At 72.4% G+C, this 113057-nt stretch carries 100 protein-coding genes (2 of these 100 cut by a window edge); 52 read left to right on the top strand and 48 right to left on the bottom strand.

The window, feature by feature from the left end; translation table 11 throughout:
* A protein-coding gene (locus QE401_RS22640) for a sugar ABC transporter ATP-binding protein (protein ID WP_307140470.1) crosses the window boundary here: on the top strand, nt 1–262 show its final stretch. Its footprint begins 1259 nt before the window's first position; 262 of the gene's 1521 nt are visible here — the last part of the coding sequence; its start codon lies off the left edge, out of view; its stop codon occupies nt 260–262.
* Nucleotides 259–1215, top strand: coding sequence for an ABC transporter permease (locus QE401_RS22635; RefSeq protein ID WP_307140469.1), 957 nt, complete (start codon nt 259–261; stop codon nt 1213–1215). The genes QE401_RS22640 and QE401_RS22635 overlap by 4 nt, the downstream gene beginning before the upstream one ends.
* 39 nt (nt 1216–1254) lie before the next feature.
* On the opposite strand, the gene QE401_RS22630 is transcribed toward QE401_RS22635, so the two are convergent.
* Nucleotides 1255–2886, bottom strand: a complete 1632-nt coding sequence (locus QE401_RS22630) for an FGGY-family carbohydrate kinase (RefSeq protein WP_307140468.1) — start codon at nt 2884–2886, stop codon at nt 1255–1257.
* 55 nt (nt 2887–2941) lie between these two features.
* A complete protein-coding gene (locus QE401_RS22625) occupies nt 2942–3760 on the bottom strand; it encodes a DeoR/GlpR family DNA-binding transcription regulator (protein WP_307140467.1) in 819 nt (272 codons plus the stop codon).
* Nucleotides 3761–3879: 119 nt separating this feature from the next.
* Between QE401_RS22625 and deoC the strand changes: the two genes are divergently transcribed.
* From deoC to rbsK, 7 genes are all read left to right on the top strand, one after another.
* Nucleotides 3880–4581 (top strand): deoxyribose-phosphate aldolase, encoded by a 702-nt coding sequence (deoC, locus tag QE401_RS22620; RefSeq protein ID WP_307140466.1) that lies wholly within the window; start codon nt 3880–3882, stop codon nt 4579–4581.
* A 39-nt stretch (nt 4582–4620) separates the two neighbouring features.
* On the top strand, nt 4621–5676 hold the full coding sequence (locus QE401_RS22615; RefSeq protein ID WP_307140465.1) for an autoinducer 2 ABC transporter substrate-binding protein: 1056 nt from the start codon (nt 4621–4623) through the stop codon (nt 5674–5676).
* Between the two features lie 175 nt (nt 5677–5851).
* A complete protein-coding gene (locus QE401_RS22610; protein ID WP_307140464.1) occupies nt 5852–7348 on the top strand; it encodes a sugar ABC transporter ATP-binding protein in 1497 nt (498 codons plus the stop codon).
* A complete protein-coding gene (locus QE401_RS22605; protein ID WP_307140463.1) occupies nt 7345–8337 on the top strand; it encodes an ABC transporter permease in 993 nt (330 codons plus the stop codon). The genes QE401_RS22610 and QE401_RS22605 overlap by 4 nt, the downstream gene beginning before the upstream one ends.
* 14 nt (nt 8338–8351) lie before the next feature.
* Nucleotides 8352–9344 (top strand): ABC transporter permease, encoded by a 993-nt coding sequence (locus QE401_RS22600; protein WP_307140462.1) that lies wholly within the window; start codon nt 8352–8354, stop codon nt 9342–9344.
* A 1-nt stretch (nt 9345) separates the two neighbouring features.
* Complete coding sequence (locus QE401_RS22595) at nt 9346–10434, top strand: aldose 1-epimerase family protein (RefSeq protein WP_307140461.1); 1089 nt, start codon at nt 9346–9348, stop codon at nt 10432–10434.
* A gap of 14 nt (nt 10435–10448) precedes the next feature.
* Complete coding sequence (gene rbsK / locus QE401_RS22590) at nt 10449–11384, top strand: ribokinase (protein WP_307140460.1); 936 nt, start codon at nt 10449–10451, stop codon at nt 11382–11384.
* Nucleotides 11385–11402: 18 nt separating this feature from the next.
* On the opposite strand, the gene QE401_RS22585 is transcribed toward rbsK, so the two are convergent.
* Nucleotides 11403–12599, bottom strand: coding sequence for an MFS transporter (locus QE401_RS22585; protein WP_307140459.1), 1197 nt, complete (start codon nt 12597–12599; stop codon nt 11403–11405).
* Between the two features lie 106 nt (nt 12600–12705).
* Between QE401_RS22585 and QE401_RS22580 the strand changes: the two genes are divergently transcribed.
* Complete coding sequence (locus QE401_RS22580; protein ID WP_307140458.1) at nt 12706–13590, top strand: LysR family transcriptional regulator; 885 nt, start codon at nt 12706–12708, stop codon at nt 13588–13590.
* A 10-nt stretch (nt 13591–13600) separates the two neighbouring features.
* Here QE401_RS22580 and QE401_RS22575 read toward each other — a convergent pair whose 3' ends face one another.
* Together QE401_RS22575 and QE401_RS22570 are read right to left on the bottom strand one after the other, a co-directional pair.
* Nucleotides 13601–14803 carry a DUF1501 domain-containing protein gene (locus tag QE401_RS22575; protein WP_307140457.1) on the bottom strand — a complete coding sequence of 401 codons (1203 nt, stop codon included), beginning with the start codon at nt 14801–14803 and terminating at the stop codon, nt 13601–13603.
* Nucleotides 14800–16119, bottom strand: a complete 1320-nt coding sequence (locus QE401_RS22570; RefSeq protein WP_307140456.1) for a DUF1800 domain-containing protein — start codon at nt 16117–16119, stop codon at nt 14800–14802. Before QE401_RS22570 ends, QE401_RS22575 begins: the two co-directional genes overlap by 4 nt.
* 188 nt (nt 16120–16307) lie before the next feature.
* Between QE401_RS22570 and QE401_RS22565 the strand changes: the two genes are divergently transcribed.
* Both QE401_RS22565 and pbpC read left to right on the top strand, forming a co-directional pair.
* Nucleotides 16308–21500 (top strand): alpha-2-macroglobulin family protein, encoded by a 5193-nt coding sequence (locus tag QE401_RS22565; RefSeq protein WP_307140455.1) that lies wholly within the window; start codon nt 16308–16310, stop codon nt 21498–21500.
* A 151-nt stretch (nt 21501–21651) separates the two neighbouring features.
* A complete protein-coding gene (gene pbpC, locus QE401_RS22560) occupies nt 21652–23532 on the top strand; it encodes a penicillin-binding protein 1C (RefSeq protein WP_307140454.1) in 1881 nt (626 codons plus the stop codon).
* A 7-nt stretch (nt 23533–23539) separates the two neighbouring features.
* On the opposite strand, the gene QE401_RS22555 is transcribed toward pbpC, so the two are convergent.
* Both QE401_RS22555 and QE401_RS22550 read right to left on the bottom strand, forming a co-directional pair.
* Nucleotides 23540–23923: a c-type cytochrome gene (locus QE401_RS22555; protein WP_307140453.1), complete on the bottom strand. Its 384-nt coding sequence runs from the start codon at nt 23921–23923 to the stop codon at nt 23540–23542.
* Nucleotides 23924–24054: 131 nt separating this feature from the next.
* A complete protein-coding gene (locus tag QE401_RS22550) occupies nt 24055–25443 on the bottom strand; it encodes an aminotransferase (protein WP_307140452.1) in 1389 nt (462 codons plus the stop codon).
* A gap of 378 nt (nt 25444–25821) precedes the next feature.
* On the opposite strand from QE401_RS22550, the gene QE401_RS22545 reads away from it, so the two are divergent.
* The 9 genes from QE401_RS22545 (at nt 25822) to hpxZ (ending at nt 34449) form a co-directional block, all read left to right on the top strand.
* Nucleotides 25822–26814 (top strand): BMP family lipoprotein, encoded by a 993-nt coding sequence (locus QE401_RS22545; RefSeq protein ID WP_307140451.1) that lies wholly within the window; start codon nt 25822–25824, stop codon nt 26812–26814.
* Complete coding sequence (locus QE401_RS22540) at nt 26814–28358, top strand: ABC transporter ATP-binding protein (protein WP_307140450.1); 1545 nt, start codon at nt 26814–26816, stop codon at nt 28356–28358. Before QE401_RS22545 ends, QE401_RS22540 begins: the two co-directional genes overlap by 1 nt.
* Complete coding sequence (locus QE401_RS22535) at nt 28355–29455, top strand: ABC transporter permease (RefSeq protein WP_307140449.1); 1101 nt, start codon at nt 28355–28357, stop codon at nt 29453–29455. The genes QE401_RS22540 and QE401_RS22535 overlap by 4 nt, the downstream gene beginning before the upstream one ends.
* A gap of 4 nt (nt 29456–29459) precedes the next feature.
* Nucleotides 29460–30431: an ABC transporter permease gene (locus tag QE401_RS22530; RefSeq protein ID WP_307140448.1), complete on the top strand. Its 972-nt coding sequence runs from the start codon at nt 29460–29462 to the stop codon at nt 30429–30431.
* A gap of 1 nt (nt 30432) precedes the next feature.
* On the top strand, nt 30433–30849 hold the full coding sequence (locus tag QE401_RS22525; protein ID WP_307140447.1) for a cytidine deaminase: 417 nt from the start codon (nt 30433–30435) through the stop codon (nt 30847–30849).
* On the top strand, nt 30846–31409 hold the full coding sequence (locus QE401_RS22520; protein ID WP_307140446.1) for a nucleoside 2-deoxyribosyltransferase: 564 nt from the start codon (nt 30846–30848) through the stop codon (nt 31407–31409). Before QE401_RS22525 ends, QE401_RS22520 begins: the two co-directional genes overlap by 4 nt.
* Before the next feature lie 232 nt (nt 31410–31641).
* Complete coding sequence (locus QE401_RS22515) at nt 31642–32754, top strand: OmpA family protein (protein ID WP_307140445.1); 1113 nt, start codon at nt 31642–31644, stop codon at nt 32752–32754.
* A gap of 99 nt (nt 32755–32853) precedes the next feature.
* A complete protein-coding gene (locus QE401_RS22510) occupies nt 32854–34041 on the top strand; it encodes an amidase (RefSeq protein WP_307140444.1) in 1188 nt (395 codons plus the stop codon).
* Between the two features lie 12 nt (nt 34042–34053).
* Nucleotides 34054–34449 carry an oxalurate catabolism protein HpxZ gene (gene hpxZ / locus QE401_RS22505; protein ID WP_271138570.1) on the top strand — a complete coding sequence of 132 codons (396 nt, stop codon included), beginning with the start codon at nt 34054–34056 and terminating at the stop codon, nt 34447–34449.
* Between the two features lie 45 nt (nt 34450–34494).
* Here hpxZ and QE401_RS22500 read toward each other — a convergent pair whose 3' ends face one another.
* From QE401_RS22500 to QE401_RS22450, 11 genes are all read right to left on the bottom strand, one after another.
* Nucleotides 34495–35256, bottom strand: coding sequence for a c-type cytochrome (locus tag QE401_RS22500; RefSeq protein WP_307140443.1), 762 nt, complete (start codon nt 35254–35256; stop codon nt 34495–34497).
* Nucleotides 35253–37022, bottom strand: a complete 1770-nt coding sequence (locus QE401_RS22495) for a GMC family oxidoreductase (protein WP_307140442.1) — start codon at nt 37020–37022, stop codon at nt 35253–35255. The genes QE401_RS22500 and QE401_RS22495 overlap by 4 nt, the downstream gene beginning before the upstream one ends.
* Nucleotides 37019–37834 (bottom strand): gluconate 2-dehydrogenase subunit 3 family protein, encoded by an 816-nt coding sequence (locus tag QE401_RS22490; protein WP_307140441.1) that lies wholly within the window; start codon nt 37832–37834, stop codon nt 37019–37021. Before QE401_RS22490 ends, QE401_RS22495 begins: the two co-directional genes overlap by 4 nt.
* A 153-nt stretch (nt 37835–37987) precedes the next feature.
* Nucleotides 37988–38860, bottom strand: a complete 873-nt coding sequence (locus QE401_RS22485; protein WP_307140440.1) for a manganese catalase family protein — start codon at nt 38858–38860, stop codon at nt 37988–37990.
* 111 nt (nt 38861–38971) lie between these two features.
* Nucleotides 38972–39844: an aldose epimerase family protein gene (locus QE401_RS22480; RefSeq protein WP_307140439.1), complete on the bottom strand. Its 873-nt coding sequence runs from the start codon at nt 39842–39844 to the stop codon at nt 38972–38974.
* Between the two features lie 57 nt (nt 39845–39901).
* On the bottom strand, nt 39902–40891 hold the full coding sequence (locus QE401_RS22475) for a Bug family tripartite tricarboxylate transporter substrate binding protein (protein WP_307140438.1): 990 nt from the start codon (nt 40889–40891) through the stop codon (nt 39902–39904).
* Nucleotides 40892–40923: 32 nt separating this feature from the next.
* The gene (locus QE401_RS22470; protein ID WP_307140437.1) at nt 40924–41385 is read right to left on the bottom strand and encodes a sugar phosphate isomerase/epimerase family protein; all 462 of its coding nucleotides are present in this window, start codon (nt 41383–41385) and stop codon (nt 40924–40926) included.
* Between the two features lie 350 nt (nt 41386–41735).
* Entirely contained in the window at nt 41736–42908 is a 1173-nt protein-coding gene (locus tag QE401_RS22465) for a dihydrodipicolinate synthase family protein (protein ID WP_307140436.1), read from the bottom strand.
* A gap of 3 nt (nt 42909–42911) precedes the next feature.
* Nucleotides 42912–44066 carry a Gfo/Idh/MocA family protein gene (locus tag QE401_RS22460; RefSeq protein ID WP_307140435.1) on the bottom strand — a complete coding sequence of 385 codons (1155 nt, stop codon included), beginning with the start codon at nt 44064–44066 and terminating at the stop codon, nt 42912–42914.
* Nucleotides 44067–44256: 190 nt separating this feature from the next.
* Nucleotides 44257–44919, bottom strand: coding sequence for a TetR/AcrR family transcriptional regulator (locus QE401_RS22455; RefSeq protein ID WP_307140434.1), 663 nt, complete (start codon nt 44917–44919; stop codon nt 44257–44259).
* A gap of 87 nt (nt 44920–45006) precedes the next feature.
* Nucleotides 45007–45741, bottom strand: coding sequence for an aspartyl/asparaginyl beta-hydroxylase domain-containing protein (locus QE401_RS22450; RefSeq protein ID WP_307140433.1), 735 nt, complete (start codon nt 45739–45741; stop codon nt 45007–45009).
* A gap of 373 nt (nt 45742–46114) precedes the next feature.
* Here QE401_RS22450 and QE401_RS22445 point away from each other — a divergent pair, with 373 nt between their 5' ends.
* Nucleotides 46115–46993, top strand: a complete 879-nt coding sequence (locus QE401_RS22445; protein WP_307140432.1) for an HpcH/HpaI aldolase/citrate lyase family protein — start codon at nt 46115–46117, stop codon at nt 46991–46993.
* Nucleotides 46994–47023: 30 nt separating this feature from the next.
* On the opposite strand, the gene QE401_RS22440 is transcribed toward QE401_RS22445, so the two are convergent.
* Genes QE401_RS22440 through QE401_RS22430 form a run of 3 tightly spaced genes read right to left on the bottom strand, consistent with a single transcriptional unit; the run spans nt 47024 to nt 49668 of the window.
* Nucleotides 47024–47641: a DedA family protein gene (locus QE401_RS22440; RefSeq protein ID WP_307140431.1), complete on the bottom strand. Its 618-nt coding sequence runs from the start codon at nt 47639–47641 to the stop codon at nt 47024–47026.
* Nucleotides 47642–47701: 60 nt separating this feature from the next.
* Nucleotides 47702–49225, bottom strand: a complete 1524-nt coding sequence (locus QE401_RS22435; protein WP_307140430.1) for a tripartite tricarboxylate transporter permease — start codon at nt 49223–49225, stop codon at nt 47702–47704.
* 2 nt (nt 49226–49227) lie between these two features.
* Nucleotides 49228–49668, bottom strand: a complete 441-nt coding sequence (locus QE401_RS22430) for a tripartite tricarboxylate transporter TctB family protein (protein ID WP_307140429.1) — start codon at nt 49666–49668, stop codon at nt 49228–49230.
* A 425-nt stretch (nt 49669–50093) separates the two neighbouring features.
* Between QE401_RS22430 and QE401_RS22425 the strand changes: the two genes are divergently transcribed.
* Nucleotides 50094–51101, top strand: a complete 1008-nt coding sequence (locus QE401_RS22425) for a Bug family tripartite tricarboxylate transporter substrate binding protein (protein ID WP_307140428.1) — start codon at nt 50094–50096, stop codon at nt 51099–51101.
* A 29-nt stretch (nt 51102–51130) separates the two neighbouring features.
* Here the strand turns inward: QE401_RS22425 and QE401_RS22420 are convergent, their stop codons facing one another.
* Genes QE401_RS22420 through QE401_RS22410 form a run of 3 tightly spaced genes read right to left on the bottom strand, consistent with a single transcriptional unit; the run spans nt 51131 to nt 53189 of the window.
* Entirely contained in the window at nt 51131–51565 is a 435-nt protein-coding gene (locus tag QE401_RS22420) for a hypothetical protein (RefSeq protein WP_307140427.1), read from the bottom strand.
* A 24-nt stretch (nt 51566–51589) separates the two neighbouring features.
* Nucleotides 51590–52174 carry a DUF4893 domain-containing protein gene (locus QE401_RS22415; protein ID WP_307140426.1) on the bottom strand — a complete coding sequence of 195 codons (585 nt, stop codon included), beginning with the start codon at nt 52172–52174 and terminating at the stop codon, nt 51590–51592.
* Between the two features lie 58 nt (nt 52175–52232).
* Nucleotides 52233–53189, bottom strand: coding sequence for a CatB-related O-acetyltransferase (locus tag QE401_RS22410; RefSeq protein ID WP_307140425.1), 957 nt, complete (start codon nt 53187–53189; stop codon nt 52233–52235).
* A gap of 139 nt (nt 53190–53328) precedes the next feature.
* Here QE401_RS22410 and coxB point away from each other — a divergent pair, with 139 nt between their 5' ends.
* Genes coxB through QE401_RS22385 form a run of 5 tightly spaced genes read left to right on the top strand, consistent with a single transcriptional unit; the run spans nt 53329 to nt 59087 of the window.
* Nucleotides 53329–54381, top strand: coding sequence for a cytochrome c oxidase subunit II (coxB, locus tag QE401_RS22405; protein WP_307140424.1), 1053 nt, complete (start codon nt 53329–53331; stop codon nt 54379–54381).
* Nucleotides 54378–56930: a cytochrome c oxidase subunit I gene (ctaD, locus tag QE401_RS22400; RefSeq protein WP_307140423.1), complete on the top strand. Its 2553-nt coding sequence runs from the start codon at nt 54378–54380 to the stop codon at nt 56928–56930. The genes coxB and ctaD overlap by 4 nt, the downstream gene beginning before the upstream one ends.
* 7 nt (nt 56931–56937) lie before the next feature.
* Nucleotides 56938–57321, top strand: a complete 384-nt coding sequence (locus tag QE401_RS22395) for a hypothetical protein (RefSeq protein ID WP_307140422.1) — start codon at nt 56938–56940, stop codon at nt 57319–57321.
* On the top strand, nt 57318–57938 hold the full coding sequence (locus QE401_RS22390; protein WP_307140421.1) for a cytochrome c oxidase assembly protein: 621 nt from the start codon (nt 57318–57320) through the stop codon (nt 57936–57938). The genes QE401_RS22395 and QE401_RS22390 overlap by 4 nt, the downstream gene beginning before the upstream one ends.
* An 18-nt stretch (nt 57939–57956) precedes the next feature.
* Nucleotides 57957–59087 carry a c-type cytochrome gene (locus tag QE401_RS22385; protein ID WP_307140420.1) on the top strand — a complete coding sequence of 377 codons (1131 nt, stop codon included), beginning with the start codon at nt 57957–57959 and terminating at the stop codon, nt 59085–59087.
* On the opposite strand, the gene QE401_RS22380 is transcribed toward QE401_RS22385, so the two are convergent.
* The 3 genes from QE401_RS22380 to hppD all read right to left on the bottom strand — a co-directional run bounded on the left by QE401_RS22380 (nt 59084) and on the right by hppD (nt 62596).
* Nucleotides 59084–60097, bottom strand: a complete 1014-nt coding sequence (locus QE401_RS22380; protein ID WP_307140419.1) for a Bug family tripartite tricarboxylate transporter substrate binding protein — start codon at nt 60095–60097, stop codon at nt 59084–59086. The genes QE401_RS22385 and QE401_RS22380 overlap by 4 nt on opposite strands.
* Nucleotides 60098–60216: 119 nt before the next feature.
* Nucleotides 60217–61347: a Kelch repeat-containing protein gene (locus QE401_RS22375; protein WP_307140418.1), complete on the bottom strand. Its 1131-nt coding sequence runs from the start codon at nt 61345–61347 to the stop codon at nt 60217–60219.
* A gap of 118 nt (nt 61348–61465) precedes the next feature.
* Nucleotides 61466–62596 (bottom strand): 4-hydroxyphenylpyruvate dioxygenase, encoded by a 1131-nt coding sequence (gene hppD, locus QE401_RS22370; protein WP_307140417.1) that lies wholly within the window; start codon nt 62594–62596, stop codon nt 61466–61468.
* 119 nt (nt 62597–62715) lie between these two features.
* Between hppD and QE401_RS22365 the strand changes: the two genes are divergently transcribed.
* Nucleotides 62716–63210 carry an Lrp/AsnC family transcriptional regulator gene (locus tag QE401_RS22365; protein ID WP_307140416.1) on the top strand — a complete coding sequence of 165 codons (495 nt, stop codon included), beginning with the start codon at nt 62716–62718 and terminating at the stop codon, nt 63208–63210.
* A 12-nt stretch (nt 63211–63222) separates the two neighbouring features.
* Here QE401_RS22365 and QE401_RS22360 read toward each other — a convergent pair whose 3' ends face one another.
* The gene (locus QE401_RS22360; RefSeq protein WP_307140415.1) at nt 63223–64191 is read right to left on the bottom strand and encodes a tripartite tricarboxylate transporter substrate binding protein; all 969 of its coding nucleotides are present in this window, start codon (nt 64189–64191) and stop codon (nt 63223–63225) included.
* Nucleotides 64192–64288: 97 nt separating this feature from the next.
* A complete protein-coding gene (locus QE401_RS22355) occupies nt 64289–65110 on the bottom strand; it encodes an aspartate dehydrogenase (protein WP_307140414.1) in 822 nt (273 codons plus the stop codon).
* Nucleotides 65111–65198: 88 nt separating this feature from the next.
* On the opposite strand from QE401_RS22355, the gene QE401_RS22350 reads away from it, so the two are divergent.
* The gene (locus QE401_RS22350; RefSeq protein WP_307140413.1) at nt 65199–66170 is read left to right on the top strand and encodes a LysR substrate-binding domain-containing protein; all 972 of its coding nucleotides are present in this window, start codon (nt 65199–65201) and stop codon (nt 66168–66170) included.
* Nucleotides 66171–66180: 10 nt separating this feature from the next.
* On the opposite strand, the gene QE401_RS22345 is transcribed toward QE401_RS22350, so the two are convergent.
* The 6 genes from QE401_RS22345 to nikA all read right to left on the bottom strand — a co-directional run bounded on the left by QE401_RS22345 (nt 66181) and on the right by nikA (nt 72704).
* The gene (locus tag QE401_RS22345) at nt 66181–67686 is read right to left on the bottom strand and encodes a DASS family sodium-coupled anion symporter (RefSeq protein ID WP_307140412.1); all 1506 of its coding nucleotides are present in this window, start codon (nt 67684–67686) and stop codon (nt 66181–66183) included.
* Between the two features lie 84 nt (nt 67687–67770).
* Nucleotides 67771–68580 (bottom strand): ABC transporter ATP-binding protein, encoded by an 810-nt coding sequence (locus tag QE401_RS22340; RefSeq protein ID WP_307140411.1) that lies wholly within the window; start codon nt 68578–68580, stop codon nt 67771–67773.
* Nucleotides 68577–69380: an ATP-binding cassette domain-containing protein gene (locus QE401_RS22335; protein ID WP_307140410.1), complete on the bottom strand. Its 804-nt coding sequence runs from the start codon at nt 69378–69380 to the stop codon at nt 68577–68579. The genes QE401_RS22340 and QE401_RS22335 overlap by 4 nt, the downstream gene beginning before the upstream one ends.
* On the bottom strand, nt 69377–70192 hold the full coding sequence (nikC, locus tag QE401_RS22330; protein ID WP_307140409.1) for a nickel ABC transporter permease subunit NikC: 816 nt from the start codon (nt 70190–70192) through the stop codon (nt 69377–69379). Before nikC ends, QE401_RS22335 begins: the two co-directional genes overlap by 4 nt.
* Complete coding sequence (gene nikB, locus QE401_RS22325) at nt 70189–71127, bottom strand: nickel ABC transporter permease subunit NikB (RefSeq protein WP_307140408.1); 939 nt, start codon at nt 71125–71127, stop codon at nt 70189–70191. The genes nikC and nikB overlap by 4 nt, the downstream gene beginning before the upstream one ends.
* Before the next feature lie 5 nt (nt 71128–71132).
* The gene (nikA, locus tag QE401_RS22320) at nt 71133–72704 is read right to left on the bottom strand and encodes a nickel ABC transporter substrate-binding protein (protein ID WP_307140407.1); all 1572 of its coding nucleotides are present in this window, start codon (nt 72702–72704) and stop codon (nt 71133–71135) included.
* A gap of 140 nt (nt 72705–72844) precedes the next feature.
* On the opposite strand from nikA, the gene msrB reads away from it, so the two are divergent.
* The 9 genes from msrB to QE401_RS22275 all read left to right on the top strand — a co-directional run bounded on the left by msrB (nt 72845) and on the right by QE401_RS22275 (nt 81768).
* On the top strand, nt 72845–73243 hold the full coding sequence (gene msrB, locus QE401_RS22315; RefSeq protein ID WP_307140406.1) for a peptide-methionine (R)-S-oxide reductase MsrB: 399 nt from the start codon (nt 72845–72847) through the stop codon (nt 73241–73243).
* A 606-nt stretch (nt 73244–73849) separates the two neighbouring features.
* On the top strand, nt 73850–75079 hold the full coding sequence (locus QE401_RS22310; RefSeq protein ID WP_307140405.1) for an ABC transporter substrate-binding protein: 1230 nt from the start codon (nt 73850–73852) through the stop codon (nt 75077–75079).
* Between the two features lie 11 nt (nt 75080–75090).
* The gene (locus QE401_RS22305) at nt 75091–76044 is read left to right on the top strand and encodes a branched-chain amino acid ABC transporter permease (protein ID WP_307140404.1); all 954 of its coding nucleotides are present in this window, start codon (nt 75091–75093) and stop codon (nt 76042–76044) included.
* Nucleotides 76044–77807 (top strand): branched-chain amino acid ABC transporter ATP-binding protein/permease, encoded by a 1764-nt coding sequence (locus QE401_RS22300; RefSeq protein ID WP_307140403.1) that lies wholly within the window; start codon nt 76044–76046, stop codon nt 77805–77807. The genes QE401_RS22305 and QE401_RS22300 overlap by 1 nt, the downstream gene beginning before the upstream one ends.
* Nucleotides 77794–78501: an ABC transporter ATP-binding protein gene (locus QE401_RS22295; RefSeq protein ID WP_307140402.1), complete on the top strand. Its 708-nt coding sequence runs from the start codon at nt 77794–77796 to the stop codon at nt 78499–78501. The genes QE401_RS22300 and QE401_RS22295 overlap by 14 nt, the downstream gene beginning before the upstream one ends.
* Nucleotides 78502–78511: 10 nt before the next feature.
* Nucleotides 78512–79321 carry an N-acyl homoserine lactonase family protein gene (locus tag QE401_RS22290; RefSeq protein ID WP_307140401.1) on the top strand — a complete coding sequence of 270 codons (810 nt, stop codon included), beginning with the start codon at nt 78512–78514 and terminating at the stop codon, nt 79319–79321.
* Nucleotides 79318–80037 (top strand): SDR family NAD(P)-dependent oxidoreductase, encoded by a 720-nt coding sequence (locus QE401_RS22285; RefSeq protein WP_307140400.1) that lies wholly within the window; start codon nt 79318–79320, stop codon nt 80035–80037. Before QE401_RS22290 ends, QE401_RS22285 begins: the two co-directional genes overlap by 4 nt.
* The gene (locus QE401_RS22280) at nt 80034–81374 is read left to right on the top strand and encodes an MmgE/PrpD family protein (protein ID WP_307140399.1); all 1341 of its coding nucleotides are present in this window, start codon (nt 80034–80036) and stop codon (nt 81372–81374) included. Before QE401_RS22285 ends, QE401_RS22280 begins: the two co-directional genes overlap by 4 nt.
* Nucleotides 81375–81441: 67 nt before the next feature.
* The gene (locus tag QE401_RS22275; RefSeq protein ID WP_307140398.1) at nt 81442–81768 is read left to right on the top strand and encodes an NIPSNAP family protein; all 327 of its coding nucleotides are present in this window, start codon (nt 81442–81444) and stop codon (nt 81766–81768) included.
* A gap of 17 nt (nt 81769–81785) precedes the next feature.
* Here QE401_RS22275 and QE401_RS22270 read toward each other — a convergent pair whose 3' ends face one another.
* Complete coding sequence (locus QE401_RS22270) at nt 81786–82490, bottom strand: GntR family transcriptional regulator (protein WP_307140397.1); 705 nt, start codon at nt 82488–82490, stop codon at nt 81786–81788.
* 160 nt (nt 82491–82650) lie between these two features.
* On the opposite strand from QE401_RS22270, the gene QE401_RS22265 reads away from it, so the two are divergent.
* Together QE401_RS22265 and QE401_RS22260 are read left to right on the top strand one after the other, a co-directional pair.
* Nucleotides 82651–83055, top strand: a complete 405-nt coding sequence (locus QE401_RS22265; protein WP_307140396.1) for a carboxymuconolactone decarboxylase family protein — start codon at nt 82651–82653, stop codon at nt 83053–83055.
* On the top strand, nt 83052–83978 hold the full coding sequence (locus QE401_RS22260) for an NAD(P)-dependent oxidoreductase (protein WP_307140395.1): 927 nt from the start codon (nt 83052–83054) through the stop codon (nt 83976–83978). The genes QE401_RS22265 and QE401_RS22260 overlap by 4 nt, the downstream gene beginning before the upstream one ends.
* 130 nt (nt 83979–84108) lie before the next feature.
* Here QE401_RS22260 and QE401_RS22255 read toward each other — a convergent pair whose 3' ends face one another.
* Both QE401_RS22255 and QE401_RS22250 read right to left on the bottom strand, forming a co-directional pair.
* Nucleotides 84109–85041 (bottom strand): NAD(P)-dependent oxidoreductase, encoded by a 933-nt coding sequence (locus tag QE401_RS22255; protein ID WP_307140534.1) that lies wholly within the window; start codon nt 85039–85041, stop codon nt 84109–84111.
* Nucleotides 85042–85046: 5 nt separating this feature from the next.
* Nucleotides 85047–85379: a carboxymuconolactone decarboxylase family protein gene (locus tag QE401_RS22250; RefSeq protein ID WP_307140394.1), complete on the bottom strand. Its 333-nt coding sequence runs from the start codon at nt 85377–85379 to the stop codon at nt 85047–85049.
* Nucleotides 85380–85594: 215 nt separating this feature from the next.
* Between QE401_RS22250 and QE401_RS22245 the strand changes: the two genes are divergently transcribed.
* Nucleotides 85595–86569, top strand: coding sequence for a Bug family tripartite tricarboxylate transporter substrate binding protein (locus QE401_RS22245; RefSeq protein WP_307140393.1), 975 nt, complete (start codon nt 85595–85597; stop codon nt 86567–86569).
* Here QE401_RS22245 and QE401_RS22240 read toward each other — a convergent pair.
* Together QE401_RS22240 and QE401_RS22235 are read right to left on the bottom strand one after the other, a co-directional pair.
* A complete protein-coding gene (locus QE401_RS22240) occupies nt 86556–87899 on the bottom strand; it encodes an MmgE/PrpD family protein (protein WP_307140392.1) in 1344 nt (447 codons plus the stop codon). The two genes, QE401_RS22245 and QE401_RS22240, sit on opposite strands and share 14 nt — an antisense overlap.
* Nucleotides 87896–88882: a Bug family tripartite tricarboxylate transporter substrate binding protein gene (locus tag QE401_RS22235; RefSeq protein ID WP_307140391.1), complete on the bottom strand. Its 987-nt coding sequence runs from the start codon at nt 88880–88882 to the stop codon at nt 87896–87898. Before QE401_RS22235 ends, QE401_RS22240 begins: the two co-directional genes overlap by 4 nt.
* 127 nt (nt 88883–89009) lie before the next feature.
* On the opposite strand from QE401_RS22235, the gene QE401_RS22230 reads away from it, so the two are divergent.
* The 5 genes from QE401_RS22230 to QE401_RS22210 all read left to right on the top strand — a co-directional run bounded on the left by QE401_RS22230 (nt 89010) and on the right by QE401_RS22210 (nt 94096).
* Nucleotides 89010–89786, top strand: coding sequence for an SDR family NAD(P)-dependent oxidoreductase (locus QE401_RS22230; RefSeq protein WP_307140390.1), 777 nt, complete (start codon nt 89010–89012; stop codon nt 89784–89786).
* Between the two features lie 174 nt (nt 89787–89960).
* Nucleotides 89961–90731 carry an SDR family oxidoreductase gene (locus QE401_RS22225; RefSeq protein ID WP_307140389.1) on the top strand — a complete coding sequence of 257 codons (771 nt, stop codon included), beginning with the start codon at nt 89961–89963 and terminating at the stop codon, nt 90729–90731.
* 51 nt (nt 90732–90782) lie between these two features.
* Nucleotides 90783–91793, top strand: coding sequence for a LacI family DNA-binding transcriptional regulator (locus tag QE401_RS22220; RefSeq protein WP_307140388.1), 1011 nt, complete (start codon nt 90783–90785; stop codon nt 91791–91793).
* A 98-nt stretch (nt 91794–91891) separates the two neighbouring features.
* Nucleotides 91892–92791 (top strand): NAD(P)-dependent oxidoreductase, encoded by a 900-nt coding sequence (locus QE401_RS22215; protein ID WP_307140387.1) that lies wholly within the window; start codon nt 91892–91894, stop codon nt 92789–92791.
* Nucleotides 92792–93049: 258 nt separating this feature from the next.
* On the top strand, nt 93050–94096 hold the full coding sequence (locus QE401_RS22210; protein ID WP_307140386.1) for a serine hydrolase domain-containing protein: 1047 nt from the start codon (nt 93050–93052) through the stop codon (nt 94094–94096).
* An 18-nt stretch (nt 94097–94114) separates the two neighbouring features.
* Here QE401_RS22210 and QE401_RS22205 read toward each other — a convergent pair whose 3' ends face one another.
* Entirely contained in the window at nt 94115–95869 is a 1755-nt protein-coding gene (locus tag QE401_RS22205) for a solute carrier family 23 protein (RefSeq protein WP_307140385.1), read from the bottom strand.
* A gap of 313 nt (nt 95870–96182) precedes the next feature.
* On the opposite strand from QE401_RS22205, the gene fdhD reads away from it, so the two are divergent.
* Nucleotides 96183–97025, top strand: a complete 843-nt coding sequence (gene fdhD, locus QE401_RS22200) for a formate dehydrogenase accessory sulfurtransferase FdhD (protein WP_307140384.1) — start codon at nt 96183–96185, stop codon at nt 97023–97025.
* Between the two features lie 71 nt (nt 97026–97096).
* Nucleotides 97097–98740 carry an FAD-dependent oxidoreductase gene (locus tag QE401_RS22195; RefSeq protein WP_307140383.1) on the top strand — a complete coding sequence of 548 codons (1644 nt, stop codon included), beginning with the start codon at nt 97097–97099 and terminating at the stop codon, nt 98738–98740.
* Here QE401_RS22195 and QE401_RS22190 read toward each other — a convergent pair.
* Complete coding sequence (locus QE401_RS22190; RefSeq protein WP_307140382.1) at nt 98737–99456, bottom strand: hypothetical protein; 720 nt, start codon at nt 99454–99456, stop codon at nt 98737–98739. The genes QE401_RS22195 and QE401_RS22190 overlap by 4 nt on opposite strands.
* Before the next feature lie 192 nt (nt 99457–99648).
* On the opposite strand from QE401_RS22190, the gene QE401_RS22185 reads away from it, so the two are divergent.
* A complete protein-coding gene (locus tag QE401_RS22185; protein WP_307140381.1) occupies nt 99649–104160 on the top strand; it encodes a choice-of-anchor I family protein in 4512 nt (1503 codons plus the stop codon).
* Between the two features lie 234 nt (nt 104161–104394).
* On the opposite strand, the gene QE401_RS22180 is transcribed toward QE401_RS22185, so the two are convergent.
* From QE401_RS22180 to otnK, 6 genes are all read right to left on the bottom strand, one after another.
* The gene (locus QE401_RS22180) at nt 104395–105381 is read right to left on the bottom strand and encodes a sensor histidine kinase (RefSeq protein WP_307140380.1); all 987 of its coding nucleotides are present in this window, start codon (nt 105379–105381) and stop codon (nt 104395–104397) included.
* Between the two features lie 244 nt (nt 105382–105625).
* On the bottom strand, nt 105626–107950 hold the full coding sequence (locus QE401_RS22175) for a N,N-dimethylformamidase beta subunit family domain-containing protein (RefSeq protein WP_307140379.1): 2325 nt from the start codon (nt 107948–107950) through the stop codon (nt 105626–105628).
* Entirely contained in the window at nt 107947–108312 is a 366-nt protein-coding gene (locus tag QE401_RS22170) for a N,N-dimethylformamidase alpha subunit family protein (protein ID WP_307140378.1), read from the bottom strand. The genes QE401_RS22175 and QE401_RS22170 overlap by 4 nt, the downstream gene beginning before the upstream one ends.
* A gap of 12 nt (nt 108313–108324) precedes the next feature.
* Nucleotides 108325–109740: an amidase family protein gene (locus QE401_RS22165; protein WP_307140377.1), complete on the bottom strand. Its 1416-nt coding sequence runs from the start codon at nt 109738–109740 to the stop codon at nt 108325–108327.
* Nucleotides 109737–110393, bottom strand: a complete 657-nt coding sequence (locus QE401_RS22160) for a class II aldolase/adducin family protein (protein ID WP_307140376.1) — start codon at nt 110391–110393, stop codon at nt 109737–109739. Before QE401_RS22160 ends, QE401_RS22165 begins: the two co-directional genes overlap by 4 nt.
* Complete coding sequence (otnK, locus tag QE401_RS22155; RefSeq protein ID WP_307140375.1) at nt 110390–111682, bottom strand: 3-oxo-tetronate kinase; 1293 nt, start codon at nt 111680–111682, stop codon at nt 110390–110392. The genes QE401_RS22160 and otnK overlap by 4 nt, the downstream gene beginning before the upstream one ends.
* Before the next feature lie 68 nt (nt 111683–111750).
* On the opposite strand from otnK, the gene QE401_RS22150 reads away from it, so the two are divergent.
* Nucleotides 111751–112977, top strand: a complete 1227-nt coding sequence (locus tag QE401_RS22150) for an aminotransferase class III-fold pyridoxal phosphate-dependent enzyme (RefSeq protein WP_307140374.1) — start codon at nt 111751–111753, stop codon at nt 112975–112977.
* Between the two features lie 55 nt (nt 112978–113032).
* A protein-coding gene (locus QE401_RS22145) for an ABC transporter substrate-binding protein (protein ID WP_307140373.1) crosses the window boundary here: on the top strand, nt 113033–113057 show its start. It continues 1559 nt past the right edge of the window; the window shows 25 of its 1584 coding nt (coding positions 1–25); the start codon lies at nt 113033–113035; its stop codon lies off the right edge, out of view.

Raw genomic sequence — 113057 nt, 5'->3', positions numbered from 1 at the left:
CCGGGTGATCCTGTTCGATGAGCCCACGCGCGGCATCGATGCCGGCGCCAAGGGCGAGATCTACGCGCTGATGCGCGCGCTGGCCGATGAGGGGGTGGCCATCCTGATGATCTCCAGCGACATGGAAGAGGTGATCGGCGTCTCCGACCGCATCGCCGTGATGCATGAGGGCCGCATCAGCGGCATCCTGAACCGCGACCTGTTCAGCGAGCAGGCGGTGCTGCGCCTGGCGATCGGGCATGACGAGGAGGAAGCTGCATGAGCCGCAAGGATCTGGGCCTGGCCGGGCTGCTGATCGTCATCGGCGCCATCACGGCGGTGCTGAACCCGCTGTTCCTCTCCACCGTCAACCTGCTGAACATGGCCAATCTGATCGGGCTGTTCGGCATCTTCAGCATCGGCCAGGGGCTGATCATCATCACCGGCGGCATCGACCTCTCGGTCGGCGCGATGTTCGCGCTGCTTGGCGTCATCTTCGTCGACCTGCTGGTGAATTACGAGATCTTCTGGCCCTATGCGGTGCTGATCGTGCTCGGCCTCGGCCTGCTGCTGGGGGCGCTGCACGGGCTGCTGGTGACACGGCTCGGCATGCAGCCCTTCGTCGTCACGCTGTGCGGGCTGCTGATCTATCGCGGCGCCGCGCGCTACTACACCCAGGACGGCACCATGGGCTTCGGCTATGCCGGGGACCTCGACATGCTGACCTGGCTGGCCTCCGGCCGCAGCTTCGGCATCCCGCACCCCTTCATCGCGCTGATCGTGGTGGCAGTGATCGTGGGCGTGCTGCTGCACCGCTCGGTCTTCGGCCGCTATCTCTACGCCGTCGGCCGCAACGAGGAAGCGGCGCGGCATTCCGGCATCGACACCCGCGCCGTGGTGATTGGCGCCTATCTGCTGGGCGGGCTGCTGGCCGGGCTCTCCACCGTGCTGCTGGTCTTCTACACCAGCTCGGTCTCGCCCTCCTCCTTCGGCAATTTCTACGAGCTCTACGCCATCGCCGCCGCGGTGCTGGGCGGCTGCTCGCTGCGCGGCGGGGAGGGCAGCGTGCTCGGCATCGTGCTGGGCACGGTGCTGCTGCAGATCCTGCAGAATCTGGTGAACATCCTGGGCATCCCCTCCTCGCTGAACTTCGCGGTGATGGGCAGCGTCATCCTGCTCGGCGTGCTGGCGGACCAGCAGCTTGGGCGGCGCAAGGCGGCGCTCGCCACGGCCTGAGCGGGCGGGCGCGGGGGATCTCTCCGCGCCCGCCGCGCCTCAGCGCGCCTGCATCAGCGCGCGATAGGCCAGCTGGTCGTCATGCATGCGCCGGAACACGGCATATTTGGCGTCGTGGTAGCGGCGCACCGCATCCTCGCCCGGATCGATGACCGCGCCGGCGCCGCTCATCGCCGCCATCGCCGCGGCCAGGGAGCCGTGCACACCCCCGGCCGTCGCGCCCAGCATGGCGGCGCCCAGCAGGATCGCCTCCGGCTCGCGCGGCAGCACCAGGCGGCAGCCCGTGGCGTCCGCATGCTCGCGCAGGAAGACCGGGTTCTTGGTGCCGCCGCCACAGGCCATCACCGTGTCGATGGCATAGCCCTGTTCGTTCATCGCCTCGATGATGTGGCGCGTGCCATAGGCCACGGCCTGCACCGTCGCCAGATAGAGCAGCGCCAGATCCTCCTCCCCCGCCGCCAGCCGCAAGCCGGAGACCATGCCGCGCAGCGAGGCATCGGCGCGGGGCGAGCGGTTGCCGTGGAAATCCGGCATCACATGCAGCCCCTCGGTCAGCAGGGCGGGGAAGGGCAGCCCTTCCGCCATTTCCTTCAGTTTTCGGTTGAGCGCCTGGTAGATGGTCTCGCCGGCCTGCTTCGCGGCGTCGGCCATGGCGGGGTAGGCAGCATGGGTGGTGATGACATGGTCGATCAGCGCGCCGGTCGCCGATTGCCCGCCCTCGTTCAGCCAGAAGCCGGGCAGCATGGCGGAATGGTAGGGGCCCCAGACACCGGGCACGAAGCGCGCCTCGGGCGAGACCGCCATGTGGCAGGAGGAGGTGCCGCCCACCAGCGCCACGCGCCGGTTCAGCGCCGCCGCCTCCGGCGCCACGCCGCCCAGCGCCGCGCCGATGACGCCGAGCCCGCCGGCATGCGCGTCGATCGCCGAGGCGCCGACCGGGATGCCCGGCGGCACGCCGAGCGCCGCCGCCGCCTCCGCCCCCAGCGCGCCGAGGCGCTGGCCGGGCGGCAGGATCTCGGTGCCGACGCGGCGGAAGCCCTCTTCCGCCAGCTCGCCCAGGCCGATGCTCCGGAAGAAATCGGCGTCCCAGCGCCCCTCATGCCCCAGATATGTCCATTTGCAGACGGTGGAGCAGAGCGAGCGCGCCAGGCTGCCGGTGGCCCGCCAGGTCAGGTAGTCGGGCAGGTCGAGGAAATGCGCCGCCTGCGCCCAGGCCTGCGGCCGGTGCCGCTTCAGCCAGAGCAGCTTCGGCGCCTGCATCTCCAGCGAGATGCGGCCGCCGACATAGCGCAGCACGTCATGCTCGCCGGTATTGATCGCCGCGGCCTCGGCGGCCGCGCGGTGGTCCATCCAGACCATCACATCCTGCTCGGGCTCGCCCTCCGGGCTGATCGAGACCGGGCGGAATTCCGCGTCCAGCACGACCAGGGAGCAGGTGGCGTCGAAGCCGAGGCCCAGCACCCGCACCGGGCCGAGCCCGCGCAGCGCGCCGCGCAGGGCGGCGCAGACCGCCTGCCAGATGTCGTCCGAGGATTGCTGCACGAAATCGGCCCGCGGCCGCCACATGCGGATCGGCTGCGCCGCCTGGCCCAGCATCGTGCCCTGCGGGGTGAAGGCACCGGCGCGCGCGCTGCCGGTGCCGACATCCACGCCGATGACGATGTCCTGCATGCGAGTCTCTCCTCGGGTGGTGGCGCGGCGGCGGGGCCGGCCGCGGAGGGGCGGGTTAGGGCGTGGCCGGCGCCACGTCCAGGGTGCTGCCGGCCTGGCGCAGCGCCGCCTGCTGCGCGGCCGGCGCGGAGGCGTCGGTGACGATGCGGGTGAAGGCGGATAGCGGCGCGAAATAGGCCGGGCGCAGCTGGCCCAGCTTGCTGCCATCGACCACCAGCACCGACTGGCCGGCGCTGGCCAGCGCCATCTGCTTCACCGGGACCTCGTTGAAATTGACGCAGGTGGCGCCATGCGCCGCATCGACCCCGGCCGCCGAGAGGAAGGCGGTGTTCACCCGCAACCGGCGCAGGCTGGACAGCGATTCGTCGGAGCTGAAGGTGGTGGCGCCGGGATGGTACAGCCCGCCCAGCAGCACCAGCCGCGTGTTGGGCCGGCGCGCCAGCAGGGTCGCGATGTTCAGCGCATAGCAGATGATGGTCAGGGACGGGCCCTCGGGCAGGCTTTCCACCAGATGCGGCGTGGTGGTGCCGCAATCGATGAACAGCGTGTCGCCATCGCGCACCAGCTGCGCCGCCAGCGCCGCCGCCTGGCGCTTGGCGGCGGCGTGCTGGTCCTGCTCGCGCTCCAGCGCATAGGGGCCGGGGCGCGCCCCGGTGCTGGAGGGCACCACATGGCCGCCCAGCAGCGCCAGCCCGCGAGATTCCGCCAGGCCCGGCCGCGCCAGGTCGCGCCGCAGCGTCATGGAGGACACGCCAAGCCGCCGCGCCGCCTCCTCCAGCCGCGCCGGACCCATTTCCTGCAGCAGCGCCTCCAGCCGCGCCAGACGATCATCGCGTCGCTGGCTCGTCAGACCCTGCTTTTCCGCCACCGACATCCCACCTCCCAGCCAGGCCGCTTGACGCCACGGGGCCTTGGTGTGAGGATTATAACAAGTGTTAAAAAACTGACAAACGCGGGAAAGGCTGGTCCGGCCGCCGCGGAGGAATGACGCTGATGGCGCATGCGCAACCCGTGCTGGTCGAACCCGCCGCGCTGGCGAAGCTGATCGACCACACCCTGCTGAAGCCGGAGGCCGGCGAGGCCGAGCTGCGCCGCTGGGCGGAGGAGGCGCGCGCGCACGGCTTCTGCTCCGTCTGCGTCAATCCGGTGAACGTGGCCTTCGTCGCCGGGTTGCTCCAGGGCAGCGGCGTCGCGACCTGTTCGGTGGTGGGCTTCCCGCTGGGTGCGAGCGCCAGCGCCGTGAAGGCGGCCGAGACCGCCCAGGCGGTGCGCGACGGCGCCGGCGAGATCGACATGGTCATCAATATCGGCGCGCTGCGCGACGGGCGGCTGGATGTGGTGCGCGACGACATCGCCGCCGTGCGCGCCGCCTGCCCGGGCCGGGTGCTGAAGGTCATCATCGAGACCTGCCTGCTGACCGAAGAGCAGAAGCGCATCGCCTGCCGCCTCTCGGTCGAGGCGGGCGCGGATTTCGTGAAGACCTCCACCGGCTTCTCCACCGGCGGCGCGACCGAGGCGGATATCGCCCTGATGCGCGCCGAGGTGGGGCCGGGGATCGGGGTGAAGGCCTCGGGCGGCGTGCGCACGCTGGCCCAGGCGCAGGCGATGATCGCCGCCGGGGCCAATCGCATCGGCGCGAGCTCGGGCGTGGCGCTGGTGTCCGGCGCGGCGCAGCCCGCCGCCACCGGCTACTGATGTGACAGTGTCAGAGCAGGACACGGGGAAGGAACAGCCATGATCAACCGTCGTCAATTCGGCGCACTCACCGCCGGCGGCCTGCTGGCCAGCTCGCTCATCCGCCCGGCCTGGGCGCAGGGCGCGGCCGTCGATGCCAGCAAGGTCTCGGGCGAGATCAACGCCCGCACCGCGCGCAAGAAGGTCATCGCGACCGTCGTCAAGGTCGACGGCATCGCCTGGTTCGACCGCATGCGCGAGGGCGTGAAGCAGTTCGGCGCCGATCAGGGCCACGACACCTGGATGGTGGGCCCGAGCCAGGCCGACGCCGCCGCCCAGGTGCAGCTGGTGGAGAGCCTGATCGCCCAGGGCGTGGACGCCATCTGCATCGTGCCCTTCTCGGTCGAGGCGGTGGAGCCGGTGCTGCAGAAGGCGCGCCGCCAGGGCATCGTGGTGATCTCGCACGAGGCCGCCGGGCTGCAGAACATCGACTACGACATCGAGGCCTTCGACAACCACGCCTATGGCGCCAAGCTGATGGAAGTGCTGGGCCAGCAGATGGGCGGCGAGGGCAAGTATGTCGCGACGGTCGGCAGCCTGACCTCGCAGTCGCAGATGGAATGGATCGACGGCGCCGTCGCCTACCAGAAGCAGCATTTCCCGCGCATGCAGGAGGCGACCCGCCGCATCGAGACCTATGACGATGCGACGACCGACTACAACAAGCTCAAGGAAGTGCTGACCGCCTATCCGGATTTGAAGGGCATCCTGGGCGCGCCGATGCCGACCTCGGCCGGCGCCGGCCGCCTGATCGCCGAGCGCCGCCTGGCCGGCAAGCTGTTCTTCAGCGGCACCGGGCTGGTCTCGGTCGCCGGGCAGTATCTGCGCAATGGCGACATCCAGTACATCCAGTTCTGGGATCCGGCGGTCGCCGGCTACGCCATGAACGTGATGGCGGTGATGGCGCTGGCCAAGAAGTCGATCGGTGCCGGCCTCGATCTCGGCCTCGCCGGCTACAACAAGCTGGAGACGCCGAACGCCCAGCGCCCGAACGTGCTGGCCGGCCAGGGCTGGGTCGGCGTGACCAAGGACAACATGTCCCAATACAATTTCTGACATTTCTTTCGGGCTGCCGCTCCCTGGTGGAGCGGCGGGACGCGGCACTCGGCCCCTGCGGCCATGGCTGCGTTCCGCCGTTTCAAGGGAGCGGTTGCCCTGACCGGCAGGGCCCAGGCGCCCGGCCCCCGTGCCGCGACTCCCGTCCCGGCCATGACCGGAAGCCGAAAGAAAGATGAGTGGACCGCTGATTGAGTTGCGCCACCTGGGCAAGAGCTTCGGGGCGGTGCATGCGCTGAAGGATGTCTCCCTGACCATCGGCCGGGGCGAGATCCATTGCCTGGCCGGGGAGAACGGCTCGGGCAAGTCGACGCTGATCAAGGTCATCTCCGGCGTCAACCAGCCGGATCGCGGCGAGATCCTGATCGACGGCCAGAAGATCGAGGGCATGACGCCGCGCGAGGCGATCGCCCGCGGCGTGCAGGTCATCTACCAGGATTTTTCCCTGTTCCCGAATCTGACGGTGGCCGAGAATCTGGCGCTGTCGACGGAGCTGCAGGCGGGCACCCGCATCGTCTCCTGGCGCCGGGTGCGCCGGATCGCCGAGGAGGCGACGCGCAAGCTCGGCGTCGCCCTCGACCTTGATGCGCTGGTGGAGACGCTGCCCACCGCCGGCAAGCAGCTGGTCGCCATCGCCCGCGCGCTGATGTCCGACCCGCGTCTGCTGATCATGGACGAGCCCACCACCGCCCTGACCGGGCGCGAGGTCGAGGCGCTGTTCCGTGTGGTGCGCGACATCCAGAGCCGCGGCATCGCCGTGCTGTTCGTCAGCCACAAGATGCGCGAGATGCTGGAGATCAGCGAGCGGCTGACCGTCATCCGCAGCGGCGAGGTGGTGGCGGCCGGGCCGATTGCCGAATTCGACGAGGCGAAGATCACCCGGGCCATGACCGGGCAGGAGATCGCCGCCGAGGGCTATCGCTGGGAGGGCCCTGCCGCCGCCGCGCCGCTGCTCGAGGTCGACGAGCTCAGCGTCCCCGGTCAGCTGGAGAAAATCTGCTTCCGGCTGATGCCGGGGGAGATCGTCGGCATTTCCGGCCTGCTCGGCTCCGGCCGGACCGAGCTGGCCCTGGCCCTGTTCGGCATGAAGCCGGGGCATGAGGGGCAGATCCGCATCGATGGCCGCGCCGCCCGGCTGCGCTCGGTGCAGGACGCCATCGCCGCCGGCATCGCCTATGTGCCCGAGGACCGGCTGACCGAGGGCCTGTTCCTCTCCGCCACCATCGACCGCAACATGCTGGCCACATCGCACCACCGGCTGAGCCGCTTCGGCGTGGTGCAATCCGGCCGCGCGGCGGGGGAGGCGGCCGGCATGATCGACGCCATGGCCATCGCCACCCCGACGGGCAACCGGCCGGTGACGGAGCTGTCCGGCGGCAATGCCCAGCGCGTGGTGATCGGCCGCTGGCTGCTGAACGAGCCGCGCATCCTCATCCTCAACGGCCCGACGGTCGGCGTCGATGTCGGCTCCAAGGCCGGCATCCACCGCAAGATCCGCGAACTGGCCCGCAATCACGGCCTGGGAGTGCTGATGATCTCCGACGACCTGCCGGAGCTGGTGGACAATTGCAACCGCATCCTGGTGCTGCACCGGGGCCGGCTGGTGGAGGAGGTGGACGCCGCCACCACCAGCGAGGCCGCGCTGAGCGACAAGCTGGGGGCGCTGCAATGAGCGGGTTGGCCAATGCGCTGCGCCGCCATCCGGAGCTGATGGTGGCCGCCGTGCTGGTGCTGGCGGTGGTGGTGATCGGCACCATCAACCCGGTCTTCTGGCAGCCCTCCAACCTGTTCAGCCTGATGCGCGCCAGCGTCATCACCGGCATCCTGGCGCTGGCCGTGCTGCTGGTCATGCTGTCGGGTGGCATCGACGTGTCGTTTCCGGCCTTCGCCATCGCGGCGATGTACCTGACCATCAAGGCGATGATCGCCTGGGGCTTCGACGGCGTCATCCTGCCCTTCCTGATGGCCAGCGGCATCGGCCTTGGCCTCGGCCTGGTGAATGCCGCCTTCGTGCATTACCTGCGCATGATCCCGCTGATCGTGACCCTCGGCACCGGCACGGCGGTGCGCGGCTTCATCCTGGGCGTGGTCGGCACCAGCCAGATCAATATCGGCCAGATGCCGCCGCAGCTCATCGATTTCGCCCGCGGCGAGTTCCTGCATGTGACCCAGGCGGATGGCAGCGTCGCCGGCCTGTCCTCGATGGTGCTGGTCTATGCCGGGCTGGCCATCGCCGTGCATCTGATGCTGCGCCACACCATGCTGGGCCGCGGCATCTACGCCATGGGCGGCGGGGTGGAGGCGGCGCGGCGCGTCGGCTTCAACATCCGCCGCACCACCTTCGTCATCTATGGCCTGGCCGGCGCCCTGGCGGGCTTCGCCGGGCTGCTGCACGGCGCCATGATCTGGACCGCCAATCCGCGCGACATGGTGGGGCTGGAGCTCGACGTCATCGCCGCCGTGGTGCTGGGCGGCGCCTCCATCTTCGGCGGGCGCGGCACGGTGATCGGCACCATGCTCGGCGTGCTGACGCTGGTGGTCATCACCAACAGCCTGATCATCCTGGGCGTCGACACCACCTGGCAGCGTGTGGTGGTGGGGCTGATCGTCATCGCGGCCACCGCGGTCACCGCCTGGCGCGACCGCAAGCGCCTGGCCTGAGGGAGGGAGAGAGCATGTCCGCACTCCTGCAGCGCCTGCGCCGCGCCGACACCAACCTGCTGCAGCTCCTGCTGCTGACGGTGCTGATCTTCGCCGGCATGGCGGCGCTGAACCCGGACCGGTTCCTGCGCCCCTATGTCTTCGAATCCATCACCTTCATCGCGCCGGAGCTGGGCCTGCTGGCCATCGCCATGATGGTGGCGATGCTGACCGGCGGCATCGACCTGTCCGTCATCGGCATCGCCAACCTCGCCTGCATCCTGGCCGGGCTGTTCTTCCACAGCGTCGGCGCGCCGCGCGGGCCGGAGCTGGTGAATTTGCCGCTGCCCATGGTGCTGGCCGGCATCGGCATTGCGCTCGGCGTCGGCCTGGTCGCCGGTGCCATCAACGGTTTCCTGATCGCGAAGCTGCGCGTCACCCCGATCCTGGCCACCATCGGCACCGGTCAGGTCTTCACCGGCCTCTGCCTGGTGCTGACCGGCGGGCCGGCGGTGGTGGGCTTCCCGGCGATCTGGGGGCAGATCGGCAATGGCACGGTGTTCGGCATCGCCGCGCCGCTGGTGGTGTTCGTAGTCGTCGCCGGGCTGGTCTGGTTCCTGCTGTCGCGCACCGCCTTCGGCATCAACCTGACGCTGATCGGCACCAACCCGAAGGCCGCCGTCTTCGCCGGGCTGCGCAGCGCCCGCACCGTCTTCCTCTCCTACATGCTGACCGGCGGCCTGGCCGCCATCGCCGGCATCCTGCTCTCCGGCCGCACCAATGCGGCGAAGTCGGATTACGGCACCTCCTATCTGCTGCAGGCGGTGCTGATCGCGGTGCTGGCCGGCACCAACCCGGCCGGCGGCAAGGGCTCGGTGCCCGGCATCGCCCTCGCTTTGGTGGCGCTGATGCTGCTCTCCTCCGGGCTGCAGATCATGCGCTTCAGCAACTTCCTGGTGGACCTGATCTGGGGCGGCTTCCTGCTGCTCTCCATCGCCCTCGCCGCCTGGCGCATGCGGAGAAGTTGAGATGGCCGTCACCGCCACCATCCCCCTGCACCCATCGCTCTGCGGCGAGGCCCCGCGGGAGGTCTTCGCCGCCGGCGAGCTGCACGCGACGCTGCACCGCTATCCGTCCGGCGTCTCGGCCCTGCGCCTGACCAATGCGCGCGGCCTGGTGGAGATCCTGCCCTGGATGGGCGGCATGATCTGGGCGGCGCGCTTCGATGGCGTCGACCTGACCATGGCCAGCGGCTTCGACATGCCGCGCCCGGCGAGTGTCATCGGCGGCACCTATGGCTGCTTCGCCTTCCATAGCGGCCTGCTGCGCAACGGCGTGCCGACGGCGGAGGATGACCACGCGCCGCATGGCGAATTCCCCTGCGCCGAGATGCAATCGGCCTGGCTGGAATGGGGCGAGGATGCGCAAGGCCCGTTCCTGCGTGCCGTCTCCGCCCGCGACCATGTCATGGGCTTCGGCCCGCATTACCTCGCCCAGCCCTCGGTCACGCTCCGCCCGGGGCAGAGCCTGTTCGACATCGGCCTCGCCGTGGAGAACCGCTCCGGCAAGCCGATGGAGCTGATGTATATGTGCCACGTCAACTTCGCCTTCGTGCCGGGGGCAGAGCTGCTGCAGGCCGCGCCCTACACGCCCGATCGCGTCGCCGTGCGCCGCGCCGTGCCGGCGCATGTCACGCCCAATCCGGACTATCTGGCGCTGATCGACGCGCTGGCCAGCGACCCGGCGCGCATGGCGAAGCTCGACGAGCCGCATCTCTACGACCCGGAGCAGGTCTTCTACCTGTCGGGCCTTGGCCGCGATGGCGAGGGCCGGACGCATCTGATGTTGCGGCGGCCGGAGGGCGATGGCTTCGCCCTCTCCTATGATCCGGCCGCGCTGCCGCATTGCGTGCGCTGGATCCTGAACGACCCGGACCAGAAGGTGGCCGCCTTCGCGCTGCCCTCCACCTGCCAGCCCGAGGGCTATGCGGCGGAGAAGCGCAAGGGCCATGTGCGCCTGCTGCCGCCGAAGGGCCGCGCGGACTTCGCCGTGCGCGCCGGCTATCTCGACCGGGACGCCGCCGCGCGGCTGGCCGGCACCATCTCATCCCTGGCTTGAACGGAGCGGCTTCGATGGGCGCGCGCATCGCCGTGGTCGGCAGCAACATGGTCGACCTGATCACCTATACCGACCGCCTGCCGGCGGCGGGCGAGACGCTCGCCGCTCCCTCCTTCAGCATGGGCCATGGCGGCAAGGGGGCGAACCAGGCCGTCGCCGCCGCCAAGCTCGGCGCCGATGTCATGCTGGTGACCCGCGTCGGCGACGATCTGTTCGGCGAGGGCACGCTGAAGAATTTCCGCGACCTCGGCATCGACACGCGGCATGCCCGCGCCGTGCCGGGCACGCAGAGCGGCGTGGCGCCGATCTTCGTCGAGCCCTCGGGCGAGAACCGCATCCTCATCGTCAAGGGCGCCAATGAGCATCTGCTGCCGGCCGATGTCGATGCGGCGGCCCAGGATCTGGCGGGCTGCGGGCTGATCCTGCTGCAGCTCGAGATCCCGCTGGAGACCATCTACCACACCATCGCCTGGGCGGCGCCGCGCGGCATTCCGGTGCTGCTGAACCCGGCGCCGGCGGTGCCGGAGCTCGACGTGTCGCGCATCCTGGGCGCCACCTTCCTGGCGCCGAACCAGACCGAGCTTTCCATCCTGACCGGCCTGCCGGCCGAGACGCGCGAACAGGCCGAGGCCGCGGCGCGCACGCTGGTGGCGCGCGGCGTCAAGCAGGTGATCGTGACGCTGGGCGGCGAGGGCGCGCTGCTGGTCACCGCGGATGGCCCGGCGCAGCATGTGCCGGCCGTGAAGGTGAAGCCGGTCGACACCAGCGGCGCCGGCGACGCCTTTCTCGGGGCCTTCGCGCAGCATTATGCCGCGCATGGCGACACCCTGGCCGCGATGCGCTGGGGCGCGCGCTACGCCGCCGATTCCATCACCCGCCAGGGCACGCAGAAGGCCTTCGCCGGCGCGGCCGAATTCGCCGCCTTCCGCCGCGCCCTGGGCGAGGAGTAGGCGGCTCGCCGGCCGGGCTCAGCCCCGGCCGGGCCGCGCCAGCCGCAGCGCCAGCAGCGCCATCAGCGAGAAGCCGAGCAGCACCGCCGGCAGCCCGGGCGCGATCTGCGCCGCCAGCAGGCCGATCACCGCGGCGGAGGTGGCGCCCAGCGCCATGTGCAGCGCGCCCAGCACGGCACTCGCCGTGCCGGCGGCCCCCTCCACCGCCAGCAGCGCCAGGCCGATGGCGGGGGGTGCCATGCAGCCCACCCCCGCCTGGGACAGCATGATCAGCGCGATGGCGGCCTCGCCGCCCAGCCGGCCGGCCAGCGCCAGGCCCAGCAGCGCCAGCGCCGATCCCAGCATCAGCGCGATGCCGAGCTGGATGCGCTGCGCCGGCCCCAGCCGCAGCCGCGGCGCCGCCAGCCCGCCGACCAGGAAGCCCAGCGCAAACAGGGCGGCGGCCAGGCTGATGCTGCCCGTGGCCCAGCCCAGATGGGTCTGGAACAGCGCCTGGGCCGCCGCCACCTCGGCATAGGCGCCGCCGATCGCGGCGCCGGAGGCCAGCGCATAGGCCAGGAAGGGGCGGCAGCGCAGCACCCGCGCATAACCCGCCAGGCTGTCGGCCAACCCGCCGCCGCGCTGCCGCGCATGGTGGCTCTCGGGCAGGGAGAGCAGCACGGCCAGCAGCGCCAGCGCGCCGGCGGCGGCACTCACCGCCAGCGCCGCGCGCCAGCCGAACCGCCCGGCGACCGCGCCGCCAATGGCCGGGGCCAGCCCCGGCATCACCGCCATGGCCAGCGTCAGCAGCGAGGTGACGCGCAGGAACAGCGCGCCCTCGAAGCGGTCGCGGGCGATGGCGCGCGGCAGGGCCAGCCCGGCGCTGGCGCCGAAGCCCTGCAGCAGCCGCGCCAGCAGCAGGGCGCCGCCGCTCTCGGCCAGCACCGCGCCGATGCCGGCCAGCACATAGAGCACCAGCCCCGCCAGCAGCACCGGCCGCCTGCCATGGCGGTCGGACATCGGCCCGACCACCAGCTGGCCGAGCCCGATGCCCAGCAGCAGGGCGGAGATGATCAGCCCGGCCTGCTCCAGCTCCAGCGACAGATCCGCCACCATGCGGGCCAGCGAGGGCACCACCAGATTGGTCGCCATCTGGCCGAGCCCGGTCAGCGCCATCAGCAGCAGCAGCATGCCGGCCGGCGCCGTGCCGGCGCCCGTCCTGGTGGAGATGCTCATTCTGTGTCCCTTGGTTCCGCGCGCGCGGTGGCGGCGGCCCGCCCAGCATCTCGACAGGCGCGATCCTGTCCAATAATGCTTGGCCGTATTGGGATAAGGCTAGCTTATGCAGGGGATCGAGCTGCGGCATCTGCGCTGCCTGGTGGCGATCGCCGAGGAGGGCAGCTTCAGCCGCGCCGCGCAGCGCCTGGGCACCACCCAGCCGGCGGTCAGCCAGCTGGTGAAGCGGCTGGAGGATGTGCTGGGCCAGCGCCTGCTGCATCGCGACCGCTTCGCCACCCGCCTGACCCCGCTGGGCGAGGAGGTGCTGCAGCAGGCGCGCGAGGCGGTGGCGGCGGTGGAGGGCGCGCTGGAGATGACCCGGCGCGGCCTGCGCGGCGAGGCCGGGCGGCTGCGCATCGGCCTCAGCGTGCCGACGCTGCATGGCGGCGCGCCGGCGCTGATCCGCCGCTACCGCGCCGCCCGCCCGGGCGTGACGGTGGAGATGTGCGTGCTGAGCAGCCCCGACCAGCCGGCCGCCCTGCGCGAGCGCCGCATCGACCTGGCCTTCGGCGGCGTGGTGCCGGAGACGCCGGATCTCGCCCGCCAGGTGCTGGCGGATGAGCCGATGCGGGCGCTGCTGCCCGCCTGGCACCCCATGGCCGGCGCGGCCTCCCTGCCGCTCACGGCCCTGCGCGAGGAGAGCTGGATCCTGCCCGCCGCGCCGATGCCGCTGCGCGAGGAGATCCTGCTGCATTGCCGCCTGGCCGGCTTCGCCCCGCGCGCGGTGGCGGAGGCGCCGGATTTCCTGGCCACCTGCGGCCTGGTGCTGGCCGGCGCCGGCATCGCGCTGGCCGCCGAGAGCGCGCGCAGCTTCGCCGGGCCCGAGTTGGCGCTGGTGCCGCTGCAAGGCGAGGCGCCGCGCCTGGTGCATGCCATGATCTGGCGCGCCGCCGACCGCTCGCCCCTGTTGCGCAACCTGGTGGCGCTGGCGGCCGAAGCCTGGGGCTGAGCGGCGCGGCTCAGGCGCGGATCAGCCCGGCCTCCGGCGCGATCGCCGCGCTGCCGGGGAAGGCGCGCTCCAGCGCCTCGGGCGGCAGGCGCAGATGGTCGCGCAGCAGCCCCTTGGCCAAAGCGCGCAGGTCGCGGCTCGGCTGCAGATCGCGTTTCTCGTAGAGCTGGCTCTCGGAAAGGCCCGGCCAGTCGGCCAGGACGCGCCCGCCGGCGATGGCGCCGCCGGCCAGGAAGGCGGCGCCGCCGGTGCCGTGATCGGTGCCGCCATTGCCGTTGATGCGGGCGGTGCGGCCGAATTCGGTCATCACCAGCACCGCCGTGCTTCCCCAGGCCTCGCCCAGATGGGCGCGCAGCGCGGCCAGGCCGTCATCCAGCTGGCCCAGCACCGGCAGCATGCGGCGCAGCTGGTCGGCATGGGTGTCCCAGCCGGTCATCTCCAGCGCGGCGACGCGCGGCCCGTCGGGTGCCGCCAGCAGCCGCCCGGCGGCCCCCGCCAGCGCGGCGAAGCCGCCGCCCGGCGGCGGCCCCTGAAGGATACCTTCGGCATAGCCACGGCCGCGCAACCCGTCGGCGACGGCCGGGCCGATCTCCGGATCGGCATGCAGCAGGTCGGCCATGCGCAGATACAGATCCGGCGCCGGCCGGGCCGGGCGCGGCGGCGCCCACATGCCGACGCGGCGCGGCCCGCGCATCAGCAGCGGCAGGTCGAGGCCGAGCGCCAGCGCCAGATCGGGCTGCGCCCCGCGCGGCGGCGGCAGCCCGGCCAGGGCCCGGTTCAGCCAGCCGGAGCTCAGCCGCTCGGGCGCGCCGCTCTCCAGCATGTCCTGCGCCTCGAAATGGCTGCGGTTGCGATAGGGGCCGGCCACCGCATGCACCGGCAGCAGCGCGCCCTCGCGGTAGAAGCCATGCATCGCCGCCAGCCGCGGATGCAGGCCGAAGAAGCCGCCGCAATCCAGCACCCCGCCCTCCTGCCCGGGCTCGGGCAGGGCGATGCCGCCGCGCGCGCTGGCGTAGCTGGCATCGCCATAGGGGGCGAGGGCGGTCATGCCGTCCATCGCGCCGCGCAGCAGCATGACGACCAGCCGCGCCTCGGGCGCCGGCAGGCCGGGGGCGGGGGTGGCGGCGACGGCCAGCCGCGCATGGCGGGTCGCCGCCAGGGCGGCGAGGCCGAGCAGCAGGCCGCGGCGGCCGATCGGGGGAAGGTGGCTCATCGGCGCTGGAACTCCGCGCTGGCGAACAACAGGGCCAGCCCCTCGCGCGGCGAGCCGGCGCGGCGCACCGCCTGCCGCGTCTCCTCGCCGGCCAGCGGGCCGAGGGCGGTCTCCAGCACCGCCATGGGCGGCAGACGCGCGAAGCGGCCGGCGATGTCGAAGGCCCAGTCCAGGCGCTGCATCACCGGCTCCGGCCCCAGCCAGGCGGCGGCGGTGTCGGGCCAGCCATTCGGCTGCGGCGCGTTCCACAGCGGCTGGTTCAGGGTGAAGCCGGCGCCATAGGCCGGGCGCGCCATGGCATCGCCCGGGGCGCCGCAGGCGCGACAGGCGGCGGTGATGTAGTCCTGCGGCGCGCGCAGCTTGGAAAGCGGCGGATCCCAGGCCGCCTCCAGACGCGGCAATTCGCGCGCGACGGCCTTCAGGTCGCCCTCCGTGTCGCGCAGCACGCCCTCGATGCGGGCGACCGCCTCGGGTGGCGGGTCGTCGGCGACGAAATGCCGCACCAGCTTCAGCGCCAGGTGGCGATGCGTCGCCGGATGCCCGGCCAGGAAGCGCAGCGCCGCCTCCGAGGCCTCCGGCCCTTCCGGCCAGCTGCGGCCCATCACGCGTTTCTCGCCCGGCTCGTGATTGCCAGGGCGAAACAGCGTGCCGAAGGGCTCGCGATTGCGCTCATAGCCCCAGCCGGTCAGCAGCCGGGCGAATTCGGTGACATCCTGCTGGCTGTAGCCGGCGGCGGGGGAGAGCGTGTGCAGCTCCAGGATTTCCCGCGCCAGATTCTCGTTCAGGCCGCGGCCGCTGCGCCGCCCCCAGGCGCTGTTCGGCCCGACCGAGGCATTCTGGTCGAGATAGCCGAGCATCGCCGGATGCCGCTCCACCGCCAGCAGCATCTCGGCGAAGCGCCCGGTCACATGCGGCCGGATCGCCTGCCGCAGATAGGGGCCGAGCACGGTGGAGACCGGATAGCCGGCGCGCTTGCTGACGGTGAAATGGTTGGCCCAGAAATCGACCAGCCGCTCGCGATAGGGCGTGTCGGTGTCGATGCGCCAGGCCAGCGCCGCGCGCGCCTCGGCCTGGAAATTCTCCTCGATCGGGTTGGGCTGGCCGGGGCCGGGCTGGCCGGCGGCATCCAGCTCGCGCCAGAGGCGGTAGCCATCGGCGATCTCGGGCGGCCGCTCCAGGCCCTGGGGCGGCGGTGGCGGCCGGTCCGGCGCGTCGAGCTGCGCGTCCAGCCAGGCGATGGGATCGTCAGGCAGGGGCTGATCCGGCCGGGGCCCGAGCCCGAAGCGGATCGCTGCCTGAAAGGCGCGCCTGTCCATGCCGCGAAGCCTAGCGCCGCGCGCGGCCGCGCCGTCCTGAACAAAGCGCCATGCGCATCACAAGCGGCGGCGCGGCGCCGGTTGCGCTCTGTCACAAGCGCGGCACCAGGGCGGGTTCCGGCCTCTGCCCCGATGGGCGGCGAAATCCAACCGGCCTAGCTTGCCGCCAAAGTCCCGAGGATTAGCCGATGCGCCCCTTCCGCCCTCCACGCCCCGCTTTGCGCGCGGGGCGGTTGCCCGCTCTGCTGCTCGGCCTGGCGCTGCCCTTCCTGGCGCCGGCCGCGATGGCGCAGGATATGCGTTTCCGCCCGCCGGGGCTGGAGAGCGATGCCGGCGCCTATGCGCGCGAGCTGCTGCGGCGCGGCCCGGCGGCGGCCAGCCCGCAGCTGCGCGCCCAGGCCGAGACCAGGGCGCGCGAGGCCGAGGCGCGCGGCGACTGGGCGGCGGCGGCGGCGGCCTGGGAGCAGCGGCTGGGCATGCCGCAGGCGAGCCCGGAGCAGTGGCTGGCGCTCGGCCGCGCCCAGCTCTCGCGCACCCCGCCCGAGCCGCAGCGGGCGCTGCAGGCGGCCTGGCGCAGCTTCACCCTCTCCGCCGCCGGCGAGCCCGAGGTGCCCGCCCTGGTGCTGATGGCGCTGGCCTTCCGCCAGCTCGACCAATGGGTGCAGACGGTGGCGGCGCTGGAAGCCGCGCAGCAGCGCGCGCCGCTCGACCAGAATGTGCGCGCCGCGCTCACCAATGCGCGGCGCGAGGCGGGGCTGCTGCTGCGCAACATCCGCACCGAGCCGGAGGCCGAGCCGGCGCGCGCCTGCCTCAGCTTCTACGGCACGCTGAACCGCGGCAATGAATACCAGCCGGGCGACTATCTGCGCGCCGACCCGCCGATCCCGAACCTGACGGTGACGCGCGAGGACGGCCAGATCTGCATCGCCGGCCTGCCCTGGGGCACCACCTCGCGGCTGACGCTGCGCGCCGGCCTGCCGGGCGAGGATGGGGTGCGGCTGCGGCAGGACACGCCGCTGGCCATCGCCATGCCGGACCGCCGGCCGCGCCTGGTGTTCGACGGCACCCGCTTCATCCTGCCGCGCGGCCAGGCGGCGCGGGTGGGCCTCGCCTCGATGAATGTGCGCGCGCTGAAGCTGCGGCTGGTGCGGGTGACGGAGCGCAACCTGCGCCCCTTCGCCGACTGGGCGCCGCGCGGCGACGCGCTGTCCGACTACATGGCGGAGCAGGTGCCGGAGCGCTGGGGCCGCACCGTCTGGGAAGGCCGCGCCGAGGTGCCGAATTTCCGCGCCAACGCGCTGAACCGCACCGTGCTGCCGCTGCCGGAGGAGATCAACAAGGCCGGGCCCGGCCTCTATGTGCTGCTGGCGGCCGAGGATACCGGGCCGGGGCAGCAGAATGGCGAGCGGCTGATCGCCGGCCTGCCGATCCTCAGCACCGATCTCGGCCTGACCGCCTGGCGCGGCGAGGAAGGCCTGGCGGCGCAGCTGCGCGGGCTGCAGGAGGCGGCGCCGCGCGCCGGGGTGCGCGTGGCGCTGCTCTCCCGCGCCAATGACATCCTGGCCGAGGCCGAGACGGATGCCGACGGGCTGGTGCGCTTCCCGGCGCCGCTGCTGCGCGGCACCGGCCCGATGGCGCCGGTCGCGCTGCATGCCGAGGCGGGGGACGATCTGGTGGCGCTCGACCTCGACGCCGCCGCCTTCGACCTGTCCGATCGCGGCGCCGAGGGGCTGCCGCAGCCCGGGCCGCTCGATTTGTTCCTGTGGCTCGACCGCGGCATCTACCGCCCCGGCGAGACGGTGCAGCTGAGCGGCCTGCTGCGCGACGCCGCCGGCGCCCCGCGCGACCTGCCGATCCGGCTGCAGCTGATGCGCCCGAACGGCCAGGTGGCGGCGGAGACGGTGGCGACGCGCGGGCCGGATGGCTCGCTCTCCTGGCCGGTGCCGCTTTCGGCCGGCGCGGCGGCCGGGCTCTGGTCGATCAACGCCCGGCTGGAGCCGGACCAGCCGCCGCTGGCGGTGCAGAGCTTCCGCGTCGAGGCCTTCGTGCCGGAGCGGCTGGCGGTGCAGTTCGGCCCCGCCCCCGGCCCGCTGCTGCTGAACCAGCCGCTGGCCATCCCCTATGAGGTCCGCTTCCTCTATGGCGCGCCCGGCGCCGGGCTGGAGGGTGAGGTGGAAGGCCAGCTCTCGGTCGACACCGCGCCCTTCGCCACCGACGCCGCCGATGGCACGCAGCGCCGCAGCCCGTGGGAGGGCTGGCGCTTCGGCCTGTCGGAGGAAGCCTTCAGCGGCGGCGCCATCCCCGGCGGCAGCGTCACCGCCGATGCCGATGGGCGCGGAAGCTTCGAGGCGCGGCTGGCGGAGCTGCCCGACACCTCGCGGCCGCTGCGCGCGCGCTTCTCGCTGAGCGTCGCCGACCCGAATGGCCGCGCCACCAGCAGCCAGGTCGAGGTGCCGGTGCGCGGCGCCAACCCCTATATCGCGATCCGCCCCGGCTTCCAGTATGGCAGCGTCGAGGCGAACAGCGAGGCCGGCTTCGATGTCGCCCTGGTCTCCCCCGAGGGCCAGGCGCTGTCCGGCCGGCTGCAGGCGCGGCTGGTGCGCGAGCGGCCGCAATGGCGCATCGTCACCCGCGGCGGCATGGCGCGCTACGAGACGGTCTGGCAGGACGAGCCGGTGGACAGCGCGACGCTGACCACGGCGCCCGACAAGCCGGGGCGCTTCGCCCGCACGCTGCCCTTCGGCCGCTACCGGCTGGAGGTGACGCAGCCCGGCGGGCTCGCCATCGCCGCGGTGCGCTTCCGCTCCGGCTGGGTCGGCTCGGACAGCCCGGAGGTGCCGGACAAGGTCGATGTCTCGGCCGACCGCGCCGCCTATCCGGATGGCGCCACGGCGCGCCTGCACATCCAGTCGCCCTTCGCCGGCCAGGCCAGCCTCGCGGTGCTGACCAACCGGCTGATCAGCCTGCGCAACATCCCGGTGCGCGAGGGTGCCAATGAGGTGGAACTGCCGGTCGACGCCGCCTGGGGTCCCGGCGCCTATGCCGCCGTCACCGTCTTCCGCCCCGGCGCGGCCGCCGATGGCCAGCCGCGCCGCGCGCTGGGCCTCGCCTGGGTGGCGCTGGACCCGGCGCCGCGGCGGCTCGGCGTCGCCATCGAGGCGCCCGAGAAGCTGCGGCCGCGCCAGCGCGCCGAGATCCCGCTGCGCATCACCGGCGCCGAGGGCATGGCGCATCTGACGCTGGCCGCGGTGGATGAAGGGGTGCTGCGGCTGACGCAGTTCCAGAGCCCCGACCCGGCGGCGCATTTCCTCGGCCGCCGGCGGCTGGGGACCGATCTGCGCGACGATTACGGAAGGCTGATCCCGCCGCCCGAGGGCGAGCTGGCGGCTTTGCGCCAGGGCGGCGATGGCGATGCGGCGGCCAGCGGCATCACCCCGCCGCAGCGTGTCGTGGCGCTGTTCTCCGGCGTGGTGGCGGTGGGCGCCGATGGCGTGGCGCGGGTGCCGCTCGACCTGCCGGAATTCAATGGCGAGATCCGGCTGATGGCGGTGGCCTGGGCCGGGCGGCGCGTGGGCTCGGCCAGCCGGCCGCTGCTGGTGCGCGACCCGGTGGTGGCCGAGGCGCTGCTGCCGCGCTTCCTGGCGCCGGGCGACAGCGCCCGCATGCCGCTGCTGCTGCACAATCTGGAGCTGCCGCGCGGCGAGGTGACGGCGGAGATCACGGTCGAGGGGCCGCTGGCGCTGGAGGGCAATGCCCGGCTCAGCGCCACGCTCGGCACCGGGGAGCGGGCCGACCCCGCCGCCACGCTGCGCAGCACCGGCGCCGGCGAGGGGGTGGTGCGGCTGGCGGTCACCGGCCCCGAGGGCTATCGCGCGACGCAGGAGAGCCGGATCACCATCCGCTCCTCCCGCCCGCGCGTCACCGAGGTGACGATCACCGAGCTGGCGCCGCGCGCCGAGGCGCGGCTGGCGCCGGACCTGTCGCGCTATGTGCCGGGCACGGCGGTGGCGCGGGCCAGCTGGGGCCAGCCGGTGCGCTATGATGCCGAGGCGCTGATGCGCGCGGCGCTGGAGTTCCCGCTCTGGTGCACCGAGCAATCGGCGACCAAGGCGCTGGCGCTGGCCGCCTGGCCGGCCGCCGAGGAGCGCGAGGTGAAGCTCGCCGCCGCGGTCGCGGCGCTGCTCGACAAGCAGCGCTGGGATGGCGGCTTCGGGCTGTGGAGCGCGCAGGGGGAGCTCGACCCCTGGGTCACGGCCTATGCGACCGAGGCGCTGCTGCGCGCCCGCGCCGCCGGGGCGACGGTCGCCGATGGCGCGCTGACCGCGGCGCTGAACCATCTGCAGCAGGCGGCGGAGGAGAGCCCGAGCTCGCCCGAGGAATATGCCGACCAGGCCTATCGGCTGCATGTGCTGGCGCTGGCCGGGCGCGGCCGGCCGGGGGCGACGCGCCGGCTGGCGCAGATGACGGACCGGCTGCCGACGCCGCTGTCGATGGCGCAGCTGGGCGCGGCGCTGGCGCGGATGGGCGATGTGCAACGGGCCGAGGCGGCCTTCGACGCGGCGCTGGAGAGCGGCGTGCGGCGGCGCTGGGCGCATGATTTCGGCACGCCGCTGCGCGACCTGCTGGCCGTTGCCCTGCTGATGCGGGAGAGCGGGCTGCGCGCCGAGCAGATGGCGCCGCTGCTGGCCAAGCTGCCGGCGGGGCCGGAGCTGTCGCCGGGCAGCACCTCGACCCAGGAGCAGGCCTGGGCGGTGCTGCTGGCGGCCTCGCTGGGGCGCGACGGGCGGCCGGCGCGCATCGCCATCGACGGGCAGGAGCGCCAGGGCAATCCGGTGCTGGGCCTGGCGGTGCCGGAGGCGGGGCTGACCGCGCGCAATGTGGCCGACCGCCCGGTGGTGCAGTCGGTCTCGGTGACCGGGCTGCCGGCGCAGCCGCTGCCGGCGGCGCGCCTGGGCATGCGGGTCAGCCGGCGCTTCCTGACCATGGAGGGGACGGATGTGAACCTGGACACGCTGCGCCAGGGCGACCGCTTCATCCTGCTGCTGGAGGCCCGGGCGGAGACCGGCGAGACGCATCGCGCGCTGCTGCAGCAGGGCCTGCCGGCCGGCTGGGAGGTGGAGACGCAGCTGCCCTCCGGCGCGGTGTCGGGCATGCCTTTCCTCGGTTCGCTGACGGCGCCGGACAGTGTGGCGGCGCTGGATGACCGGGTGGCGGTGGCGATGACGCTGACCGCCGGCGCGCCGCTGGCGCGGGTGGCGGTGGTGGTGCGGGCGGTGACGGCGGGCAGTTTCGAGCTGCCGGGCGCGCAGCTCGAGGACATGTATCGCCCGGGCGTGTTCGCGCGGCAGAACAGCGGCCGCCTGACCATCGCCCCGCGCTGAGATGCAGGGCGACGATGCCGGCGGGCAGCGCCCGCCGGCCCTGACGGAAAAAAGAAAAGGGGTCCGGGGAAAATTCATTTTCCCCGGCCTTCTTCTTGTTTTTATTTTATGCCTTTCTGCCCTTGCGTTGGATCGGTTGTTTCCGCCCGATTTGTCCCGCCTGGAGCAGGCGGCGGTTGTCGTCACCGACCGTTCCGGCCGCACGCTCTCCGCCCTGCCGGCCCCTGGCGGCGTCTGGCGGCTGGAGACGCGGGCACAGGACGTACCCCCGCATTTCATCGACCTGCTGATCGCCGCCGAGGATGCCCGGTTCCGCTGGCACCCCGGGGTGGACCCGCTGGCGATCGGCCGCGCGGCGCTGCAGTGGATCCGCGCCGGCCGGGTGGTCTCGGGCGGCTCGACCCTGTCGATGCAGGCGGCGCGGCTGCTGGAGCCGCGGCCGCGGAACCTGCGCGCCAAGCTGATCGAGGCGTTCCGCGCGCTGCAGCTGGAGGCGCGCCATGGCAAGCAGGGCGTGCTGCGCATCTGGCTGACGCTGGCGCCGATGGGCGGCAATCTGGAGGGGGTGCGGGCCGGCGCGCTGGCCTGGTTCGGCCAGGAGCCGCGCTATCTGGATCCGGCGCAATCGGCGCTGCTGGTGGCGATCCCGCGCCGGCCGGAGGCGCTACGCCCGGACCGCCACCCGCAGGCGGCGGAGATCGCGCGCGCCCGTCTGCTGCGCAGCCGCGCCGCCGGCGCGCCCGGCATCACCGCGGCCGACCATGCGCTACTGGCCGAGAGCCCGGTGCCCCGGCGCCGCCAGGCCATGCCGGCGCTGGCGCCGCATCTGTCGCGCGAGGCACGCCGGCAGGGCGAGACCTCCACGACATTGGATGCACCGCTGCAGCGCGCCGTGGAGGAGATGCTGGCCGAGGCGCGGCAGCGGCTGCCCGACCGGGCCTCGATCGCCGCGGTGGTGGCCGATCTGCGCACGCGCGAGATCCGCGCGCTGGATGGCGGCGCCTGGGGCGAGGAGGCGCGGGCCGGGGCGCTGGACCTGACGCGGGCGGTGCGCTCGCCGGGCTCGGCGCTGAAGCCGCTGCTCTATGCCCAGGCTTTCGAGGCCGGGCTGGCGCGGCCGGACACGCTGCTGGACGATGCGCCGCAGCGCTTCGGCAGCTATGCGCCGGAGAATTTCGACCATGGCTTCGCCGGCCGCATCAGCGTGGCCGATGCGCTGCGGCGTTCGCTGAACCTGCCGGCGGTGCTGCTGCTGGACCAGCTGGGCCCGCTGCGCTTCGCCACGCTGCTGAAGCGGGCCGGCGCGCCGCCGCGTTTCCCGCCGGTCGCGGAACCGACCCTGCCGCTGGCGCTGGGCGGGGTCGGGGTGACGCTGCGCGAGCTGGTGGGGGCCAGCGCGCTGCTGGGCGATGGCGGCCGCGCCGTGCCGCTGCGCTGGACGCCGGATGCGGCGGAGGAGGGCAGCATCGTGCTGGCGCCGGCCGCCGCGGCGCAGGTGGCGGCGATCCTGACGCGGCCTTTCCCGGGCGGCGGGCCGGCGGGTATCGCCTGGAAGACCGGCACCTCCTGGGGCGGGCGGGATGGCTGGGCCATCGGCTTCGACGGGGCGCATGTGGCGGGGGTGTGGGTCGGGCGGCCGGATGGCGCGCCGATCGTCGCCGGCAGCGGCGAGGCGAATGGCACGCATCTGGCCCTGCCGCTGCTGGCACGGATTTTTGCCCTGTTGCCGGCCTCGCCCCGGCCGGCGCCGCCCCTGGCGATCCGGCGGCCTTCCACCCTGGCGCAGGCGCCCTCGGCGGACCGGCTGCGGCTGGTCTTCCCGCCGGCCGGGGCGGAGCTGAACCAGGGGCCGATGCAGCTGCGCGCCGCCGGCGGGCAGCGGCCGCTGACCTTCCTGGTGGATGGCGCGCCGCTGGACAGCCAGGCGGCGCGGCGCGACACGCCCTGGGAGCCGCAGGGGCCGGGGATCTACCGCATCACCGTGCTGGATGCCGAGGGGGCCGCGGCCAGCGCGGCGGTGCGGGTGCGCTGAAGCTGGCTTAAGGCGCGGCCTGCTGCGCCAGGAAGGCCAGGATGTCGCGGCGGTCCTGCTCGGCGGCGACGCGCTGGATCATGCGGGTGCCGGGCACCTTCGTGGTGGGCGCGCCGAGGAAATCCTGCAGCACCTCCGGCGTCCAGGTCAGGCCCGAGGCCTTCAGCGCGGGGGAGTAGTTGTAGCCGGCGGCGCTGGCGGCGGCGCGGCCGACCACGCCCTGCAGCGAGGGGCCGACGCCATGGCGCGGCTGGAGCGCCTGGTGGCAGGCCTGGCACTGGCGCTGGAACAGGGTGCGGCCGCGGGCGGCGTCGCCCTCCTCGGCACCGGCGGTGGCGGGGGCGAGCAGCGCCGCGCCCAGCAGGGCGGCGGCGACAGGGAAGAAGCGCATCGGAGAGGTTCCGGGCAGGCAGGGCAGGCGGCCTGGCCGGGCGGCGGCGCCGCCCCGCCGGTCGTCCCGGGGGCGGCGCCTGCATGCCCCGGATGCGGGACGCGGGCAAGCCCCGCCCGCATCCGCAAGGCTCAGGCCAAGGCGGGCTCGGCGCTGGCCGACAGCTCCGCCCAGGCGGCGTCGAGGGCGCGGCCGAAGCGGGCGCAGAGCTCGGCGATCTCCGCCTCGGTGATGATCAGCGGCGGGGAGAAGGCGATGCGGTCGCCGATGGCGCGCAGGATCAGCCCCTCGGCCTCGGCCTTGCGCTGCACCAGCAGCGCGGCCTTTCGCGCGGCGGGGAAGGGGGTGCGGGTCGCCTTGTCGGCCATCAGCTCGACGCCGGCGATCAGGCCGACGCCGCGCACCTCGCCCACCATCGGGTGGCCGGCGAAGCCCGCGAGGCCGCCCAGGAAGGCGGGCGAGACGCGGCGCACATGGCCGAGGATGTCGCGCTCCTCATAGATCTTCAGCGTCTCGAGCGCGACGGCGCAGGCCACCGGATGGCCGCCATAGGTGTAGCCATGGCCGAGCACGCCGTTGCGCTCGCTGCCCTGCAGCAGCGCGTCATGGATGCGGTCGGAGATCAGCAGCGCCGAGATCGGCTGGTAGGAGGCGGAGAGCTGCTTGGCGCAGGAGAGCATGTCGGGCCGCATGCCGTAGGTCTCGCTGCCCCACATATTGCCGGTGCGGCCGAAGCCGCAGATCACCTCATCGGCCACCAGCAGGATGTCGTGCTTCTGCAGGATGGGCTGGATCGCCTCGAAATAGCCGCGCGGCGGCGTCAGCGCGCCGCCGCCGCCCTGCACCGGCTCGGCGAAGAAGGCAGCGATGGTGTCGGCGCCCTCGGCGGCGATCAGCGCCTCCAGCTCCGCCGCCATGCGGGCGGAAAACTGTTCCTCGCTCTCGCCCTCCTGGTGGCCGCGATAGTAGTTGGGGTTGCTGATGTGGTGGAAACGCCCGCCATAGGGCAGGTCGAAATCCGCATGCATGTGCGGCTGGCCGGAAAGCGAGGCGGAGGCCACGGTGTTGCCGTGATAGCCGCGCAGGCGGCCGATGATTTTCTTTTTGTGCGGCCGGCCGAGGACGTTGTTGTAGTACCAGATCAGCTTGATCGCGGCGTCGTTGCTCTCCGAGCCCGAGCACTGGAACAGCACATGGTTCAGCCCCGCCGGCGCCAGGCCGGCGAGGCGTTCCGCGAGTTCCGCCGAGGGGCCGTGACCGCGGCCATAGAAGGTGTGGTAATAGGGCAGCTTCAGCATCTGGCGATAGGCGGCCTCGGCCAGGCGCTTCTCCGAGAAGCCGAGGCTGGCGCACCACAGCCCGGCCATGCCCTCGATGTAGCGGCGGCCCTCGGTGTCGGTCACATACACGCCATCGCCTTCCGCCATCAGCAGCGGGCCATCGACGGCGAAGCCCTTCAGATCGGTCTGCTGATGGACCAGATGCGCCTTGTCGGCGTCATGGAGATGATTGGCGCGCATCCTGGCGGACCCCCTGCTGGCTGCTGCGTGAAGCGGCCAGCTTGGCCCTATGCGCTGCCTTGGCAAGCGGAATCTGCCCGGGCGTGGCGGCCCGCCCCGCCGGCAGGGCGGTGTGGCCCGCCCGTCTCCGCCTCGGTTGACGTCGCAGAGAGCAGGGTTGATCCGCGGCGCCGCGCCGCGTGACAATGGCATGGCACAGCCACCGGCAGGATCCGATGCGCGACTCGCTCCCCCTCCCGCCCGCCCGCCGCCCCGCGGCCGGCCATGCCGCGCGCGGCGAGGGCTGAGGTGGCGCGGAGCGGTGGCCATGCCCAAGGCCGCGCCGGACCGGCGCGGCGCAGAAGGCCGCCAAGGCCGCTTCCAGGACGAGGCTTCCCCATGATCCGCTTGCTCGCCGCGGCGCTGCTCGCGCTGCTCAGCCTCGGCGCCGCCCGCGCCGCCGAGATCAACCCCGCCGTGGTCTATGACATGGGCGGCAAGTTCGACCGCTCCTTCAACGAGGGCGTGCACAATGGCGCCCAGGCCTTCACCCGCGACAGCGGCGTTTCGGTGCGGGAGTTCGAGCCGCAGACCGACACCCAGCGGGAGCAGGCGCTGCGCAATTTCGCCCGCCGCGGCATGAACCCGATCATCGCGGTGGGCTTCAGCCAGGCCAGCGCGGTGCGCGCCGTGGCGGCCGAATTCCCGCAGCTGCGCTTCGTCATCATCGACGCGGTGGTCGAGGCGCCGAATGTCCAGTCGGTGCTGTTCCGCGAGGAGCAGGGCAGCTACCTGGCCGGCATGCTGGCGGCGATGAAGAGCGCGACGGGGCGCATCGGCTTCGTCGGCGGCATGGATGTGCCGCTGATCCGCAAATTCGCCTGCGGCTATGTGCAGGGCGCGCGCGCGGTCAATCCGCGCATCGAGGTGCTGCAGAACATGACCGGCTCCACCCCCTCCGCCTGGGCCGATCCGGTGCGCGGGGCGGAGCTCGCCCGCTCGCAGATCGAGCGCGGCGCCGATGTCATCTTCCAGGCCGCCGGCGCCACCGGCATGGGGGTGCTGCAGGCGGCGGCCGATGCCGGGCGCTTCGGCATCGGTGTCGATTCCAACCAGAACCACCTGCATCCGGGGCGGGTGCTGACCAGCATGGTCAAGCAGCTCGACGTCGCCACCCGCTCGGCGCTGGAGGCAGCGCGGCATGGCAGCCTGCAGCCCGGCACGCGGGTGCTCGGCATCGCCGAGGACGGGGTGGGGCTGGCCTTCGACCAGAACAACGCGTCGCTGGTGACGCGCGAGATGCGCGACCGCATCGACCAGGCGCGCGCCGACATCGTCGCCGGCCGGGTCAGCGTGCATGACTATATGAGCAGCAATTCCTGTCCCGATTGATGCCGCAGCAGGACAGCGTGCCGCCGGCCTTCGCGCTGCGCGGCATCGACAAGCGCTTCGGCGCGGTGCACGCCAATGTCGCGGTGGATCTCGACATCCATCGCGGCAGCATCCACGGCATCATCGGCGAGAACGGCGCCGGCAAGTCGACGCTGATGGCGATCCTGCACGGCTTCCACCAGGCCGATGCCGGGCGCATCCTGATCGATGGCCGCGAGGTCGCGATCCGCGACAGCCGCGACGCCATCCGCCTCGGCATCGAGATGGTGCACCAGCATTTCATGCTGGTGGAGCGCTTCACCGTGCTGGAGAACGTCATGCTGGGCGCCGAGGGCGGCGTGCTGCTGGCGCGGGGCGCGAAGCGGGCGCGGGAGGCGCTGCGGCGGCTCGGCGCCGATTATGGCCTGTCGGTCGACCCGGATGCGGTGGTGGGGGAGCTGCCGGTCGGCGCGCAGCAGCGCGTCGAGATCCTGAAGGCGCTGTATCGCGGCGCCGAGCTGCTGATCCTGGACGAGCCCACCGGCGTGCTGACGCCGCAGGAGGCGGAGGATCTGTTCCGCGTGCTGCGCGCCCTGCGCGACCAGGGCCGCACCGTGCTGCTGGTCACCCACAAGCTGCGCGAGATCATGGCGGTGACCGACCGCGTCTCGGTGATGCGGGGCGGGCGGATGGTGGCGCATCGCGACACCGCCGCGACCTCGCCGGCGGAGCTCGGCGAGCTGATGATCGGCCGCCGCCTGGCCGCGCCCGCGCCGCGCGCCGCCCGGCCGCCCGGCCCGGTGCTGCTGCAGGCCGAGGCGCTGTCGGTGCGCGACGCCGCCGGGGTGGAGCGGGTGAAGCGCGTCAGCCTTGCCTTGCGCGGCGGCGAGGTGCTGGGCATCGCCGGCATCGCCGGCAATGGCCAGAGCGAGCTGCTGGAGGCGCTCTCCGGCATGCGGGCGCCGAGCGGCGGGCGCATCCTGCTCGGCGGGCGGCCGGTGTTTCCGGGCCCCCGCTTCGGCGCCGCCGCGCTGCGCCGCCAGGGGCTGGCGCATGTGCCGGAGGACCGGCTGCGATCCGGCCTGCTGCGCCGCTGGAGCGCCGCCGACAACGCGCTGATCGGCCATCAGCGCGACCCGGCCTGGCGGCGCCTCGGCCTGCTCTCGCCGCGCGCCATCGCCGCGCATGCGGCGCGGCTGATGCATGATTACGATGTCCGCCCGCGCGTCACCTGGCTGCGCGCCGGGCTGTTCTCCGGCGGCAACCAGCAGAAGCTGGTGCTGGGGCGGGAGATGGAGCGCGACCCGGCGGTGCTGCTGGTCGGCCAGCCGACGCGCGGCGTCGACATTGGCGGCATCGACGCCATCCACCGGCGCATCCTGGCCTGCCGCGCGGCGGGCAAGGCGGTGCTGCTGGTCTCCGTGGAGCTGGAGGAGATCCTGGCCCTGGCCGACCGTATCCTGGTGATGTTCGATGGCCGCGCGATGGGCGAACTGCCCGTGGCCGAGGCCGATGAGCGCCGCCTCGGCCTGATGATGGCCGGACTGGCGGCGGAGGCGGCATGAGCGGGGCCCCTTCCTCGCCCGGCCTGCTGCCCCGCTGGGCCGAGCTGGCCCTGCTGCCGCTGCTGAACCTGGCGCTGGCGCTGGGCCTGGCCGCGCTGCTGGTCTGGGCGCTGGGCAGCGACCCCTGGGCGGCGCTGAAGGCGCTGGCGGTGGGCAGCCTCGGCTCGGCCGACGCGCTGGGCTACACCCTCTACTACGCCACCAACATGGCCTTCACCGGGCTTGCCGTCGCCGTCGCCTTCCAGGGCGGGCTGTTCAACATCGGGGCGGAGGGGCAGGCCTATCTGGGCGGGCTCGGCATCGCCCTGGTGGCGCTGAACCTGGGCGGGCTGCCGGCCTGGCTGCTGGTGCCGCTGGCCATCCTGGGCGGCGCGGGCTTCGGCGCGGCCTGGGGCGCCATTCCCGGCTGGCTGCAGGCGCGGCGCGGCAGCCACATCGTCATCACCACCATCATGTTCAATTTCCTGGCCGCGGCGCTGATGGTCTATCTGGTGGTGAACCTGCTGATCGCGCCCGGCTCCATGGCGCCGGAGACGCCGCGCTTCCCGCCGGCCGCCGACCTGCCCGGCCTTGCCGCCTTCGGCTTCCCCAGCTCCGCCCCGGTCAATCTGGCGCTGCCCCTGGCGCTGCTGGCGGCGCTCGGCGTCTGGCTGCTGGTCTGGCGCCGGCCCTGGGGCTTCGGCCTGCGCATGCTGGGCGAAAGCGCCGAGGTGGCGCGCTATGCCGGGCTCGACCAGGGGCGGGTGATCATCCAGGCCATGGCGCTGTCCGGCGCCCTGGCCGCCGGCGTCGCGGTGAACGAGCTGCTCGGCGCGCAGCACAAGCTGCTGCTGGCCTTCACCGGCGGCTATGGCTTCACCGGCATCGCCGTGGCGCTGATGGGGCGCAACCACCCGCTCGGCGTGCTGCTGGCGGCGCTGCTCTTCGGCGCGCTGACCCAGGGCGGCGCCGAGCTGGCCTTCGAGCTGCCCGAGGTGCCGGCCGAGATCGTCGTGCTGATCCAGGGGCTGGTCATCCTGCTGACCGGGGCGCTCGGCAACATGCTGCGCCAGCCTCTGGCGCGGCTGCTGCGGCCGCGCGCCTTGGCGGGGGGCTGAGCGCATGGAGCTGCTCGACACCATCCTGCCGGTGCTGGCGGCGACGCTGCGCCTGGCAGTGCCGCTGCTGCTGGCGGCGCTGGCCGGGCTGTTCTCCGAGCGCGCCGGCATCATCGATGTTGGGCTGGAGGGCAAGATGCTGGTGGCCGCCTTCGCCGCCGCCGCCACCGCCGCCCTCACCGGCCAGGCGCTGGCCGGGCTGGCGGCGGGCATCCTGGCCTCCTGCGCGCTGGGCCTGCTGCATGGGCTGGCCTGCATCACCTTCCGCGGCAGCCAGGTGGTCTCCGGCATGGCGATCAACATCCTGGCTTCCGGCCTGACGGCGACGCTGGCGCTGGCCTGGTTCGGCATGGGCGGGCAGACCCCGCCCTTGCCGGCGGCGGCGCGCTTCCTGCCGCTGGCCCTGCCGGGCGGCGCGGCGCTGGCCGAGATCCCGCTGCTGGGCCGGCTCTCCACCGGGCTGCTGGGTGGGCAGAGCGCGCTGGCCTGGCTGGCCTTCGCCCTGGTGCCGCTCTCCGGTTTCCTGCTGTACCGCACCCGCTTCGGGCTGCGGCTGCGCGCGGCGGGGGAGCATCCGGCGGCGGTGGACAGCGCCGGCCTGTCGGTGGCCGGGCTGCGCTATGCCGGGGTGATGATCGCGGCGCTGCTCTGCGGCCTGGCCGGCGCCTATATCGCCACCGCCCAGGGCGCTGGCTTCTCGCGCGAGATGACGGCCGGGCGCGGCTACATCGCCCTGGCGGCGATGATCCTGGGCGGCTGGCGGCCGGGGCGCGTCCTGCTCACCTGCCTGCTCTTCGGCCTGCTGGACGCGGTGGCGATCCGCATGACCGGCGTGGTGCTGCCCGGCATCGGCGCCTTTCCGGTGCAGGCGATCCAGGCGCTGCCCTATCTGCTGACCGTGGTGCTGCTGGCCGGCTTCATGGGGCGTGCCCTGCCGCCCCGCGCCGCCGGCCAGCCCTATGTGAAGGAACGCTGAGATGTCCGACCCGCTGGTGGCGGCCGCGCTGGCGGCGCGCGCCCGGGCCTATGCGCCCTATTCCCGCTTCGCCGTCGGCGCCGCCCTGCGCTGCGAGGATGGCAGCCTGCATGCCGGCTGCAATGTGGAGAACGCCGCCTATCCGGAGGGCAGCTGCGCCGAGGCCGGCGCCATCGCCGCCATGGTGCTGGCGGCCGCAGGCCCGTCCGGCCGCCGCATCGCCGAGCTGGTGGTGGCCGGCGGCGGCGCCGCGCCCTGCACCCCCTGCGGCGGTTGCCGGCAGAAGATCCGCGAATTCGGCCGGCCGGACACGCTGCTGCGCATTGTCGATGAGCGGGGGGCGGAGCGGCTGCGCCTGACGCTGGCCGAGCTGCTGCCGCATTCCTTCGGTCCGGACAATCTGGCGGGGCTGTCGTGAAGGTCTATCTGGCCGGGCCCGATGTCTTCCTGCCGGACGCGCCGGCGCATGCGCGGCGCAAGCTGGCGATCTGCGCCCGGCACGGGCTGGAAGGGCTGACCCCGCTGAACGAGGATGTGCTGAGCCTCGGCCCGCTGGAGGAGGAGCATGCCTGGCCGATGATCTTCGCCAAGGACATCGCCATGATGGAAGCGGCGGAGCTGGCCATCCTGAACCTGACACCCTTCCGCGGCGCCTCGGCCGATGCCGGCACGCTGGTGGAGCTGGGCTGGTTCCTGGCGCGCGGCACGCCGGTGATCGGCTATTCCAACGACCCCACCCCCTTCGCCGCGCGCTGCCATGCGCTGAGCGCCGCCTGGGGCGACCCGCTGCCCGGCATCGCGGTGGAGGGCTTCGGCCTGCCCGACAATGTCATGGTGGCCGGCGCGCTGGCGGCGGGGGAGGGGGTGGGCATGCTGCTGCCGCCGGACGGCCAGGCCCTGCCCTTCGACTCGCTGGCGCTGTTCGAGGCGGCGGTGCGGCTGGCGGCTGTGCGGCTGGCGGCCCGGCGGCGGGGCTGAGGGCGCTCTGGCTGCGGATTGGCCACGGCGCGGTAAGTTGCGCCACATGGTGCGCGCCGCCCGCTTCGCCACTACACATTTCTGTGTCAACGACTGTTCTGTTGCAGTCCTGCCACAAGTCGCCGCAAGTTGCCCTCGCCCGGCTCGACTGTCCGCGCTGTCACTGTTCTTCCATGCGGGACGGGCCTAGATTGCCGGCAACGCATCGCCCTGCATGTGCGAGGAGCATCCGATGACCTTCAAGAAGGCCCTGCTGGCCGCCACCATCCTGGCCCTGCCGCTGGCCGCGAAGGCGCAGCCCGTGACCGGTGTCTATGTCGGCGCCGGCGCCGGCGTGAACTTCCTGCAGAACACCGATATCGACGTCACCGGCGGTTCGGCCAGCTTCCTGCGCAACAATGGCGTGCGCCCCTCCGGCCGCGCCGAGTTCGATGTCGGCTTCGCCGGCGCGCTGGCGCTGGGCTATGGCTTCGGCAACGGCGTCCGCGCCGAGATCGAGGGCAATTACCGCCAGAACGACGTCGACAAGATCACCGGCTATACCGGCTTCGGCCCGCTGCGCAGCGGCGGCACCGTCCGCTCCTATGGCGCGATGTTCAACGCCTATTACGATTTCTACCAGCTCAACTGGCCGGTGATCCCGTATATCGGCGCCGGTGTCGGTTATGTCTGGACCGACTATGACGATGTCCGCGCCACCGCGGCCAATGGCGGCAATATCCGCATCAATGGCGATGACGGCCAGTTCGCCTTCCAGGGCATCCTCGGCCTCTCCCTGCCGATCACCGCCGTGCCGGGCCTGGCGGTGACCGCCGAGTACCGCTTCCTCGGCACGCTGCAGCCCGAGCTCGACTCCCGCATCCGCCAGGGCGGCGTGACCCTGGCCCGCGGCGGCGCCGAGGTCGACAACTACAACCACTCGATCATGCTGGGCCTGCGCTACGCCTTCAACCAGCCGGCCCCGCCGGCGCCGATCCCGGTCGCGGCCCCGGCGCCCGCCGCCGCCCCGGCCCCGGCCCGCACCTATCTGGTGTTCTTCGACTTCGACCGCGCCGACCTGACGGACCGTGCCCGCCAGATCATCAGCGAGGCCGCGCAGAACAGCAGCCGCGTGCAGACCACGCGCATCGAAGTGGCCGGCCATGCCGACCGCGCCGGTTCGCCGCAATACAACCAGCGCCTGTCGCAGCGCCGCGCCGATGCGGTGGCGGCCGAGCTGGTCCGCCTCGGCGTCGCCCGCTCGGCGATCAGCGTCCAGGCCTTCGGCGAGAGCCGCCCGCTGGTGCCGACCGCCGATGGTGTGCGCGAGCCGCAGAACCGCCGCGTCGAGATCGTGCTCCGCTAAGCCGGACACCGCGATCGGAGTTCGGGAGGGGCGCCGCGAGGCGCCCCTTTTCGTTGCGCGCCCCGCCAGCGGCGGCGCGGCGTTTGCATGGCGCCGCGCATGACCCAACCCACCGCCTCAGCCTTCCTGCCCGGGCCGCGCCTGACGCTGCCGGGGCGTCCCGGCGGCCCGCTCGCCGGGCTGCGCTTCGCCGCCAAGGACCTGTTCGACATTGCCGGGCATCCGACCGGCGCCGGCAATCCCGACTGGCCGCGGAGCCACCCCGTGCCGCAGCGCCATGCCTGGATGGTGCAGCGCCTGCTCGATGCCGGCGCCGACCTCGCCGGCAAGACGGTGACCTGCGAGATCTCGCTCGGCATCCTCGGCTTCAACCAGTTCGACGGCACGCCGCCCAATCCGGCGGCACCGGGCTGCCTTCCGGGCGGCTCCTCCAGCGGCTCGGCCTCCGCCGTGGCGGCGGGCGAGGTGGAGATCGGCCTCGGCACCGACACCGGCGGCTCGGTGCGGGTGCCGGCCAGCCTCTGCGGGCTGCACGGGCTGCGGCCGACGCATGGGCGCCTGCCCTTCGAGGGGGTCTGCCACCAGGCGGTCAGCTTCGACACCACCGGCTGGTTCACCCGCGACGCCGCGACCTTCGCCCGCGTCGCGACGCTGCTGCTGGACGAGCCCATCCCCGAGCCCGGCCCGACGCCGCTGCTGCTGGCCGAGGATGCTTTTGCCCTGGCCGATGCCGAGGTGCAGGCGGCCCTGCAGGCGCCCGTCGCGGCCCTGGAAAAATTGCTGGGCGGCACGGCGCGGCGCATCCATCTCGGCACGCCGGGCGAGCTCGCGGTGTGGAGCGGCCAGCGCAACATCCTGCAGCGGCGCGAGGGCTGGCGGCAATTCCGCCCCTGGATCGAGGCCGCCAATCCGCGCTTCGCCTTCAATGTCGCGCGCAACCTGGCCATCGCCTCCGCCTTCACCGAGGCGCAGGAAGTGGTCGCGGCCTCGGTGCGGGAGCGGGTGCGGGCGCGCGCCGCGTCGCTGCTGGAGGGCGGCGCGGTGCTCTGCATCCCCTCCACCCCCTTCACCGCGCCGCCGCTCGGCCTGCCCCTGCCGGAGCTGGATGCGCTGTCGGAGCGGATCAGCCAGCTGACCTCCTTCGCCGGCCTGGCCGGGTTGCCGCAGCTGAGCCTGCCGCTGGGCCGGGCTGGCGGGAAGCCCTGCGGGTTGTCCATCATCGGCGCGCGCGGCAGCGATGCGCGGCTGGTCGGCATCGCCGCCGCGCTGGAAGCGGCCCAGGGCTGAGGAGAGCGAGAGATGAGCCACGAGATCGACAACCCCGAGGCGCTGGCCGAGCTGCGCGAGGCCTTCCTGCGCTACGACCTGGCGCTGGAGCAGAATGACGTCGCCGTGCTGGATGACAGCTTCTGGGAGGATGCGCGCACGCTGCGCTATGGCGTGGGCGAGAACCTCTATGGCCATGCGGAGATCGCGGCCTTCCGCGCCGGCCGCCAGCCGGCCGAGCTGGCGCGCCGCGCGCGGCGGCTGGAGCGCACCGTGCTGCACACTTTCGGCCGCGATTTCGGTGTCGCCAACACGGAATATGTGCTGCTGGCCGATGGCAGGCGCGGCCGGCAGAGCCAGTCCTGGGTGCGCTTCCCGGAGGGCTGGAAGGTGGTCGCCGCCCATGTCAGCCTGATGGCGCCGGGCTGAGGCGGGACGCCGGCCGGGCGCATCGCCGCGCCCGGCCGGCATCGCTCAGGGCTGGCTGCGGGCTTCCTGCCGCGCCGGGCCCAGCTGGTTGAAATAGCGCGCCAGCGCCCGGATATCCGCGTCGCTGAGGCGCGCGGCGATGCCCTCCATCACCTCCACCGTGTCATTGTGGCGGCGCTGCTGGCGGAAGGCGTTCAGCTGCGACACCAGATAGGCCTCGGGCTGGCCGGCCAGCGGGGGCAGCATCACGCCCTCGCCGCGGCCGCGCGGGCCGTGGCAATTGCCGCAGCCGGGAATGGCGCGGGCATTGTCGCCCACCTCATCCAGTTCGCGCCCGCGCTGATCCAGATCGGCCACCGAGAGCTGCGTCTGGGGCACCGGCAGCGAGGCGACATATTGCGCCACGGCGCCGCGTTGCGGCCCGTTCAGCGCGCGGGCGATCGGGCGCATCTGCTCGTTGCGGCGCACGTCATTGGCGTAGTCGTCGAGCTGCTTCGCGACATAATCGGCGGAGAGCCCGGCCAGGCGCGGATAGGGCGCGCCGCGCTCCGGCATGCCCTGGGCCCCGTGGCAGGTGGCGCAGGCGGCGACATTGCTGATGCCCTGGGCATAGATCTGCTCGCCATCCTGCGGCTTGGCGACCAGCGCCTGGCGCGCCCAGCCCGGCAGCGGCTCGGGCTGGGGGGAGGGGCGGGTGGTCTCCGTGGGCGCCGGGTCGTTGCCGATGACATAGGTGAGCACGCCGCCGCCCAGCGCCGCCAGCAGCAGCGCGCCGACCACCGGCGCCGCGGAGGTCAGGCGGCTCATGCCGGCACCAGCGGGCCGGGGCTGCGCAGATAGTCGCGCTTCACCGCCTCCACCGAGAAATAGGACAGCGCGCCGAGCGTCTCCGTCGGGTTGTAGGAGGCGTTCTGCGGGAACAGGCTGGAGCCGAGCACGAAGACATTCGGCACGTCCCAGCTCTGGCCATAGCGGTTGACGACGCTGTTGGCCGGGCTGTCGCCCATGATGGTGCCGCCGGTCAGATGCGTCGACTGGTAGACCGTGCTGCTATAGGGCTTCCGGCGCGGATTGCCGATGGCGCGCTCCACGCCGCGCATGGCGCGGCCGATCTCGGTGCCGCGCTCGGTGACGAAGTGCGACATGCGGATGTCGCTGTCATGGATGTCGCTGGTGATGCGCAGCAGGGGCTGGCCCCAGGCATCCTTGTAGGTGGGGTCGAGGCTGAGCCAGCTTCCCGCATGCGATTGCTGCGCGCCGGTGATGGTGATGTTGCAGCAATGGTTGTAGTAGCGCCGCACGCCCTGCTTCCAGGCGCTGCCCCATTTCGGCGTCTCCGGCAGCGTCGGATGGAAATTGATCGGGCCGGCGCCGTTCACCTGCACCTGGATATAGGCGCCGCCGATGAAGCCCTTGCCGGCATGGTCGAAATTGTCGTTGTTGTAGTCGTCGATCGTCACCGCCGAGGCGCCGGAGCCCATGAAGGTGTTGAGGTTGAAATCCTGGGCGAAGAAGAGCTGCACGCTGCTGGTGGTCTGGTGCGTGTAGTTGCGGCCGAGCTGGCCCTGGCCGGTGGCCGGGTCGAAGGGCTGGCCGATGCCCGACAGCATCAGCATGCGCGCATTGTTGATGGCGAAGGTGCAGCAATAGACCAGCTCGGCGGGCTGGAAGAGCTCCTCGCCCTGCGCATTCACATAGGTGACGCCACGGGCGCGCTTGCGGTCCGGCGTCAGCTCGATGCGCAGCACCTGGGCCTCGGTGCGCAGCTCGAAATTCTCCAGCTTCAGCGCCGCCGGCAGGATGCAGATATTGGGCGAGGCCTTGGCGAAATGCTCGCAGCCATGCCGCGCGCAGAAGCCGCAATAGGAGCAGGGGCTCATATTGAGCCCCTCGGAATTGGTGTAGGGCCGCGTCACCAGCGCCGAGGGCTGGATATAGGGGTGGTAGCCCATGCGCGCCGCCGCCTCGCCGAACAGCGCCGCGGCGAAGGGCACCTTCATCGGCGGGTTCGGATAATCCTTCCGCCGCGGCGGGTCGAAGGGGTTGGCATCGGCCGGCGTCACGCCATTGACATTGCCGGCGCGGCCGGAGATTCCCGCCAGCGCCTCGAATCTCTCGTAATGCGGCTCGAGATCGGCATAGGTGACGGGCCAGTCCTGCGAGGTCAGCCCCTCCATTATGCCGGCGCCGTATTTCTCGGTGTAGTGGCTGCGCAGCCGGAACTCGACCTCGTCGAAGCGGTAGCAGACGCCGGCCCAATGCGCGCCGGCGCCGCCCAGATGCGTGCCGGGATAGGCGAAGCCCCAGCGCCGCATCGGCAGCGCCGTCTGGTCGGTGCTGTTGCGGAAGGTGAAGGTCTCGGTCGCCGTGTTCTGGTGCATGGCGTTGCGCCGCTCGTATTTGAGCTCGTCATGCACCTGCGGGCTGGCGAAATCGGGGGCGGTCCATTGCGGGCGGCCGCGCTCCAGCATCACCACCTTCAGCCCCGCCGCAGCCAGCTCCTTGCCGGCGATGCCGCCGGTCCAGCCGCTGCCGATGACCACCGCGTCCACCGCCGGAAGGGTGCGGCTCATCGTGCGGTCTCCGGCTGGCGGTCGCGCGGCAGCATGCCGCCATGCTCATGCCCCGCATGCGAGGGCCCGACCGATTGTGGTGAGGGCGGCAGACCATGCTGGTGGTCCTCCGCATGGGCGCGCGCCAGATCGGCCAGCGATTGCGGCGGGCGGCGGAAGGGCAGATTGTGCCGCTCGATCTCCGCCACATAGGAGGAATAATAGCCGGGGAAGCCGACCAGCTTCCAGCCGACCATGTCCTTGTTGCCGCCATAGAGCGGGTCGGCGAAATAGCCCTCAATGGTGATGTCGAGCAGGCTCTGGAAGAAGAGCGGGCCGGGCACCGGCGACAGGTCGAGCTCGCCGCGCTCCAGCTCGCCCAGCAGCGCATCCTGCTCGGCCGGGCTGAGCTGGTCGAAGCTGCGGCCGCCACGCTGCTGCGGCACCATTTCGGCCAGCCGCGCCAGGCCCTTGCGCACCAGCGCCGCCGGCGTGTCCTGCAGCTGGTAGCCCTGGCTGGCGACACCGGGGTGGAACGGGCCCTGGGCATAGAAATGGTCACCCGCCGCCCAGGGCGTGGCGAGCTGCCGGTCGATGAAGCTGGCGACACCGGAATCCAGCGCGCCGGGGCCGAGATCGTCGCTCGGGATCAGCCGCGCGATGATCGGCTCCAGCAGCTTCGCCTCGGCCTGGCTCAGCACCGTGTAGCCGGCGGGCGCGGCGGACTGGGCCATGGCGCGTCGGGGTGGGGCGGTGCCGAGCATCATGGCGGCGGGAGCAGCGGCCATGGCCTGCAGCAGGTGGCGGCGCCACAGCAGGACCCTATCGCTCATCGGCAGTCTCCTGGTCGGGCAGGGCGCCGGCGCAGGGCGGTGCGGCGGCGCGACAGGCAGGGCCGGCGCGCGGGGGCGCGCGCCGGCTCTCCACCCTCAACCCTGGGCGGCGGGAAAAGGTTGCAGGGCGCGGCCCGCCGCGCCGGCGGCGGTTCAGCCGGCGGCCGGCTTGCCGATCTGCTCCGCCTGCGCGCCGGAGCCCTCGCGCGCCGGCCCGAGCACCGGCTCCTCGCCCATGGGCGTGTTCTGCATGGTGCTGAAGCTGCCCTTGCCATCGAGGGACGGGCCCTGGGTGTAGCGCCCCTCGGGCGGCAGCGCGCCGCCGATTTCGGTGCCGAAGAAGACGTAGCTGAACTCGCCGCGCTCCTGCGTCTGGTCGAAGCTGTCGGGGATCGGCAGCGCGGCGGCGCCGCCCATCTCCTCGATCGCCGCCAGCCATTGCTGCTGGTGCATCGTGTCACGGGCGATCAGGAAGCTCAGCATGTCCTTCATGCCGGGATCATGCGCAGCGTTGAACAGCCGCACGGCCAAGGTCCGCCCCGTCGCCTCCGCCGCCACATTGGCATACATGTCGGCGGCGAGATTGCCGCTGGCATAGACATGCGAGCAGTCGAAGGGCACGCCGTCGGAATTGGTCGGCATGGCGGCAAGCCCGGTGGAGAGCAGGTGACGCTGCAGCATGCCCTCGACCACATGGCGCGGGCGCTCCCCGCCCATCACCGCATTGACCACGGGATTGGCCGCCGCGGTGCTTTCCTGCAGCGACAGCGGCGCCTTGTCGAGATTGAGCGCGACGGCGGTGGCCAGCATCTCGATATGGCCGATCTCCTCCGTCGCCGTGTGCAGCAGCATGTCGCGATACTTGGTGTTGGGACCGCGGGCGCCCCAGGCCTGGAAGAAGTATTGCAGGCAGACGCGGATCTCGCCCTCGACGCCGCCAATGGCCTGCTGCAGCTGGCGCGCGAAGAGCGGGTCGGGCGTCTCGACGCGAACCGGATATTGCAGGCGCTTGTCGTGGAAATACATGGGTCGCTCCTCGGGAATCCAGGCAGGGGCTTGAAGATGTCCAAGCCATGGCCGACGGCGACCAAACGCGCAGCGCCTTGCGGGTTCCCGGAAATTTCCGCGCCCCGCGGCTCAGCCGCGCGGCGGCAGCGCCTCGAAGCGCAGGCGATGCCGCGCCGTGCCGCCCGGCGGCAGCAGCCGCATCGCGGGTTTTTCCGTGATCTCGCCAGCGAAATCCTCCGGGTCGCCATGCCCCGTCCAGGCTTCGAGGCAGAGGAACCCGGCGCCCGGCAGCGACCACAGAGCGAGATGCGGGAAATCCCACAAGCGCAGCCGCAGCCGCCCGGCCGGGCCACGGTCGAGCAGCACGCTGCGGCTGGCGAGATCGAGGAAGCACAGCGCTTCATCGGCCAGCAGGGCGGGGCTGAGCGGCAGCACGCGCCCCTGCAACGGCACCGGGCGGCGGCGTGCGGAAAAAAGACCGCCCGGCGCGATGACCGGAACCGCGGGAGTCTCTGCCGCGGAGAACCGCAGGCTCTGGCCCGGCTGCGCCGGATCCCACAGGAAGCCCGGATGCAGGCCCAGCGCATAGGGCAGCGCCTCGCGGCCCGGATTGTCGACGCGGAAGGCGACGGAGAGGCTGTGCGCGCCGAGCCGGTAGCGCAGCGCCAGGCGGAAGGCGAAGGGGAAATGCCGGCGTGTCGCCTCGCCATCCTCCAGGACCAGGAGCGCGCTGTCCGCGCCGCTGGATTGCAGGCGAAAGCGTGCCGCCGCCGCGAAGCCATGCACGCCCATCGGATAGGCCTGGCCGCGATGGCGGATCTCGGCGCCGCGGCACCAGCCGACGGTCGGGAACAGCACCGGCGCGCTTTGCGGCCAGAAGGCGGCATCGCCGGGCCAGAGCAGCTCCTGACCCGCGACCTGCCAGGAGCGCGGCTCCGCCCCGGTCAGCGCCAGGCGCAGCCTGGCCGCGCCATGGCGCAATTCGATCCCGTCCTCACGCATCGCCGCCCTCCGCGCCGCCCGGCATGCGGCCGTGTCGGGGGCGCGGTCAAGCCCCGCCTAGTTCACGGTGATCTTGCCCTCGGTGACGACGCGGCTCCATTTGGCGCTCTCGCTGTCCATGTAGCTGCGCAGCTCCTCGGGGCTGGAGCTGCGCGCATCCGCCCCCGCCGCCGCCAGCCTTTCCTGCACCGAGCCATTGGCCAGCGCCGCCAGCACCGCCTGGTTCAGCCCGGCCAGCACGGCGGGCGGCGTGCCGGCAGGCGCCATGATGGCACCCCAGGAGGAGGCCTCGGCGGCCGGCAGGCCGATCTCGGCCATGGTCGGCACCTCCGGCAGCAGGGCGTTGCGCCGCGCGCCGGTCACCGCCAGCACCTTCACCGTGCCGGCCTGGATCTGGCCGATGGCGGAGGGCAGCTGGTCCAGCATCAGCTGCACATTGCCGGCGATGGTGTCGTTCAGCGCCGGCGCGCTGCCGCGATAGGGCACGTGCTGGATGTCGAGGCCGGCGACCAGCTTGAACAGCTCGGCGACCATATGCGTCGACGATCCCGAACCGGCCGAGCCATAGGCCAGCTGGCCGGGCCTGCTGCGGGCCAGCGCCACCAGCTCCTGCGCCGTGGCGACGGGCAGCGCCTTGTTCACCACCAGCACATGGTCGGTGGAGAAGGCCATGGAGATCGGCGCCAGCGCCTGGCGCGGATCGAAGCCCATGGTCTTGTAGAGAAAGGGGTTGATGGTCAGCGTGCCGGTGGTGGCCATGACGATGCTGTGGCCGTCCGGCGCGCTGCGCACCACATTCTCCATGCCGATATTGCCGCCCGATCCGGTGCGGTTCTCCACCACCACGGGCTGGCCGAGCGTGCCGGTCATGTGGTCGGCCAGCACCCGCGCCACCACATCCGTGGCGCCGCCGGCGGGGAAGGGAACGACGAAGCGCACCGGATGGCTGGGCTTCCAGCCCGGCGCCGCGGCGCGCACCAGCCCGGGCGCCGCCAGCAGCGGCACGCCGAGCAAACCGACAGAAAAATGGCGGCGGGACAGTGACATGCGGGTTTCCTCCCTGCGCGCCCGGCCTGTCTTCAGCAGACCGTGGCGTGACGTTCCTTCATGATGGCCAGGACCTCGTCCGGATCCCGTTTCCACCAGCTGTGCGACAGCAGCTCGATCTCGGCGCAGCCGCGATAGCCCGTGGCCTCGACCATGGCGCGGATGGCGGGGATGTCGATGACACCCTCGCCCGGCATGCCGCGATCGAAGACCAGATCGGTGGTCGGCACCTTCCAGTCACAGAGATGGAAGCCGGCGATGCGCGACCCCGCGCGCGCCACCTGCCGCGCCAGATCCGGATCCCACCAGACATGGTAGACATCGAGCGCGACGCCCGCGCCCTCGCCCAGTTCGTCGCAGAGATCCAGCGCCTGGCCGATTGTGGAGAGCACGCTGCGATCGGCGCAGGTCATCGGGTGCAGCGGTTCCAGCGCCAGCGTCACGCCGGCGGCGCGCGCCTCGGGCAGGATGGCGTGCAGGCCCTCGCGCACCATCTCCCGCGCGCCGCGGCAGGTCCTTGGAGCCCGGCGGCAGCCCGCCGCAGACCAGCACCAGGCATTCCGCGCCGATCGCCTGCGCCTCGCCGATGGCGCGGCGATTGTCCTCGATGGCGGCAAGGCGCCCGGCGCGGTCGGCGGCCGGGAACATGCCGCCGCGGCAGAGGCCGGAGACGCGCAGCCCGGCATCGCGGATGCGCTGTGCCGCCTGGCCCACGCCCATGGCCTGCAGCACGTCGCGCCAGGGGGAGATGCCGGGAATGCCGTGCCGCGCGCAGCCCTCGATGCAGGCAGCCAGATCCCATTTTTCCTTTACGCTGACGGTGTTCAGCGAGAGCGGATACATCTCACGCCACCCCATGGGTCGCCAGCAGCGCCCGCATGCGGGTGACCGCCATGTCGGGGTCCCGCAGCAGGCCGGCCTTGTCGGCCAGGCGGAACAACTCGGAAAAGTGCTGGAGGGAGCGGGCGGATTGCTGGCCGCCCACCATGACGAAATGGTCCTGATGGCCGTTCAGCCAGGCCATGAACACCACGCCGGTCTTGTAGAAGCGCGTCGGTGCCTGGAAGATGTGGCGCGAGAGCGGCACGGTGGGCGCCAGAATCTCGTGGAAGGTGCTGAGATCGTTGCGCGACAGGCTGGCCAGCGCGCCGCCCACCGCCGGGGCGATCGGGTCGAAGATGCCGAGCAGCGCGTCGGAATGGCCATCCTCGTCGCCGGCGATCAGCTCGGCGTAGTTGAAATCGTCGCCGGTGTACATGCGCACCCCGCCCTGGCCGTTCTTCGGCAGGCGGCGGCGCATGGCGATCTCCTTGTCCTTGTCGAGGAGGGAGATCTTCACGCCATCGACCTTGTCGGCATGGGCCGCGATGACATCGAGCGCCACCTGCATCGCCGCATTGTGGTCGTGATGGCCCCAATAGCCTTCCAGAGCAGGGTCGAACATCTCGCCCAGCCAGTGGATGATCACCGGCTGCTTCACCTGCGACAGCACGCGGGCATAGACACGCTCGTAATCGGCCGGCGAGCGCGCGGCGCGGGCCAGGGCGCGGGAGGCCATCAGGATGATGCGGCCGCCCATGGCCTCCACCGCCGCGCATTGCTCCTCATAGGCGCGGATGACGTCGTCGATGGTCACATCCGGCCCCGGCGCCAGATGGTCGGTGCCGGCACCGGAAGCCATGCTGGCCTCGGGGAAATCGCGCATGGCATCCAGGGAGCGGCGGATCAGCTCCTGCGCCGATGCCCAGTCCAGCCCCATGCCGCGCTGGGCGGTGTCCATGGCTTCCGCGACACCGAGGCCGAGCGACCAGAGATGGCGGCGGAAGGCGATGGTGCGGTCCCAGTCGATCTTCGCGTCCAGCCAGGGATCCTGCGCCGCCAGCGGATCGGCCACCACATGGGCGGCGGCCAGCGCGATGCGCGGGAAGGGGGGCGTCGCACGGGCGAAGTCACGCGGCGGGCTGGTGCGGAATTCCTCCAGCGTGCCGGCGGCGGTGGGCAGGGTGATGGTGGGCACCGCTCAGGCCTCCAGCCGCGGCAGGTCGACCCAGCGGCGCTCGGTCCAGGATTGCAGCGCCGCCTCGGCCAGCTGCACGCCCTTGGCGCCGGCGAGAAGGTTCCAGGGATAGTCGGGGATCTCGCCCACGACATGCTTCAGGAACATCTCCCATTGCAGGCGGAAGCCGTTGGGATAGGCGGTGGTGTCGGGCACTTCCTCCCAGCCGGCGTAGAAATCGATGCCCTGGGGCTGGTCGGGGTTCCAGACCGGCTTCGGCGTGTTGACGCGGGCCTGGGTGCGGCAGCTGGTCAGGCCGGCGACGGCGCTGCCATGGGTGCCGTCGACATGGAAGGTGACAAGGTCGTCGCGGCGGACGCGCGTCACCCAGCTGCTGTTGATCTGCGCGATGATGCCGCCGGAGAGCTGGAAGGTGCAGTAGGCGGCGTCGTCGGCATCCGCCGCATAGGGCGTGCCATCCTCGGCAATGCGGCGCGGGATATGGGTGGCGCCGAGGCAGGAGACGCTCTCGACCTCGCCGAAGATGTTGTCGAGCACGTAGCGCCAGTGCGGCAGCATATCGAGGATGATGCCGCCGCCATCGGCCTTGCGGTAGTTCCAGGAGGGGCGCTGGGCGGGCTGCAGATCGCCCTCGAACACCCAGTAGCCGAACTCGCCGCGCACCGAGAGGATTTTTCCCAGGAAGCCGCTGTCGATGACCATCTTCAGCTTGCGCAGCCCGGGCAGGAACAGCTTGTCCTGCACGATGCCGTTCTTCACGCCGGCCCGCTCGGCGCGGCGGGCGAGGTCGAGCGCGTCCTGCAGATTCTCGGCCGAGGGTTTCTCGCAGTAGATGTGCTTGCCGGCGGCGATGGCCTGGCGGATCAGCCCGGCGCGCATCGAGGTGGCGGCGGCGTCGAAGAAGATCTCGTCCTCGGCGGCGGCCAGCGCGGCCTCGAGGTCGGTGGTCACGCGGGTGATGTTGTGGGCGCGGGCCAGCGCTTCCAGCTTCTCGCGGTTGCGGCCGACCAGGATCGGGTCGGGCATCAGCCGGTCGCCATTGGCCAGGCGCACCCCGCCATCCTGCCGGATCGCGGCGATGGAGCGGATCAGGTGCTGGTTCATGCCCATGCGGCCGGTGACACCGTTCATGACGATGCCGATGCGGCGGTCTGCCATCTTGTCGTTTCCCCTGTTTTCCGGTGGTCTCGCCGCCGGAAAGGTAACCATGCAGTTACCCTGCGCCCCACAAAGGCCCCCCGTCAAGCGGCCCGACGCATTTCATAACTGATTAGTTACCGATGGCGGGGTCCGGGGACGCCCTGCCTCCCCGGCGGGGGTGCGGGGGCGGCGCCCCCGCCTCGCGCGGTCAGGCGCGCAGATAGCCGAGGACGACGTCGATGCAGTGGGCTTCGCGGCTGGCAAGGGCGCCCTCATCGCCCAGCCCGGCGCCGAAGATGGTGGAGAGGGTGTGCAGGTTCGCCACGTAGAAATGCCCGATGGCGACGATGGTGACATAGAGCTGCAGCGGGTCGACGCCGCGGCGGAAGGCGCCGCTTTCCTCGCCGCGGGCCAGCACCGCGCGCAGCGTCTCCAGCAGTGGGGAGTAGAGCGCCCGCACCCGTGCGCTCTGCTTCAGGTACTGCGCCTGGTGCAGGTTCTCCTGGTTCAGGAGTGCCACGAATTCCGGATGCGCCGCGGTGTAGCGCAGGTTGAAGCGCACCAGCTGCGCCATGGCCTCGGCGGGGGGCAGGGCGTCGACGTCGAGGGCGCGCTCCTCCTCGCGCTTGGCGGCATAGGCGCCTTCCAGCACGGTGAGCCAGAGCTCCTCCTTGCTGCCGAAATAGGCGTAGAGCATGCGCTTGTTGGCGCCGGCGCGGGCGGCGATCTCGTCCACCCGGGCGCCGGCCAGGCCGAGGCGGGCGAATTCCGCGCGCGCCGCCTCCAGGATGCGCTCGCGCGTGGCGATGGCGCGGGGCGAGCGCGGCTGCTTCACCGCCGGGCGGGCGGGGGGCGGGGCAGGCTGGTCCAAGGGGCTCTCCATCGGGCCGGTCCTGCCGGGTTCGCGTCTGGCGCGCCCCGCGTCAAGTCCCGGCTGGCGGGGAGCCCCTGTCTCCGGTCAGATGAAGGCGCCCTGGTACAGCGGCGCGGGGGGCGCGAAGCGCGGCGCCGAGACGTCGAGCGGGTTGCGCAGCGACAGGCCCGGATCCGGGTAGTAGTCGACGAAGAGGTTGATGCGGTCGGCGCGGCCCTTGTTGCGGACGGAGTGGCGGACGCGGTTGTTGAAGTCGTAGGCGTGGCCCTTGAGCATGGTGAATTTCCGGCCGTCGATCTTGTATTCGACGCTCGGCGTGCTGCTCAGCGAGACATGGATGCGGTGGGCGCGGGCGGCCATGGGCTGGCCGTCGATATGCGGCGCGATGGTGGCGCCGCCGCGCAGCCGCACCAGGGCGAGGCGGGTCACCACGCCATGCGGCTTGCGCAGCGGCGCGATGGCCTGGCGTACCACCGGCTCCAGCACCGATTTGAAGCGCAGCCAGTCGGGCATGGTGTAGACCGGCCAGAGATCGGTGTCCTCGCGCGCGATCGGCATGAAGGGGGCGGGGTCCACGCCCTTCTGCTTCGCCCAGACGAAGACGAGGTCCTCGAAATGCTGCAGCCCGGTGCCGCTGGCCGAGGGGTGCCATTCGGTCTTCATCAGGATGTTGTCGGTGGCCGAGTGCACGCCGGCGGCCAGCGCCTCCTGGCGGAAGGTGTTGCCGGTCCAGTCGGCCTCGGTCAGCCCGGCCACCACCTCGAGCAGGCCGGAGACGTCGACGGGACCCAGATCGCGCAGCGGGGCACCGAAATCCATGGTCGTTCCTTTCCCTTCGCGGTCGGCGCGGCGAGGCGGGCGGCAGCCAACGGCCCCGCTGCTGCGGGGGCTGGCCTTGGCGGCCAGTTCTCGCAGGAGCGTGAAGAGGCTGGACGGAATTTTAGAAATAATTCCGGAGTCGTGACTTCGCGTTGCCGAATGATGACAAGTCTGGCCCAGTTGCGGCCCATGGGGACTCTTCGCGGAGAGCGCGAGGGCAAGGAAGGCAGTTTTCGCGATAGTCACTATCACTGAAAATGATACCGAGCGGTATTGCGTGCCGCGGCGGCGGCGCCCGGTGGCCCGCGGCCGCGGGCTTCACAGCCGCAGGGGGAGGGGGGAGAGTGGCGGCTCCGGGACAGGACACGCCGCAATGACCCTCACCTCCTCGCCGCCCCTGCCGCGCTGGCGCTCGCTGCTCTTCGTACCGGCGCATGTCGAGCGCTTCATCGCCCGCGCGCATGAGCGCGGCGCGGATGGCATCATCCTCGACCTCGAGGATGCGGTGCCGGCCGCCGAGAAGCCGGCGGCGCGCGCCACGCTGGCGCCGACCATCGCGGGCCTGGCGGCGCGCGGGCCGGCGGTGCTGGTGCGGGTCAATCAGGGGCTGCGGGCGCTGGCCGCCGATCTGGAAGCCGCGGTGCGGCCGGGCCTGGCCGGGCTGGTGCTGCCCAAGGTCGAGGAGCCCGGGCTGCTGCGCCACATCGCCGCCGCGGTGGACGAGCTGGAGGCCGAGCGCGGCCTGCCCCCCGGCCAGGTGCGGCTGCTGCTGCAGATCGAGACGCCGGCGGCGCTGTTCAACCTGCCGGCCATTGCGGGGGCCGATCCGCGCATCGCCGCGATGATGCTGGGGCCGGAGGATTTCTGCGCCGCCCTCGGCGCGGTGCCGGGGCCGGGCGCGCTGCTCGGCCCCAACCTGGCGGTGCTGGCGGCGGCCAGGGCGGCGGGGAAGCTGCCCATGGGCTTCGTCGGCAGCATCGGCCAGTTCGCCGATCTGGAGGCCTTCCGCCGCACCATCGCCGAGGCGCGGCAGCTCGGCTTCCGCGGCGCGCTGGCGGTGCATCCCGCGCAGGTGGCCATCATGAACGAGGTGTTCTCGCCCTCGGCCGAGGAGGTCGACTGGGCGCGGCGCGTGGTGGCGGGGGATGCGGCGGCGCGCGCCGAGGGGCGTGGCGCCTTCCAACTGGATGGCCGGATGATCGACCCGCCGGTGGTGCGGCGGGCCGAGGAGATCCTGGCGCTGGCCGGCTGAGCCGGCGGGCAGCCAAGGAGCTGGCCAGCGCTAGCCGGCGGGGCTGCGGCGCGCGCGGCGGCGCAGCAGCAGCGCGCCGGCCAGCGCCAGCAGCGTGACGGCCGCCAGCAGCTCCAGCCGCAGCGGCGGCAGCAGCCCCAGCGTCCAGCCCAGCAGCTGACCCGGCATCAGGATCAGCGGCGCCCAGAGCAGGGCGGAGGGCAGGTTGGCGCTCTGGAAGCGGCCATGCCGCATGCCGGCCAGGCCGGCGACGACGGGGATGAAGGCGCGCAGCGGCGCGAAGAAGCGGCTGGCGAAGACCGCCCACCAGCCCCAGCGGCGGAACCCCACCAGGGAGCGGGCATAGAGGCGGCGGTAGCGGCGCGGCAGGCGGCCGCGCACCAGGCTGCGACCCTGCCGCCGCGCCAGCCAGTAGCCGCTGCTGTCGCCGAGCGCCGCGCCCAGCGCCGCCCCGGCCATGACCGGCCAGAGCGGCAGCACGCCGGAGGCGACCAGCAGCCCGGCGCCGAAGATCAGCGCCGAGCCGGGCACCACCAGCCCGACCAGCGGCAGGGCCTCCAGGAAGGCCAGCAGGAAGACGGCCGGCCCGGCCCAGGCCTGGTGGGCCTCGATCCAGGCCAGGAAGGCGGTGAGGAGACGCTCCGACATGCCGGTTCCGGTCGGGAGGGAGAGGAAGGGGCGGGGGAGAGGCTCCCCCGCCCCGGCGCCTCAGGCGCGGGCGGCGGCCAGGGCGCGGCGCTGCGCCCGGGTCTGCTTGATCATGCTGTAGATCGACCAGGCCAGCAGGGCGAAGGTCAGCGCCAGGAAGGAGGCGCTGATCGGCCGCTCCACAAACACCGATGGATCGCCGCGCGAGAGCAGCATGGCGCGCCGCAGATGCTCCTCCATCAGCGGCCCCAGGATGAAGCCCAGGATCAGCGGCGCCGGCTCGAATTTCAGCAGCAGCATGACATAGCCGACGATGCCGAAGATCATCACCAGCAGCACGTCGAAGGCGCTGTTGTTGACGCTGAACACGCCGATGCAGATGAACAGCAGGATCGACGGGTAGAGGATGCCATAGGGAATGCGCAGCATGCGCACCCAGAGGCCGATCATCGGGATGTTCAAGATCACCAGCATGACATTGCCGATCCAGAAGCTGGCGATCAGCCCCCAGAACAGCTCCGGATGCTCGGTCACCAGGCGCGGGCCCGGCTGGATGCCCTGGATGATCATGGCGCCCAGCATCAGCGCCATCACCGCATCCCCCGGGATGCCCAGCGTCAGGGTCGGGATGAAGGCGGTCTGGGCCGAGGCGTTGGAGGCGGATTCCGGCGCGCTGATGCCCTCGATCGCGCCCTTGCCGAAGCGCTCCGGCGTGCGGGTCACGCGCTTCTCCACCGCATAGGCGATGAAGGAGGCGATGGTGGTGCCGGCCCCCGGCAGCGTGCCGAAGAAGGAGCCAACGCCGCTGCCGCGCAGCATGGCGCCCCAGGACTGCTTCACATCGTCCTTTTTGGGCAGCATGGAGCGCATGGTGATGCGCTCCTGCTTCTGCTTGTTCACATCACGCATGCGCATGATGCTGGTGATCACCTCGGACACGCCGAACAGGCCCATGGCGACGGCGACGAGGTTGAGCCCGTCGGCCAGCTGCGGGATGTCGAAGGTGAAGCGCTGCTGGCCGGTCTGCACATCGGTGCCGACCATGCCGAGGGCCAGGCCCACCAGCACCATCGAGATGCCCTTGGCCGGCGAGCCTTGCGCCAGGGCGGCGGCGGCGACGAGGCCGAGCAGCATCATCGAGAAATAGTCGGCCGGGCCGAAGGCCAGGGCGACGCTCGCCAGGGTCGGCGAGAAGGCGGTCAGGATGATGATGCCGATGGTCGAGCCCACGAAGGAGGCGACCGTCGTCATGAACAGCGCGACGCCGGCGCGGCCCTGCTTGGCCATCGGGTAGCCGTCGAGGCAGACCACCGCCGCCGCCGGCGTGCCCGGCAGGTTCATCAGGATGGAGGCGGTGGAGCCGCCATACTGCGCGCCGTAATAGATGCCGGCCAGCATCACCAGCGCCGCGGTCGGCGGCACGTAGAAGGTGAGCGGCAGCAGCATCGAGATGGTGGCGAGCGGCCCGATCCCCGGCAGCACGCCGATGAAGGTGCCGAGGAACACGCCGAAGAAGCAGTAGAGCAGGTTTTGCATGGCGAAGGCTTCGCTGAAGCCCAGCGCCAGATTGGCGAACATGTCCATGGTTACTGCGGCCACCGGATGGCGGGAATCGGAATGCCGAGCCCCTGGGTGAAGACGAGCACACCGATCGCCGACAGGCCGATCGCCAGCAGCAGCGTGCGCACGGGGCGCAGGCCGGGCTCGGCCAGGGCGGCGGCGATGGTGAGCGCGAAGGTGGCCGGGATCAGGCCGAAGCGCTCGACGATCAGGGCGAAGACCAGCACCGACAGGCTGATGGTCAGGAAGGGGCGCCATTCCGGCCGCGGCAGGCTGCCCGCGCGCATCATGCCCGGCACCAGCACCAGCAGGCCGAACAGGATGATCATCCCGCCGATGACCACCGGGAAGTAGCCCGGCCCCATCCGGCGCAGCGTGCCCATGCTGTAATGGCCGGAATGCAGCAGGAACCAGGTGCCGCCGGCGATCAGCAGCGCCCCGCCGATGATGTCGGCATAGTCTCTCATTCCTCTCAAACGGATCACTCCCCCGCGATTCATGATCGCGTCTGGCCCCGCACCACCGCCGCGCGGGCCGCGCCGGGTGGATCGGCGGGCGGCCCGGCGGCGGCAGGGCGGAGCCAGCGCATGGGGGCGCCCTTCTGCAATCCGCCTGCCAGCGGCATTTTTCGACGTAACCCTTTGAAAAATGCAGGCCAGAGAGGCGGCTGGACCGGGGATTCGTCCGGATTCCCGAACCGCTTCCCGCCGGCATGTTCGGAAATCCGGACATGCGCGGCGCGCGCCGGGCCACCGCCAGGCCGGGGTGCGCGCGGCGCCGCCGGCCCGGCGATGCCCTGTCATGGGGGGCTGGACTTCGCCCGCCGGGCCGGCGATGCAGTGCAGCGGAGGCGGGCCGCGCGGCCCGGCCGCCCTGGACGAGGGAGAGAGCCATGACCCGGACCCGCCGCCGCCTGCTGCGCGACGCGCCCCTGGCCCTGGCCGCCGGGGCCGCGATGGCCCTGCCGCGCCCGGCGCGGGCCGCCTGGCCGGAGCGCCCGCTGCGCCTGGTGGTGGCCTTCCCGCCCGGTGGCGCGGTGGACCGCATCGCCCGGCTGGTGCAGCCGCGCATCGCCGAGTTCCTGGGCCAGAGCGTGGTGGTGGAGAATCGCGGCGGCGGCGCCGGGGTGATCGCGCTGAACAGCGTCGCCGCCGCCCCCGCCGATGGCCACAGCATCCTGGTGGACGACCTGTCCTTCCTGGTCTCGCCGCTGCTCTCGGCGACCGGCGCCGGCGCCTATCCGGTGACCTTCCGCGCGGTCGGCGCCCTGGCCGAGATGCCGGTGATGCTGGCCGCCTCCCGCCAGAGCGGCATCGGCAGCTTCGAGGCCTATCTGCAGACGGCGCGGCTGGCCGAGCTGCCGCTGGTCTATGGCACGCCGGGCATCGGCAGCATCGGCCATGTCGCCGGCGCGCTGCTCGGCCACCGCACCGGGCTGCGCTTCCAGCACGTGCCCTATCGCGGCAGCGCCGACATGGCGCGCGACCTGGCCGGCGGCCGGCTGGATTCCGCCTATCTGACGCCCTCCACCTTCCTCACCTTGGCCGAGGCCGGGCGCGCCGTGCCGCTGGCGATCTCCAGCGGCGGCTGGGAGGGGCTGCCGCCCGGCCTGCCGCGGCTCGACCGCTTCGGGCTGGAGGGCACGGAGGAGGCGGGGGCGGGGCTGGCCAACTGGGTCGCCGCCTTCATCCCCGATGGCACGCCGCGCGATGCGCGGCTGATGCTGGAGGCGGCGCTGGATTATGCGACGCAGGACCAGGATCTGGCGCGCATCCTGGCCGGCTTCGGCGCCCGGCCGGTCACCGGCCCGCTCTCCGGCTTCCGCCGCCGCCTGGTGCAGGAGGAGGCGCTGCTGCGCCGGCTGGTGGCCGAGGCCGGGCTCGGCATCCCGGCCGGCTGAGCCGCCTCAGCGCCGCCGGCGCGCCGCGCTCAGTCCAGCTTCTCGTGCCAGGTAATGAACAGCCCGACATCGCCCGGCATGCCGTCCGGATAGGAGATGATGCGGGCGGCGAAGCCGAAGCCGCCCGGCTTCAGCTTGCGCTCCCACAGCGCATGGACACGCTGCGCGGCGCCGGTCAGCGTCGTCTCCCAATCCGGCAGGGCGTGGTTGATGCGGCGCCCGGCATCGGTGCAGTACTCGCTGGGGAAGGAGCCGAGCATCACCTCCTTCTCCCCATCGTCAAAGGCCTTGCGGATGCGGCGCTCGATCTTGCGCTCATCCTCCTCGGTCAGCTCGTAGCTGTCGAAATGGCGGCGCTCCTCCGCCGCTTTCTGGCGCTCCAGGCGCTCCTGCTCCTCGCGCTCGGCCAGCTGCGCCTTGCGGCGCGCATCCCGCTCGGCGAGCAGGCTCTCCAGGGTCAGCATCGGCCCTCCTTGCGTGCGGGCGCCTCAGCGGCGCAGATCGAGCACATCGAAGCCCATGCGGGAGACATATTCCAGCCGCAGATGCCGCGCCGAGACCGGCACCAGATAGCCGACCTGGTTGCGCTCCGGATCCTCGCCATAGCGGCGCGGCCCGTCGCCATCGCCGAGCGAGATGGCGCCCATATAGCCGAGCCGCGCCTCGCCGATGTCGTAGAAGGTGCCGGATTGCCGCTGCGAGCCGTTCAGCTTCTGCAGCCGCAGACCGGCGGCGTCATCGGTGATGCGGCAGCGGAACTCGCCATAGGCGGTGACGCCATAGGGGCCGAACTGGATCGAGCGGCAGCGCCACTCGCCGGCCAGGCTGGCCGGGGCCAGGCGCTGCGGCGTGCCGGCGAAGGCCTGCTGCGCCAGCAGCCCGTCGGCGTTCTGCGTCGTGTTGGCCTGCGCCAGCGCCGCGCCGCGCGCCGTCTCGAAACCGTCCAGCCGCTGCCGGTCCTCGGTCGACAGGCTGTCGGGGAAGGGGCCGCTCGCCAGGGCCGGAAGCGGCAGGGCGAGGGTCAGGCCCAGCAGCGCCGCCGCGGCGGCGCGGGGGGGGATGGAATGTGCCATGCCCCGGCTCTAGGCGCTGGCCGCCCGGCTGCCCAGCCGCGCCGGCCTGGGCCCGGCTTCAATCCGGCGCGAGGCCGGGGGAGGGGTCGGGCGCCGCCCGCGGGCTCGCGCCCAGCCCCTCCCGCCGGGCGGCGGCGATGAAGGCGGCGACATCGCCATCCAGCATCAGCGGCAGGAAGCGGTCCACCACCGCATCCGGCCAGTGCCACCATTGCAGCGCCTGCAGCGCCGCCACCGTCTCCGCATCGAAGCGGTAGCGCAGGCAGCGCGCCGGATTGCCGCCCATCACCGCATAGGGCGGCACGTCGCGCGTCACCACCGCCATGGCACCGATCACCGCGCCATCGCCGATGGTGACGCCGGAGCCGATGAAGGCGCCGGCGGCGATCCAGACATCATGGCCGATCACCACATCGCCGCGCGTCGTGTGGTCCTCGGTGCCGGTGGGGGCGGAGGGCCACCAGCGCGCCAGCGCCGCGAAGGGATAGGTGGTGGCGCAATCGGTGCGGTGGTTGCCGAGCGCGATGCGCACCCCCTCGGCGATCGAGACGTATTTGCCGATGCGGAGCCGCGCCAGGCGCTCATGCACGATCGGCCGGCCATAGGAATGGTCGCCGATCTCCCAGCCATAGGTCGCCATCTCGGCGCCGAAATGGTGGCGCATCAGGGCGGACCAGCGTTCCCGTCCGTCCCAGTCGCGCCGGGCGATGCGGAAGATGGCGCCGCCGCTGCGGGCCGAGCGCGCCTCGAGGAAATCGGTGTCGGGCACGGCCACGAAGCGGATGGCGGGGGCACCGTCCGGCCCGGTGAGGCAGGGCATGCCCTCCTCCAGCCGCCAGCCCAGCGCCTCGGCCATCGGGTGGCCGGAGAGCCGGCCATCCTCCAGGAAGCGCAGCGCCTCGGCGCCGGTCTCGCCATTCGGCATGACCATGCGCCACAGCCCCTCGGTCACCGGGCCCTGCCGCAGCGGGCCGCCGCCCGCCGGGGTGGAGGTCGTCATCGGCGTGTCATGCATGCCCGGGCTCCCGCTGTCACCCTCCGCAGTTTGCGCCGCACAAGCGCGGGGGCAAGATGGCCCCGCATGACCGTGGCGTGACCGGCGCGCGGCGGGATGGCCAGGTTTTATCTGTAATTTTATCCATGTCCTGAACCCGATGGCCCAGGCCGCGTTGCAGCCGCAATCGAAGCATGAGCGGGGCCAGATGGCGGCGGGGCGGGGCAGGGGCGGTCGGGATGCGGCGCGGCGGGCGATGCTGCTGGCCGTGCTGCCGCTGGCCGGCTGCGATGGCGTGCAATCCGCCCTCGACCCGGGCGGCTTCGAGGCCGCCGCGGTGGCCCGGCTGTTCTGGGTGATGCTGGGTGGCGCCGTGGCGATCTGGCTCGGCGTCATGGCGCTGGCGCTGTTCGCCCAGCGCCGCCGCGGCGAGCCCTGGCCCGAGCGCCGCGCGGGCCGCCTGGTGCTGTGGGGCGGCGCCGTGGTGCCGACGCTGATCCTGGCCGCGCTGCTGGCCTATGGCCTGGTGCTGATGCCGGCGCTGCGCGAGCCCGGCGGCCCCTTGCGCATCGCGGTGGAGGGCGAGCAGTTCTGGTGGCGGGTGCGCTACCAGGCGCCCGGCCAGGCCCCGGTGGAGGCCGCCAACGAGATCCGCCTGCCGCGCGGCCAGCGGGTGGAGCTGAGCCTCTCGGCGCGCGACGTCATCCACTCCTTCTGGATCCCGGCGCTGGCCGGCAAGATGGACATGATCCCCGGCCGCGCCACGCGGCTGGTGCTGGAACCGACCGAACTGGGCCGCTTCCGCGGCGCCTGCGCCGAATTCTGCGGCGCCTCCCACGCGCTGATGGCCTTCACCGTCGAGGTGATGGAGCCGGAGGCCTTCGCCGCCTGGCTGCGCGCCCAGGCCGCCCCCGCCCCGGCGCCGGCCGAGCCCCCCTTGGCCGAGGGGCAGCGCCTGTTCCTGGCCGAGGGCTGCGGCGCCTGCCATGCGGTGCGCGGCACCGCGGCGCGCGGCCAGCTGGGGCCCGACCTGACGCATCTCGGCAGCCGGCCCAGCCTCGGCGCCGGCCTCCTCGACAACACGCGCGAGCACCGCATGCGCTTCATCCGCGAGACCGATCGCCTCAAGCCCGCCGCCCGCATGCCCGCCTATGCCGGGCTGGCGGAGCCGGAGCTGGCCGCCATCGCCGATTGGCTGGGGAGCCTGCGGTGACCGCGCCAGAACTGCCCCAGGCCGAGGGCACGCCGCCCGACCCCGAGCTGGCGAAGGCGCAGGAGCGGCGGCTGGTCGCCGTCTGGGGCTCGCAGAAAGGCTGGCGCTACTGGCTGGCGGTGAACAACACCGAGGTGGGGATGTGGTACACCACCACCGCCTTCGCCTTCTTCCTGTTCGCCGGGCTGCTGGCGCTGCTGGTGCGGGTGCAGCTGGCGGTGCCGGACAATGATTTCCTGTCGGCCGGCCTCTACAACCAGGCCTTCACGCTGCACGGCACGGCGATGATGTTCCTCTTCGCCGTGCCAATCTTCGAGGCGGTGGCGATCCTGCTGCTGCCGGCCTTCCTGGCGGCGCGCGACCTGCCTTTCCCGCGCCTCTCCGCCTATGGCTATTGGTGCTTCCTGATCGGCGGCGTCTTCGTCTGCGGCTCGATCCTGTTCGGCGCGGCGCCGGATGCCGGCTGGTTCATGTATCCGCCGCTGACCACCCGCACCGACCTGACCGGCATCGGCGCCGATATCTGGCTGCTCGGCCTCTCCTTCATCGAGGTCGCCTCGATCGCCGCGGCGGTGGAGCTGATCGTCGGCGTGCTGAAATGCCGCCCCCCCGGCATGCGCATCAACATGATGCCGCTCTATTGCTGGTATGTGCTGATCGTCGGCGGCATGATCCTGTTCGCCTTCCCGCCGCTGATCGCGGGCGACATCCTGTTCGAGCTGGAGCGGCTGGCCGGCTGGCCCTTCTTCGACCCGGCGCGCGGCGGCGACCCGCTGCTGTGGCAGCACCTGTTCTGGATCTTCGGGCACCCGGAGGTCTACATCGTCTTCCTGCCCTCGATCGCGCTGATGGCGATGATCGTGCCGACCTTCGCGCGGCGGCCGATCATCGGCTATTCCTGGATCGTGCTGGCGGCGGTGGGCACCGGCTTCCTCAGCTTCGGGCTGTGGGTGCACCACATGTTCACCACCGGCCTGCCGGCCATCTCGCTCGGCTTCTTCTCGGCGGCCTCCGAGGCCGTGGCGATCCCGACCGGGGTGCAGATCTTCGTCTTCATCGCCACCATGCTGGCCGGGCGCGTCGTGCCCTCGGTGCCGATGCTCTTCGCCGGCGGTTCGCTCGCCATCTTCGTGGTGGGCGGGCTGACCGGCGTGATGGTCGCCATCGCGCCCTTCGACTGGCAGGCGCATGACAGCTACTTCGTCGTGGCGCATCTGCACTACGTGCTGATCGGCGGCATGCTGCTGCCGCTCTTCGCCGGCGCCTATTATTTCTTCCCGCTGGCGACGGGCAAGAAGCTGTCCGACCGGCTGGGGCGCTGGGTGTTCTGGCTGATGTTCGCCGGCTTCAACATCGCCTTCCTGCCCATGCATGTCACTGGGCTGCGCGGCATGCCGCGGCGCGTCTTCCGCTACCCGACCGGCCTCGGCTGGGACTGGCTGAACCTGGTCTCCACCCTGGGCGCCTTCATCTTCGCCGCCGGCGTGCTGCTGTTCGCCTGGGATGCGCTCTGGGGCCATCGCCGCCGCAGCGACACGCCGCGCAACCCCTGGCAGGCCGGCACGCTGGAATGGCTGAACCCGCTGCCGGCGCCGGATTGGGGCGTGCGCTCGGTGCCGCGCATCGCCTCGCGCTATCCGCTCTGGGACGATCCGGACCTGCCGCGCCGCATCGATGCCGGCCAGGGCTATCTGCCCGACGCCGAGGAAGGCCAGCGCGAGACGCTGGTGACCTCGGTGCTCGACGCCCGCCCGATCCAGTGCCTGCGCGTGCCGGGGGACAGCGTGCTGCCGATGCTGGCGGCGCTGCTGACCGGTGCGGTGTTCATCCTGACCACCTTCCACCTCTACTGGACCGGGCTGCTCATCGGCCTCGGCGCCATCGCGGTGATCCTGGTCTGGCTGTGGCGCGGCACCGCCATGGTGCCGGAGAAGCCGGAGAAGGATGTCGGCCAGGGGCTGCGCCTGCCGCTCTACGCCTCCGGCCCGCAATCGGTCGGCTGGTGGGCGATGTTCATCACCATGACCGGCGACATGACGGCCTTCGCCAGCCTGGTCTTCGGCTATTTCTTCTTCTGGACGGTGCATCCGGTCTTCCCGCCGACGGATGCCGCCGGCCAGCCGCTCGGCCCGGGGCTGCTCTGGCCGGGGCTGGCCTTCCTGGCGCTGGCCGGCAGCTGGCTGTGCATGCTCTGGGCGCGCCGGCGCAACGCGGCGGGCAGCGCGGCGGGGCTGCGGCTCGGCCTCGTCCTGGCGCTGCTGCTCGGGCTCGCCAGCGGCGCGGCCATGCTCTACGCCCCCTGGCAGGCCGGGCTGCAGCCCACCACCCATGCCTATCCGGCGACCGTCTGGGTGCTGCTGGGCTGGGCGGCGCTGCATCTGGCGCTCGGCGCGCTGATGCAGGCCTATGGGCTGGCGCGCAGCCTGGCCGGACGGCTGACGGCGGAGCGCGACATCGATCTCCACAACATCGTGCTCTACACGCATTTCGCCGCCCTCACCGGGCTGGTGACGCTGGCCGTCACCGCGCTCTTCCCCCTGGTCGCGTGAGGCGCCGATGCCCTTCTGGCTGAACCGCGACAAGGCCAATCTCTGGACGCTGCTGGCGCCGCCCACCATCTGGGCGCTGCATTTCCTGCTCTGCTACGGCTATGCCGCCATCGCCTGCGCCAAGGCGCCGGACATTTTTGTCAATCAGCCCACCACCCGCCTGGTCATCGGCGTCGCCACGCTGCTGGCGCTGCTGCTGATCCTGCTGGCCGGGCGGCAGGCGCACCGGCATTGGGGCGGCTTCGACGCCGCCGACCCGCCGCATGATGCGCCGACCGAGGCCGACCGGCAGCGTTTCCTGGGCTTCGCCACGCTGCTGCTGGCCTCGCTCAGCGCCGTGGCCGTGCTGTTCACCGCCCTGCCGGCGCTGACCGTGGCGGATTGCCGGTGAGCGCCGCCCGCCGCCCCTCCATGGCGCTGTGGCTCGGCCTGGGCGTGCTGGCCCTGGCCTGGGGCGGGCCGCTGCGGCTGGCGCTCGGCGCCTCCTTCACCGGGCATATGGTGATGCATATGGCGGTGGTGGCCGTGGCGGCGCCGCTGCTGGCCATCGGGCTGTCCGGCACCGCCCTCGACCCGGCGCGGCGCCTCCGCGCGCGCGCCGCCCCGCTGCTGGCGGCGCTGCTGGAATTCGCCCTGGTCTGGGGCTGGCACGCCCCGGCGGCGCATGCGGCGGCGCAGGCGCATCCCGGCTGGAAGGCGCTGGAACAGGGCAGCTTCCTGCTGGCCGGGCTGCTGGTCTGGTCCGGCTGCCTGGGCGCCGCCGCGGGGCAGGGGGCGCGGGCGGCGGGCATGGTCGGGCTGCTGCTGACCTCGATGCATATGACGCTGCTGGGCGGGCTGCTCGCCCTGGCGCCGCGCCCGCTTTACGACCATGCCGGCTGCCTCTGGCTGGACGCGCTGCAGGACCAGAGCCTGGGCGGGGTGGTGATGCTGCTGGTGGGCGGCGCCGCCTATCTGGCCGGCGGGCCTGTGGCTGGGCGCGCGGCTGCTGGAGGCGCCCGCGGATGATCTGGCGGAGGAAGCCCCATGACCCTGCGCATCACCTGGCGGCGGGCGCTGCTGGGCCTGGGCGGCCTGGCGCTGGCCGGGCTGCTCTTCGCCTGGTCCGGGGTGCTGTATATCGGCGCCACCGGCGGGCACAGCGCGCCGGTCGGCTGGTTCCTGCACTGGGTGATGCAGAACTCCATCCGCACCCATGCGCTGCCCCACCAGGCGCCCGACCTGTCCGATCCCGCCCTGCTGCCGCGCGGCGCCGGGCATTACGCCACCTCCTGCGCCCCCTGCCATGGCGCGCCCGGCCAGCCCCAGAGCCCGGTCCTGGCGCAGAGCACCCCGCCGCCGCCCGCCCTGGCCCAGGGGCTGGCGGATTGGTCGGCGGAGGAGCTGTTCGTCATCATCCGCCATGGCGTGCGCTACAGCGGCATGCCGGGCTGGGTGGCGCCGGCGCGGCAGGACGAGGTCTGGGCCATGGTCGCCTTCCTGCGGCAGATGCCGGGGCTGGACGCCGCCCGCTACCTGGCGCTGGCCGAGGCCGGGCTGCGCCGCGACCCGGCCGCCCCGCCCGCCACGCCGCCGGGGCTGGAGGGGCTGGCGACGCGGCCCGGCGGCGGCGCCCTGGCGGCATCGCTGCGCGATTGCGCCCGCTGCCATGGCCTGGACGGGCTGGGTGCCGGCACCGCCTTCCCCATCCTGGCGGGGCAGAGCGCCGCCTATCTGGAGGCCACGCTGCGCGACTATGCCGAAGCGCGGCGGCAGAGCGGCATCATGCAGCCCGCCGCGGCAAGGCCGGAGCCCGGCCAGCTGCGCGCCCTGGCCGAGCACTACGCCGCCCAGCCGCATCCCGGCCCCCCCGCCCCCGCCGCCGATCCCGCTATGCTGGAGGAAGGCGGCCGCCTGGCTCGGGAAGGGTTTGCCCTGCGCGGCGTGCCCGCCTGCCTGTCCTGCCATGGCGGCGCGGCGCTGGCGCGCAACCCGGCGCTGCCGCGGCTGCACGGCCAGCATGCGGGCTATCTGGAGAACCAGCTGGCCCTGTGGCGGGAGGGGGCGCGCGGCGGCGGCGAAAGCCCGCAGGTGATGGCGGCGATCGCCGGCCGCCTCTCGCCCGGGCAGGCGCGGGCGGTGGCCGCCTGGTTCGCCGCCGCCGGCGCCGTGGACTAGTCCAGCGTGATGCCGAGATCGCGGATCAGCGGCACCCAGACATCGCGCTCGGCCTTCAGCAGCGCGTCGAACTCCGCCGGGCCGCCGGGCAGGGGCTCGATGCCGGTGCTGCCCAGCCGCTCGCGCACCGCCGCATCGGCGAGCGCCGTGCCGAGCGCAGCCCCCAGCCGCGCCACCACCGCATCCGGCGTGCGGGTCGGCACCACCATGCCCTGCCAGGCGGCGGCCTGGAAATTGGCCAGGCCCAGCGCCTCGGCCACCGTCGGGATATCGGGCAGGCTGGGATGGCGGGCGGCGCCGCAGACCGCCAGCGGCCGCGCGCCGCGCCCGTCGCGCAGATAGGCGCCGCCCGAGGGGATATCGAGGATCGCCGCCTCGAACCGCCCGGCCACCAGGTCGTTCATCGCCGGCGCGACGCCGCGATAGGGGATGTGGTTGAGCTGGATGCCCGTCTCCCGCGCCAGCCGCGCCATGGTCAGATGGTGCGGGGAGCCGATGCCGGGCGAGCCGTAATCGATCCGCCCCGGCTCGCGCTTCGCCGCCTCCACCAGCTCGGCCGCGCTGCGCAGGCGGGAGTCCTGCTTCACCGCCAGCACCAGCGGGAAGCGCGCCATCAGGCCCACCGGGCGGAAATCCTTCGCCGGGTCATAGGGCAGGCGGGCGAAGAGGGCGGGGTTGAACACCAGCGTGCCATTGTCGGCGCTGAACAGGGTCAGCCCGTCGGGCGGCGATTTCGCGGCGGCGTCGGCGCCGATATTGGTGGCCGCGCCCGGGCGGTTGTCGATCACCACCGGCTGGCCCAGCTCGCGCGACAGGGCGGCGCCCAGGATGCGCGCCAGCGCGTCGGTGCCGCCGCCGGCGGGATAGGCGACGATCCATTTCAGCGGCGCGTTCGGCCAGGGCGTGCCCTGGGCGCGGGCCGCGCCGAGCGGCGCCAGAGCCAGGGGAGAGGCGGCCAGGGGAGAGGCTGCCAGGGCATGCAGCAGCCGGCGGCGGGCAAGGGACGGCATGGGCGTTTCCGTATCGTTGTTGGGCCACGGCCAGGGGCCAGGGCAAGACCCGGCCATCGGAGCATGCGCCGCCGCGCCGCACCAGGGCCGGCGCGGCGGCCCCCCGGGCGAGCCCGGCCTCAGCCCAGGGTGAAGGCCTCGTGGATCGAGGATTGCACCGCCCCGCCCAGCACCGCGCCGCCGCCCGCCACATGGATCCAGTCGCCGATGGCGACGGCGGCCACCGCATGGCGCGGCGTGATCATCGGCGCGTGGCGCTGCCAGGAATCGGCCTCGGGGTCGTAGCTTTCCATCTGGCCGAACACCTTCGCCACCACCGGCTGGCCGTTCTGCAGGATGCCGCCCTCGCCGCCCATGCACCAGAGCCGGCCGCGATAGACCACCATGCCATGGCCGGAGCGCTCGGTCGGCATCGGCGCGCGCTCCTCCCATGTGTCCTGGCCGGGCAGATACACATGATGCATCGCCGTGTTGTACTGGAAGGTGTTGAAGCGGCCGCCCACCACATGGATGCGCCCGGCATGCGCCACGCAGCCGACATGGTCGCGCGCCGCCGGCAGCGGGCGCCGCAGCTCCCATTTGTCCGCCGCCGGGTCATAGACCTCGTGCCAGGCGATGCTGGCGCGCTCCGGCGCCGGATCCGTCGCGCCGCCGATCAGGTGCAGCCGGCCCTCCAGCAACACCGCCGCGGCGGCGCCGCGCGGGCGCGGCAGCGGCGCGATGGGCTGCCAGCGATCGCTGGCGATATCGTAGAAAAAGGCCTTGTCGTCGCAGAGCCGGTTCTGCTGGATGAAGCCGCCCAGCGCATAGACGCGGCCCGCATCGGCGGCGACCGCCACATGGTTGGCGCCGCGCGGCAGCGGCGCCGCATCGAACCAGCGGTCATTGGCCGGGTCGTAGATCGAGTGGTAGGCGCGGTCGAACCGCCCCTCGCCATAGCCGCCGACGACATGCATGCGGCCCTGCCAGGCGGTGGCCCAGGCCATTTCGCTGCGCGGGATCGGCATGGCGGCGCGCGCCGCCCAGCGGCCTTCCGGCCCGGCCGGGGCGGGGCTGTCGAAGACGCGCTGCGCCTCCTGCGCCGGGGTCAGGTGGTGCGGCGCGCCGCCCTGGAAGACATTGTGGTAGGGGTCGGGGGAGGGCAGCGCCTCGCGCAGCGAAGGGCCGTGCCCGGCATGGCCCTGCGCCCGCGCCAGGGCGGGCGCGGCCAGCAGTCCGGCCGCGCTGCCGATCAGGTGACGACGCTTCATCGCTGCTTCCCCCCAGGATCCGGCGGCCCGCATCGCGCCGCCGGCCGAGTATTGGGGCCGGCCCCGCAATGTCAATGCGGGGCCGCAATGGTGGGCGCCGCTTCGCGGCCGGAGGCCCCTATTCGGCGGCGGCGCGGTTCGGGGCGGAGAGCACGCCGCGGCGGATCTGGTCCTCCTCGATGCTTTCGAACAGGGCGCGGAAATTGCCCTCGCCGAAGCCGTCATCGCCCTTGCGCTGGATGAACTCGAAAAAGACGGGTCCGATGACATTGCCGGAGAAGATCTGCAGCAGCAGGCGGGCCTGCTTGTGCTCCACCACGCCCTCGCCATCCACCAGGATGCCGTTCCTCTTCAGCCGGGCCAGATCCTCGCCATGGCCGGGCAGGCGGGCATCGACGCGCTCGTAATAGGTGTCGGGCGGCGCCGGCATGAAGGCCAGGCCCGCCTCGCGCAGCCCTTCGATGGTGGCGTAGATGTCGTCGCAGCCGCAGGCGATGTGCTGGATGCCCTCGCCCTTGTATTCGCGCAGATATTCCTCGATCTGGCTTTCCTCATCCGCGCTCTCGTTCAGCGGGATGCGGATGCGGCCATCCGGGCTGGTGAGCGCGCGGGAGAACAGGCCCGTATACTCGCCCTTGATGTCGAAATAGCGGATCTGCCGGAAGTTGAAGAGCTTGGCGTAGAATTCGTACCAGACATCCATGCGGCCGCGATGCACATTGTGCGTCAGGTGGTCGATGTAGAACAGCCCGGCGCCCTGGGGCGCGGGCTCGCGCTCGCCCAGCCATTCGAAGCCGTTCTCGTCATAGACCGAGCCCGTCTCGCCATAGCGGTCGACGAAATAGAGCAGGCTGCCGCCAATGCCCTTGATCGCCGGGATGTCGAGGGTGAGGCCGCCTTCCATGGCATTGGCGGGCTCGGCGCCGAGTTCCAGCGCGCGGCGATAGGCGTGCTGCGCATCGACCACGCGGAAGCCCATGGAGGGCACGCTCGGCCCGTGCAGCGCGGCGAAGCGCGTGGCGTGGCTGCCGGGGTCCTCGTTCAGCAGGTAGTTGATGTCGCCCTGGCGGTAGAGCGTCACCTTCCGGCGCGGATGCCGCGCCACCGCGGTGAAGCCCATGCGGTGGAACAGGGCGTGCAGCTGCGCGGGCTCGGGATGGGCGTATTCGACGAAGGCGAAGCCATCCGTGCCCATCGGATTGTGCTCGGAGAGGCTGGGGCGCGGCGCGTCATGCGGGAAGGGGCCCATGGAAGTCTCCTGCCGGTTCGTTGTTCCGGCCAGGATAGGCGCGGCCTCGTGCACGGAGTGTGCAAACCGCGCCTTGTGGAGCAGGATAGCGCACGGATCATGCATAAGGGGCCCGGATCATGCACGGAAGCGTCGAGCTGGACGGTTTCGACCTGCGCCTGCTGGCGGCACTGCAGGAGGAGGCGCGGCTGACCAACCAGCAGCTGGGCGAGCGCATCGGCCTCTCCGCCTCGCAATGCTCGCGCCGGCGCGGCGCGCTGGAGGCGGCCGGGCTGATCCGCGGCTACCGCGCCGAGCTGGCGGCGGAGCCGCTCGGCCTGCAGGTGCTGGCCTTCATCCAGGTCACGCTCTCGGCCCATAGCGGGGAGAATTCGCGCCGCTTCCGCGCCTTCCTCGACAGTGTCGAGGAGGTGCAGGAGGCCTATGCGCTGACCGGCGACACCGACTACCTGCTGAAGGCCTGTGTCGCCGATCTCAACGCCCTGTCGCGCCTGGTGAACGAGGTGCTGCTGGCGCATGACAGCGTGGCGCGGCTGCGCTCCTCCATCGTGCTGGAGCGGCTGAAGCAATCGGCGCGGCTGCCGCTCGGCGCGCTGCGGCGGCCGGACGGCTGAGCCGCGCCCGGCTCAGCTCGCCTTGATGCCGGCGCGCTGGATCACCGCCTCCCATTTGGCGATCTCGGCGCGCAGGAAGGCGCCGCTGCTCTCCGGCGTGCTGTCGGTGACGACATCCATGCCCTGGGATTGCAGGGTGCGGTTGTGGCGCGGATCGGCCACCACGGCGTTGATGGCGGTATTCAGCCGGCGGACGATCTCGGGCGGCGTGCCGGCCGGGGCCAGCACCATGTGCCAGGTGAAGGATTCATAGCCCGGCACCGTCTCCGCCACCGTCGGCAGATCGGGGTAGAGCGGCGAACGCTGCGCAGCGGTGATTGCCAGGCCGCGCGTCTCCCCTTTCTGGATGAACGGCATGCCGCTGGAGATGACGTCGAGCATCATCGCCACCTGGCCGCTCAGCAGGTCGGGCATGGCGGCGGTGGAGCCGCGATAGGCGACATGCGTCACCTCCAGCCCGCCGGCCATGGAGAGCAGCAGCTCGGTCGCCAGATGGATCGAGCCGCCATTGCCGTTGCTGGCGTAGTTGTACTTGCCGGGGTTGTTGCGGAACAGCGCCAGCAGCTCCGGCAGGGTCTGCGCCGGCACGTCGCGGTTGACCATGACGACGTTGTGGATGCGCCCGATATGCGCGACCGGCTGGAAATCCGCGATCGGGTCGAAGGGCAGATGCGGGAACAGCGCCCGCGCCACCGCATGCCCCACCGTGGTGTAGAGCAGGGTGTAGCCATCCTTCGGCGCCTTGGCGACGGCGTCGCTGGCGACGATGACACCCGAGCCGGTGCGGTTCTCCACCACCACCCGCTGGCCGAGGCTGCGCGACAGCTCATCGGCGACCAGGCGGGCGGGCAGGTCGGTCGGCCCGCCGGCGGAGAAGGGCACCAGCAGCCGGATCGGCTGGCTGGGCCAGGCCTGGGCGCGGGCCAGGCGGGGCAGGAAAAGCGGCGCGGCGGCGGCGGCCAGAAGCTGGCGGCGTTGCATGGGCGGTATCCCGGTCCGGTTGTGGACCCTGTGCCTGGCGTGGCTTTTTTGGTCGTTGCGGGCGCGGTCGTTGCCGCGCCCGGTCGTCTCGCCGGGATCAGGTCCCGACGCGCAAAGGTGCCCGCAGCTTGCGCAGGCAGGCGATCACCGAAAGGGCGGTGATCTTGCCCGTCTTCGGATTCTCCGACGGGATGTTCTCGATGGTCATGGAGAAGCTGGCCGAATCCGCCTCCACCTCGATGCGGTGGGTGTTGCGGGTCAGCGCCGGGTCCGCCCAGATCTCCAGCGTGGTGCGGTCCGGCCCGATGCCGGCCAGCGACAGCGCCACGGCGACGTTGAGATTGGCCGGGAAGCCCACCGCCGCCTCGCGCGGCGTGCCGTTGAAGATGCGCAAGGGTTCGCGAATGTCGTCGATGGCGATGTTGTGCTCGACCAGATAGGGCGCGCCCACCAGCCCGCGCACCGGCTTGCGGGTGACCATGCGCACCGCGCGGATCTCGCCCTCGGCCGCGGCCAGCACGGCGTCCAGCCCGAGCAGCGCGCCGGTCGGCACGATGATCTGGCCCTCGGTCTGGCGCGCCAGCTCGATCAGCATCTCATGCTGCAGCAGGGCGCCGGCGCTCAGCACCACCACCGATTTGCCGGCGGCGAGGAAGGGCTCGGCGATCTCCGGCAGCAGGGCGGCGGGGGCGCATTCGACGACGAGGTCGGCGAGCGGCTCCAGCGCCGCGATCTCCAGCACCGGCACCGGGCGGCGCAGGGTGGAGAGGCGCGCGGCGGCCGCCTCCCGGTTGCGGGCGGAGACGGCGACCAGCTCGCAGCCGGGAATGCCGGCATCGAGCGCGCGGGCGACCTGCAGGCCGACGGCGCCTAGCCCGGCGATGGCGATGCGGAGCGGAGGCTTGGCCAAGGCGATCATCCCGGAATTGTCTCGCCGCCATCACAGCCCCGTCATGCCGGGGCGACAACCGAATTTGCCGCCCGCCATGGATGCGCTAGGCTCATGCATGGCCCGCCGCACCCTGCCGCCCCTGAACGCCCTGCGCGGCTTCGACGCCGCCGCCCGCCATCTTTCTTTCAGTCTGGCGGCGGCGGAGCTGGGGCTGACCCAGGGCGCGGTCAGCCGGCAGGTGCGGGCGCTGGAGGAATGGCTGGGCCAGCCCCTGTTCCGGCGCATGACCCGCCGCGTCGAGCTGACCGAGGCCGGGCGGGCCATGGCGCGGCTGGCGGCGGAGACGCTGGACACGCTGGAGGAGGGGTCGGCGCGGCTGCGCGGCGGCGCCACCCGGCAGCGCCTGGTGCTGGGGGCGCTGCCCAGCATCACCTCGGCCTGGCTGATGCCGCGGCTGGACCGCTTCGCCCGCCGCCATCCGGAGCTGGAACTGCGGCTGCTCTCCTCGATCGAGCCGGCGGTGCTGGCGCCGGGGGCGCTCGACCTCGCCATCCGGGTCGGGCCCCTGCCGGGGCGGCGCTATTCCCCGGGTGCGCCGCGTGTCGACCTGCAGATGGTGGCGGGCTGGGAGGGGGTGGTGGCGGAGCCGCTCTTCCCGGACGTGCTGGTGCCGGTCTGCCGGCGCGACCTGCTGCCGGGCGGGCGGCCGCTGCCCGCCGCGGCGCTGGCGCAATTGCCGCTGCTGCACACCACGACGCGGCCCGGGGCCTGGCCGGACTGGCTGCGCGCGCAAGGGGTGAAGCGGATCCCGGATCCCGGAGCGGGGCCCGGCTTCGGCCATTTCTTCATGGCGCTGGAGGCGGCGCGGCGCGGCGAGGGGGTGGCGCTGCTGCCCGATATCCTGCTGCCACCGCTCGCCGAGGGCGGCGCGCCGGAGGGGCTGCTGCGCGCCAGCACCGCGCGGATCGAGAGCGCCGGCGACTACGCCCTGCTGCTGCCGGCGGCGCGGCTGGCCGAGCCTGGCCTGGCCGCGCTCCGCGCCTGGCTGCTGGAGGAGGCGGCGGCGATGCGCGCCGCCCCCGGCTGAGCCCGGCGCCTCACCAGAAGCCGAGCAGCTTCCACCACAGCATGCCCAGCGTGGCGAAGATCACCAGCTCGCCCACGCACATGGCGAAGCCGACGCGCCACCATTCGCCGAGCGAGACATAGCCGCTGCCGAAGATGATCGGCGAGGTGCCGGTCGCGTAATGCGTCAGCGTCATCATGATGGTGGAGCCGGCGACCATCATCAGCAGGAAGGGGATGTGGTAGTCGGGCGGCACCAGCTGCACGCCGACGGTCAGGAAGGCCAGCATCATGGCGCTGATATGCGCCGTCGTGCTGGCGAAGAAATAGTGCGAGAAGACGAAGAGCAGCACCAGCAGCCCCGCCGCCAGCTCCCACCCCATGCCGGCGGCGATGATGCCGTCGCGCAGCCCGGCCGAGAACCAGGCGATGACGCCGGTCTTGTTCAGCTGCTCGGCCATCATCACCAGCGCGCCGAACCAGATCAGCGTGTCCCAGGCGCTCTTCTCGGACAGCACGTCGTCCCAGTCGATGGTGCCGGTGATGATCAGCGCGAACAGGCCGACAAAGGCGACCGCCGTCGGGTCGAGCGTGAAGGCCGGGCCGAACAGCATGGCCGGGATATTGGCCCAGAGCACCAGCAGCAGGGCGAAGGTGCCGATCATCACCTTCTCCGGCCCGCTCAGCGGACCCATGCGCTGCAGCTCGCCGCGGGCATAGTCGATGGCGTGCGGCGTGGCGCGGATCTCGGGCGGCGAGAGCAGCATCAGCGCCAGCGGCATCAGCACCAGGCAGGCCAGGCCCGGCAGCAGCATGCACAGCGCCCAGGTGGTCCAGGAGAGGTGGAAATTCTGGTTCGTCACCCGCGCCACATAGTCCACCACCAGCGGGTTCGGCGCCGTCGCGGTGACGAACATGCCCGAGGTGATGGTGTTGGCATGCATGTTCACCAGCGCCAGGTAGGAGCCGATCTTGCGCTCCGTGCCCTTGGCCGGGTCGGAATCGAAGGCGCCGGCGATCGACTTCATGATCGGGTGCACGATGCCGCCGCCGCGCGCCGTGTTGCTCGGCGTGAAGGGGGCCAGCGCCAGCTCGCAGGCGGCGATGCCATAGCCGATGCCGAGCGTCCGGCGGCCGAGCAGCGAGATGAACATCAGCCCGATGCGGCTGCCGAGCCCGGTCTTCTTCAGCCCGCGCGACACCAGGATGGCGACCACGATCAGCCAGATCAGCGGATTGGCGAAGCTGGCCAGCGCATCCGCCACCGCCCCGCGCGAGGAGGTGGAGGTAACCTGGGACAGCGAGACGATGACGATCGCCATCATCGCCATCACGCCGATCGGCATCACCTTGAGGATGATGGCGACGATGGTGGTCAGGAAGATAGCGACCAGCCCCCAGGCCTTGGGGGTCAGCCCCTCCGGCGTCGGCACCGCCAGCAGGGCGAAGAGCACCAGGGTGGTGATGATCGCGGGCTTCAGCCGGAAGGGCACCGCGTCGTTGAAATAGATGAACATGGCCCGGATGCGCTCGAGCACGGCCTTCCTCCTCCTGTTCCGCGCGGCAAGGTGCAGCGCGGCCGCCACCCTGTCCACCCGTTGCGGCGGCGGGAGGGCCGCGTCTCAGCGCCATGTGTCGGCCGGTTCCGCCCGCCGCGCGGCCGGCCGCGCCGGCAGGATGGCGGCGCGCAAGGCGGCCAGCACCGGCGGCGGCGCGGGATCGCCGAAAGGGTCGTCGACCGCGATGGCGCGGCGATCCTGCAGCACGTAGCAGCGATCGGCGAAGCCGCGCAGCAGCCGCAGATCATGCGTGATGAACAGGAAGGCAGTGCCGCCCCGCCGGCGCAGCCCACGCAGCAGGTCGAGGATGCGCGACTGCGTCTCGAGGTCCAGGCTGTTCACCGCCTCGTCCAGCACCACCAGCCGCGGCGCGGGCGCCAGGGCGCGGGCGATGCAGAGCCGCTGCAGCTGCCCGCCGCTGAGCCGGTGCGCCAGCCGGTCCATGATGGTCGGATCCAGCCCGACCTGATGCAGCAGCGCCGCGACGCGGTCCCGCAGCGCGGCGGATGACAGGCGCTCGGCCAGCAGCGGCTCGGCCACCACCCCGAAGGCGGAAAGGCGCGGGCTGGTGGCGCCGAAAGGGTCCTGGAACACCGCCTGCAGCGCGCGGCGGCGCACCGGGTCGATGCGGCCGCGCGCATCGCGCAAAGGCATGCCCTCAAAGAGGATCTCGCCGGCATCGGGCGCCTCCAGCCCCAGCAGCAGCCGGCCCAGCGTGCTCTTGCCGCTGCCGGTGGGGCCGAGCAGGGCGACGCATTCGCCCGGTGCGATGGACAGCGCCGCATCCTCCAGCACGGGGACGCGGCGGCGCGCCAACAGCCCACCCTGGCGATAGGCGTGGCGCAGGCCGCGCGCTTCCAGCAGCGGGGTCACGCCGGCAGCGCCTCGGCCTCGGCCAGCGCTTCGCCATACAGCGCCAGATGCGCCGCCATCAGGGCGCGGCTGTGCGGGTGGCTCGGCGCGGCGAAGAAGGCCTCGATCTCCGCCCGCTCGACGATGCGGCCGGCCTGCATCACCGCGACCCGGTCGGCCAGCCGCGCGGCCACGGAGAGATCATGCGTGACCAGCAGCAGGCCGATGCCGCGCTGCCGCACCATCGTCTCCAGCAGATCGAGGATCTGCGCCTGCACGATCAGGTCGAGATCGGTGGTCGGCTCGTCGGCCAGCAGGAAGGCGGGCTGCCGCGCCAGGGCGAGCGCGATCATCGCCCGCTGCAGCATGCCGCCGCTGAGCTGCGAGGGGTAGAGCGGCAGCACCGCCTGCGGCGCGTCGAAGCCGACCTCGCGCAGCAGGGTCGCCGCCCGGTCGCGGGCCGCGCCGCCGCGCAGCCCGTCGCAGGCCAGCGTCTCCAGGAAGTGGCGGCCGATGGTCACCAGCGGGTTGAAGCCGCCGCGCGGCGCCTGCTGCACGAAGCCCAGCACGGCGCCGCGCAGCGCCGCCTGGGCCCTGCCGTCCTGCGCCACGCCATCCAGGCGCAGCGTCCCGCCCCTCTGCCGCACCCCGGCCGGCAGCAGGCCGAGCAAAGCGGCGGTGGTCAGACTCTTGCCGCCGCCGCTGGCGCCCACCAGCGCCAGCACCTGGCCGCGCCGCAGCGCCAGCCCGACCTCGTGCAGCAGCGGAGTGTCGCCGGCGGCGAGGCAAAGCCCCTCGATGGACAGGGTCTGCGGGCTCAATGCGCCACCCCCCGCAGCGCCGGGTCCAGACGGTCGCGCAGCGCATCGCCCAGCAGGTTGCAGGCCATGACGGTGAGCAGGATGGCCGCGCCCGGCAGCAGCACCAGCATCGGCGCGCTGCGGAAGAAGGGGCGGGCATCGTTGATCATGATGCCCCATTCCGGCGCGGGCGGCGCGACGCCAAGGCCCAGGAAAGAAAGCCCCGCCAGATGCAGCATCCAGTGGCCGAGATCGAGCGAGGCCAGCACGGCGAGCTGCCCGGCCAGCACCGGCGCCACATGCCGCCGCAGGATGGCCAGGCGCGACAGCCCGGCCAGCCGCGCCGCCAGGATATGCTCGCGGCTGCGCAGCGAGAGCGTCAGCCCGCGCACCAGCCGCGCATACCAGGCCCAGTGGGAGAGCGCGATGGCGATGACGACATTGGTGAGCCCGGTGCCCAGCGCGCCGATCATGAACAGCGCCAGCACCAGGGTGGGCACCGTCATGAAGGCGTCGCAGATGCGCATCAGCACCGCATCCACCACGCCCCCCGCCATGCCGGCGGCAAGGCCCACGCCGCAGCCGATCGCCAGCACCAGCGCCAGGATGCCGGCCACGGCGGCGAAGGAGGCGCGCGCGCCCCAGAGCAGGCGGGAGAGCAGATCCCGCCCCAGATGGTCGGTGCCCAGCCAATGCGTGGCGGAGGGTGGCAGCAGCCGCTGGGAGAGGTCGGTCAGCGCCGGGTCGTAAGGCGCGACCCAGGGCGCCAGCAGCGCCGCCGCCAGCAGCAGCGCCATCAGCAGCAGGGCGAAGGGCAAGGCGAGGCGCCTCATGCCGCGCGCTCCAGCCGGATGCGCGGGTCGAGCCAGGCATAGGCGAGGTCGACCAGCAGATTGCCCAGCACGAAGACCAGGGTCAGCACGATGACGAAGCCCTGCAGCACCGGATAGTCGCGATTGGTGATGGCCAGCAGCGCCCAGCGGCCGATGCCGGGCCAGCCGAACACCGTCTCCACCACCATGGCGCCGCCGATCAGCTCGCCCAGATGCAGCCCCATGGCGGTCAGCGGCGGCAGCGCCGCGTTCAGCGCCACATGCCGGCCGATCAGCACCCGGCGCGGCAGGCCGCGCGCGGCGGCGAAGCGCAGATGCGGCTCCCCCAGCGTGCCGAGCACCGAGGCGCGCACCAGCCGCAGCATGACGCAGGCCGACATGCAGGCGGTGGCCAGGGCCGGCAGCACCAGGCTGGCGGGGCCGTCGCGCCCCATGGCCGGCAGCCAGCCGAGCGTGACGGCGAACAGCAGCACCAGCAGGAAGGCCAGCCAGAAATTCGGCAGCGAGACGCCGAGGAAGGCGATCAGCCGCGTCGCATGGTCCGGCCAGCGGTCGCGCCGCAGCGCCGCCCAGAGGCCGAGCGGAATGCCGAAGGCCAGCGTCACCAGCATGGCGCTGCCGGCGAGTTGCAGCGTCGCCGGCAGGAACTCCAGGAGTTCCTCGGTGACGGGGCGGCGGGTGAACCAGGAGGTGCCGAGATCGAGGCGCAGCGCATCCGCGAGCCAGGCGCCATATTGCGCCAGCAGCGGCCGGTCGAGGCCCAGCTCCGCCCGGGCGGCGGCCAGCGCCGCATCGGTGGGCGGGATCTGCGCCAGGCGCAGATAGTCCAGCGCCGGGTCGCCGCGCCCCAGCCGCAGCATGGCGAAGAAACCGAACGACACCGCCAGCAGCAGCGGCGGCAGCGACAGCAGGCGGCGCAGCGCGAAACCCGGCATCGCCTTCAGCCGCGCAGCTGGATGCGGTCGAAGGGGATCTCGTAGCGCGTGTCGCCGAAGGGCACGGTGCCGAGGCCGCGCCGGTGCACCAGCTTGTTGGTCAGATGCGAGATCGGCAGATAGACCGCCTGCTCATGCAGCGTGGTCAGCAGCCAGCGATAGGTCCCGGCGCGCCCCGCCTCGTCGGCGGTCACCAGCGCCTCGCCGATGCGGCGGTCGATCTCCGCCTTCATCGGCAGGCCACGCTGCGCCTGGTAGTCGGCATGGGCCGGCTGGCGCATCGAGCCGAGATAGGCATGCGGGTCATAGGGCGCGCCCCAGCTCTCGGTGAAGATCAGGCCGAACTCGCCGGATTTCTGCCGGCCGAAATGGGAGGCGCTGTCCTCGCCGCGCAGCCTGGCGGCGATGCCGATGCGCGCCAGATCGCCCTGCACCGCCTCGGCGAGCGATTTCTGCAGCGCGTCGCTGCCGATGAAGCAGAGCTCCAGCGCCAGTTCCTGCCCCGCGCGCTGGCGCACGCGGCCGCCCGGCGGCAGCGCCCAGCCGGCCCGCTCCAGCCGCGCCATGGCGGCTTCGCGGTCGAGGCGCGGCGCGGTGAGGCCGAGATCGGCATAGGGGAAGTTCGGGGCGAACAGTGCCTCGGCCGGCGGCTCGGTGTCCAGCAGCACATGGCGGATCAGGGCGGCGCGGTCCACGGCCTGGGCGATGGCCTGGCGCACCGCCAGCTCATCGGTCGGGAAGCGGGCGGAGTTCAGCGCCACCAGCCGCGTGGCCAGCGGCGGCGAGATGGCGGTGGTGAAGCGCGGATCGCCCGCGAAGCGGCGAAGGCTGTCGGCATCCAGCTGGTCGGCGCCATAGGCGAGGTCGATCTCGCCGGCCTCCAGCGCCAGCGCCCTTGTGTTGCTGTCGGCCACCACCCGGACCAGCACCTCCTCCAGCGCCGGGGGGGTGCCGTGGTAATGCGGGTTGCGGCGGAACAGATCATGCTGGCCGGGGCGGCTTTCGGCCAGCATCCAGGGGCCGGTGCCGATCGGCGCGGCGATGCTTCCATCCCCCCGCAGCGCGCCAGGGGCGGCGAAGCGCAGCGGGCGGATCAGCGCCAGCTCCATCAGCGTCGGGTGATAGGGGCCGCGCAGGCGCAGCCGCACCGTGCCGCCATCCAGCGCCTCCGCCCCCTCGATCTGCGCCACCAGCGCCAGCCAGGCATGGCGGGCGCGGTCGCGCAGCAGCGCCTCGACATTGGCCACCACCGCGGCGGCGTCGAAGGGCGAGCCATCGCTGAAGCGCACGCCCGGGCGCAGGGTGAAGACCCAGCCGCGCCCATCCGCCTCGGCGCGCCAGGCGGTCGCCAGGGCGGGGGCCAGGCCGCCGCCCTCGACATAGCGCAGCAGCGGCTCATACAGCATGGACTGGGCGTAGAGCTGGTTGGGCGAATAGCCCTGCGGATGCAGCGGCCCCGCATTGGAGGGCCAGGAGAAGCGCAGCCGGCGCGGCATGGCGGCCTGCGCCGCGCGGGGCGCGATCCAGGGGGCGGAGAGGGCGCCGGGCAGCGCCTGGAGCAGGGAGCGGCGCCGCATGCATCCGGCCTCCGGCTGGGGTATGACGATTTGTCGGAAAATTCATACCGAGCCGGGCGCGACCCTGTCCAGCCGGCGCCGCACCTCGCAATGGCGGATGGCGTCAATACATTGGCAGGGACAGCGAGAAGGATCCGCCCATGGACAAGACCTATCCGGTGATGCGCAGCGACGCCGAGTGGCGGCAGATGCTCTCCCCGGCCCAGTATGCGGTGATGCGCCAGCACGGCACGGAGCGGCCGGGCAGCTGCGGCCTGCTGCGCGAGAAGCGCCAGGGCCGTTTCGTCTGCGTCGGCTGCGGCCAGGCGCTGTTCGAATCGGGCGGCAAGTTCGAGAGCGGCACGGGCTGGCCGAGCTTCACCGAGCCGGTGGAGGGCTCGGTCGAGCTGTATGAGGACCGCTCCTACGGCATGGTGCGGACCGAGGTGCGCTGCGCCGGCTGCGGCAGCCATCTGGGCCATGTCTTCCCCGACGGGCCGCCGCCCACCGGGCTGCGCTACTGCATCAACGGCGTCGCGCTGGACTTCCAGCCGGCCTGAGACCCGGCGGCGGCGCAAACCGCCGCCGCCTTTTTTCCGCGCCTTGGCGCGGCATGCCGCGACGGCGTGGGAGGGGCAGGCCGATGCCGCCCCTGGGCCCCGCTTTCCTGCGGTGAGGCAGCGCGGCGCGGATGCCCGCGCCGGAAGGGCCCTGTTGCGTGACCTCGGGCATGGCCGGCCTTGGCCTGGCGGGGGTAGCCGCAGGCGGAATCTCCCCGGCTGATGCCAAAATCGTCCTACAATCTTACTGAAAAGCGACGCGCCCCTCCGGGCGTCGCTGACAGGGCCTTTGTATTTATGTTTTAATATCAACGCTTTGAAGGCCATCCTTCAGATCTACCGATGGTCGCCCAGGGCAGATTGTCATATTGACAGCCTTCGAAACCCGGGCCTAGGCTCCGCTCAACCACACGGAATGTGTCCTTCCGGGGCCGTGCAGCCGGCCGGATGAGAGGGCCGGGCCGCCCGGCGACTACGCCGCCGGCGGCGCGCCCTCTCCCCGCCCTCGCGCTCCGTCCCGGAGCCGCCCAGCCCATCCGGGACAGGGCGCCGGACGCGCCCGTGCACGCACAAGCCGGCGCCAAGCCCGGCCTGGAGGAGACGGTCATGACGAGGATCACCCGGCGCGCCCTGTTGGGCGGCGCCCTGGCGGCGCCTGCCTTCATCCAGGCCAGCGCCCATGCGCAACCATCCACGGTGCGGCTGGCACTGCTGACGCCGCTTTCCGGCCCCTTCGCGCGGCAGGGCGAGCTGGAGCGGCTCGGCGCCGTGCTGGCGGTGGAGGACATCAACCGCCAGGGCGGCATCAAGGCGCTGGGCGGCGCGCGGCTGGAGCTCAGCATCGCCGATGCGGGGGCCAATGTGGAGCAGGTGACGGCCGCCGCGCAGCGGCTGGTCGCTGATCGCGGGCTGGTCGCGGGCCTTGGCGCCTGGGCCTCCTCCTTCACCCTGGCAGCGACCGAGGTGACCGAGCGCGCCAAGCTGCCCTGGATCACCCTCTCCTGGGCCGACACCATCACCGAGCGCGGCTTCCACTACGTCATCGCGACCTCGCCGCCCTCCAGCAGCATCATCCCCGCGGCGCTGCGGCCGCTGCTGGCCATGGCCGAGCGCGCCGCCGGCAAGAAGCCCGCCACCATCGCCTGCATCAATGACGACACGGCGGTGAACCAGGCGAACATGAAGCCGCTGCGCGAGGGCGGCTTCGCGCGGCTCGGCCTGACCACGGTGATGGACGAGAATTTCAGCGTGCCGCTGTCGGATGCCGCGCCGCTGATCCAGCGCATGCGCCGCAGCCGGCCGGATCTGGTGCTGCTCGGCACCACGGCGACCTCGGATTCCCGCCTGCTGCTGCAGACCCTGACCGAATTCGGCCTGGGCCAGGGCAAGGTGCCGGTGATCGCGCCCTCGGCGAACTGGGGCACGCCGGAGATGCTGAAGAACATGGGCGCCAACTACCTGGAAGGCGTCATCGGCGTGGCCGGCAACTGGACCTCGAAGCAGCAGGCGGCGCTGAACCAGAACCTGCTGCAGCGCGCCGGCGAGCCCTGGCTGATCCAGGACACGCTGTCCAATTACGGCCATGTGCTGCTGGTGGCCGATGCGCTGGAGCGCGCCGGCCGCGCCGATCGCGACGCGCTGATGGCCGCCCTATTGGCCACCGACACCGCCGAGGGCCCGGCGCGCCTGTTCCTCGGCGAACGCCTGCGCTTCGAGCGCAATGGCCGCCGCGCCAATCCGGTGCCCGCCGTCTACCAGTGGAAGAATGGCCGCCCGCTGACCGTGCTGCCCGAGGCGGACGCCGAGGCCGAGCTCTCCTGGCCGCGGCCGGGCTGATCGGCCGCGCCATGAGCTATGCGGGTGAAATCGAGGCCCTGCTGCAGATCCTGGCGGCCGGCCTGCTGCTGGGCTGCCTCTACGGGCTGATGTGCGCGGGCCTTGGCCTGATCTTCGGCATCATGCGGGTGATCAACTTCGCCCAGGGCGACTTCATGATGCTGGCCATGTACACCGGCCTCGCCGGTGTCGCGCTGCTGGCGCCGGGCCGCTCCTGGGCCTTCGCCATCGCCATGCTGGTGGCCTGCGCCGCCGCCGCCCTGTTCTACGGCATCGGCGCCGCGACGCATTGGGCGCTGGTCAGCCGCGTCAGCGGCGCGCGCGCCATCGGCACGGCGGATGCCGGCCATACCGGCCAGCTGATCCTGACGCTCGGCCTGTCGCTGGTGCTGCAGAATGGCGGGCTGATGCTGTTCGGCTCCTCCCCGGTCTCGATCCCGAACGAGGCGGCGACACGCTCCTGGACGCTGGATCTCGCCAGCGGCGACATCATGCTGTTCATCAACCAGGCGCGCTCCTGGTCGGCTCTGATGGCGGTGGCCGCGGTGCTGCTGGTGATCCTGCTGATGGCGCGCAGCGGCATCGGCCGCCAGCTGCGCGCGGTGGCCAACAACCCGATCGCCGCGCTCTATATGGGCATCAATGTCGACCGCGCCTTCCGCACCGCCTTCGGCATCGGCCTGGCGCTGACCGCGGTCGCAGGTGTCTGCGTCGCCACCTTCTATCCCTTCCAGGCCTATACCGGCTTCGACTTCGTCATCATCATGTATGCCGGCGTGGTGCTGGGCGGCATGGGTAGCGTCGGCGGCGCCTTCCTGGGCGGGCTGATCATCGGCCTGGTGCAGCAGCTCTCCAACCTGGTGCTGCCGCCGCAGCTGCAGAACACGGCGGTGTTCATCGTCTTCCTGGCCGTCCTGCTGATCCGGCCGCAGGGCCTGTTCGGCCGTGGCGTGGAGCGCGCCTGATGCAATTCCTCGCCCCCTCCGGCCGCCAGCGCCTGGTGCTGCTGGCGCTGCTGCTCTGCGGCGTCGCCGCCACCTTCCTGATCAGCGGCTATGAGCTGCTGGTGATCTCCATGGTCGGCATCTGGGCGATGCTCGGCCTGTCCTGGAACATCCTGGGCGGCTATGGCGGCCTGGTCAGCTTCGGCCACGCCGCCTTCTTCGGCGGCGGCGCCTACACCGTCGCCATCCTGTTCCATGATTACGGCGTGACGCCCTGGATCGGCTGCCTGCTGGGCATGGCGGTGGGCGCGCTGATGGCGGTGCTGATCGGCGCCGTCACCTTTCGCCTGAAGGGCCATTACTTCAGCCTGGCGATGCTGGCCTATCCGCTGGCGCTGATCCCGGTCTTCACCTGGGCCGGCTGGCACGAGCTGGCGCTGCCGCTGAAGCGCGAGGATCCGCTGCACTACATGCAGTTCAGCGATCCGCGGGTGATGCCGCTGATCATCCTCGGCGCGCTCGGCATCGCGCTCTATGTCTGCCTGCGCATCGAGCGCACGCGTCTCGGCCTGCAGCTCTTCGCCATCCGGCAGAACGAGCTGGCGGCGCAATGCGCCGGCATCGCGACGCTGCGCACCAAGCTGGTGGCCAGCGCCATCTCGGGCGGCATCGCGGGGCTGGCCGGCGCGCTCTACGCCACGGTGGTGCTGGTGGTCACGCCGCATTCGGTGTTCGGCATGCTGGTCTCGGCACAGGGGCTGATCGTGTCGATGTTCGGCGGGCTCGGCGCCGCCTGGGGCCCGGTGATCGGCGCCGTCATCCTGGTGCCGATGGCCGAGCTGCTGAACGCCACCATCGGCGCGCGGCTGCCGGGCATGCAGGGCGTGATCTTCGGCGTGGCCATCATGGCGGTGATCCTGTTCCGCCCGCAGGGCATCTACTGGGCGGTGCGCGACCATTTTGTGGGGCAGCCGGCGGCGCCCGATCTCGCCGCGCCTCCGCCGCCGGAAGCGGCGGTGCCGCGCCCCGACTATCACGAGGCGCCGGGCGAGGCGCTGCTGGTGGTGCGCGACATCTCGGTGCGCTTCGGCGGTCTGCAGGCGCTGTCCGACGTCTCGCTGGAGGTGCGGCGGGGCGAGATCCTCGGCATCATCGGCCCGAATGGCGCCGGCAAGACGACGCTGTTCAACGTGCTGAACGGCATCGTGCGCGCCAGCGCGGGCTCGGCGAAGCTGGAGGGTGTCGAGCTGCTCGGCCGCGCGCCGCAGGAGGTCAGCGCGCTGGGCATCGCCCGCACTTTCCAGACGGTGCGCGCCTTCCCGCGGCTGACGCTGCTGGAGAACGTCGTGGTCGGCGCCTTCGGCGCCAACAGCGACGATCATGCGGCGCTGGAGGCGGCGCGCGCCATGCTGGAGCGCGTGGGGCTCGCCGATCGCGCGCTGGTGCCGGCCTCGCAGCTGACCAATCGCGAGCTGCGGCTGATGGAACTCGCCCGCGCGCTCGCCTCCAACCCCAAGCTGGTGCTGATGGATGAGAGCTTCGCCGGCCTCTCCAGCGCCGATGTCGAGGTGATGATGCGCCAGATCCGGCGCCTGGCGGCGGAGGGCATGACGGTCGTGATCATCGAGCACACCATGAACGCCATGGTGCGGCTGGCCACCCGCTTCGTGGTGCTGGACCGTGGCCGCAACCTGGCCGAGGGCCTGCCGGAGAAGGTGGTGCGCGAGCCTGAGGTGGTCTCGGCCTATCTCGGCAAGAAATGGGTCGAACATGCTGGCACTTGAAGGGGTCGAGATCCGCTATGGCGGCCTAGTGGCGCTGCGCGACGTGTCGCTGCAGGTGAACCAGGGCGAGGTCGTGGCCGTGATCGGCCCGAACGGCGCCGGCAAGACGACGCTGTTCAAGGCGATCTCCGGCGTGGTGCCGCTCGCCGCCGGCCGCATCACGCTGGAGGGCGAGCAGCTCGACCGCCTGCCGCCGGCGGAGCGTCCGCATCGAGGCATCGCCCATGTGCCGGAGGGGCGGCAGGTCTTCAGCGATCTCAGCGTTGAGGAGAATCTGCAGCTCGGCACCATCGCGCTGCGTGACCGCAATGCGGCGGGACGCAGCCTGGAGCGCTGCTACGATTTGTTCCCGGTGCTGCGGGAGCGGCGGAACCAGCTGGCCGGCTCGCTCTCCGGCGGGCAGCAGCAGATGCTGGCGATCGGCCGCGGCATCGCCTCCGAACCCCGCCTGCTGATGTTGGACGAGCCCTCCATGGGCCTCGCCCCCACCATCGTCGACACGATCTTCGAGGCGGTGCAGCGGCTCAACCGCGAGGCGGGGCTGACCGTGCTGATCGTCGAGCAGCGCGCCATCGAGGCGATCGAGGCCTGCGACCGCGGCTATGTGCTCTCCACCGGGGAGGTGGTGATGCGCGGCACGCGCTCCGAGCTGCTGGCCGACAAGGGCCTGCGCGAAGCCTATCTCGGCGCATGAGGAATCCAGGATGACCGACACCCCGACCTATGAGGTCTTCGCCCTGCGCTACGCCATGCGCGAGGCGATGCGTTCCGAGCATTTCATCGGCGGTGACCCGCATGACGGCCCGATGCCGATGGATTATTTCGTCTGGCTCATCAAGGGCGAAGGGCGCAGCATCGTCGTCGATTCCGGCTTCACCGCCGAGGTCGCCGCCCGCCGCAGGCGCAACTATCTGCGCGACCCGATCGATGCGCTGCGCCTGCTCGGCTGCGATGTCGACACGGTGCAGGATGTCGTGCTGACGCATCTGCATTACGACCATGTCGGCAATTTCCACCGCTTCCCGGTGGCCCAGTTCCATCTGCAGGAGGCCGACCTGCATTTCGCCTGCGGGCGGCATATGCGGCACGGCTTCCTGCGCCATTCCTTCGAGGTGGAGGATGTCGTCGGCATCGTCCGGCTGAACTTCGCCGAGCGGGTGCGGCTCTATAACGGGCAGGTGGAGCTGGCGCCCGGCATCACCCTGCATCCGGCGCCGGGCCATTCGGCCGGGCTGCAATTTGTGCGCGTCAACACGGCGCGCGGCCCCGTCGTGCTGGCCTCCGACGTGACGCATTTCTACGAGAATATGGAGAAGGGCAGGCCCTTCCCGACCTGCGTCAGCATCGCCGACATGCTGGAAAGCCACGAGATCCTGCGCCGCGCGGCACCGAGCCCGGCGCATATCATCCCCGGCCACGATCCGGAGGTGATGCGCCGCTACCCCGCCGTCTCGCCAGAGCTGGAGGGTATCGCGGTGCGGCTGGATGTGGCGCCGCGGGAGGATGCGGCGTGAGCGGGCGGGCCATCGTCACCGGCGCCGGCAGCGGCATCGGCGCCGCGACCGTGCGGCGCCTGGTCGCGGGGGGCTGGCGCGTCGCCTGCCTGGACCGCAATGCCGAGGCGGCCCGCGCCGTCGCCGGTGACCAGCCCGTGATCGCCGTCGACGTGGCGGATGAGGCGGCGGTGATCGCCGCCATCGCGGAAGCGGATTCGGCGCTGGGCGGTATCGACGCGCTGGCCACCTGCGCCGGCATCTACGAGACCACGCCCTTCTTCGACAGCACGGCCGAGACTTTTCGGCGTGTGCACGAGGTCAATGTCATCGGCACCTTCCTCTGCCTGCGCGAGGCCGCGAAGCGCATGCGGCGCGGCGGGCGCATCTGCACCGTGGGCAGTGTCGCGGGCCTGCGCGGGGGTGGCCTCGCCGGCACTGCCTCCTACGCCACCAGCAAGGGCGCGGTGATGACGCTGACCAAATCGGCGGCGCGCGAACTGGGTCCGCGCGGCATCGCCGTCAACACCGTGGCGCCCGGCATGATCGACACGCCCTTTGCCGCAGCACCGCTGGCCAATCCCGAGATCCGCGCGCGCATCGAGGGCATGACCAGCTTCCACCGCCTGGGCACGCCGGAGGAGATCGCCGAGGTGATCGCCTGGCTGCTCTCCCCCGCCGCCGCCTATTTGCATGGCAGCACGGTGGTGGCGGATGGCGGCATGGTGATGCAGTGAGCCCGCCGCTCGCCGCGCGCCTGGCGGAGGAATTGCTGCAGGCAGCGCCGCCACCCGCCGTGGCGCCGGAGGTGACGCTCTGCCTGCTGGACTTCATCGCCTGCGCGCTGGAAGCGCGCGACACGGCGCCGAGCCGCGCGGCCCGCGCCCTGGCCGCGACCGAGCCCGGGGAGGCCAGCATCATCGGCCTCTCGGCCCGCGCCTCGCCTGGCGCCGCCGCCTTCGCCAATGCGGCGGCCGGCCACGGCCTGGTGCGCGAGGATATGCATGCCGGCGCCGTCAGCCATCTGGGTGTGGTGGTGCTGCCGGTGCTGCTGGCGCTGGCGCAGCGCCACCCTGTCGAGGGCCAGGCCTTCATCGCGGCCGCCGCGACCGGCTATGAGGTCGGCGCCGCTCTCGGCCGCGCTTTGGTCAATCCGCGCTTCAGCCGGCAATGGCGGCCCACGGGCTGGACCGGGCCGCTGGCCGCGGTCGCCGCCGGCGCCAGGCTGCTGGGCCTGACAGCGGCGCAGACCGCCTCCGCCCTCTGCCTGGCGGCCAACACGGTGGGCGGGTTGAACGAATGGCCGCGCGATGGCGGCGACGAGATGTTCTTCCACCCCGGCTTCGCCGCGCGCAATGCGCTGGCGGTGCTCGCCATGGCCGAGGCCGGCGCGGAGGGTTCGGCGACGGCGCTGGACGGCCCGGCGGGGCTGTTCGCCGCCGCCGGCGCCGCGCCGCCCGTTGCGCTGCCGCTTTTCGCCGGCGGTGCCTCGGAAGTGTCGCAGGTGTTCCGCAAGGCGCTGCCGCTCTGCAATTTCGCGCAGACGCCGGCCCAGGCGGCGCAGCGACTGCGCCAGGAGGCGGGCGGGCTGGAGGCGGATTCCATCGCCGCCATCACCATCCGCGCCTCGGAGGCAGCGGTGCGCTATCCGGGCTGTGACGGCACCGGGCCCTTCGCGCGGGTGCTGCAGGCGAAGATGAGCATCCCCTTCTGCGTCGCCGCCGCGCTGTGCCATGGCGCGGTGGAGGAGGCGCATTTCGCACTGCCGGCCGATCCCGCGCTGTTGCGCCTGGTCGGGCTGGCGCGGCTGGAGGCGGATGACGCGGCGACCGCCGCCTTCCCGGCGCGCCAGGGTGCGGAGGTGATCGTCACGCTGCGGGATGGGCGGCGCCTCTCCGCCGCGCTGCCAGACCTGCTGCCCGCCGATGCGGCCATGGTGCGCCAGCGCTGCCGCGCCGCGGCGGCGGAGCGGCTGGGCGGGGCGCGCGCGGCGCAGCTGGAAGCGGCTTTCGCCGGTCTCGCGACGCTGGACGATGTCGGCGCGGCGCTGCGCCTGGCCGAGCCCGCCGCATGACCGCCGCGCTTGCGCAACGTGTGCCGCGCACCGCAACATTCATCGCCCAGAAGGGAGGGGCTTATCCATGATCCATGAGTTGCGCATCTATCACTGCGTCTCCGGCCGGCTGCCGGATCTGCTGAAGCGCTTCGAGACGATCACGCTGGGCATCTGGCAGAAGCACGGCATCCGCCAGGCGGGGTTCTGGACCGTCGCCATCGGCGATTCCAACCAGGATCTCTACTATCTGCTGGAATGGGATTCGCTCGCCGAGCGCGAGCAGAAATGGAACGCCTTCCAGGCCGATCCGGAATGGATCGCGCGGCGGGCCGAGACGGAGCGCAACGGCCCGATCGTCGCCAGCATCAGCAATCTGATCCTGCAGCCGACAGCCTTCTCCGCGGTGCGGTGAGAGGGGGCGGCGCCGTCTCAGCCGGGCGGCGCCTCCGCCGGGGCCGGGGCGCCGCTGGCGCGCTCGTTCAGGATGCGCAGCGCCACCTGCGCCGCCTGCAGCACATGCTCGCGGCAGGCATGCCAGGCGCCCTCGCGGTCGCGGCGTTCGATCGCCTCGACGATGCGGCGGATCTCGGCGACGGTGTTGGGCAGGCGCGAGGGGTCGGACAGCGTCGTGGCGCGCAGCTGGGAATTGCGGTTCAGCAGCTGGTCCAGCATGCGCGCCACATAGGCGTTGCGGCAGCCGCGCAGCATGACGTCGTAGAAGCGGCGCTTCAGGCCGAGCAGCACCATGCGGTCGGCGCCGGGCTTCGTTGCCGCCAGCTCCTCGAACACCGCGCGCAGCTCGGCGATCTCCTCGACCGAGGCGCGCTCGGCGAAGCCCTGGCCGGCCAGGGCCTCGAGCACCGCGCGCACTTCATAGACCTGGGTGGCCTCGGCGGCGGAGAGATAGGCGACGAAGGGGCCGCGATTGGGCACCACGACGATCAGCCCCTCGGCTTCCAGCAGCCGCACTGCTTCGCGGATCACGCCGCGGCTGACGCCGAACAGGTCGCACAGCATGCGGTCGGACAGGTGTTCGCCGGGCGCGAAGCGGCTGGTGATGATGGCGTCGCGCAGCCTTTCCTCGACCTGGCGACGCACCGGCTGGGGGGTGATCCGCAGCGAATCGTCCGGCATCTCTGTCTCGCATTCCCTGTAGGCGCCATCCCGCGGCCGCCGCGTCGCACAATTAGACGGGCCGGTCCGTGGCGTCCAGCGAAACGGGCATCGGCGTGCGGCGTATTGACAGACAATCTTACAAAACTCTAGCATCATGACGTTGAGGGAGACGCCAGAAATGTCCGACGACACGCTGTTCCAACGCGGGCTCGAGGTCCGCCGCGCCGTGCTGGGTCCCGACTATGTGGATGGCAGCATCGCCAAGGCCGATGATTTCATGATGGCCTTCCAGAACATCACCACCGAATGGTGCTGGGGCTATGCCTGGACGCGCCCCGGGCTCGACCGCAAGACGCGCTCCATGCTGAACCTCGCCATGCTGACAGCGCTGGGCAAGACGCCGGAGATCAAGCTGCATGTGAAAGGCGCGCTGACCAACGGCGTCACCGTCGAGGAGATCAAGGAGATCCTGCTGCACGCCACGGTCTATTGCGGCATCCCGGCCGGGCTCGACGCCTTCAAGGCGGCGCATGAGGTGCTGGTGAAGGAAGGCGCGCTGACCGGCGAGCCGGCGAAGAAGTGAGCGCCGCCTCTCCGGGCGGCGCGCTGCGCCGCATCGCCTTCATCGGCATCGGCAATATGGGCTGGCCGATGGCGGCGCGGCTGGTCGGCGCCGGCTTCGATGTCGTGGTCTGCGATGTCGCCGCCGAGCGCTCCGCGCGCTTCGCCACCGAGGTGGGTGGCGAGGCCGCTGCCGATGCCGCCACCGCGGCGCGGGGCGCGGATGCCGTCATCACCATCCTGCCGACCTCGAAGCATGTCGGCCAGGCGATCGAGGCGATGGGCGATGCGCTGTCGCCGGGCGCGCTGCTGATCGAGATGAGCTCCGGCGTGCCGACGGCGACGCGCGGCTTCGCGGAAGCGCTGACGCCGCGCGGTGTCGCCATGATCGATGCGCCGGTCTCGGGCGGTGTGCCGCGCGCGCGCAGTGGCGAGCTGGCGATCATGCTGGGCGGCGAGGCCGCCGATGTCGCGCGCGCCGATGCGGTGCTGCGCGCCATGGGCAACAATCTGACGCATGTGGGCGGCATCGGCGCCGGCCAGGCGATGAAGGCGCTGAACAACCTGATGGGCGCGGCGGGCTTCCTGATCGGGGTGGAGGCGCTGCTGATCGGCCAGCGCTTCGGGCTCGATCCCGCGCAGATGGTCGATGTGCTGAACAACTCGACGGGCATGAACAACAGCACGCAGAAGAAGTTCAAGCAGTTCGTGCTGTCGCGCCGCTTCGATGCCGGCTTCGGGCTGGAGCTGATGGCGAAGGATGTCTCCGTCGCGCTCGAAGTGGCGAAGGAGACCGGCACGCCCGTGCCCTTCGCCGCGCTGTGCCGCGAGATGTGGGCCAGTGCCGTCGGCCTGCTCGGCCCGGGCATGGACCATACGGCGATGGCGCAGTTCTCGGAGAAGCTGGTGGGCGAGACGCTGGGCGGCGGCAACAGAGCCAGCTAAGAATCTTCTTTTTCTGAAGAAAAAGAAGCAAAAAGACTTTGTCAGTCTGGCGTCCCTCCCAAGGCCTGAGGCGGGACGCCAACTGACAAAAGTTTTTTGGTTCTTTTTTCCAAAAAAGAACCCTTACTTTCTAAAAGTCTTTTCCGTCCGCATCGATCACCGCCTGCATCTTCGCGCGATCCACGGCGATCTCCACCCCCGCGCGCTCCAGCTCCAGCAGCATGGCGGAGCGGGAATCCCGATGGCCCCAGCCGCGGTTCAGCGCCTCGGTCATCTCTTCCAGCGTCAGCGCCGCGAAGCGCATCGGCACGCCGACCTCGCGCCCCAGCGCGCAGGCCAGGGCGACATCCTTGTGCGCCAGGCGCAGCTGGAAGGCCGGCGGGTCGTAGCTGTTGGGCAGGAATTGCTCGGTTACGCCGTCATAGGTGCGGCGGCGGCCATGCACGCCCTGGCGGATGGCGGCGTAGAGCGCCAGCGGCTCCAGCCCCGCCTTGGCGCCCATGGCGAAGACCTCCGCCATGATGGCGTTCAGCGCATAGCCGGAGAGGTTGTGCGCCAGCTTGGCGATGCTGCCGGCGCCGATCTCGCCGACCAGAATGGCGCGGTCGCCCATGGCATTGAGCAGCGGCCGCACGCGGTCGAAGACGGCGCGGTCGCCGCCGACGAAGAAGGCCAGCTTGCGGCTGGCGGCACCGCGCGGGCCGCCGCTGATCGGCGCGTCCAGCACATGCAGCCCGCGCTCCGCCGCCGCCGCATGCAGCGCGCGCACGGCGGAAACCGCATTGGTCGAGATGTCGACGATGATGCCGCCCCGCGCCATGCTGCCGATCAGCGCGCTGCCCACCGCCTCGACCTCCTTCGGGCCGGGGAGGGAGGTGAACACCACCTCGCAGCCCGCGCCGAGCGCCGCGGGGCTCTCCGCCCATTGCGCGCCGCCCTCCAGCAGCGCGGCGGCGGCCTCGCGCCGCATGTCGTGCACGGTGAGCGCGACGCCCTCCGCCCTGGCCAGATTGGCGGCCATGCTGGCGCCCATTGTGCCGAGGCCGATGAATCCGACACGCATGGCGCTCACGCGCCCCGCTTCTCGAGCACTTCGGTCAGCACCTGCGCCGCCGACATGGCCGCCGGCCAGCCGGCATAGAAGGCGAGATGCGTGATGGCGCCGGCGATCTCCTCCTGCGTCACGCCATTGTCGAGGGCGCGGCCGATATGCACGCTGAGCTGCTCGGGGCGGTAGGTGGCAACGAGGGCGGCCACCGTCACCAGGCTGCGGTCGCGCTTGGAGAGATCCTCGCGCTCCCAGAGATCGCTGTAGACCACGCCCTCGGTATAGGCGACCAGGGCGGGCACGGTCTTGCGCACGCGGTCGCGCTGCGCGGATTGCGGGATCGGCTTGCTCATTCTTGGACACTCCTGCGCGGTGCGGTGCGCGGCCCTGCGCCGCGCCCGGCTGGCGCTTCTTCCCGGCCGCGAGCTTATGGCCGGGTGGAGGGGAGGGCAAGGCGTCGTAAGATTGTTAGACAAAAAGATTGCCGGCACCCCGGCGGCATGGTTGCCTGCGGGCACGCGGCGCAACGACGCCGCGCCAAGAAGAACCGGCAGGAGGAACCCATCCCATGCGAGCAGTATTCCGGTGCGCCGCCATCCTGGCGCTGTGCTGCGGCGGCCCGGCCCTGGCGCAGGAGTTTCCGGCGCGGCCCGTGACCATGATCGTGCCCTCCGCCCCCGGCGGCACGCTGGACGCGCTGGGGCGGCTGATGGCGCAGGGCATGGCGGCCGATCTCGGCCAGAATGTCGTGGTGGAGAATGTCAGCGGCGCGGGCAGCATCGTCGGCATGCAGCGCCTGGTGCGCTCGCCCTCGGATGGCTATGTCATCGGCTTCGGCAATCTCGGCTCGCTGGCGGCGAATGTCGCGATCACGCGCGAGCTGGGCTTCGACCCGCGCCAGGATCTGACGCCGATCTCGATCGTCGCCAATGTGCCGATGGTGATCGCGGTCAGCACCCGATCCGGGGTGCGCGATCTGCGCACGCTGCTGTCGCGCATCCGCGAACGCGGCGAGGGCGTCACCTTCGGCACGCCGGGCACCGGCACCACCGGCCATCTGGCGCCCGCCTATCTGCTGTCCCTGACGAAGTTGCAGGCGACGCTGGTGCCCTATCGCGGCGCCGGCCCGGCGATGGGCGACCTGGCCTCGGGCACCGTTGATGCGGTGATCGACCAGACCGTGACGATGATCCCGGCGCATCGCGGCAACACCGCCTTCGCCCTGGCGGTGACCGGGCCGCAGCGCCTGGCGCAGCTGCCCGATGTGCCGACCTTCGCCGAGGCCGGTGTGCCCGGCTTCGACATGGTGATCTGGAACGCCATTGTCGGGCCGCGCGGCATGCCGGAGGCCGCGGTGCAGCGGCTGGTGCGCGCGGTGGAGGCAGCCCTGGCCAGCCCCAATGTCACGGCGCGCTTCGCCGACCTGGCGACCACCGCGCCGCCGGCGGAGGAGCGCGGGCCGGAGGTGCTGCGCCGGCGCATCGCGGAGGATGTGGATCGCTGGATCCGCATCACCCGCGAGGCCGGCATCACCCCGCAATAGGGGCGGGACCGGGCGCGGCGAAGGCGCGCATCAGCGCGCCGATGTCGCGCGCCTCCTCCAGCGCCCAGAGCCGCGCGATCTGCGCCGCCGCCTGCGGCCCCGGCGCATTGGCGCGATATTTTCCCTCCAGCTCGACGTCGCTCATCGGGCGCGTTTCGCTGCCGCGCGGGTTCTGCACGATGGCCTCGCATTGCGTGCCATTCTTCAGCCGCAGCGTCACGCGGGCGGCGCCGCGCGGCAGGCTGGCGTCCAGCTCGGCCCGCACCTTGCCGCGCAGCGCGGCCAGGGCCGGGTCGGCCACGGCCTCCTCCGAGAAATCCGCGACGCCGGCGCTGCCGCGCAGCAGGCCGATGGCGGCGGCGTGGTGGATGCTGACGCGTGCATCGCGGGCATTGCGCAGCGGCCGGTCGCCGCGGTCGAGCAGCAGCTGGTCGCCGGCGATGATGATGTCCGCGATGGCGTCAGGCGCGACGTGCTCGCGCAGCGCCAGGGCGGCGTCGATGACGGCGTGGAAGACGATGCCGGCGGGATAGGGCTTGTAGGTGATGCGGGCGAATTCCCAATGCCGGCCCAGCCCCGCGGTGATGCGGGCCGTGTCCGGCGCGTCGCCCATGGCGCGGGCCCAGCCCAGAGGGCCTTCCAGCGCGGTGGGGGCGGCGCTGTAGCCGGCCTCGGCGAAGAGCGCCGCCAGCAGCCCGTTGCGCGCCGCATTGCCCATGCCGACATTCTTGGCCGCTGTCGGGAGGTTCTCCACCAGCCCGGCGGATTGGCTGGCGGCGATGCCCAGCGCCGCGGCGCAGCCGGCCGCGTCCAGCCCCAGCAGCCAGGCCGCGCCCGCCGCCGCGCCGAACACGCCGCAGGTGGAGGTGATATGCCAGCCCCGCGCATAATGCCCGGGCGAGACGGCGCAGCCGATGCGGCACTCCACCTCCGCCCCCAGGATGAAGGCGTGCAGCAGCGCGGCGCCGGACAGGCCGCGCAACTCGGCCAGCGCCAGCAGGGGCGGCGCCACCGCGGCGGTGGGGTGGATCACCGTCTCCAGATGCGTGTCGTCATAGTCGAGCAGATTGGCGGCGATGCAGTTGACGAAGGCGCTGCCCATGGCGTCTAGCCGCTCGGCGCGGCCGATCAGCGTGGTGCGCCCGGGGCCGGAGAAGGGGGCCATGACGCGGATCGCCACCTCCACCGCCGGGTCCCGCGCCACGCCGAGGGCGCCGCCGAAGAAGTTCAGCAAGGCGCGCTTCCCCTCATGCCGCAGCGCCGGGTCCAGGCTGCCCGGGCGGCTGCCGGCGATGAAGGCGCCCAGCGCCTCGCTGGCCGAGGCGGTCACTGCGCCCTCGTGATCAGGCCCTGGCGCGCGGCCTCGGCCCAGCGGGCATCATCCTCGCGCAGGAAGGCGGCCAGCGGCGCCGGGCCCAGCGTGCCGAGATCGGCGCCGATGGAGAGCAGCCGCTCCCGCACCCTGGGCATCTCCAGCGCGGCCAGCACCGCCTCGTGCATGCGGGCGGCGATGGCGGGAGGCAGGCCGGCGGGGCCGACCATGGCGTACCAGCCGGCGAAATCATAGCCGGGCACACCGGCTTCCTGCAGCGTCGGCACCTCGGGCAGCAGCGGCGTGCGCGCGGTGGTGGTGACGCCGAGCGCCCGGATGCGCCCCGCCGCCAGGTGCTGCGCGGCGGCGACGGTGCTGTTCCAGCCGGTAGGCAGATGGCCGGCGACCAGATCATTCAGGATCGGCGCGGCGCCGCGATAGGAGACCTCCACCATCTCGATCCCGGCCAGCCGGGTGAACAGATTGCCGGCATAGGAGATGGCGGCATCCGAGGTGCCGAAGCCGATGCTGCGCGGCGCCGCCCTGGCCGCGGCGACCAGCCCGGCGACATCGCCGAAGGGCGCCTTCACCGAGGCCGTCAGCAGCAGCGGGTAGCGCGACAGCAGCGAGACCGGCGCGAAATCGCGCAGCGCCTCATAGGACAGGCTCGGCATGACATAGCGGTTCATCACCAGGCTGCCGGTGTCGACCAGGAAGACGCTGCCATCGGGCTCGGCGCGCGCCACCATCTCGGAGCCGATGGCGCCATTGGCGCCGGCGCGGTTCTCCACCAGCACGGTCTGGCCCAGCGCCTGGGACAGGCCCTCGGCCAGGGCGCGGGCGAAGATGTCGGTGCCGCCGCCCGGGGAATAGGGCACCAGCAGCCGCACCGGGCGCTGCGGCCAGGCGGGCTGCGCCAGGGAAGGGCGGGCCAGGGCGAGCGGGGTGGCAAGGCCGGCGGCGAGCAGGCCGCGCCGCCGCAAAGGCGGGAAGTCTGGCATGGAGGTCCTCCTGATGCGGCCCGTCGGCATCCGGATGGCTTGAGCCCCGCCGCGGCCGTCTGTATTGTGGTATCGATAACAATCTGAACCTCTGGGGCGGGAACCGTCAATTGCGGAACGACAGGGCATGAGGCGGGCGCTGGAGGGACGGCGCGCCCTGGTCACCGGGGCCACGGGCGGGCTGGGGCTGGCGATCGCGGGGCAGCTGGCGGCGGAGGGGTGCGAGATCCTGCTGCACGGGCTTGCCGAGGCGGTGGAGGGCGCGGCGGTGGCCGCCAGCCTGGCCCAGGCGCAGGGGGTGGCGGTGGCCTATCGCGCCGCCGATCTGCGCGACCCGGGGCAGACCGAAGCGCTGATGCGGGCGGCGGGGGAGATCGACATCCTCGTCAACAACGCCGCCAGCCGGCATTTCGCGCCGGTCGACGCCCTGCCGCGCGCGGCCTGGGATGCGGACATCGCCGTCAACCTCTCGGCCGCCTTCGACACCATCCGCCTGGCGCTGCCCGGCATGCGGCGGCGCGGCTGGGGGCGGATCGTCAACATGTCCTCGATCTACGGGCTGATCGGCGCGGCGGACCGCGCCGGCTATGTCACCACCAAGACGGCGCTGCTCGGCCTGACGCGGGCTGTGGCGTTGGAGACGGCGCGGCAGGGCATCACCTGCAACGCGCTCTGCCCCGGCACGGCGCTGACGCCGGGGATCGAGGCGCGGGTGCAGGCGGCGATGCAAACCGGGGCCGCCCGTGCGGCGGCGGAGGCGGAGGTGCTGGCCGGGAAGCAGCCCAGCGGGCGCTTCGTGCAGGAAGCGGCAGTGGCCGGGCTGGTGGGTTTCCTGTGCAGCGAGGCGGCAGGCGATATCACCGGGGCGGCGCTGCCGGTCGACGGGGGCTGGTCGATTAGCTAAGGTTTCTTCTTCAGCTAAAGATATCTTCTTTTTCTGAAGAAAAAGAAGCAAAAAGACTTTTTCAGGCTGCCGCCGTCTTCCGTCCAGGCGGGACGCCAAACTGAAAAAAAGTTTTTTGGTTCTTTTTTTCAAAAAAGAACATCTTCTCTTCAAACAACAGAGGAAACGCCCCGCATGACCCGAAGCTTCGAAGGCCGCACTGCCCTGGTCAGTGGCGCCAGCCGCGGCATTGGCCTGGCCATCGCGAAGCGGCTGGCGGCGGACGGCGCGCGGGTCATGCTGGTGGCCCGCTCCGCCGATCTGCTGCAGGCCGAGGCGGCCGCCTTGCCGGGCGCCGTGCCCTTCGCCGCCGATCTGTCGCGCCCCGAGGCGGCGGGGGAGGCGGTGCAGGCCGCCATCGCCGCCTTCGGCCGGCTGGATGTGCTGGTGCACAGCGCCGGCGCCACCCAGCGGGGCGATTTCCTGCAGCTCAGCGACGAGGCCTGGGAATCGGGCTACGCACTGAAGCTGTTCGGCGGCATGCGGCTGTGCCGCGCCGCCTGGCCGCATCTGGTGCAATCCTCCGGCTCGGCGGTGCTGATCGCCGGCATTGGCGGGCGGCTGGCCAGCGCCGATTTCACCATTGGCGGCTCGGTCAATGCGGCGCTGATCAATCTGACCAAGGCGCTGGCCGATCGCGGCGTGACGGACGGCGTGCGGGTGAACGCCATCAACCCGGGCAGCATCCGCACCGAGCGCCTCACGGGACGCATCGCCACCATGGCGCGGGAGCGCGGGCTGGAGATGGAGCCGGCGGCGGCGGCGCTGGCCGCGGAATCCGGCATTGCCCGCTTCGGCCTGCCGGAGGAAATCGCGGCGGCGGTGGCCTTTCTGGCGGGCCCGGAGGCGAGCTACGTCCAGGGCGCGATCCTGGATGTGGATGGCGGCTGGCTGCGCGCGGTGTAGAAGCGGGCGGATGCACGCCCTCCTTCGCCCCTGTCCCGGCCAGGCCCTGCCATGAGCGGCGGGGCGCGGCTGGCGCGGATGCAGGATGTGGCGCGGGCCGCGGGCGTCTCGACCATGACGGTGTCGCGCGCGCTGAACGACCCGGCCAAGGTCTCGGCCGAGGTGCTGGCGCGGGTGCAGGCGGCGGTGCAGGCGGTGGGCTATCTGCCGAACCGCCTGGCGGGCAGCCTGTCCTCCCGCCGCACCAGCCTGGTCGGGCTGGTGGTGCCGGGCATCGAGAACTCGCTCTACTCCACCACCATCCAGGCGGTGTCGGCGGTGCTGCGGCAGAGCGGCCACCAGCTGATGATCGCCGACAGCGGCAGCGATGCGCGCGAGGAGGAGGCGCTGATCGGCGCCTTCCTGGCGCAGCAGGCGGCCGGGCTGATCCTGCACAGCGCGACGCATACCGAGACAGCGCGGGCGATGATCCAGCGCGCCGGCGTGCCGGTGGTGGAGATCGGCAATCTGCCGGAAGCGCCGCTCGACATGGTGGTGAGCTATTCCAACCATGACGCGGCGCGGGCGATGACGCTGCATCTGGCGCGGCTGGGCTATCGGCGCATCGCGCTGGTGACGCTGCCCTCGGCCGAGAATGACCGCAGCCGCGACCGCCAGCGCGGCTATCGCGCGGCGCTGGCCGAGGCCGGGCTGCCCGCCGATCCGCGCCTGGTGCTGGAACGGCCGCCCGGGCTGGAATCGGGGGCGGAGGCCGTGGCGCGGCTGGTGGAGGCGGATGCGCCGGCGGATGCCATCTTCTTCGCCGGCGATGTGCTGGCGGTGGGGGCACTGCTGGAATGCCAGCGGCGCGGCTGGAAGGTGCCGCAGCGCGTCGCGCTGGCGGCCTTCGACGATTTGGAGCTGCTCGGCCATCTGCAGCCGGGCATCACCACGCTGCGGCTGCCGCGCGCGCAGATCGGCCGCTGCGGGGCGGAGATGCTGCTGGACCGCATCCAGGGCCGCTCGACCGAGCGGCGGATCGTCGATCTGCGCTTCGAGATCATCCAGCGCGGCAGCAGCTGAGGCGCGTCCCTTAGTCTGACGGTATCGATAACATATTTCGCTTGTCGACCGGCCGCCGGCTGCCTAGACCCGAGGCAAGGCAGCGGAGGGGAATCGTCATGTCGGGCCAGGTGCTGGGCTTTGTCGGGCTGGGGCAGATGGGCAGCCGCATGGCGGCGCGGCTGATCAAGGCCGGGCATTGGCTGGTGGTCTGCGACACTTCGGAAGCGGCGCTGGCGCCGCTGCTGGCCCGCGGCGCGCAGCGCGCCGCGACGCCGCGCGAGGTGGCGGACCGCGCCGATTGGGTGCTGGGCAGCCTGCCCAACCCGGATGCGGTGCGCGCGGTGGGGCTGGGGCCCGAGGGGCTGCTGCAGGGGCAGCGGGCGCGGCGCTTCATCGACCTCTCCACCACCGGGCCGCGCGTGGCGCGGCTGCTGGCCGAGGCCTTCGCCGGGAAGGGGCGCGTGGTGATCGACGCGCCGGTCAGCGGCGGCATCACCGGGGCGGAGCGCGGCACGCTGGCGATCATGGTCTCCGGCCCGCGCGAGGCTTTCGAGGAGGTGGCGCCGATCCTCGGCCTGCTGGGCAAGGCGTTCTTCTGTGGCGAGCAGCCGGGCCAGGCGCAGGTGATGAAGCTGTGCAACAACCTGCTGGCGGCGGCGGCGCTGGCGGTGTCCTCGGAAGCCATCGTGATGGGCGTCAAGGCCGGGCTGGATCCCAGCCTGATGTGCGAGGTGATCAACGCCAGCAGCGGCCGCAACAGCGCGACGCAGGACAAATTCCCCCGCGCCATCATCCCGCGCAGCTTCGATTTCGGCTTCGCCACCGGGCTGTCGCACAAGGATGTCCGGCTCTGCGTCGACGAGGCCGAGGCGATGGGCGTGCCGATGGTGGTGGGCAGCGCGGTGCGGCAGATGCTGGCGGTGACCAGCGCCAGCTTCGGGCCGGAGAGCGATTTTACCAATATCGCCCGGGTGGTCGAAGGCTGGGCCGGGGTGGAGATCGGCCGCGCCGGCTGAGGCGGGCGCGGCGCCGCCCTGGCCGCCTCTGGCAGGCGGCGCCACGGCCCGTGTGGCAGGGCAGGGCGCAGGCGCGGGCATCGGCCCCCCGGCAGCCCAGGCCCGCCGGGCCCGCGTTTACCGGTAAAAGCCGCCTCCCGCCGCCAGCCTGGCCTTGGCGGGCCGGCCCGCCGGCCGGCGACCGAAGCCAGCCGGGGCGGGCTTGTCGCGGCGCCCCGGCGCCCCGATCTGCCAGTCTCTGGCAGGGAAGGGGATGCGATGCGGCGACGTGCCTGGCTCCGATCGGCCGGCCTGCTGGCGGCATCGCCCTGGCTGCTGCGCCCCGCCGGCGCGGCGGCGCAGGAGGCGGCGGAGGACATGCCGGCGCTGGCCGCCGTGCTGGAGGAGGCGGCGCAGCTGCCGGCGCTGCGCAGCGTCTCGATCTCCGCCCATGGCCGGCTGCTGGCGGCGCGCGGCTATCACGGCCAGTCGCTGGAGGCGGCGGCCAACATCAAATCCGCCTCCAAATCGGTGATGAGCGCGCTGGTCGGCATCGCCATCGGGCGCGGCCTGCTGGAGGGGGTGGAGCAGCCCATCGCCCCGCTGCTGGCCGACCGCCTGCCGCGCCAGCCCGATCCGCGGCTGCGGCGCATCACCATCGGCCATCTGCTGTCGATGCAGGCCGGGCTGCGCTCCACCTCCGGCCCGCGCTACGGCGCCTGGGTGGCCAGAAGCGACTGGGTGCGCGCCGCCCTGGCCGAGCCCTTCGAGGCCGAGCCGGGCGGGCCGATGGTCTATTCCACCGGCTCCACCCATCTGCTCTCGGCCATCCTGGCGCGGCGCAGCGGCCGCCCGACCCTGGCCCTGGCGCGCGACTGGCTGGGCCGGCTGCCCGATTTCGCCATCACCGACTGGATGCGCGACCCGCAGGGCATCCATCTCGGCGGCAATGAGATGGCGATGCGCCCGCGCGCCCTGCTGGCCTTCGGCGAGCTGCACCGCACCGGCGGCCTGGCGCCGGACGGGGCGCGGCTGCTGCCGGAGGGCTGGGTGGAGCAGGCCTGGACGCCGCGCACCGCCTCCCGCTTCACCGGGGATGGCTATGGCTATGGCTGGTTCCTGCGCCGCATCGGCGGCGAGGCGGTGCGCTATGGCTGGGGCTTTGGCGGGCAGATGATCTATGTCGTGCCGGGGCGTGGCCTGAGCGTGGCGATGACCTCGGCCGCCGATGCCTCCGCCGCGCGCAGCGGCCATCGCGACGCGCTGCACGCGCTGCTGGAGCGGCTGATGCTGGCCGCCGCCGCGGATGGGGTGCCGCGCGGCTGAAGGGCCGGCCGGCGCCGTTCAGTGCAGGAAGGTCAGCGTCAGCCCGGCGCCGCCGCCCTGCCGGGCGCTGCGCACCGTGTCGGCCAGGCGGCGGATCAGCGCGGCGGAGACACGGCGCATCGCCTCGTCCAGCTCGGCCTCCTCGCGCAGCAGCAGATCGGCCTCGGGTGCTGCCACCTCCAGCCGCAGCGGCAGCCCCTCATGCTGCAGTCCGACGGTCAGGCTGAACTCGTCGAAGCTGGCGGAGAGGCGGATCGGGCCCGCGATGCCGGCCTCGCGCAGCGCCTCCAGCGCCTCGCCCGTGGCGTGGCCGGCGCGCGCCACCGTGTCGGCGCGCAGGCCCCATTCGCGGCCGCATTGCTCCAGCAGCTCGGCCGCCGCCGCGCCCTCCCGCGCCGGGTCGAGCCAGGTCTGCCGCACCCGCCTCAGCCCGATGCGGAACAGCGCGTTCAGCAGGATGGCGGTCAGCGCGCCGACGATCAGGCCGGAGCGGGCGATGCCCTGCAGCCAGTCCGGCACGCCGCGGCCGAGCTCGGGCAGCAGCATCACCGCCGTGCCCATGACGATGGCCAGCCCCACGGTGAAGCTGCGCCGGCTGGTCATCAGCCGCGACATGATCATCTCGATGCCGGTGCTGATCATGTAGGCGGCGGCATAGACCAGGATGCCGCCGACCACCGGGGTCGGGATCATCACCAGGAGCGCCGCCAGCGGCGGGAACAGGCTGGCCAGCATCAGCGCCAGCCCGGCGGCGACGCCGACCCGCCAGGCGGCGACGCCGGAGGCATGCACCAGCCCGATATGCGCCGTCGAGGTGCCGCCGGAGACGGTGCCGGTCGCCCCGAACAGCAGGGTGGCCAGGCCGAGGCCGGAGATCGAGCGCCGCGCCAGCCGCAGATCGGCGCGGCGCCAGCCGGCATCGGTCAGCCGGTCCATCGACAGCGTGCCGCCCATCTGGTCCATCACCATGATGAACTGGGAGATGGCCATCACCAGGATCGGCACGGGGAGGAATTCCGGCCGCGGCAGGGCAAGCCCCAGCAGCGGCAGCGCCACCAGCGCGGTCTGCGGCGGGCTGGCGCCACCGCCGGCCCCGCTCGCCCAGGCGATGGCGGTGCCGGCCAGGATGCCGCCCAGCATGGCGACGCGCCGCCAGGCCGGGCTGCCCCAGATGGCCAGCGCCACCATGGCGGCCAGGGTGGCGCTGGCCGCGGCCATCTCCGGCAGGGCCGGGGCGTGGCTGGGCCCGGCCATGCCGACGCTGCGCGAGACGCCGCCGGCCACCAGGCTCAGCCCCATCATCACCAGCACCACGCCGATCACCTCGGGCGGGAAGACCGGGCGCAGCCGCGGCACCAGCCGGGCGAAGGCCAGCGTCAGCAGCCCGGCCACCAGCGTGGCCCCCATCACCGCGCCCAGCCCGTATTGCGCCGCCAGCGCCACCTGGATCGACAGCCGCCCGGCGCCGGGGATGGTGACCAGCGGCATGCCGGCGCCGAAGCGCCAGGGCAGCGCCTGCAGCAGTGTGGCGCAGCCCATGACGAAGATGGTGGCGCTGACATAGGCGGTGATCTGCGCCGGCGCATAGCCCATCGCCGCCCCGGCGATGGCGGCGTAGAGGGCGAAGACCATGGCCAGCGCCGCATGCTGCAGCCCCATGCCGAGCAGCACGCCGGCGGGCGGCCGGTCGGCCAGGCCATAGGCCATGTCCTCCGGCGTGCGGCGCGGCGGCAGGGGTGGCGCCAGCAGCGCCAGCCAGGGGCCGGGTTTCAACGCGCCACGCCCTTCCGGTCGGGGCGGGTCCGGGCCAGGCGGGCCGGCGTCGGAGGGGGGCAAGGCGGGCGCATCGCGGATTCCTGGCGGCGGGGCGTCGGGCGGGCACGGGGGTCGCGGCCGCGGCGCGCCCGCGACGGCGGCCGGCCTGGGTCACAGCTTCTGACCAAACCACCGGCGCTGTCGACCCCCGGCGCGGTCGGCCCTGGCGCCGGCCGCGCCCGCAAACGGCCCTGGTCATGCCGCCTTTTGCCGCGCCCGGGTGTTTAGCCCAGCGCCCCCCGGCAGCCGGCCGGGCGTGGAGGGACCCCGCATGATCACGCCACAACCCCTCATCCCCTGCACGCCGCTGCGCTGGACCGCCGAGGAGCCGTCCCGCCCGGCGCGCCCGCGCGCCGATCTGCTGCCGGAGGAAATGCCGGTGGCCATGACCTATGGCCGCGCCAGCCACGCCGTGATGATGGCCACGCCGCGCGACCTGGCCGATTTCGCCCTGGGCTTCAGCCTGACCGAGGGGCTGGTCACCGATCCGGCCCAGCTGACCGAGCTGGAGGTGCTGGAGCGCCCGTCCGGCATCGAGCTGCGCATGGAGCTGGCGCCGGAGCGCGAGACGGCGCTGCGCCGCCGCCGCCGCCACATGGCCGGGCCGGTGGGCTGCGGGCTGTGCGGGCTGGAAAGCCTGGCCGAGGCGGCGCGCCCGCTGCCGGCGCTGCCGCCCGGCGGCGCCTCGGTCGACGCGGCGGCGATCCCGGCGGCGCTGGCGGCGCTCTCGGCCGGCCAGGCGCTGCACCATGCCAGCCACGCGCTGCACGCCGCCGGCTTCTGGGTGCCGGGCGAGGGGCCGGGCACCGGGCTGGTGGCGCTGCGCGAGGATGTCGGCCGCCACAACGCGCTGGACAAGCTGGTGGGCGCGCTGGTCGGGCGCGGCATCGATGCGCGGCGCGGCGCCGTGCTGCTGACCAGCCGTGTCTCGGTCGAGATGGTGCAGAAGGCGGCGATCCTGGGCGCGCCGGTGCTGATCGCCGTCTCCGCCCCCACCGCCCTGGCGCTGCGCAGCGCCGAGGCCTGCGGCATGACGCTGATCGCCCGCGCCCGTGGCGGCGGCTTCGACGTGTTCTGCCATGGCGGGCGCGTGGCCTATGCGGCGCATGGCTGAGCCGCGCTGCCCTGGCGCGCCGTGCCGCTTGATGCGATGAGCGAAGGGTGGTCGCGGGCGGGGCAGGGCGGATGGCGGAACGGGCGGTGGATGTGCTGGTGCTGGGCTCCGGCGCGGCGGGGCTGGTGGCGGCGCTGACCGCGGCGCGGCAGGGGCTCTCGGTCGCGGTGCTGGAGAAGACCGACCGGCTCGGCGGCACCTCGGCCATGTCGGGTGCCGGCACCTGGATCCCGGCCAACCACCACGCCGCCGCGGCCGGCATCGCGGACAGCGCGGAGGCGGCGCTGGAATATCTGCACGCCGCCGCCCCCGCGGGCTGGGCCGAGCAGGAGGCGCCGCTCTGGCAGGCCTTCGTCGAGGCGGCGCCGCGGATGCTGCGCTTCGTCGAGGAGAACACGCCGCTGCGCTTCGCCCTGACGCCGGAGCCTGACCCGCTGCGCACCCTGCCGGGGGCGCTGCCGCGCGGGCGCATGCTCTCGCCCCTGCCGCTCAGCCGCTGGCGCGCCGGGCGCCACGCGCTGCGCATCCGCCGTTCCACCATCCCGGAGATCTTCACCTACCACGAGGCGGTGACGACCGATCTCTACCACCGTCCCTACCGCACCGCCTTCGAACTCTGGCCGCGCCTGCTCTGGCGGCTGCTGACCAACAGCCGTGGCAAGGGCACGGCGCTGGTCACCGGCCTGCTGCGCGGCTGTCTCGATGCGGGTGTGCGGGTGGTGCTGCAGGCCGAGGCGCTGGCGCTGACCCAGGATGCGATGGGCGCGGTGACCGGCGCCCGCATCCGCCGGCAAGGCCGGGAGGAGAGCTGGACCGCCCGCGCCGGCGTGGTGCTGGCCACCGGCGGCTTCGAATGGGACCCGGCGCAACTGCAAAGGCATTTTCCGGGGCCGGTGGATTATCGCGGCAGCCCGCCCGCCAACACCGGCGATGGGCAGCGCATGGCGGCCGCCGCTGGCGCGGCGCTGGCGCGCATGGACCAGGCGACCTTCACCCCCTCCGTCCCCACCCGCTATGAGGGGCATCTGCTGGCCCAGCCCGTGCCCTTCCACACCGAGCCCTATGCGATGCTGGTCGACCGCAGCGGCCGCCGCTTCGTCAATGAACTCACCTTCAACATCGGCGAGGTGCTGGACCGCCGCGACGCCGCCGGCCAGCCGCTGCATCTGCCGGCCTGGGTGATCACCGATTCCCGCATGCTGGAAGTGCCGCCGGTGCGCTGGGCCGCCGCCGCCGACCCCGCCTGGCTGCGCCGCGCCGACCGGCTGGAGGATCTGGCGCGGCAGACCGGCCTGCCGCACGACGCCCTGGCCGACAGCGTCGCGCGCTTCAACGCCGCCGCCCTGGCCGGTGAGGACGCCGAGTTCGGCCGCCCGGCGCGGGCCGACGCCGCCTCGGCCGGGGACAAGAGGCGGCGGGCCGGCATCAAGCCGATCGACCGGCCGCCCTACCTGGCCATGCCCTTCAGCCGCGCCATCCTGGGCACCAAGGGCGGCGCGCGCACCAATGCGCGGGCCGAGGTGCTGCGCCCGGATGGCAGCATCATCCCCGGCCTCTACGCGGCCGGGCTGGCCATGGCCAACCCGATCGGCACGCGCAATGTCGGCACCGGCACGACGATCGGGCCGAACATGGCCTGGGGCTACATCGCCGGGCGCAGCCTGGCGCAGCGCAACGCCGCGCCGGGGGCGGCGCGCGGCCCGCAGGCCGGCTAGGCCACCCGGCCGGGGCCGTGCAGCCGCCACAGCCCGTAGAGCAGCAGCAGGCCGCCGCCGGCGGTGAGCCAGGGCGAGCGGCTCACCTCCCACAGCCCATAGGCGATCAGCGCGGCCCCGGGCAGATGCAGCAGCAGCGGCCGCAGCGGGCGGCGGCCGGCGGCGGCCCGGGCCGGCGCGGGGCCGCCTTCCGGCGCTTCGGCATCGCCGCCCAGGCGCCGCGGATCCTCCGGCCATTCGATCCAGCGCGGATCCGGCCCGTGCCCGGCGAAGAGGGCGATGCCGGCGCGCGCCTCCGCCAGCATCGCTGCCGGCTCCTCATGCAGGGCGAAGATCTGCGCCAGCGCCAAGCCCAGCCAGCGCGCCCGGTCGCGCGCGGCCCGGGCGGAGAGCGCCTGCCGCCAGTGATCGAAGGCCTCGGCCCAGGGCTCGCCGCGCGCCCGGGCGCCCTCGGCCGCCGCCCGCAGCCGGGCTTCCGCCGCCGGCCAGGGCAGCCAGAGCGTGGCGGCGTCGTAATCCTCCTCCGCCGGCGCCTCGACCGTCAGGCGCTGCCAGCGCGCCTCCCAGCCTTCGAGTGCGGCCTCGTCCAGCGCGGCATACCAGAAGGGCGGCGTCGCATAGGCGCCGCTATAGGCGAGGCGCGCCTGGCCGGCCGCGTCGGGTTCCGCATCGGGGTGCGGCGCGGGCGACAGCAGCAGGGCGGCGCGGTTGGCCATGATCGGTCCTGGGAGCGGGGCGGGGCGGCGCAGCCTCGGGCAGGGCGGCGGCGCGGGCAAATCACAGCCGCTCGGGGCGCGGCACATGGCGCGCGGATGGACGGCGCATGAAGAAATGTCACGGAACCATGCATGAAGCCCGCCCGGGCCGCGTCTAAGGCGCTGGCCTGGATTGCGAACCGGGAATCCTTCATGTCCGACCTGCAGACCTCTCCGCTCTGGAGCCACGACACTGCGAGCGGGGGTGCCGCTGGCAGCGCCGAGGTGATCGCCTTCGACGCGGCCCGCCAGCTGGTGCTGGTGCTGGGGCCCGAAGGCGTCGACGCGCTGCGCATGGCGGATGGCAGCCTGGCCTTCTCGCTGCCCGCCGCGGCGCTGGGCGAGCTCGGCACCGGCAACAGCGTGGCGGTGCAGGGCGATGTGCTGGCCGTGGCCTTCGACGGGCCGGAGCCCGGCAGCGACGGGCTGGTCGCCCTCTACAGCCTGGCCGCGGATGGCAGCGGCGCCAGCCTGGTCCGCACCGTCAGCGTCGGCGCCGTGCCGGACATGGTGACCTTCACCCCCGATGGCAGCCGCCTGCTGGTGGCGATCGAGGGCGAGCCCGCCGATGACTACGCCATCGACCCGCCGGGCGGCGTCGCGGTGATCGATGTGGCGACCGGCGAAAGCCGTTTCCTGGGCTTCGAGGGTTTCGACACCGCGGCGCTGCGCGCCGCCGGGGTGCGCATCACCGGCCCGGCCGGCACGCTGGCCGCCACCGACCTGGAGCCGGAATACATCGCCCTCTCCGAGGATGGCCGCACCGCCTATGTGACGCTGCAGGAGAACAACGCCATCGCCGTGCTCGACCTGGAGAGCCTGGAATACACCGGCGTGTTCGGCCTCGGCAGCAAGGACCATTCGGCGACGGGGCAGGGGCTCGACCCCTCCGACCGCGATGGCGGCGGCGCCATCGTCAACGCGCCGGTGCAGGGGCTCTACATGCCCGACGGCATCGCCAGCTTCATCCATGAGGGCCGCACCTATCTGGTCACCGCCAATGAGGGCGATGCCCGCGAATGGGGCGACTACACCGATGTGGCGCGGCTGAAGGACCTCACTTTGGACGAGGCGGGCTTCGGCGGGGCGGAGGCGGTCGCGGCGCTGCAGGCGGATGCCGCGCTCGGCCGGCTCGACGTGCTGACCACCGAGGGCGACACGGATGGCGATGGCGATATCGACGTCATCACCAGCCTCGGCGGCCGCTCCTTCTCGATCTGGGAAGTGGGCGAGGACGGGCTGACCCAGGTCTATGATTCCGGCGACATGCTGGAGCGCGTGCTGATCGCGCAATTCCCCGAGCTGTTCGACGATGGCCGCTCCGACAACAAGGGGCCGGAGCCGGAGAGCGTGACGCTGGTCGAGCTGGGCGGCGTGCTGCACGCCTTCGTGGCGCTGGAGCGCTCCGATTCCGTCATGGCCTTCCGCATCGACTCGCCCACCGAGGTGACCTATGCCGGGCTGATCGCCACCGGCGACGCGCCCGAGGTCATCCGCGTGGTCGAGACCGCGCAGGGCGGCGGCGTGCTGCTCTCGCCGAATGAGGGCGACGGCACGGTGGACGCCATCGCCATCGCGCGGCCCGCGCCGGCGGATGGCAGCTTCACCCTGCAGATCCTGCACGCCTCGGATTTCGAGGCCGGGCTCGCCGCGGTGGACCGCGCCAGCCGCTTCGCCGCCATCATCGACAAGCTCGAGGACAGCGTCGCCAACAGCATCACCCTGTCCTCCGGCGACAATTTCCTGCCCGGCCCCTTCATCGCCGCCGGCACCGATGCCGGGGTGCGCAGCGCGCTGCAGCAGCTCTATGCGACGCTGCTCGGCGTGCCGGTGGAGGAGCTGGCGGGGCTGGCCGCCAATCCGGCGGCGGCGGATATCGCCATCATGAACGCGCTTGGCGTGCAGGCCAGCGTCTTCGGCAACCATGAATGGGATCTGGGCTCCAACGCCCTGGCCAGCGCCATCGATGTCATCAAGGGCAGCGGCAGCACGGCCAGCGCCGTCTCCTCGATCGGCGCGCTGTTCCCCTATCTCTCGGCCAATCTGGATTTCAGCGCCGACCCGGCGATGCGCGCCCTGTTCACCGAGGCGCTGCGCGACGCCGCCAGCTACGCCACCACGGCGGAGGAGCTGCGCGACCCGGCCGCGCTGAACGCCGAGGCTGCGGATGCGCAGATCGCGCCCTGGACGACGATCCAGGAGAATGGACAGACCATCGGCGTGCTCGGCGTCACCACCCAGCTGCTGGCCAGCATCTCCTCGCCCTCGGGCACGGTGGTGAAGGACCCGGCCGGCGATGGCGGCGCCAACAACACGCAGGAGCTGGCCGGCATCCTGCAGGGCTATGTCGACCAGATGCTGGCGCAGGGCATCAACAAGATCATCCTGCTGAGCCATCTGCAGCAATACCAGCTGGAGCTGGAGCTGGCCGGCAGGCTGAGCGGCGTCGACGTCATCGTGGCCGGCGGCAGCCATGCCGTCTTCGCCGATGGCACCGACACGCTGCTGCCCAGCGAGAGCGCGGCGCAGCCCTATCCGGTCTTCGTCGAGGCCGCCGATGGCGGGCTGGTCGCCGTGGTCAACACGGGCAACGAGTATTCCTATGTCGGCCGGCTGGTGGTGACCTTCGACGCCGAGGGCAACATCCTGCGCGACAGCGTCGACCCCGCCCAGTCCGGCGCCTATGCCGCGACCGAGGAGACAGTGGAGTCGCTCTGGGGCGACGCCGACGCCTATGCCGAGGGCACGCGCGGCGGCATGGTCAAGCAGCTGACCGACGCCATTGGCGGCGTCATCGAGCAGAAGGATGGCGAGATCCTCGGCTATACCGAGGTGTTCCTGGAGGGCCGCCGCGGCGAGGTGCGCAGCGAGGAGACCAATCTCGGCAACCTGACCGCCGACGCCAATCTCTGGCTGGCGCGCCAGGTCGACGCCGCGGTCAGCGTCTCGATCAAGAATGGCGGCGGCATCCGCGCCGAGATCGGCACCATCGGCACGGGCGCCGAGGCGGGTGAGCTGCCGCCGGCCGCCAACCCGGAGGCCGGCAAGCCGGAAGGCGCGGTCAGCCAGCTCGACATCGAGAATTCGCTGCGCTTCAACAATGCGCTCTCCATCGTCACCGTCTCGGCCGAGGCGCTGCTGCGCATCGTCGAGCATGCGGTGGCCGGTGTCGCGCCGGGCGCCACGCCGGGCTCCTTCGGCCAGGTGGGCGGCATCGTCTTCTCCTACGACCCCGCCGGCACGGCGCAGCGGCTGAATGCCGATGGCAGCGTGGCGGTGGCCGGCAGCCGCATCCGGAACCTGGCGATCGTCGACGAGGATGGCTTCGTCCTCGACACCCTCCTGCAGGATGGCGTGCTGCAGGGCGATGCGGCGCGCGGCATCCGCATGACCACGCTGAGCTACCTGGCCGATGGCGGCGATGGCTATCCGATCGGCCTCTACGCTACCGACCGCATCGATCTGCAGGGCAGCGCGCTGCTGGGCGAGGGGCGCAGCGGCTTCGCCACCCGCGGCACCGAGCAGGACGCGCTGGCCGAATATCTGCTGGCCGAGCATGGCACGCGCGAGAGCGCCTTCGCCGGGGCCGATACCGGCGCCGGCGGCGACGGCCGCATCCAGAACCTGGCGCTGCGCGAGGATGGGGTGCTGGCGGCGGAGCAGCAGGCGGGCGATGGCGGCGAGACGCTGACCGGCGGCGCCGGGCGCGACATGCTGCGCGGCGGCGCCGGCGATGACCGGCTGCAGGGCCTGGGCGGCGCCGACATCGTCGAGGGCGGCGCCGGCTTCGACACGCTGGTGCTGGGCCAGGGCATCGCCGCCTATGCGGTGGATCATGCGGTCGGCCGCATCACGCTGCGTGCCTCGGGCGAGGTGATCCGCGCCAGCGGCATCGAGCGGATCGAGTTCGCCGATGGCAGCGTCAGGCTCGACCACGGCCATGCGCTGCTGGATGCGCTCTATTACGCGGCGCAGAACCCGGATGTGCTGGCCGCCGGCACCGACCTGCTGGCGCATTACCGGGAGTATGGCTGGAAGGAAGGCCGCGCCCCCAACGCGCTGTTCGACGGCGAGGCCTATCTGGCCATCCATCGCGACGTGGCCGCGGCCGGCCTCAACCCGCTCGACCACTATGTGCAGTTCGGCTGGAAGGAGGGGCGGGATCCTTCCGCCCTGTTCGATGGTGAGACCTATCTGGCGCGCAACGCCGATGTCGCCGCCTATGGCATCGATCCGCTGACGCATTACCTGGGCTTCGGCCGGGCCGAGGGCCGCGGCATCGCCGCCGCGGTCGGCCAGGTGGAGGCGGATGGCTTCGATGCCGGCTACTACCTGCTGGCCAATGCCGATGTGGCGCGGGCCGGGCTGGATGCGCGCGGCCATTGGCAGGAATTCGGCCGCGACGAGCAGCGCGACCCGAATGCCTATTTCGACACCGGCTACTACCTGGCGGCCAATGCCGATGTCGCCGGGGCGGGGCTGGACGCGCTGGCGCATTACAACGCCTTCGGCTGGCGGGAGGGCCGCGCCGCCAGCGCCGGCTTCGACACGGCGGCCTATCTCGCCGCCAATGCCGATGTGGCCGAGGCGGAGGTCAATCCGCTGCTGCACTTCCTGCAATTCGGCCTGCAGGAAGGCCGCATGGCCCATGCCGTGATCGCCTGAGCCGGCGCGGGAGGCGCCCTCGGCGCCTCCCGGCCGTCCCGCGGCGCGCCTTGGTGCGAGGCTGGCGGCGGGTAGCCCCCGGGCTGGAAGCCCATCAGGCACATCAAATAAGTTACATAATATTTGTTATGTGATGAATCGATGTGGTGTGCTTGAGGGGGCATCGGCGCTGATCGCCGGGCCCGCCCCGGCCGCGGCCCGGCCTTCCGGGCCGGCCGCCGCCAGGATGCCGGCTCAGGCCGCCGGGCGCAGGGTGCAGACCAGCCCGTCCGGCTCGAAATCCAGGTCGATCTCCGCCTCGAACTCCACCGCCAGGGCCTGGCGGATCATCCGGGTGCCGAAGCCGATATGGCGCGGCGGCCGCACCGGCGGCCCGCCTTCCTCGCGCCAGACCAGGCGCAGCGGGCTGGCGGGCGTGTCCTGGCCGGACCAGCTGATCAGCACCCGCCCGCCCGGCCGCGACAGCGCGCCATATTTGGTGGCGTTGGTCGCCAGCTCATGCACCGCCATGGACAGGGTCAGCGCCTTGCGCGGCGGCAGGCTGACGGGCGGGCCCTCCAGCCGCACCGCGCCCTCCCCGGCGCGGAAGGGGCGCAGCGCGTGCTCCACCACATGGCGCAGCGGCGCGTCGATGCCGCCCTCCTGCATCAGCAGCGCCTGCGCATCGCCCATGGCATCCAGCCGCGCCAGGAAGGCCTCGCGCGCCGCCGCCATGTCGCCGCCGGTCAGCGACTGGTTGGCGATGGCGCGCACCACCGTCAGCATGTTGCGCACGCGGTGGTTCAGCTCGTCCAGCAGCAGCTGGCGGTGACGCTCGTAGAGGCGGCGCTCGGAGATGTCGCGCACGATCAGCACGCCGCCGATCACCTTGCCCTCGCGCAGCACGGCGGCGTTGGAGCAGGAAACGTCGATGGGACGGCCATCGCGGTGGAAGAACACGTCCTCATGCGAACGCAGGCTCTCGCCGGTGCTGAAGACACGGCCGAGCGGGCAGTCGCTCATCGGGAAGGGCCGCCCATCCGGATGGTGATGGTGCAGCATGTCGTGCAGCTTGCGGTCGCTCAGCTCCTCGGCGGACCAGCCGAACATCGCCTCGGCGGCGGGGTTGGCGAAGACGGTGCGCCCCTCACTGTCGAGCAGGAAGATGGCCTCGATGGCATGCCGGGTGATCAGCCCGGCGATGCCGTCCTCCCGGAGATGCTGCGCAGCCTGGCGAGGCATGGTGACGCTCCCGATGGCAGACGCGTATACTCGTGAAGCACGACCTTATCCTCAGGAAGTCAAACCCACAAGATCCGCCCCCCCGCCCCCTTCGCACCGAAGAAATCCGGCGGGATACTGCCCTGTTCTACCTTGTCGCCGCCCTGCTCACGCGGCTTTGACTGAACTGCGTCCAACGCCACGCCATGCGGTCATTCTGTGCCCTTGACGGCGGGATGGGGAGATTGCCGCACCGGCGCGGCCTTCAGCCATGGCGCCCCTGGCGCGGGGGGGCCTCCGGGGTCGCCGGGAAGGGGGCGGGGTCGAGGAAGCGGCGCAGCACATTGCCGGTCAGCCGGCTGACCGGGTTGCCATAGCCCTGGCAGCTCAGCGCGCAGGCATAGGCGATGGAACCCGTGGCAAACACCGCGCCGCCCGCCGCCGTGGGGAAGAACACCAGATCGGCGCGCAGCCAGGCATTCTGGTCGCCCATCAGCCCGCGATGCAGGGTGCGCACCTCTTCCGGCACCGGCACGCCGCCATAGCCGAGCCGGTCGGCCGTCGCCAGCCGCACCAGGCCGGGCGGCGAGCCCAGCGTCGGCTCCACCCGGTCCACCTCCAGCCCCGCCGCGCCGCCGCCGCGCAGCCCCTGGTCGCCGAGCGGCGCGTCGAGGTCGATCCCCTCGGTCAGCCAGGCCAGCGAGGGGTCGCGCGCCCCCTCCAGCCAGCGATAGGGGGCGGAGGCGGTGAAGACCTGGCCATCCATGCCGATGCCGACCAGGCGCTGCGGCGGCCGCCCATGGCCACGCCACAGGCCGGAGGGTTCGCCGGTGAAGGCCAGGTGGTCCTCGCCCGCCTCGCCCTCCCAGGTGCGCAGCCCGGTCATGCCGCGGCGGATCTCGATCCGGTGCGGCTGTGCCGGGTGGAAGGCGATGCGCCAGTAGAAGCCATTGCCGCCGAGATAGAGATGCCGCCCGCCGCCGGCCTGATAGGCCTCGAACGCATCCAGCATCGGCCGCGAGACATATTCGGGATGCGAGCCGGTGATGACGCAGGCATAGGGCGCCAGCACCCGCAGCCCGTGCCGGTCGATATCCTCGTCGGTGATGAGGTCGTAATCGATGCCCTGCTGCTCGAGCCAGTCGAGGATATGCGTGTCGTTGCCGTAGTTGAAGGTGGCGCCGAGCGGCCGCATGTTCAGGATCGGCCGCGCCGCGCCGCTGCTGCACCAGCCGCTGCCATCATCATGCGTGTCGTAGGTGGACAGGCCCAGCTCGCGATGCGCCTGCAGATAGGCATCGTCGCCGGACAGCGCCAGCAGCCCTTCCAGCATCGCCTCGGTATGCGTCTGGTCGAGGCGCAGCGCGCTGTTGGCATAGGCCAGGAAGGTCGCGGTGCTGGCGACGAAGGCGAGCCGCGCGCGCGGCCGGCCGATGGGCGCGCGCAGGAAGAAGGCGACATGGCTCTCCACCGGCGGCGCGCCCGGCGGGCTGGCGCGCAGCCGCAGCGTGTAGAAGCCGCTGCGCCAATCGGGCGGGATGCGCAGCCGCAGATCCGCCTGCCAGCCGGCCTCCGCCATGTCGTCGCGGTGGAAATGGATGGCGCCGTATTGCCAGGGCGCCTCGGTCCAGGCGCGCACCGAGCCGTCCCAATTGGCGCCGGTCATGGCGCGGGTCGGCCCCTGATGCAGCACGCCATGGCGGTGCCAGGGGGAGCGGTCCTGCACCGCCTCGGTCGCCATGCCCTTGGAGAAATCCCAGGCGCCCAGCAGATCCGGATCGGCGGCGGCCGGTTGCAGCCCGTCGCAGAGGCGGTGCAGCGCCTCGGCCGCCAGTGCCCGGGCGTGCAGGCGCGGCCGGTCGATCTTGCCGTCCAGCAGGCGCCGCGCGCCCCTGCCCTGCCCCGCCGCATGGCCGGCCATGGAGAGCGCGACGCCGGGCAGCGCGGGCAGCGCCGCCGGGCCGGGCGCGTCGTATTCGGCGGTGCGGTCGCGCCCGCCCTGGCGGTCCAGGCTGCGCAGCACCAGGCGCAGGCGGCGCGCGGCGCCGTCCCAGACCCCGCCCAGCAGCACCCATTCGCGCTCCAGCAAGGGCCGCTCACCGGTGACGCGCCAGGTCTCGCCCCCCGCCGCGACGACGAATTCCGGCCGGCCTTCGGCATCGAGGCCGAGCCGCCAGCCCTCGCCCCGCGCGTCGCACCATTGTGCCAGCACGGTCTGCTCCGCCTCCCCCGCATAGGCGAGGCCGGGGGCGGTGGGCCAGAGGAAGGCGGCGGCGGACAGCCCGCGCAGCGCCTCCAGCGCCGGCGCCTCTGCGATCTCCGCCCAGGAGCCGGGATGCAAAGGCTGCTCGCGCAGCGCCACCATACCGTCGATGGCCGAGTGCATGGGATGGAGCTGCAGCCCCGGCCCGTCCGGATCGGGATCGGCGCAGCGCACCCGCAGCAGCGCGGCCTCCGCCCGGGGCAGCGTCGCGCTGGAGAGGTGGAAGCCGATCTCCTCCCCCGGTGAGACGATCATCGGCCACGCATAGCCCAGCACCGAATTCGTATCGAGCAGCAGGTGGCGCTGCGGATCGCTCTCATCGCTCATGTGCCGGCCTCTCCCTCGCCGATCTCGCGCGGCAGGGGCGCGCTGGTCAGCGCCTCCCAGCGGCGTTTGAACACCTCCCATTCCGCCGCCGCCAGCGTGGTGAAGACCTGGTTTGGCAGCACGCGCACCGCCTCGCCCCGCCGGCGCGGCAGCTGCGCCAGCATCCAGCGGCGGTTGGGCTCCACCACCAGCAGCGCCCAGCGCGCCGGCCCATCGGCATCGCCCCACCAGCGCATGCGGTGCAGCAGCTTCTGCAGCGCCTCGCCATGCGGGCCACGCGGGCGGCGGCGGAATTCCAGCGCCAGGTCGAGCCGCGTGGCATCGACCGGCCAATGCGCCGCGGCGGGGTCGTTCACCAGCATGGCGCGCTCCGCTCAGGCGGCCAGAGGCGGGCGGTGCTGCGCCCAGGGGCGCGCCGCCTCGAAGGCCGCGCTGGCCTGCAGCACGCCGAGATCGTCAAAGCGCCGCCCGACGATCTGCAACCCGACCGGCAGGCCTTCCGCGGTGAAGCCGCAGGGCAGGCTGGCCGCCGGATTGCCGGACCAGTTGAAGGGGTAGCTGAATTCGGCCCAGCTCAGCCAGTCCCAGGGGTGCTGGGGCCAGTGCTCCGGCTGCAGACGGTCGGCCGGGAAGGCGGCGACGCTGACCGCCGGCGTCAGCAGGAAGTCATAGCCCTGCATGAAGTCATGGATGGCCTGGCAATAGGCGTAGCGGCGCTCGCGCATCGCCATGAATTCGGCGACGCCGCGACCCTCCATGCTGCGGATCATGGCGACGAAGCCGGGATCCATCTCCGCCTCGCGCCCGGGGAGGTATTTCAGCCGGCTGCTGAAGGTGGCGGGCCAGAAATAGCGCGCGAGCTCAGGCCCTTGCGGGCCCCAGGCGGGCGTCACCGCCTCGACCACCGCGCCCATCGCCTCGAGGGCCCGCACCGCCTCCTCGACCAGCGCGGCGACCTCCGGATCGACCCGCGCATGGCCGAGATCGGCGCTGTAGGCGATGCGCCTGCCGCGCAGGTCGAGGTCACCGAGCCGCGCCGCGTAATCCTGCGGCGGCGCCTCCAGCGCCGTGTAGTCCCAGGGATGCGGCCCGGCCATGGCCTGCAGCATCAGCGCGGCGTCGCGCACCGTGCGGGTCAGCGGCCCGATATGCGTCGCCAGGTCGTTGTTCGACATCGGCCAGTTGGCGATGCGGCCATGCGTCGGCTTCAGCCCGTAGACGCCGCTGAAATGCGCCGGCATGCGGATCGAGCCGGCGCCATCCCCGCCCTGGTGCAGCGGGCCATAGCCCGCCGCCGCCCCCGCCCCCGCGCCGGAGGAGGAGGCGCCGGCATTGTAGCCCCGCTTCCACGGATTGTGGGTGATGCCATAGACCGGGCTGTGGCTGACCCCCTTCCAGCCCCATTCGGCGGCGGCAGTGCTCTTGCCCAGCATGGCGCAGCCGGCCTCGTGCAGCCGGGTGACACAGGGCGCGTCGACATCCGGGATGGTGCCCTGCATCAGCTTCGTGCCGAAATCGGTCTGCACACCCTTGGTGTGCTGCAGATCCTTGATGGTGACAGGCACGCCGTCGAGCAGCCTGGCCTCGCCGCGCATCCAGCGCGCCTCGGACTCCCGCGCGGCGGTGCGGGCGTGCTCGGGCGTCAGCCGCGCCATGGCGTTGATCGCGGGCTCGCTCGCCTCGACATGGCGCAGCACCGCCTCCACCACCTCGACCGGGGAGAGGCGGCGGGCGCGATACTGCGCCAGCAGCTCGGCGGCGGAGAGATAGCCGATCTCGGAATCACTCATGCGGGGTCCTCGGCAGGGGGCGTGGGGCGGCCATAGGTCCGGTAGCGCTGGCGGGCCTGCTCGACCTCCTCGGCCGAGAGCAGGCGCGGCGTGCCGGCCGAGCGCGCCAGCAGGTACTGCCGCGCCAGTGTCTCCAGCCGGATGGCGGTGGCCAGCGCGCCCTCGGCGTCGCGCCCGTGGCAGATCATGCCGTGATTGGCGAGCAGGCAGGCGGTGTGGCCGGGGATGGTCTGTGTCACCGTCGCGGCCAGGGCCGGGGTGCCGAAGGTGGCATAGGGCGCGCAGGGCACGCCCGCGCTGCCGCCGAAGCCCACCACGGCGTAGTGGAAGACCGGCAGACCCTCATTCAGGCAGGCCAGCGCGGTGCAGGCATCGGCATGGCAATGCACCACCCATTCGGCCCGGGGGCAGGCGGCATAGACCGCCGCATGCATCGGCCATTCGCTCGACGGCGCGCTGCCCGGCGCCGCGGGGCCGGCCAGCGGCACGGCCACCATCTGCTCCGCCCGCAGCGACTCCGCCGTGGCGCCGGTCGGCGTGATCAGCAGCGCATCGCCCTGGCGGCAGCTCACATTGCCGCTGCTGCCATGGTTCAGCCCGCGCCGCGCCAGCTCCCGGTAGAGCCAGAGCAGGCTCTCCGCCGCATTGCTCATCGCGCCATTCCCATGCCCTGCCCTTCCATCTCCGCCAGCGTGCGTTCGAACATGTCGACGGCCCCGAGCTTGCCGGATTTCAGGCAGAGCAGCAGCGGCACCGGCGCATCCGCGCGGCACAGCCCCATGCCGATCTCGCGATAGGGCGCGACCTCCAGCTCGCGGATGCCCAGGCCCTGCACCACGGCGCCCGAGGTCTCGCCGCCCGCCACCAGCAGGCGCCGCAGCCCGCGCTGCGCCAGCGCGGCGCCGAGGCGGGCCAGCAGCGCCTCCGCCCGCCGCCCGGCCGGGATCGGGCCGAGCGCCGCCTGCGCCGCCGCCACCCGTGCCGGATCGGCCGAGGTGGTCAGGCAGAAGGGCGCCGACCCTAGATGCCCGCTGGCCCAGGCCAGCGCCTTGTCGAAGGCGGCCTCGGGCTCCTCCAGCGGGTCGATCGCCAGCACCGGGTGGCGGCGGCCGAATTCGGCCAGCTGCTCGCGCGTGCGCTCGGCGCAGCTGCCGGCCAGCACCGCGCCGGGCCCGGGCAGCGGCGCCAGCGCGCCGGGCGGGGTGGCCGCCATGCGCCCCTCCGCCTGCCAGGCGCGCGGCAGCCAGGCGGCGACCGAGGAGCCGCCGGTCAGCAGCGGCCAGTCGCGCGCGCCCCAGGCGATGCGCTGCAGATCCTCCTCGGTGATGGCATCGGCGATCAGGAAGGGGCGGCCCGCCGCCTGCTCCGCCTCCGCATGGCGCCGGATCGCCTCGCCCCCCTGCAGCACCGCCTCATAGGGCAGGTATCCCACGCCAAGCGTGGTCTGCGGCGCCAGCACCTGGCGGAGGTCGGAGCGCGTCATCGGCGTCAGCGGGTCGTGCCGCTTCGGCGAGCGCTCCAGCAGCTGGTCCTGGATGAAAAGATGCGCGCGGAAGACGCAACGCGCGGCCTCGGGGAAGCTCGGGCAGAACAGCACCGGCGCGGGCGGGCCATGCCGGCGCAGCACCTCCGCCACATTGCCGATATTGCCCGAATCGAGGCTGTCGAAGCTGGCGCAGTATTTCAGGAACAGCATCCGCGCGCCGAGGCGCCGCAGCGCGGCGGCGGCCTGCTCGGCCTCGGCCTCCGCCTCGGCGGCTGGCGCCACGCGGCTGCGCAGCGCCACCACCAGCGCCTCCGCCTCCCCCGCGCTGTCCGGGATGGCATCGGCGCCGACCACCAGCCGGGTGCGCGCGCCGGCCGCGCGCAGCATCGCCGCCAGTTCCACGGCGCCGGTGAAATCATCGGCCAGCGCCGCGAGCATCAGGGAGGGAGCGGTCATCGCGAAAGCCCTTGCCAGCCCGTATGGCGTCAGATGATATATCCTATATCAAAGAGCGGAAAGGGCCGATGAGCGCTTTGCTGAATTCCCAGGATGCCGCGCTCCGCCAGCGCGCCGCGCGCGTCGTGCCCTCCGGCATGTGGGGCCATCTGCACGCCGCCAAGCTGCCCGATGGCTATCCGCAATTCTTCTCGCGTGGCGAGGGCGCCTATCTCTGGGATGCCGATGGCCGCCGCTATCTCGACTTCATGTGCAGCTGGGGGCCGAACCTGCTCGGCCACGGCCATGCCGAGGTGGAGGAGGCCGCCGAGCGGCAGCGCCGCATGGGCGACTGCCTGAACGGCCCTGCTCCGGTGATGGTGGATCTGGCCGAGACGCTGGTCGACATGCTGCCGCACGCCGCATGGGCGCTGTTCCAGAAGAACGGCACCGATGCCACCACCAGCTGCGTCACCCTGGCGCGGCTGGCCACGGGGCGGCGCAAGCTGCTGGTGGCGCGCGGCGCCTATCACGGCGCGGTGCCCTGGTGCTCGCCCTCGCTGCTCGGCGTCACCGCCGAGGATCGTGCGCATCTGCTGCACTACACCTTCAACGACACGGACAGCCTGGCCGCGGCGGTGGCCGAGGCGGGGGACGACCTGGCGGGCATCCTGGTCTCCGCCTTCCGCCATGATCTCGGCCAGGACCAGGAGATGCCGGATCCGGATTTCGCCGCCGCCGCCCGCGCCGCCTGCGACGCCGCCGGCGCGCCGCTGATCATCGACGAGGTGCGCGCCGGCCTGCGGCTCGACCTGCGCGGCAGCTGGGAGCCGCTCGGCATCCGCCCCGATCTCTGCGCCTGGAGCAAGTCGATCGCCAATGGCCATGCGCTCTCGGCGGTGACCGGGGCGGAATGGCTGCGCGACGCGGCGTCGCGGCTCTTCGTCACCGGCTCCTTCTGGTGCGCGGCGGTGCCGATGGCCGCCGCCCTGGCGACGCTGCGCGTGGCGCAGCGCGACGATGTGCCGGCGCTTCTGCACCGCCTCGGCACGCGGCTGCGCGACGGGCTGGCGCAGGCGGCGGCGCGGCACGGCATCGGGCTGCGCCAGAGCGGCCCGCCGCAGATGCCGCTGATCCTGTTCGACGATGATGCCGGCTGGAAGAAGGGCGATGCCTTCTGCCGCGCGGCGCTGGCCGAGGGCGTCTATTTCCACCCCCGGCACAACATGTTCCTGTCGGCCGCGCATACCGAGGCGGATATCGACCGGGCGCTGCTGGCGGCCGAGCGCGGCTTCGCCGCCATCGCCGCGCTCTGAGCCACAACAAGAAACAGAACGCAGGGACGCTGCTCACTTCACTGGAGGACAACCGATGAGACGCCGTGACCTGATGCTGG

This window comes from Pseudoroseomonas cervicalis (assembly GCF_030818485.1).
GTDB lineage: Bacteria > Pseudomonadota > Alphaproteobacteria > Acetobacterales > Acetobacteraceae > Pseudoroseomonas > Pseudoroseomonas cervicalis_A.
Note: the sequence above shows the minus strand (reverse complement) of the source record. Positions and strands in the feature narration are given on the sequence as shown.

Coding starts and splice junctions, on each gene's coding strand:
- QE401_RS22635 (WP_307140469.1), top strand. CDS start 259: ATGAGCCGCAAGGATCTGGGCCTGGCCGGGCTGCTGATCGTCATCGGC.
- QE401_RS22630 (WP_307140468.1), bottom strand. CDS start 2,886: ATGCAGGACATCGTCATCGGCGTGGATGTCGGCACCGGCAGCGCGCGC.
- QE401_RS22625 (WP_307140467.1), bottom strand. CDS start 3,760: ATGTCGGTGGCGGAAAAGCAGGGTCTGACGAGCCAGCGACGCGATGAT.
- deoC (WP_307140466.1), top strand. CDS start 3,880: ATGGCGCATGCGCAACCCGTGCTGGTCGAACCCGCCGCGCTGGCGAAG.
- QE401_RS22615 (WP_307140465.1), top strand. CDS start 4,621: ATGATCAACCGTCGTCAATTCGGCGCACTCACCGCCGGCGGCCTGCTG.
- QE401_RS22610 (WP_307140464.1), top strand. CDS start 5,852: ATGAGTGGACCGCTGATTGAGTTGCGCCACCTGGGCAAGAGCTTCGGG.
- QE401_RS22605 (WP_307140463.1), top strand. CDS start 7,345: ATGAGCGGGTTGGCCAATGCGCTGCGCCGCCATCCGGAGCTGATGGTG.
- QE401_RS22600 (WP_307140462.1), top strand. CDS start 8,352: ATGTCCGCACTCCTGCAGCGCCTGCGCCGCGCCGACACCAACCTGCTG.
- QE401_RS22595 (WP_307140461.1), top strand. CDS start 9,346: ATGGCCGTCACCGCCACCATCCCCCTGCACCCATCGCTCTGCGGCGAG.
- rbsK (WP_307140460.1), top strand. CDS start 10,449: ATGGGCGCGCGCATCGCCGTGGTCGGCAGCAACATGGTCGACCTGATC.
- QE401_RS22585 (WP_307140459.1), bottom strand. CDS start 12,599: ATGAGCATCTCCACCAGGACGGGCGCCGGCACGGCGCCGGCCGGCATG.
- QE401_RS22580 (WP_307140458.1), top strand. CDS start 12,706: ATGCAGGGGATCGAGCTGCGGCATCTGCGCTGCCTGGTGGCGATCGCC.
- QE401_RS22575 (WP_307140457.1), bottom strand. CDS start 14,803: ATGAGCCACCTTCCCCCGATCGGCCGCCGCGGCCTGCTGCTCGGCCTC.
- QE401_RS22570 (WP_307140456.1), bottom strand. CDS start 16,119: ATGGACAGGCGCGCCTTTCAGGCAGCGATCCGCTTCGGGCTCGGGCCC.
- QE401_RS22565 (WP_307140455.1), top strand. CDS start 16,308: ATGCGCCCCTTCCGCCCTCCACGCCCCGCTTTGCGCGCGGGGCGGTTG.
- QE401_RS22555 (WP_307140453.1), bottom strand. CDS start 23,923: ATGCGCTTCTTCCCTGTCGCCGCCGCCCTGCTGGGCGCGGCGCTGCTC.
- QE401_RS22550 (WP_307140452.1), bottom strand. CDS start 25,443: ATGCGCGCCAATCATCTCCATGACGCCGACAAGGCGCATCTGGTCCAT.
- QE401_RS22545 (WP_307140451.1), top strand. CDS start 25,822: ATGATCCGCTTGCTCGCCGCGGCGCTGCTCGCGCTGCTCAGCCTCGGC.
- QE401_RS22540 (WP_307140450.1), top strand. CDS start 26,814: ATGCCGCAGCAGGACAGCGTGCCGCCGGCCTTCGCGCTGCGCGGCATC.
- QE401_RS22535 (WP_307140449.1), top strand. CDS start 28,355: ATGAGCGGGGCCCCTTCCTCGCCCGGCCTGCTGCCCCGCTGGGCCGAG.
- QE401_RS22530 (WP_307140448.1), top strand. CDS start 29,460: ATGGAGCTGCTCGACACCATCCTGCCGGTGCTGGCGGCGACGCTGCGC.
- QE401_RS22525 (WP_307140447.1), top strand. CDS start 30,433: ATGTCCGACCCGCTGGTGGCGGCCGCGCTGGCGGCGCGCGCCCGGGCC.
- QE401_RS22515 (WP_307140445.1), top strand. CDS start 31,642: ATGACCTTCAAGAAGGCCCTGCTGGCCGCCACCATCCTGGCCCTGCCG.
- QE401_RS22510 (WP_307140444.1), top strand. CDS start 32,854: ATGACCCAACCCACCGCCTCAGCCTTCCTGCCCGGGCCGCGCCTGACG.
- hpxZ (WP_271138570.1), top strand. CDS start 34,054: ATGAGCCACGAGATCGACAACCCCGAGGCGCTGGCCGAGCTGCGCGAG.
- QE401_RS22500 (WP_307140443.1), bottom strand. CDS start 35,256: ATGAGCCGCCTGACCTCCGCGGCGCCGGTGGTCGGCGCGCTGCTGCTG.
- QE401_RS22495 (WP_307140442.1), bottom strand. CDS start 37,022: ATGAGCCGCACCCTTCCGGCGGTGGACGCGGTGGTCATCGGCAGCGGC.
- QE401_RS22490 (WP_307140441.1), bottom strand. CDS start 37,834: ATGAGCGATAGGGTCCTGCTGTGGCGCCGCCACCTGCTGCAGGCCATG.
- QE401_RS22485 (WP_307140440.1), bottom strand. CDS start 38,860: ATGTATTTCCACGACAAGCGCCTGCAATATCCGGTTCGCGTCGAGACG.
- QE401_RS22480 (WP_307140439.1), bottom strand. CDS start 39,844: ATGCGTGAGGACGGGATCGAATTGCGCCATGGCGCGGCCAGGCTGCGC.
- QE401_RS22475 (WP_307140438.1), bottom strand. CDS start 40,891: ATGTCACTGTCCCGCCGCCATTTTTCTGTCGGTTTGCTCGGCGTGCCG.
- QE401_RS22470 (WP_307140437.1), bottom strand. CDS start 41,385: ATGGTGCGCGAGGGCCTGCACGCCATCCTGCCCGAGGCGCGCGCCGCC.
- QE401_RS22460 (WP_307140435.1), bottom strand. CDS start 44,066: ATGGCAGACCGCCGCATCGGCATCGTCATGAACGGTGTCACCGGCCGC.
- QE401_RS22450 (WP_307140433.1), bottom strand. CDS start 45,741: ATGGATTTCGGTGCCCCGCTGCGCGATCTGGGTCCCGTCGACGTCTCC.
- QE401_RS22445 (WP_307140432.1), top strand. CDS start 46,115: ATGACCCTCACCTCCTCGCCGCCCCTGCCGCGCTGGCGCTCGCTGCTC.
- QE401_RS22440 (WP_307140431.1), bottom strand. CDS start 47,641: ATGTCGGAGCGTCTCCTCACCGCCTTCCTGGCCTGGATCGAGGCCCAC.
- QE401_RS22435 (WP_307140430.1), bottom strand. CDS start 49,225: ATGGACATGTTCGCCAATCTGGCGCTGGGCTTCAGCGAAGCCTTCGCC.
- QE401_RS22430 (WP_307140429.1), bottom strand. CDS start 49,668: ATGAGAGACTATGCCGACATCATCGGCGGGGCGCTGCTGATCGCCGGC.
- QE401_RS22425 (WP_307140428.1), top strand. CDS start 50,094: ATGACCCGGACCCGCCGCCGCCTGCTGCGCGACGCGCCCCTGGCCCTG.
- QE401_RS22420 (WP_307140427.1), bottom strand. CDS start 51,565: ATGCTGACCCTGGAGAGCCTGCTCGCCGAGCGGGATGCGCGCCGCAAG.
- QE401_RS22415 (WP_307140426.1), bottom strand. CDS start 52,174: ATGGCACATTCCATCCCCCCCCGCGCCGCCGCGGCGGCGCTGCTGGGC.
- QE401_RS22410 (WP_307140425.1), bottom strand. CDS start 53,189: ATGCATGACACGCCGATGACGACCTCCACCCCGGCGGGCGGCGGCCCG.
- coxB (WP_307140424.1), top strand. CDS start 53,329: ATGGCCCAGGCCGCGTTGCAGCCGCAATCGAAGCATGAGCGGGGCCAG.
- QE401_RS22395 (WP_307140422.1), top strand. CDS start 56,938: ATGCCCTTCTGGCTGAACCGCGACAAGGCCAATCTCTGGACGCTGCTG.
- QE401_RS22385 (WP_307140420.1), top strand. CDS start 57,957: ATGACCCTGCGCATCACCTGGCGGCGGGCGCTGCTGGGCCTGGGCGGC.
- QE401_RS22380 (WP_307140419.1), bottom strand. CDS start 60,097: ATGCCGTCCCTTGCCCGCCGCCGGCTGCTGCATGCCCTGGCAGCCTCT.
- QE401_RS22375 (WP_307140418.1), bottom strand. CDS start 61,347: ATGAAGCGTCGTCACCTGATCGGCAGCGCGGCCGGACTGCTGGCCGCG.
- hppD (WP_307140417.1), bottom strand. CDS start 62,596: ATGGGCCCCTTCCCGCATGACGCGCCGCGCCCCAGCCTCTCCGAGCAC.
- QE401_RS22365 (WP_307140416.1), top strand. CDS start 62,716: ATGCACGGAAGCGTCGAGCTGGACGGTTTCGACCTGCGCCTGCTGGCG.
- QE401_RS22360 (WP_307140415.1), bottom strand. CDS start 64,191: ATGCAACGCCGCCAGCTTCTGGCCGCCGCCGCCGCGCCGCTTTTCCTG.
- QE401_RS22355 (WP_307140414.1), bottom strand. CDS start 65,110: ATGATCGCCTTGGCCAAGCCTCCGCTCCGCATCGCCATCGCCGGGCTA.
- QE401_RS22350 (WP_307140413.1), top strand. CDS start 65,199: ATGGCCCGCCGCACCCTGCCGCCCCTGAACGCCCTGCGCGGCTTCGAC.
- nikC (WP_307140409.1), bottom strand. CDS start 70,192: ATGAGGCGCCTCGCCTTGCCCTTCGCCCTGCTGCTGATGGCGCTGCTG.
- nikB (WP_307140408.1), bottom strand. CDS start 71,127: ATGCCGGGTTTCGCGCTGCGCCGCCTGCTGTCGCTGCCGCCGCTGCTG.
- nikA (WP_307140407.1), bottom strand. CDS start 72,704: ATGCGGCGCCGCTCCCTGCTCCAGGCGCTGCCCGGCGCCCTCTCCGCC.
- msrB (WP_307140406.1), top strand. CDS start 72,845: ATGGACAAGACCTATCCGGTGATGCGCAGCGACGCCGAGTGGCGGCAG.
- QE401_RS22310 (WP_307140405.1), top strand. CDS start 73,850: ATGACGAGGATCACCCGGCGCGCCCTGTTGGGCGGCGCCCTGGCGGCG.
- QE401_RS22305 (WP_307140404.1), top strand. CDS start 75,091: ATGAGCTATGCGGGTGAAATCGAGGCCCTGCTGCAGATCCTGGCGGCC.
- QE401_RS22300 (WP_307140403.1), top strand. CDS start 76,044: ATGCAATTCCTCGCCCCCTCCGGCCGCCAGCGCCTGGTGCTGCTGGCG.
- QE401_RS22295 (WP_307140402.1), top strand. CDS start 77,794: ATGCTGGCACTTGAAGGGGTCGAGATCCGCTATGGCGGCCTAGTGGCG.
- QE401_RS22290 (WP_307140401.1), top strand. CDS start 78,512: ATGACCGACACCCCGACCTATGAGGTCTTCGCCCTGCGCTACGCCATG.
- QE401_RS22275 (WP_307140398.1), top strand. CDS start 81,442: ATGATCCATGAGTTGCGCATCTATCACTGCGTCTCCGGCCGGCTGCCG.
- QE401_RS22270 (WP_307140397.1), bottom strand. CDS start 82,490: ATGCCGGACGATTCGCTGCGGATCACCCCCCAGCCGGTGCGTCGCCAG.
- QE401_RS22265 (WP_307140396.1), top strand. CDS start 82,651: ATGTCCGACGACACGCTGTTCCAACGCGGGCTCGAGGTCCGCCGCGCC.
- QE401_RS22255 (WP_307140534.1), bottom strand. CDS start 85,041: ATGCGTGTCGGATTCATCGGCCTCGGCACAATGGGCGCCAGCATGGCC.
- QE401_RS22250 (WP_307140394.1), bottom strand. CDS start 85,379: ATGAGCAAGCCGATCCCGCAATCCGCGCAGCGCGACCGCGTGCGCAAG.
- QE401_RS22245 (WP_307140393.1), top strand. CDS start 85,595: ATGCGAGCAGTATTCCGGTGCGCCGCCATCCTGGCGCTGTGCTGCGGC.
- QE401_RS22235 (WP_307140391.1), bottom strand. CDS start 88,882: ATGCCAGACTTCCCGCCTTTGCGGCGGCGCGGCCTGCTCGCCGCCGGC.
- QE401_RS22230 (WP_307140390.1), top strand. CDS start 89,010: ATGAGGCGGGCGCTGGAGGGACGGCGCGCCCTGGTCACCGGGGCCACG.
- QE401_RS22225 (WP_307140389.1), top strand. CDS start 89,961: ATGACCCGAAGCTTCGAAGGCCGCACTGCCCTGGTCAGTGGCGCCAGC.
- QE401_RS22220 (WP_307140388.1), top strand. CDS start 90,783: ATGAGCGGCGGGGCGCGGCTGGCGCGGATGCAGGATGTGGCGCGGGCC.
- QE401_RS22215 (WP_307140387.1), top strand. CDS start 91,892: ATGTCGGGCCAGGTGCTGGGCTTTGTCGGGCTGGGGCAGATGGGCAGC.
- QE401_RS22210 (WP_307140386.1), top strand. CDS start 93,050: ATGCGGCGACGTGCCTGGCTCCGATCGGCCGGCCTGCTGGCGGCATCG.
- fdhD (WP_307140384.1), top strand. CDS start 96,183: ATGATCACGCCACAACCCCTCATCCCCTGCACGCCGCTGCGCTGGACC.
- QE401_RS22195 (WP_307140383.1), top strand. CDS start 97,097: ATGGCGGAACGGGCGGTGGATGTGCTGGTGCTGGGCTCCGGCGCGGCG.
- QE401_RS22190 (WP_307140382.1), bottom strand. CDS start 99,456: ATGGCCAACCGCGCCGCCCTGCTGCTGTCGCCCGCGCCGCACCCCGAT.
- QE401_RS22185 (WP_307140381.1), top strand. CDS start 99,649: ATGTCCGACCTGCAGACCTCTCCGCTCTGGAGCCACGACACTGCGAGC.
- QE401_RS22180 (WP_307140380.1), bottom strand. CDS start 105,381: ATGCCTCGCCAGGCTGCGCAGCATCTCCGGGAGGACGGCATCGCCGGG.
- QE401_RS22175 (WP_307140379.1), bottom strand. CDS start 107,950: ATGAGCGATGAGAGCGATCCGCAGCGCCACCTGCTGCTCGATACGAAT.
- QE401_RS22170 (WP_307140378.1), bottom strand. CDS start 108,312: ATGCTGGTGAACGACCCCGCCGCGGCGCATTGGCCGGTCGATGCCACG.
- QE401_RS22165 (WP_307140377.1), bottom strand. CDS start 109,740: ATGAGTGATTCCGAGATCGGCTATCTCTCCGCCGCCGAGCTGCTGGCG.
- QE401_RS22160 (WP_307140376.1), bottom strand. CDS start 110,393: ATGAGCAATGCGGCGGAGAGCCTGCTCTGGCTCTACCGGGAGCTGGCG.
- otnK (WP_307140375.1), bottom strand. CDS start 111,682: ATGACCGCTCCCTCCCTGATGCTCGCGGCGCTGGCCGATGATTTCACC.
- QE401_RS22150 (WP_307140374.1), top strand. CDS start 111,751: ATGAGCGCTTTGCTGAATTCCCAGGATGCCGCGCTCCGCCAGCGCGCC.